We start from the raw sequence: 115,343 nt of genomic DNA, 5'->3' as shown, positions 1-115,343 counted from the left end.
GATTGGGCTGCCATTGGCCCCTATATTGACCAGTTGCGCATCATGACCTACGATTACCATTGGCGCGGCAGTGGCCCCGGGCCGGTTGCGCCGGCTTACTGGATCAATCCTGTGGCTGAGTATGCGCAGAGTGTCGTTGATCCGGCCAAGGTCTTGATCGGGATCCATTTCTATGGCTATGATTGGCCCCCATCTGGGCGGGCGACCGCACGTACCTGGCGGGTGATCGAAGAGATTATCAATTCCCAGGGCTCAACCGTCAATTTTATGGAACGCAATAGCTCCGGGCCAGTTGAAGAGAGCTATTTTTCGTATCGCAGCCCCGAAGGTACGCGCCAGGTCTGGTTTATGACCGAGACCGGGCTTGGTTCCAAGATCCAAACGATCCAGGCGATGGATCTGGGTGGCATCGCGATCTGGCAACTCGGTTATGAAAAACCTGAATACTGGCGCATTGTGCGCGAGAGTATGGTCAAAGATACGGCGCACGTTCAGCGGGCGTTGACCCCGCTGATCCCCGATCATTAAGCTATGGCACCCAGTGTGGAACCTGAAGTCAAGGTTGATGTTACTGAAGCGCACCTCCTCTATGAGCGCGGTGTGGCGGCGGCTCGTGCCGATAATCGGCGCGTTGCCGCTGGCTTCTTGACCCGCGCACTGCGCCTCGATCCTCGCAACGAGTCGGCCTGGCTCTGGTTGAGTGGTGTGCTTGATGATCCCCACGAGCGCGCTTTTTGTCTGCGCTCGGTGCTTACGCTGAATCCGCACAATACTCACGCTCAGCGCGGTCTGCGCTTGCTCGAAACACGGGGCCTCCTCAATGGGCAGGCCGCGAAAGCGCCTGCCATGACGCTCCCTTCACTTCCCGTGGAGACCAAAGAGCGCCCGGTTGACCGTGATGCCTGGTGGATCAATTGGCGCCGCTCGAACCGTGAGTGGAGCCGGAGCCGCCTCCTCTTCTGGATCTTCCCGATTCTTCTGCTCGTTGTTGCCATTGGTCTCTACCAAAGTTTTGTGGTAGCTATCGAGCGGAGTGCGGCAGTGATTGTTGCGCCTACTGAAGATTTGGCAAGCGTGGCACTGCTTGTGCCGCCACCCGTGCCAACCATTGAACCAGTGCTCGAGGCCGAGCCACTGGCCGTTGTTGAAGGCCTGACTGTCGGCTATCTGGGGGCACTCGAGAGCCTGCGTGCCGATCTGCGGGTCGCCACCGCGAGCTACCGCGAGGCGACGACCATGCTTGCGGGCGGTTCGGTTGGGGCTGTTGCGGCGACCCAACGTCTGCGTGCTACTGTAGCTTCTTCACGTGAGGCTATGAGCCAATTGCGCCCCCCGGGCACCTTGCAGCCTGCGCACGATGATTATTTGACCGGGCTTAATCTGCAACTCGAAGGCCTCGATGCCGTGCTCGAATTTTATAGTGGCTACGATGTCGCCAATGCGAACCGCGCCGCGCAGCGCTTCCAAGAAGCCCGCGCTTACCTTGAACGGGCGCAGGCCACCCTTGCCGCCGAAGCACGCCAACTCGCCGATCTCAGCAGCACAACCGCCCAAACCCCACGGTAGGGGCACGGCGGTGCCGTGCCCCACCGTGCCCCTACCCCCTAGGGCAATTGCATCATACGAAACCGGACACAACAAGACGCGCTATCAGGGCACCCGCAAGGGGTGCCCCTCCAGGCCGGGGGCCGGGCTCGGTGTACGGGCACCCCTTGCGGGTGCCCTCGCGGGGTGCATACACGGAAGATGCAATCGCCCTGCCCTACCCCCCGACGGGAAACCGCACCGCCGCGAGACGCTCGCCGGCGGCACGCAGCGTTTCCAGCTTTTTGGCAAAGCAGAAACGAGCGAGCAGAGGCAACGGTTGACTGCGCGCATCCGCTCCCCTCGGCGCATAAAAAGCCGAAGGCGGGATCGCCGCAACCCCGATCTCGCGGGTCAACCAGCGACAAAAGGCACCATCATCGGCAAAGCCAGTGCCACTCAGATCTGCCATTACAAAATAACTGCCTTCGGTCGGCAACGTCGGCAGACCAGCCTCGTGCAAGAGCGTTCGCAAGAGTGTGTAACGCTCAAGGTACTCGGCCCGCAGTTCCTCGTAATAGTCATTCGTGAGGGCCGCTTCAAGCGCCGCCGCCGCTGCATCTTGCAAAGGCGTGGCGGTCGCAAACGTAATCCACTGATGCGCGGCCCGCAACGCATCGTTGAGCGCCGCTGGCCCAACCGCATACCCGATCTTCCACCCGGTCACACTGAAGGTCTTGCCAATGCTATTGATCGTCAGGGTTCGCTCCCACATCCCCGGTAGGCTCGCAATCCCTTGATGCTCAGCATCGCCAAAAACCAACTGATCATAGACCTCATCGGCAATCACGGTTACATCATACTCAATGCAGAGCGACGCAATGAGCTCGAGTTCAGCCATACGAAAGACTTTGCCGGTTGGATTATGGGGCGTATTGAGCATCAAGATCCGTGTGTGTGGGGAAAAAGCCGCCCGCAACTCGTCAGGATCAAACCACCACGCATGTGCAGGCACCCCGGTAAGTGGCGAAGCTTGCCCTTCCGCCGGGGGATGCAGCCGCACATAACGGGGCACGCCGCCCGCCATTGTCACCGCCGGCACATACGCATCATAGAACGGCTCAAAGATAATGACCTCGTCACCAGGATTGACAAGCGCTTGTATTGCGCCAAAGAGCGCCTCTGTCGCGCCACTGGTCACGGTGATTTCGCGCGCGGGATCAAACGCCTGGCGCCCCTGGGCCTGCCAGGTTGCCGCCACCGCCCCGCGCAGCCGGGGCAAGCCCTGATAGGGGGCATACTGGTTCAAATCGGCCTCGACTGCCGCCATCGCCGCCGCTTTTACCCAGGCTGGCCCCGCAAAATCCGGGAACCCCTGCCCCAGATTGACCGCGCCACACTGAACGGCCAGCGCACTGATTTCGGCAAAAATCGTGGTTCCAAAGCCACGCACACGCTCGGCGGGGTGACGACTGCTCATAAGCTCGCTCCTGCTCTTGAAGGTGATGAATCGTGCTGTATGGTACCATAGGGTAGCGGTTGGTCAAACCGCTACCCTGTGGTATCATCATACCTATGAATACACAAACTTATCCACACGGAATTCTTACTCTCGACACGCTCCATCTTGGACGGCCAGGCGTTGTTGCGACGTATCTGTTGCTTGGTGATGAGCTTGCCCTCGTTGATCCCGGGCCTGCCGGTACGCTGCCAACGGTAGAGGCAGCCCTTGCGCAGCATGATCTGAGCTTGCAAGATCTGCGCCATGTCATTCTGACTCACGTTCATCTTGACCACGCCGGGGCTACGGGCGCAATCCTGGCACAGAACCCTCACGTTCAGGTGCATGTTCACGAGCGTGGGGCACCGCACTTGATCGATCCGTCGCGCCTGGTCAAGAGTGCTGGTCAACTCTGGGGCGATCAACTCGAGATGCTCTGGGGGCAAACGATCCCTGTGCCGCCAAAGGCAATCACGACCCTGGTCGGCGGTGAACGTCTCCAGCTTGGCAAGCGTGTGTTGCATGCCTACGATGCTCCTGGGCATGCCAAGCATCACCTCGTCTGGTACGACGAGCAGAGCGAGGCAGCGTTTGTCGGCGATAATACTGGTGTCCGCCGCCAGTTGCAGCCCTTTACGCGCCCGGCAACCCCGCCGCCCGATGTTGATCTGGTCGCCTGGCAGAGCACGCTTGATCTGATCAAGGGCCTTCGCCCGCAGTGGCTGATGTTGACCCATTTTGGGGCCTATTATGATGTCGAGTTCCACCTGGCTGATGTGCGCGAACGGTTGCTGCGCTGGGGTGAACTGGTGCGCACTGGTTTGACCAGTGGCAAGAGTGAGGCCGAGCAGCTTGCTGCCCTTGAAGCGCAGGCGCTTGCCGAAGCTGCGAGCCTGGATGACACCGAACTCGCCGCTCTGACGCAGCAGTCGGGCGCAGTCGAGTTAAGCTGGCTTGGTCTGGTGCGCTATTGGCAGAAACAGGCTGCTTCTTGAGGGGGAACTGTGGCAATCGTGATTGTTGGCGGTGGGGCCATTGGCCTCCAGGTGGCTGGCCGGTTGGCTTTGTCTGGTAGCGAGTGTGCTGTGCTGGCACGCCCTCAGACGGTTGACGCCTTGCTCGATCGTCCGTTGAATATTACCCTCGAAGGTGAAACCCGTCGTGTGAGCCTTGATGCGGCTACGTCACCCGAAGATCTGCTGGGTCCGTATCATATGCCCGAGTTGGCAATTGTGTGTGTCAAGGGCTACGATACGCCCGGGGTGATTCCAATGCTGCGTGCGCTCAAACCCGGTCGTATTCTGACCCTCCAGAATGGCATTGGCAACGAAGAATTGCTGGCCGAGGCGTTTGGTCAGCAGCAGATTATTGCGGGTAGCATTACCACCTCGGTGGAACTCCCCGGGCCAACCGAGGTGGTTGTGACCAAAGCCGGTGGGATTAGCCTGGCTGGGATGACCCCGGCAATGCGCGTCAACCAGTGGGCCGAGATCTTTACTCAAGCCGACTTTCCCGTCGAATTGCACACTGACTACCGCTCGATGAAATGGTCGAAAGCCCTGCTCAACATGCTTGGCAATGCGCAGGCCGCCATTCTCGATATGCCGGTGCCCGAGATCTACGCGAATTCGCGTCTGGTTCATGTTGATCTGACCGTTGCGTATGAGACGCTGGCTGTGATGGGGAAACTGGGCATCCATCCCGTGAACCTGCCAGGGTATCCGGCTGCAACCATTGCACGGTTTGCGCCGTTTACCCCTGGCCCGATCCTGCGCATCCTGATGCGCCGCATGGTTGGCGGTGGGCGCGGAGGCAAAGATCCTTCCCTCTTGCGCGATTTGCGGGCTGGGCGAACCCGTTCCGAAGGGGAACAACTTTATGGTGCGGTGGCGGCGGCGGCAACGACAATCGGGATGCCGGTGCCTGTGACGGCGGGTCTCTGGCGGATTCTCGGGGCCATTGTTCGGGGTGAACGATCGTGGCAAGAGTTCCGTCGCCAACCCGACCGCCTGCTCGCCGAGCTTGGGCTTCGGTAAGCGAAGATAGCATCCGCCAGCGCGGTTGACGACATCCCGGCTACCTGGTATAATCTCACCGTTAGCCGAAGTGGCGGAATGGCAGACGCGGAAGTCTCAAAAACTTCTGAGGGCAACCTCGTGTGGGTTCGAGTCCCACCTTCGGCACCATTCCTCATCAGGCCATCGGTATGGCGGGGCGTGGCTCAGCCCGGTAGAGCGCCGCGTTCGGGTCGCGGAGGTCGGTGGTTCAAATCCACTCGCCCCGACCAATTCAAGAGGTGCCTGTGTTCTACACAGGCACTTTTGGTGTTTGTAGCATTTTGAATGGCTGGTGAGGCTGCTGGTATGCGCCTTCTTTTTGCTTTACGGCCTGGCCGTCTTCTGGGGACGTTCTTGCTGACAGGGTTGCTGCTCTTCGCTAGTTCGTGTGGCGATCTGGCTGCGGCTCTGCCTGAACGCCCTACGCCCGTGCCCACGCTTGCACGGTTGCCCAGTGTGACCCCGGTTACCCCGAGTCCCACACCGTCAGTGACGCCGTTGCCGACACTGACGCCGACACCGGTGCCGCTCAGAGGCACCGTTGCCGTGACCGCCAATGTGCGCTCTGGCCCTGGAACTGGTTTTACTCCCGTTGGGGTTTTCGATGCTGGTGCTCCGCTGATCCTGGTGAGCCGGAACGGTGATTGGTTTGAGGTGATTGGCCCTGGTCAACTGCGCGGCTGGATGTTCTTGCAAGTGCTTGAAATCGATCCAACCACGGCTGCCGCCGTGCCCGAGAGCGATCCTTAGAATCCAGTGGTATCATAAGTGGCGAGGCGCGGTTTGGGGGTGTTGTGTCACCCCACGCTCTCATCTAGGGACAATACCTTGCATTGCAACCAGGAGCCTGTATGTACCTCTTTAATTCACTTTCGCGGATCAAAGAACCTTTTCATGTGCCCCCCGATCGCCCGATCACGCTTTATGTGTGTGGGGTGACGCCCTACGATACAACGCATATCGGCCATGCCCGTACTTTCCTCGTCTTTGATCTGCTCGTGCGTTATCTGCGCTGGCAGGGTGCCGAAGTGCGCTATTGCCAGAATGTCACTGATATTGATGACCCGCTCTTTGAACGGGCGCGTCGTGATGGCGTCAGTTGGCAACAATTGTCCGAGCAACAGACTGATCAGTTGCTCACCGATTATACCGGGATGAATATCCTGATGCCGACCTATTTCCCACGGGCCAGTGAGGAAATCGAGGCAATGCTGCCGATGATCCAGCGTTTGATCGAGCTTGGCCATGCCTATGAGGTTGAGGGGGAAGTCTACTTTAGTATCAAGACTGACCCTGAGTTCGGCAAGATGGCCCGTATGGGCTACGAAGAGTTGCTTGCCCTGGCGAATCAGCGGGGCAATAAGCCCCACGATCCCAAGAAGCGCGACCCGCTCGATTTTGTGCTCTGGCAACGTGGTCAGCCCGATGATCCCACCTGGCCAAGCCCGTGGGGGATGGGCCGCCCCGGGTGGCATATCGAGTGCAGCGCAATGTCAACGCGCTACCTTGGTGACCAGATTGATATTCACGGGGGCGGGGCCGACCTGCTTTTCCCGCACCATCCCTGCGAAATCGCCCAGACCGAGCCCGTCACCGGGAAACGGCCTTTTGTCCATATCTGGATGCATGCCGGCCTGGTCTGGCTCGATGGCGAAAAGATGAGCAAGTCGCGGGGCAATCTTGTTTTTGCGCGTGATGCGCTGCGTGCGCATGGCCCGAATGCGCTCCGCTGGTATTTGCTCTCCCAGCACTACCGTGAGGATTTTGACTATAGTCCCACTGCGATGCCGCACTATGTGCAGGTGGCCGCAGATTTTATCGAGGCTGCGACGTCAGATGGCGGAAGTGGCCCCGAGCTTGATCTGACCCCGGTTCTCCAAGAATTCGATGCGGCGATGGCGGACGATTTGAATACCCCGGCGGCGCTTGCGCTGTTGCACGCGATGGCCGGTGAGATTCGGGTTGCTGCTGCCGACGGGCGCAAGGTTGAGGCGGCGGTTGAGGAAGTTCGGGATCGGGCGATCATGATGGGCTTTTTGCTTGCCTGATGTGGTATACTGCATCCACACTTTCGCGCTAGCATACTGTGACATTGTTTTAGGGGCAGGGGGCGCTCCTGGCACCCGTCTTTGCTTCGATATTCCCTGCGTGCAGGTAGTGCATCTGTTCGATGGTGCATGAAGATTTGGCATCAGGGCCGCATGTCGCTTGCCCTCGTGGGGTTTGTCTGCTGGGTGTTTGGCCTGGTGGTGCTTGCCAGTGCAGCGAGCCAGCACAGCATTGATGATCGCCACCTTTTTCTCCCTCTGGTGATGCATAGTGCGTCCCCGTCGCCGAATGCTGCACGTTGGGGCGCACCAATTGCCCGCGATCCGCAGAGTGGCCTGATCTGGGTGGTCAATCCCGATGCGGGCAGTGTTTCGGCAGTCGATCCACATCAGTTGCAACTCGTGCAGACCCTTCCCGTTGGTGAGGAGCCATGGTCGCTTGCTGTTACCCCTGATGGCACGAGCCTCCTCGTGCTTGATCGCGCCAGGGGTGAGTTGGTTATCTTTGATCCTCGCAAGGCCACGGTACGTGCGCGACTTGCCCTGGGACCTGAGCCAGAACAGGTGGTGGTTAGCCCAGGTGGGCAATACGCATATGTTACCGTTCGGGCTAGGCATATGCTGATCATTGTCGATCTGCACAACTTTGCCTTGCTGCGCGAGGTGCCCGTGCTAGCGCATCCCTATGGAGTTGCCGTAAGTGCGGATGGCAGCCGTGTCTATGTGACGCATTTCTATGCCCAGCCGGTTATGCCTGCGGGTATGGGACGTGATGCTGGCGCGCAAGGCCTGGTCAGTGTGCTTGATGCACACGGTGCTCATGTTGGCACTATCTATCTGCCGCCCGACCAGCACGGCTTTGCCAACCAACTTGCGAGCATTGCCATTGGTGGCTCACGGGCCTGGGTGCCGGTGATTCGGGCGGCCCCTGAGTTGCCCAATACGCTCAGTACAACTGTCTTTGCGGCGGTTGCAACACTCGATCTTGCGACGCAGCAAGAAGATCCGACGGCACAGCTCAATTTGAATGACGAGGCGGTGTTTGGTTCGCCAGTCAATAATCCGGTGGCAGTGGTGCCTTCGCCTGATGGGCGCATGCTCTATATTGTGCTTGCCGGTAGCGATCTGGTTGAACTGGTCGATGTGACCGAGCCAACCCAGCCGCGCTTGCTTGGCTTTTTGCCGGCTGGCCGCAATCCACGCGGCATGGTGTTGAGTCCTGATGGTCGGTATGGCTATGTCATGAGCTACCTCTCGCGTGCCGTCACGGTGCTCGATCTGCAGCTGCGGCGTGTCGTTGCCACCATCCCTGTTGCCCCCGAAACACTTGATACGACGCTCTTGCGGGGCAAGATCCTGTTCAATACGGTGACTGATCCGCGGATGGCTAAATCGTCTTGGGTGTCGTGTGCAAGCTGCCATGCTGATGGTGGGACTGATAATGTGACCTGGATGATGGCCGACGGCCCGCGCCAGACACCGGGGATCTGGGAGGCCGGGGCGACGCTGCCCTGGCATTGGTCGGCGGCCCTTGATGAACCACACGATGTTGAAGACTCGATTCATACGTTGCAGTTTGGGCTGGGGCTGGCTCCTGGGGCTGACCCACCGCTGCTTGGGCGTGCCAATGCTGGGCGCTCGGCTGACCTTGATGCGCTCGCGGCTTTCCTGGTACGAGGCATACGCACGCCGCGTACAGTTGCGCCGTCTGCGGCAAGCGAAATGGGGCGTGCGCTCTTTGATGAGCTTGGTTGTGTCAGTTGCCATGGTGGCTCCACCTGGACGATCAGTACCCTTCCTGGTTTGCCAGACTCGCTTGACCTTGACGGCAATGGCATGGTTGATGGTGTCTTGCGCGATGTTGGTACGGCTACGGCCGCTGATGTCCGTGGCCAAACCGGGTTTGATGTTCCTTCCCTGATCGCCGTGGGGCTTACCGCTCCCTATCTGCACGATGGTTCGCTGCCAACGCTGGCCGCAGTGCTCGACTCAGGGCATCCCACTCCAGGGGTTGCTCGTTCGCGCCCGCTTTCTCTCGCCGAGCGTGATGCCCTGGTTGCGTTTCTACTCACGATCGATGCTGGGCTTCCACCTATAAAATGAAGGCGCAAGCCCAGCACTCTGCGCTGTCCCTTAGAGGCAATACTTTTCAAATACGACGGTTGTTTTGCCGCAAAGGCGCAAAGGCGCAAAGTTTTTTGCGTAGGTGCGCTCACCCTTCGCGCCTTCACGTGAGCTTCTTTGAAAAGTATTGCCCTTAGAGGCTTTCTGAAGAGGGCGTCAGCATTGTGATGTACCCTTGGAGTGTCGGCTTTAGCCGGCTAAAGTCGGCACTCCGAAGCAAACCGGCGGCTTTTCAGACAGCCTCTTCGTCCATTCCTGCCAGTATCTTTAGAGTCTTTTTGATGCTAGTGAAAGGCAAGTCTTGTGAATCAAATCGCCCGTTCAACCATGACCACGCTTGTGCTCATTCTTGCGGTGCTTTTGAGTGCGTTGCCACCGGCACCTATCCCCATCTATGCACAGACATCGTCTTCAGGCGATGTTGCAGTGCAACCAGCGCAAAGTGGATCCAGTCGGGTCTATCTGCCGGTCATGGTGCGCTCGCCGGGGCCACCGAGCTTTCTGCTGAGCAACCCGGTTGCTGGTGCGACGATTGGCGGCAATGTGGTGGTTGCGGTGCAGGTCTTGTCACCTGGCTCGGTCACTCAGGTCACGTTTCAGGCTGGTGGCGTTGATCTCGGTACTGACATAACCCCCGCGGATGGCTTTACCGCTTTCCTTGATGTCAGCCAGTTACCTGCCGGGCCGGTCACCATCACGGCGACAGCACAAGGGCCGCAGGGCGCAGCAAGCCAGAGCGTTGCAGTGACGGCCCAGCCGAATCCGCCTTCAACGGGCACGGTTGATGCGCAGGGAGGTGTTTTTGGCGGCGCTTCGGGCGCAACCATTACGGTTCCACCGGGTGCCGTGAGCAGCAGTGCCACGATCGCGATTCGTGAACGCTCGCAAGCCGAAGTGACCGCCGAGTCGGGCATTGCGTGGGACGATATCGGTGTCACGTTCCTAGGCGATATTGTGGTCACGTCAGATCAACCGCTCGAGCTTCCCGTGGAGATTAGCACGGTCGGCTTTGCCAACCGCATTCAACCTGGACAGGCAGTAGTGACCTACAATCTGCTGCCCGACCAGGATGGTGACGGGATTGGTGAACTTGTTGTCGCTAGTACCGCCGAAGTTGCGCCAAATGGGGCGATCATCAGCACGCCTTCCAGTGCCGTGACGGTACAACAGGTGACACCAGATGCTGGCTCGGCCGCACTTGCGCAAGGCGGAACGCTCAGTGGAGCCCCGGGCACGTTGCTTACGATTCGTGGTGCCGGCTTCAATCCTGTTTCGATCAATGGCAATGTGGCGACCTTCCGTTCGACAGGTAGCGATGCCGTCGCTGCGGTTCCGGCCATCGTGTCCGAGGCGCGTGCGACGGGTGAGCAGACGTTGCGTGTCGTTATCCCTGCCTTGCCCGCTGGCCCTGCTACGCTGGTGCTTGCAAATGTGAGTAACGGCCAGCGCAGTGACCCGCTTGACGTGGTCATTGAAGCGGCGACACCACTTGTACGTCCTGCCGCCGAGATTATTGATCAGTGGCTTGCGGCAACCATCACCTATCTGGGCAATGTGCCGACCGCCACTGCCGAAGAGCGTGCGAATCTTGATCAAGCGATCGTGCAATTTGGTCAGACGCGCAATGATCTTGCGGCCCTGGTTGCGGCCGGGCCGAATGCGGTTGAACTCCAGGCGCTGAATGATGTTGCCTTGCTGATCCAGAATTCAAATATCTTTACGGTCAGTGCTGCCCTCGCGCAATACGACGCCGACGCCCAGTTTAGCGATTTCCTCGGGTTAATGGGTGGCATTGTGGGTACCCTGGGCGCGGCAGCGGGTCTTGCTGCCGCAACAACGGCGCTTGCAGCCTTTGCTGCTGGTGCAGCGATTGGCCTTGGCATTATCACAACGGCATATTTTGCCTGTAAGCTCGCGCGCGGTGGTTCGTGTTTTGGCGATCCGCCTGCACCTCCATCTCAGGGATGCACTGCAGCCTCGGCTGCTGGTGGATCTGGTGGTGGTGGCAGTCGGGGCATTGGTGGTGCGCCGCCTCCTGGGGGCAACGGCTGTGGCAATGCCGGTGGCGGCACAAATGGCCCCTCGGTTTCGCTCGCCCAAGCAGGCGGCTCTGATCTCGCCGGGCGTTATCTGATCAAAGTCTTTCCCCAGGCCGGTGGGCGGGCGCTCACGCCGTTTACTGGGGCGACTGATCCCGCTGGCTATTTCTTCCTGCCTTTCATCCCCGAAGGCGAGCCATTTCGTGCCGTTGCGGTTGATACCGTGACCGGGGCTACCGCCTCGTTTGATGGCCTTGGCCCGGCGACGGGCGCATCGGTCTTGATGTTCTTCAACTTTGCCGGGGCCGAGGATAATCGTTTTCCCATCAGCCTTGGTGATACGGTCAGCGATGGGGTGCCTGCAGAAGGTGCCGGCAACCTGGAGAACCCTGGGGCGTTTGATATTTACACCTTTGAGGCGGAAGCTGATCGCCAGGTCATCTTCAACCTGCTCAGTGCTGCGCCTGAGTTGAGCAATACGCGCTGGAAGCTGACCGACCCGCAAGGCGCAACGATCTTTGATCGTGTGCTTGGCTCAACCAACAATATCATGCTGCGCAAGCCAGGAACGTACCGACTGATCGTTGGCGATGACACAAGCGGTGGGAGTGGCACCTATTCCTTCCAGTTGGTTGGGGTGCCGCTGCCTGATCGGTTTGCGCTGAACATTGGCGATGTGGTTGATGATGGCGTGCCTGGTTCAGGGGCAGGCAACATTGAAGAACCCTATGTTCAGGACATTTACACCGTCACCGTCACGAGTCCACAAGTTGTGTTCGTCGATGTGCAGGCGCGTAATGGGCTGACCCAGCTCAACTGGGTCATGGAGGCCCCGGATGGCACGGTCATCTTCGACGCCCCGCTCTTTACCGAAGATCGTGGCCCGTTGACCATCACGCAAACTGGCACCTACCGCATTGCCGTTGGTGGCGAACCAAATACGACGGAAGTCGGCACCTATCGCTTCAAATTGTGGGAGGTGCCTGACCCGCAAGAGTTCGCTATTGCTATCGGTGATGCGGTTGACGATGGGCAACCCGGGCCGGGCGCGGGCAACATCGAGACGCCGGGGGCGCAAGACATCTACACCTTCACGGCAACGACGGGGGAGGCGATCTTCCTTGATGTGCAGGCGCGCAGCGGCTTGACCCAACTCAACTGGCGCTTCCTGGCCCCGGATGGCACGGTCATTTTCGACGCTCCGCTCTTTAGCGAAGATCGTGGGCCGTTGATTTTGCCGCAGACGGGGATCTATCGGATTGAAGTGGGCGGCGAAGCCAACCAGGACGAAGTTGGCACCTATGGGTTCCAATTGTGGGCGGTTCCTCCGGCCCAAGAGTTTGCCATCGTGATCGGCGACACGATTGCCGACGGCGATCCTGCGGTTGGCGCGGGCAACATCGAGAGCCCGGGGGCGCAAGACATCTATACCTTCACTGGTACCAGCGGGCAAAGCATCTTGCTTGATCTGCTCTCGCGCAATGGACTGTCCCAACTCAACTGGAGGCTAGAAGATCCGAATGGTGCGATCCTCTTTGACGTGTCGCTCGCTAGCGGCGACCAAGGACCATTGAGCCTTGAGGCTACAGGAACCTATCGCCTGGTGGTTGGTGGCGAAGCCAATGAAGACGAGGTCGGCACGTATAGCTTTACCTTGCAGGCAGAATAAAAGGCAACGTAGGTTGCCGACAGAATCACGAGGGCCAGCAATGCTGGCCCTCGTGATTCTGTCGGCAACGTGGAGGTGCTAGATGACCTCGATCTGATCCTTACCGCCATAGACGGTCCACCAGGGCTTGGCACCCTGGGCGAGGATCGCGTTGAGCGCCTCAATATTGGCGACGCCACGGTCTTCGAGCCACTCTTCGAGAGCCTCGACGCCCTTTTCGCCATAGACTGGAATGCCATCCTGCCAGGTCGCCCGGCCACAGAGCACACCCGAGAAGGGGGTGCCGGCCTCGGCGGCGAGTTCAAGCGTCTCGCGGAAGACCTCGTCGGTGACACCGGCGCTGAGGTAGATAAAGGGCTTGGTTGAAACACTGGCGGCCTCACGGAAGAGTTCGCCGGCCTCGGCGCGGGTGTAGGCCTTCTCGCCGGCAAAGACGCGCATGCCCTCAACGAACTTCACATTGACTGGCACCTCAACCTTGAGCACATCAACGCCATATTCTGGCTTCGAGAACTCGGCCATATAGGCGGTGACATACTTCGGCTTGACCTTGGCGTACTCCAGCGATTTCTCGTCCATGGCATCATCGTAGGCAATGGGCTCAAGGAAGAACGGGATATCGTTGGCGACACATTCCGCGCCGATGCGCTCAATGAAGGCATGCTTGATCTCGTTGATCGCTTTGGCATCAAAGGGATTGTAGTAGAGCAGGATCTTGACGGCATCGCCACCAGCAGCCTTGATGCGCCGGACACTCCACTCACCAAGCAGGTCAGGCAGACGACCGCGCACGGTTGCGTCGTAGCCGGTCTTTTCGTAGGCCAGCAGAACCCCGGTTCCGGGGGCTTTGTGCTCGAGGGCCGGCAGACCATACTCGGGATCCATCAGGATCGCGGTCGAATGTTTGGTCAACACCCGTGTAATCGACGTCTTGAAAGCCGTGAGGTCACTGTTGGAAGCCTCAGAACCCCGTGCTTTTGCGATCGCCTTCTTGAGGGAGCCGCGCTGATCCATTGCGGCAGCGGCAATGATCCCCTTGTCGTCAGCACACGCCTGAATGCCTGCGTATTTGCCCTTTGTGATCTGTACTTTCCCCATCGTACTCGCTCCTTTGCAGAGAACTTTACCTGCGTCTTGGCTCGAACCATAAACCGCGTCTATTATACCCGAAGATAGGGGCAAAACAAAGGTCACATTGTGTTAACCAGGGATTGAAGTCATGGTACAATAGCATCACATTGTACCCTGTGATAGCACACGAAATACCTGGAGGAAGAATGAAACAGGTAATGAGTGCGTTTGCCTTTGTGCTCGGGCTGGTGCTCGGGCTCATTGGTGGCGCTGCACTTCTGGCCTATGCCTATCAGGCGGCTGGCCTTTATCCACCTGATGACGCGACGATCAAATTCATTGCCCGTGAGCGCGGTTGGTTGCGTGACGACGTATAAGTAGTTTCAAACCTTTTGTCCGTAGTTGGTTGTCGGCAATGCATTCGCACAGGTTGTGAAAGGCTGATGACCAGCTACGGTCTTTGTATCTACCGCACAAGGAGGTGCCTGCATGGAGCGACCCTGGTTTGCAAGCTATGAGCCGGATGTAGTCCGAAACATCACGTACCCCGATCAATCGTTGAGCGATCTCCTCAATGAGACTGCCCGTGCCTTTCCTGATAAGATCGCGACCAATTTTGTGCTCAGTTATCTGCTCGGTGAGCGTTTTACCGTTGGTGGGCGCATGACCTATCGTCAACTCAACGAGCAGGTTGACCGGATGGCGACGGCTCTCTACCAACTTGGCGTCCGCAAAGGTGAGCGGGTCGCCATTATGCTGCCCAACTCGCCCCATTACATTATTAGTTTCTTTGCGGCGATGCGCCTCGGGGCGATGGTTGTGAATGTGAATCCAACCTATACAAGCCGTGAGTTGCAGCATCAACTGGTTGACGCGGGTGCCGAGACGGTCATTATGCTCAATCTCTTCTGGCCGCGTTTGCGTGAAATCCGTTCTGAAACACCCGTCAAACGTACGATTATTGCCTATGTCTTTGATACGCTCTCTTTTCCTTCCAACTTCCTGGTGAAAAGCAAGCAAAAACGAGCCCCCGAGTGGGTTGATGTGCAACCCGAATCTGATATCTTCTTCTTTGCGCGCTTGCTCGAGAAATATGCCCCCACACCCCCACGCGCTGAAGTCGCCGCGCTTGATACGGCGCTCTTGCAGTATACCGGTGGCACCACAGGCTTGCCCAAGGCGGCGATGCTGTCGCACCGTAACCTCATTGGCAACGCCCTGATGATTCAGGCCTGGCTCCCCAAGGGCAAACGTGGCGCCGAGAAGATGATGGCCGCCATTCCTTTCTTCCACGTGTATGGCATGACCGTGGCGATGATCTATTCGATCTCGATGGGGGCCGAAATTGTCATTGTGCCCAATCCTCGCCCGATTGATAATGTGATGAAGGTGATCCAGAAAGAGCGCTGTACGCTCTATCCGGGTGTGCCGGCGATGTATATTGGCATTATTAATCATCCCGATGTCGCCAAGTATGACCTGAAAAGTGTGACGGCCTGTATCTCTGGTTCGGCTCCATTGCCTATCGAAGTGCAAGAGAAGTTCGGGCAGATTACCGGCGGGCGCCTGGTCGAGGGCTTTGGCATGACCGAATGCAGTCCGGTGACGCACTGCAATCCGGTCTTTGGCACGCGCAAGGGCGGCAGTGTTGGCATTCCGGTGCCTGATACCGATGCCAAGATTGTTGATCTGGAGACCGGTGAAACGCTGCCGTTTGATAACGAGGCCCAGGGCGAACTCTGTGTCCGTGGCCCCCAGATTATGCAGGGCTATTGGAATCGCCCCGAAGAGACGGCCCAGACCATTGATGCCGATGGCTGGCTGCGCACCGGCGATATCTGCAAGGTTGACCCCGAAGGGTACTTCTATATCGTTGACCGCAAGAAGGACATGATTATCGCCAGTGGCTTCAAGGTGCTGCCCCGCGATGTTGAAGAGGTGCTCTATATGCATCCCAAGGTCATGGAGGCGGTGGTGGTTGGCATTCCGAACCCCAAGCGTGGCGATGATACTGTCAAGGCCTTCATTGTGCCGAAGACCGGTGAAAACCCAACGCCCGATGAGATCAAGGAGTTCTGCAAGATCCATCTTGCGAGCTACAAGATCCCCCGTGAGGTTGAGTTCCGCACCGAATTGCCCAAGACCATGGTCGGCAAGATCCTCCGCCGCGTCCTGATCGAAGAAGAGAAGGCCCGCCAGAAGGGCGAAACGGTAGCCCAGACACCCGCGTAAGGATCAGGTTGAGACGTCAAAACGGCCAGCGAAGCTGGCCGTTTTGACGTCTCATATGATGTAACGTTAAGCAGGGTAATGCGCAGACGCTACGTACTGGCTGCGTGGTTCTCTTCTATTTTTTCATATATTGCGAGATAGGTTGTAGAAGGTGCCCCAATACCTAGGCAACCTGGTTGAGACACTTGGAATACAGAATGAAGCCGGTATCCCTCGTGTGATCGCTGATCAAATTTCTTCGCGAGAGTAGGCAAGTCGGCATTTGCGAATAGTGCGCCAATGGGTTCGACAAAGTATTGCATCGGTTCCTCCTCTGATATAGATGCTTGATTATGGTAGATCGGTACCACCATATCCCGGTCGACAACGGACGATACGCTGAAGGGTAAGTCGAACTCCGTACCACAGCCCATATTTCCTAACCGCGAGCTCTGCATAACGTGAGCAACTTGGCTCATACACACAACGATGTCCAAGCCTTCGCGAAATCCGCTTTCTATACCAGCGCAACCCCCAAACAACAAAATACAACCATCCCGGTGAGCGGGGAATAGCGAGGCTGTCGACCTCTCTATCCATGGGCGTTGTCCCAGTAAGCATACGGGTCAGACTGGGCATTAACATTGGATCAACAAGGCATTCATATGTGCCATGATCCGTGCAGATGATCTGTATCTCTTGTTCTTTTGCAACCATATACCTATATAGCTCCCATCGTTCGCTCTGGTGTACGCCTGGAGTTGGCTGATCATGCGCTATCGCTGTTGATCTATATGCCAACGTTCTGGTTGATTGCGCGTTTGTCCGAGTTACTTGGATCAATAAGTGGACGGCACGTTACACGTTGTCGCGTGAAATTTGTATCACCTCCTCTACAGCCCGCGCACGCGGGCTTCGCTTCCCATAGCCGAGGGCTTTAGCCCCACGGCATCGGGTGCATAGCGGATCATTTCCTGAAAAACCATTAGCCGACTAAAAGCCGACCCTCCTGTGTACAACCCAGATAGGGCTGCTATACTTGATTAGTAGCGAGATCTCGCTTTATCCACTTGTGTCTAATCGAGCTTTTTCTGGTACTTTAGTACTGATCTTGATCCAGGACTTTGGGCTCTCCAGGATTTCCTGGCGTAAAACGCCTGTTCGTCGATTGATATGGCTCGCTGATAATGCAAGATGCAATCACCCTCATGGCATTGGTTGCTGCAATGACACACCCATAACTTCGCGTGGTATACTTGGATCTAGTCACGCACCCATCTGTAAGTCAATGTATACCTATGAGCGATGCACCTCTGAATCCTGATGATATTTTCACCAGTCCGCAACTCCCTGAACCCGCTCGCGTGCTGTATGTGATGCCCCAGGGTGAGCGGTGGCGTGTGCAGGCCGTCGGGACGGTGAGCAATCAGTTCTATGATCGGACGTTTGCCCACCATGAGCTTGTGGTGCGCCGGGTGAGTTTCGGCGCTGATGCCGAGCGCTTTCGTCTGGCCGCAATGGCTGAACGCATTCATGCGGCGGCCCAGTTTGATCCGCAGTTTGCGATTGGGCTCTCGCAGATCGACCCGCTTCCTCATCAACTCGATGCGGTCTATAACTATTTGCTCCGTTCGCCTCGCATTCGGTTTCTGCTCGCCGATGATCCTGGGGCCGGCAAGACGATTATGGCCGGGCTGTTGCTTAAAGAACTTGAGCATCGCGGTGCCGTCGAGCGAGTGCTGGTGATTGCGCCAGCGAATTTGACGATGCAGTGGCAAGATGAGATGCGTGAGCGCTTTCGTTCTCCTTTTACGGTGCTGCGCCGTGAGCAGTTGCAGGCGCATCCCGGTGCCGAGATCTGGCGGCAGCATCCGCGCGCAATTATGTCGATCGATTTCGCCAGACGCGAAGAGGTGCGGGCGACTTTTGAGGGGGTCAAGTGGGATCTCGTCATTGTGGATGAGGCCCATAAGATGGCCGCTTATCAGTATGGCGAGAAGGTGCAGAAGACCCAGGCGTATCAACTTGGCGAGGAACTCAGTGAGCGTACCGACCATCTGCTGTTGATGACCGCGACCCCCCACCGCGGCAATCCTGATAATTTTCGCTTGCTGCTGGCTTTGCTCGATAAGGATCTGTTTCAGCATAACCTTGATCTCGCCACGATTCTCCGCCAGCCGCAGATGCCGATCTTTCTGCGTCGCCTGAAAGAACGCATGGTTCGGTTTGATCAGACCCCGATCTTCCCGCCTCGCAGTGTTGATACGCTGACCTATGCGTTGAGTGGAATCGAAAAAGACCTCTATGATGCGGTGACGGATTATGTGCGGAAGCGGTTTCAACGGGCTGATCAACTCGGCGATGATCGGGCGCGGCGCAATGTGGGCCTGGCGCTGATGGTGCTGCAACGGCGCCTCGCTTCGAGCCTGCGTGCCATTCGGACATCCCTCGCTCGCCGCGAGGAGCGCCTGAAAGACCGGTTGCACGCGATCCAGCGCGGTGCTGCCGCTGCTCCGGTGACGCCATTGCTCGCTGAAGATGACATTGGTGATGATGAAGAGCGTTGGGCGCAGGAAGACCTTGCCCTCGGGGTTTCGCTGGCTCAAACTTCCTATGAGTATGAGCAAGAGATCGCCGAGGTACGCTATCTCCACGATCTCGCCCAGATGGCCGAAGAGGAGGCTGAGCGTACCGATTGCGAACGGAAACTCGCCGAGTTGCGGCATGCGCTCGATGAGCGCAAAGTTGATGGGCAGACCATCTGGGATGCGGGCGAGAAGTTGCTGATCTTTACTGAGAATCGCGATACGCTCGATTATCTTGTCGAGAAGTTTCGACGCTGGGGCTTCAGGGTGACTCAGATCTATGGCGGGATGAAGCAGGAGGAGCGCCGCGCTGCTCAGGCGGACTTTAAGCGTGAAGATGGTGCCCAGATCCTGGTTGCGACCGAGGCGGCGGGCGAGGGGATTAACCTGCAATTCTGTCGTTTGATGGTCAACTATGATATTCCCTGGAATCCCAATCGCCTTGAGCAGCGTATGGGTCGGATCCATCGTTATGGTCAGGAGCAGAGTGTTCAGATTTTCAATCTGGTCGCTAGGAATACCCGTGAAGGTGATGTGCTGGCGGCGGTGCTCGATAAGCTTGACCAGATGCGTGTGGATCTGGGCAAGGAAAATGTCTACGATATCATTGGGGATCTCTTCTCGGCAGCCGAACTCGCCGATCTGATGCAGCGCGCGGTGAAAGAGCGCCAGTCGCTCGAGGAGATCCAGGCACTTGTGGCGAGTACGGTCGATGCAAATGAGCAGCGCCGGAAGATGCAAGTGGCCTTGGTTGATGCGCTTGCTGCCGATATGATGATGCCGGATACGCTCGACGAGATCCGTGAGCAGGTTCGCATTTCGCAAGAGCAGCGCCTGGTGCCGGAATATGTCGAGCGTTTTGTCGTGACGGCTTTTCGGACACTCGTCGCCGATCATAACCAGCGGGCCACGATCAGGCCGCGAGCGAATGAGCCGGGCGTCTGGATGATCGAGGCGGTGCCGCATTTTATGCGCCTGGTCGCTCCGGCAGGCTATACCATCAAGCCGTCTTATCCGCAGCTTGTCTTTACCAGACCGCTGGCCGAGCAAGAGACAAAGGCGGAGTTTGTTGCTCCCGGCCATCCCTTGTTCGAGGCGCTGCTCCGTCTGGTTCGTGATAGGTATAGCCCGTTGCTCACGGCAGGCGCACAGTTTGCCGCCGGATTACATGATCAGGGGTTGTTCTGGTTGCTGAAAGCGACTGCTAGTGACGGCACCGGTAGTGTTGCTGGGCAGAAGTTGGTCGGTGTCCACCAGCGGGCTGATGGTACGCTGGAATCACGCGATCCCCTCACGTTGCTCGACTATGAACCGATCCCTGGCCCTACCGACGAACATAAAGCGCCTCCCTTGCCCGATGCGCTGCGTCCCTTGAGCGCGGATCAGTCAACGGTACTTGCGTGGGCCGAGCAGTATGTTGTGACGCCCTACCTGGAACGCTTGCGTCAGCAGCGCGAGCACGAGGCTAATGTGCGTGAGCACTATCTGCAGAGTTCACTCGAGACGTTGATCGCTGAGCAGACGGCCAAAATTATTGCCTATGCTGCTGACGAGAAAGCGCGCAAACGTGATGCCGGTCAGTACGATATTGGCTTGCGCACGCTTGAGCAAAACCGTGAAGAGTATGAAGTGCGCTTGAAGCGGCGCCTCGAAGAGAATGGCCGCATGCGCTCGGTCGGGGCCGATGCACCGCAGATCATCGGGGTCTGTGCGTTTGTTCCGGCCCCCGATGTGCTGGCCGATGATGACGAGGGCGATGACCCTGATGTCGAGGCGCTTGCGGTGGCCGTAGCTAGGCAGTATGAACACGCCAACAATCGCCACGCGCAGAGTGTTGAAGCCGATGGGCTGGGCTTTGATCTGCGCTCACGTGGTGCCAATGAGATTCGCTATATCGAAGTCAAGGGCCGTCGTGGTCGTGGCGGTGTTACCCTGACTGCCAACGAGTGGATCAAAGCGGCGCGCTTCGGTAGTGAGTACTGGCTCTATGTGGTGTATGGCTGCGGTAGCCCCAAGCCTCAGTTGACGCTTATCCGTGATCCGGCCGCATGCCTCACCGTGAGCGAACATGTGGTATCAGCCTCACGCTTCCGTGTCAACGCCGGTGAACTTAGCCGAAACGGTATCATGGTAGACTAATGGCAAGCTGAAAAGCGCTACAAGACGAGGAGGAAATGCCGATGTCTACGATTGAAATAGCCTTACCTGATGAGATGATCCAGGGTTTGTCGTTTGACCGCGCCATCCTTTCGGGATTAGCCCGTGAGGCGCTCTTGGTGCGCCTCTACGATATTGGTGAGGTCTCCTCGGGCAAAGCGGCGGCTCTGCTGGGGATCTCGCGCCAGGCATTTCTGGAGCTCCTGAATCAGTACGGGGTTTCGGTCGTGAATGCACCAACTGATCTCGAAGCTGATCTGAGGAACGCCCATGTCGCTGCGACCGATTATCTGCAATACAAGTCCACTGATTAAACTGGCGGCAATCGGCCTCCTGGATCTGTTGCCGACCCTGTATGGCAGCGTGATCATTCCAGAGCAGGTTCGTGATGAGTATCGCGCCGGTGCTACGAAGCATGATCCGCCAGGGCCGTCGGATTAGCCCTGCACTACGGGAAGAGTTGCTTCGCCTGGCTGATGAGCAGAAATGATATTTCGATGACCTCCAACCCCAAAGACCGCCGCATTATTGAAGTGGAGATGCCGCTTACCAGTATTTCGCAGCATAGTGCGCGTGAGAAGTCGATCCGCCATGGGCACCTCTCGACGTTGCATATCTGGTGGGCGCGGCGGCCCCTGGCTGCTTGCCGCGCGGCGATCTTTGCGGCGCTGGTGCCTCAATCAGAAGATCCGAAGACGGCTCAGAAGATGCAGTTGTTTCTTGCTTCGCTGGCGGATTGGGATAACAGTCTTGATCAGGCGAGCGCGAGCGGGTCTAAGCCGGCCCATCATTATATTCGCGATGCCCGCGCCTATATCAAGCAAGCTTTTCCCGACCGCGCCCCCCGTGTGCTCGATCCCTTCGCCGGGGGCGGCGCGATTCCGCTCGAGGCGCTGCGCCTCGGCTGTGAGACCTATGCCTTGGATCTGAATCCGGTGGCGCATATCATTCAGCTTGCGACCCTGGTCTACCCGCAGTTGTATGCCCACCGTCCTGGTAGCGATGGCACTAGGCCCGGGGCAACGCTGATTGGCGATGTGCAGAAGTGGGCTGCATGGGTGCTAGCAAAGGCCCATGAGGAGATCGGTGACCTCTATCCGCGCAACGAGGATGGCGCCGGGACCGTGGCTTATCTCTGGGCGCGTACGATTACCTGCCCACGCGTCGCTTGCGCCGCACCGGTGCCGTTGATTCGTCAGACCTGGTTGGCCAAAAAGCCCGGTCGTATGTATGCCTACAAGATCGAGTGCGACGGGCCCGGCAGCGCGATGCGTTATACGGTGATCGGCCCGGTCAAGAGCGCTCACGATTTTGCGTTTGATCCGGCCCAGGGCACCACCCGTGGCGGAACGGCTGTTTGTCCTTGCTGCGGTACGCCATTAGCTGAAAAGCATATCAAAGCCGAGGCCCAGGCCGGGCGGATGGGCGACCAGATGGTGGCTGTTGTCTGGCAGAGCAAGCACGGCAAGCTCTATCGCTCGGTGCGCCCGGAAGATCGTGCGGCGTTTGAGCAGGCCAGGATGCGCCTGCAAGCGCTTGAAGAGAACTATGATCCGCTGAGCGGCGAGCTGCCACCGGTGCCGGATGAGGTTTTTACCCTTAATTCTCGCTACGCTGTTCCGCCAATGTACGGATTGGATACCTTCGGCAAACTCTTCAATTCACGTCAGGCTCTTGCCCTTGCCACCTTGGTCAAGTGGGTTCGTGCTGCCTATGCGGAAATTGCCCGACAGGTTGATGATATGGCATATGCACAGGCGATCACAACCTATCTGTCGATCGCAGTGGACAGATTGGCTGATTACAATTCAAGTCTTTGTCGATGGGCTCCTCACGGGGAATATATCGGAAACACATTCAGTAGACAAGCTCTGCCAATGATGTGGGACTATACAGAAGTCAATCCGTTCAGCGGATCAACTGGTGATTGGCGCGGGGCTGTTGATTGGATAACACGTTATATTGAACATGGGTCAGCTACCTCTAACCATCCTGCTGATGTTCGACGAGGCTCTGCGACAACTCTGCCATATGCAGACAACTATTTCGATGCGGTCATTACCGACCCTCCCTACTATGATAACGTTCCCTATTCAGATCTCTCCGACTTTTTTTATGTCTGGTTACGACGAACAGTTGGCGATCTCTTCCCTACAGTGTTAGGAACTCCCCTAACGCCCAAAGACCAGGAAGTCACGCAAGACATCTCGAAAAAGAAGGGGAAAGCTGACTTTGAGCGCATGCTTGCGAGTGCTTTCGCCGAAATTACCCGTGTCTTGCGCGAAGATGGGATCTGTGTTGTTGTTTATGCGCATAAAGCCATATCGGCCTGGGAGACCTTAGTCGCAGCGCTGCTCAACGCCGGGCTTACTGTTGATGGCTCCTGGCCGTTTAGCACTGAAATGGCAAACCGGCTGCGTGGGCAAAATAGTGCCGCCCTGGCCTCTTCGATCTTTCTCGTCTGCCGCAAGCGCAAGATTGAGGCAGGAATCGGCATTGCTGGCGAGGTACGCACGGCGATTGCGGCGAATGTGCGCGAGCGGCTTGACCAGTTCTGGGCCGCTGGTCTGCGCGGGGCCGACTTTTTTATCTCGGCGATCGGGCCAGCGACAGCCGCCTTTTCGCGCTACGACAGCGTACGTGATCTGCGCGGCAATGCGATCACCGTCAGCACGTTGCTTGAATGGGTGCAGCAAACGGTCGCTGACTATGCGCTGAGCCGTGTTTTTGCCAGCACAGCGCCGGCTTCAGGCGATAGCGCCCAGGGGCTCGGCGTTGTTGACGATGAAACGCGCTTTTATGTGCTCTGGCGCTGGACCTACGATGGCGTCGCTGGCGTTGTCGGCGTTACCGGCGAGCATGGCAACGGCGGCACCAAGAAGACCGGGTTGCTGACTGGCTCAACTGAGATCGAGCCGGGCGACAGCGACGAGGCCGACCGTGAGGATGGCAGCGGGGGCAAAGGCGACAAAAAGAAGAAGATTCCCTTTGGCGACGCGCATCTGATGGCGACCGCCCTGGGTGCCGATGTCAACGCGCTGATCCATCGCTTCCAGATCCTCGACGGGCGCAGCGACGTGCTGCTGCTCAACGCCGCCGAGCGCGACGAGCGCATCCCCGACCTCGGCGAGCGCCGTGCCGACGGCTCGCGCCCGCCGCTGATCGATATGCTCCACCGCTGCGAGCTGCTCTGGGCGGCCAACATGAGCGACGACATGGCTGACTACCTGAGCGAGTTTGCCCCTGATGAACGTGAAGCCCTGCGCCGTGTCGCCCAGGCCCTGATTGATATCTTGCCCCGCGGCGACCTCGAAAAGCAACGGCTCGAAGGTTTTCTCTATAGTGGTGCCGCCCAGCAGAGCGGCGAAGGTGCGCGGCCTGCCGGTCGTGCCCCGATTCAACAGGGCATGGAAGGCTTCGAGGTTGGAGACAAAGTCTTACGCGACAAGCGCAAGAGGTATGGGCGCCCATGAAAAGGAACACCCTTGTGAGCACGACATCTCCCCTTCCTGGATGGTGGCAAATCATGCCCCCCCACCGTGATATTCGGCAGAACAGGCGTCTGGATGAGTCGATCTTTGCTGCTGATCTGGGACAGGTGGTGGCCGGAACTGCGCCCGATGATTACCAGGATCCGTTGCGCTTTTTTGCCAGCACCTATCTCACCGATGGCCTGACGGCGTTGATCGGCGATGTGATCAAAGAACTGGCTGGCACAGGGGTTGGCAATCGGATTATGCAGATTGAAACGCCCTTTGGGGGTGGCAAGACGCATACCCTGCTGGCGCTCTATCATTGCATCAAGCATCGTGCCGAGGTGGTAAAAAACGCCGAGGTGCAATGGCTGCTGTCGCAAATTGGCTTGCCTGCGATGCCTGACGCTGGCGTGGCAACGATTGTTGGCACCGATCTCTCGGCGGTTGAGCCGGTACGCACACCTGATGGCACCCACATCCAGACGCTCTGGGGCCTAGTCGCCTACCAACTGGGCCAGCACCAGGGGCGCGAGCGTGAATTTTATCAGATCGTGCAGGCTGCTGATGAACAGCGCAGTGCGCCCGGTGCTGATGCGCTGCGGCGCTTGCTCGCCCAGGCCCCGGCGCTCATCTTGATGGATGAACTGGTCAATTACGTGGTCTCGGCTTCAGCGGTGGCCGTGGGCGAGACCACGCTGAAAGACCAGACGATTGCCTTTCTGCAACAACTTACCCAGGCCGTCGCCCAGACGCCCAGAACGGTCTTGCTGCTGACGATTCCCGGGAGCCAGACCGAGTTGTACGGCCAGGCAGCGAAAGACTTGCAGCAACAACTCTTTAGCATGGCTGGTCAGGTCAGCGAGATCGTCGGGCGCATTCAGACGGTACGGACGCCGGTGCAGGGTGACGACATCTACGAGGTCTTGCGGCGGCGCTTGTTCGATCCACTCACCGGCGAGGTTGCGCGCCAGGAACGTGACCGGCGGGCGCACCAGGTTGCGCAGGCCTATGTAGCGATCTATCGCGCGCTGCCCAATGACGTGCCACAGGAGGTGCAAGAGCACGCCTACATCGAGCGCATCGTGCGGGCGTACCCCTTTCATCCCGAGGTGGTGCGGATTCTATACGAACGCTGGGGCACGCTCCCCGACTTTCAGCGCACCCGCGGAGCCTTGCGCATTCTCGGCCTCGTTCTGGCCGATCTCTATGCAAGTGGGCGCATGGAGCCACTGATCTTGCCTGCACACCTGAATCTGGCTCCGGGTGATCTGCGCAACGAACTGGTACGGGTGCTTGACAACCCGACCTTCAACAACGTCATCGACTCGGATATTGCCGGTGCGAGTGCAAAAGCCGTCCAGATTGACGGCGGTATGGGCCGCGAGCATGCCCGTTTCAAGCCCGCGGAGCGCACTGCCACGACGATCTTTCTCTGGTCATTCAGCGGTGCCGCCGGCGAGACGAGAGGTGCCACCGAAGCGCAGATCCGGGTTGGCGTGCTTAGCCACGCGATGCAACCAGCGATTATCGGCAATGCGTTGATCGAGCTACGCCGGAAACTCTGGTATCTGCACGAAGAAGGCAACACCTACCGCTTTGATACCCGCGCCAATCTCAACCGCGTGATCGTCCAGAAGGAAGAGAGCGTCACCGCCCAGGTTGCGCGCAAGACTGTGGAAGAGAAACTGCTCGAACTGATCAACGCTCAGGGGATGCGCGGGCGTGGCATCGGCCCAATGTTTGGGGGCGGATCGGCCTTGCAACCACGGGTCTACGTCTTTCCAAAGACGAGCCAGGATATCGCCGACATCCCAAGTCTCGGCGTCGTGCTGTTACGCCCGACGATGCACGCACCGGCGGGCGAAGCACTCACCGAATTGCCGTCGCTGGTGGGCGAGATCCTGCAACGCTATGGCGAGCGTCCACGTGAGCACCGCAATGTCCTGGCGATTCTGGTGCCCGATACCAGTCTCGTGGCCGAGACAGAGAAATCGGCGCGACGCTTGATCGCCCTGCGTGCCGCCCGCAACGATAGCCAGGTGGCCTTGCCCGTAGCCCAGCGGAATGAACTGGACGCGATGCTCAAAACCGCCGAGCAGATCTTCCCGCAGGAAGTCGCCCGCCTCTACCGCTCGGTTGTCGTATCGGCTGACGCCAGCAAAGGCGGAATGGAGCGACTCGATCTCGGCCAGCGCACCTACAGTTCGGGTGAGGCGCTTTGGGACGACGCATTCCAAGCCCTGAGCGCCCGAGACCGCTTGCTGGATCAGCTCGATCCGTCACTGCTCGCCAGCGATCACTTCGGCATCTGGCCCCGCAGCCAGGAAGCGCTCAACACCCAAAAACTCTGGAACGCCTTTGTGCAATTTCCGCATCTCCCGATGGTAACAGGCAAACACGTTCTCATTGACGCAATCACCCGCGGCTGTGACAGCGGCATCCTCGGTTATGCGCTGGGCGACACGCCGCCTTTTGAAGGTGATAACGCACGCTTTGGCAAACACGGCCAGAATCTCGCGATCGAGATCGCCCCGACCACCTGGGTCATCAGTGCAACCTATGCGCGTGAGCAGATCATGCCACGCAACGACCCAGTGCGCGACATCCCGCCCACCTTATTGACCGACCCGCAGATCTGGCCGAGTGGCGGTATCCGTCGGCGGCTCGATGACATCTGGGAGGCCGTCGTCCGCTACTACTCGCCGCAACCGCTTGACGGCAAGCATGTGCTAGGGGCGGCCTTGCACAGCGGCGTCAACCAGGGCCTCTTTCGCATTGCTCTGGATGGCGGAGCGCCCGGTGACGATTCGAGTCTGCTCGATCAAGCCCGCATTGACCAACTCAGCGGCATCGAACTGGTGCGGCCCGCCGGGGGCGAACCGACCAAACCCCGCCTGCTCACCATTGACGTGAGCAACGTCGAGCTCCAGCAACTCTCGAAGATCACCACCGGCGTCATCGTCCCGCTGCAGCGCCAGGGGGCCAGGATCACGCTGCGCCTTGTCATTGATGCCGACGCGCCGAACGGTATCGACCCAGAGGTGATCGAGCTAACGGTGAAGGAGACGCTGAAACAGTTGGGCCTCACGTACGTCCTTACGTGATGAGGAGGCGCTCCAAACGCAATACCTTGCTCTTTTGACGCAAAGGCGCAAAGATTTTTGCGTAGGTGAGCGTAACCCTTCGCGTCTTCGCGTCTTCGCGTGAGCTTCTTTGCTATGGTCTTCGTTCTCGTTCGCAGCCTCCGCAGCGCAACCCAAGGCAATCCATGCTACAGTGTATATGATGATCACACTGAGCTTTATCTATCCAATTGCGCTGCTCCTTCTGGGTTTGCTTCCGTTGTTCTGGCTCTTTGCCTGGGCGACGCGTGCCCCTAATCTTGTGCGCCTCGGGCGTTGGCGCTTTGGGGCACTGCTGGTGTTGCGCAGTCTGATGTTGCTGGCGCTTGTGCTGGCGCTCGCTGGCACGCAGCTTGTCCGCCCGAGTGAGCAGACGGCGGTGGTCTTTTTGTTTGATGGCAGCGATTCGTTTGCGCCGGCGTTGCGCGAAGAGGCGCTGGCCTATGTCAATCAAGCGATCGAAGCCGGTGAGCCGACGGATCGGGCGGCGGTGGTGGTCTTTGGGGCCGATCCCGCTGTCGAACGGGCGACCGTCCCTCTTGTTCCCGTCAATCGGTTGACGTCGGTGGTGGTGCCGAGTCGTACCAATATCGCCGAGGCGATCCAGCTTGGGCTCGCCCTGTTGCCTGCTGATGCGCAGAAACGCATTGTGTTGCTTTCGGACGGGGTCGAGAATACGGGGCGTGCGGTCGAGGCTGCTCGCATCGCTGCGCTGCGTGGGGTGCCGATTGAGGTGGTGCCCTTTGTCGCTACGCGTGGCCCCGATCTGCTGGTGACCGCCCTTGATGTGCCTGCGACGGCGCGTGAGGGTCAGTCACTGCCGCTGACGGTGCGTTTTCAGAGCAATGTTGCGACGACGGCGCGGGTTGAGCTCTTGGCTGATGGTGAATTGATTGCCGTTGAAGAGGCGTTCCCGGTTGCTGTCGGTGCGGGTTCGTTGCAATTCAATCTGCCGGTTGGCGAGGCGGGCTTTCGGCGCTTTGAGGTGCGCATGACTTCGCCGGTTGATACGCAGGCGCTCAATAATCGGGCGACCGCCTTTAGCCAGGTCGAGGGGCCGCCACGGGTGTTGCTGGTTGCCTCGGCGGAGGATCGGGCGGCGCCCCTGCGCGCGGCCCTTGAGGCTGGCGAAGTGCGGGTTGAGGTGCGTGCGCCTGCCCAGGTGCCCGCCCAGGTGACGCAGTTGCGCCAGTTTGCCGCCGTTTTCCTCGTTGATGTGCCCGCCCCCGCGCTTGCCGCCGAGGTGCAGCGTGCGCTCACCATCTATGTCCGTGAGCAGGGCGGTGGTCTGGCGATGATTGGCGGCACCGAAGCGTTTGGGGCCGGCGGGTGGCGCCGCACGCCCCTGGCCGAGATTCTGCCCGTTGACCTCAATCCACGTAGCCAGGAAGAACGCCCCGATCTCGCTCTTGTCCTGGTGCTTGATCGCAGTGGCAGCATGGAAGATACGGCTGGCCCTGGGCGCAATCGCCTCGATCTGGCGAAGGAGGCTGTTATCCTCGCGACGCAAGGCCTAGCCGAACAGGATCAGCTTGGCATCCTCGTCTTTGATGATGTGGCGCAGACGGTGCTGCCGCTTCAGCCTTTCACTGATCTCTTGCTGGTTGAAGAGGCGCTTGGGCGCATCAGCACTGGTGGCGGTACCAATATCCGCGCCGGTGTCGCTCTCGGGGCCGATGTGCTCGTCGACGTTGATGCGCGGGTCAAGCACGTGATCTTGTTGACCGATGGTCTCGATAGTAGCAACTATGCTGACCTGATCGACCGGATGCGCGCCGATGGTGCGACCATCACGATTGTCTCGATTGGTGGCGATGCTAATCCAAGCCTCGAAGGACTCGCCGAACGGGGCGGTGGCGCGTTTTATCGGGTGTTGCAGGCCCAGGATGTGCCGGCGATCTTTTTGAATGAAACCATCCGTGTTGCCGGGCGCGATCTGGTGGAGGAGCGCTTTTTGCCCGCAATTGTGCTCAATGCGCCCCCCATCCGTGGCCTTGGCCCGCTGCCGCCGCTGAATGGCTATAACGCCACCGCTGCGCGCCCCGCTGCCCGCACCTTGCTCGTGGCCCCCGACGGTGAGCCGTTGCTCGCGGTGTGGCAGGTCGGCTTGGGGCGGGTGCTCGCCTGGACAAGCGATCTCAAGGCCCAGTGGGCAACCGATTGGCTTGCCTGGGCGGGCTTTGTGCCTTTTGCAACCGGGCTGGTTGATGCGGTCTTACCGCCGGCCTCCTCGGGCCGGATGAGTCTTGAAGCTCGTACCGAAGGCAGTGAAATTCTGCTCGATCTCTTTGTCTTTGGTGAGGATGGGCGCATGGCGTTGACGGGTGAGGTAACGGGTCGCCTGCTTGATCCTGCGGAGCGTGGTGCGCCGGTAGATTTTCGCCAGGTCGGGCCCGGGCGCTTTCGGGCGGCTATTCCTGCGGCTGATCCCGGGGTCTATCTGGCCCAGGTGACGGCGTTTGATCTGCAAGGAGAAGTTTTTGCCACAACCAGTGCGGGGGTGGCAGTCAGTTACTCGCCTGAGTATGCGCCAGGGATTGATGGCCAGATCCTGCTCGACGATCTGGCCGCCTTGACGGGAGGACGCATTGCCCCGTCTCCGGCGAGTCTCTTTGAACCAGCAGGGCAGCGGGTCGGACAAGTCAATGAGATCGGCTTGCCCTTGCTCTGGTTCGCCCTGGCGCTCTTGCCGTTTGATATTGCCCTGCGGCGCCTCTTTTTGCGTCAGATGGAACTACCCGCGTTGTTCAAGCGACGGCGTCGCTCGACAGCATCCGGCGCAGAGGCGGGCCTTGACCCGGCCCTGATTCGCCTGCGTAGTGCGCGGACACAGCCCTCGACACCTCCCGCCGCTCGTGATAACGCGGCGGCTTCTACGCCGAGCGCCGCTGCGCGCCCTGACCCGCGTGAACAACCCGCACCCCCGCCCTCTAAGCCAACGCGCACAGCGCCAAACGCTGATGACGACACCCTGGCCGCCCTGCTTGCGGCCCGTCAGCGGCGTAAATAATGGGCAGGCTGATTCATTTTAAACCGCATTGCTATGCCATGTAGCACGTATAGCAACTTAAATGCCTCGCAACCCTGCTCGTGCGGAAGTTTAGGAATAATTTATAAACAATTGCTATCATAAGCAGACATTGTGGTGTCATGTCTGGTGGTGTTGGTTGCGTGCAACTTTGTGGCTGCAAGGTTGGCCTGGGTGTCGCCCTGGCGAGCCGCCGTCAAGGTTCAATACTGGTGATTGCCACCGACCACAATGATTTTCTTGTTATCTGGTTGGCGATGCGGAGCATAGGAGCGAGAGTATGCGTCGAATAGTCTCTTCACCCTTTTTCTTTGGTGGTTTGTTCCTTGGTCTCTTGCTGGTGTTGAGCAGTTTTGCTGCAACCCTGGTCAGTGCGACCGTGCCGAATCGCCAGCCGTGGGTTCATGTTGCGGGTACCTGTGACCCTGCGGTTCAGGGTGCGGTCTTCACCAGCGCCAATGAAAACTGTGGTGGCCCGGGCCAAGGCTTTGATGCGAATGAAATCTATGCTTCGGTGATTTTGCAGGATAGAGCGACGAGCATTGCGCCCTGCCCTGGGATCGCTGAAGGCGAGACCTGCTATCGTATGTGGTATACCGGGGTTGCGACGAGCGGCCTCCGACGCATCGGATATGCTATCTCGCCTGATGGCCGGACGTGGACGCGGGTGCCTGGTCTCGCCGGTCTGGGGAGTGTACTTGCGGCCGGGCCAACCGGTCGTTTTGATAGCGCCGAGGTGTCGTTCCCGACGGTGGTTCGCACCGCGACTGGCTTTACCATGTGGTACGTTGGTGGCAACGGCAGTCTCTTTAGCCTGGGGATGGCGACCTCAACCGATGGCCTGAACTGGACCCGCGTGGAGGGGCCGCTGGCCGGCGGAAGTGTGCTGCGTCCCACGGGCCTTGATGGCACGTTTGATCAGGATATTGTTGCGGCCCCCCGCGTCATTGTTGATCAGGCAAGTACGCTGGCCCCGTGTGAGAATGGGCGTACCAGTGGTGTTTGTTATCGCATGTGGTACCAGGGGGTTGATGCAAGCCCGATCTATACCTATTTGATCGGCCACGCTGTGTCGCCCGACGGCTTGAACTGGACGCGACTTGCTGGCACGGGGTATGGTGGTGCCGTGATTGATCGCGGACCGGCAGGCACGTTTGATGCAGCCAATGCAGCGGTGCCGGCGGTGATCAAAGATGGTGCACTCTATCGGATGTGGTACGATGCCCGCTCAACGGGTGGTCAGGCGACCATTGGTCACGTTGTCTCGACCGATGGGGTGAACTGGGTGCGTCCTGTGCCAAACGATCCGGTCTGGCGTGGCAGTGATGATCCTGGTACGCTGAGCCCGGATGATCTCTGGGCACCAGTCGTGGTCAAAGATGGTGCGACCTACCGCATCTGGTACAACCACACCATCCGCCCCAATGCACGTCGGCTCAGTTATGCTACGATGACTCCCGGTACGTCGTTTGCCGATCTGCAACTGACGAATACCGTTACAACCTATACGCTCACCTTTACCAGTCAGGCGCTTCCCGCGGGCGGAAGTGTGCTGGTCACCCTTCCTGCCGATGTGCCGTTTGCCCAGGTGACGCCTGGCAATGTGACCGGCTTTGGGGCAACGGCCACGCTGGTTGCTGAAGCCGATGCGGTTACTGATGCGGCCTCGGGCAACCTGGCCCGTGGGGCGTTGTTGGTGCGCTTGCCCGATGGTGCGCCGGCTGGGGCGAAAACCATTGCCTTTACGCTTGCTGTGCAGCCGTCGGACGATAGTGCAGTGCTGGTGCAGACCTTTGATGCTCGCGAGGTGCTGCAATATGGCAATGCTACCGTCATTGGCTCGGGCTTGCCAACGCCAACACCGATACCTACCAGTACTCCCGTACCGACGCTGACGAGTACGCCACTCCCCACCAATACGCCTGGCCCCACCAGTACCCCGGGGCCGACTAGTACGCCGACCACTCCACCGACAAATACGCCGCTCCCCACCAGCACGCCGCTCCCAACGCCTGGGCCGGCCGCTAACAATCAGCCCTGGCAGAGTGTTCCCGGAACGTGTGGAGCCAGCCTGAATGGGGCGATCTTTGGGTTGGCCGGTGATAATTGTGGCGGCAATGGGACTAGTTTTGATGTGACCGAGATCTTCCCGCCTCAGGTGCTGCGTGATGATGCCCGTGTCGGTGCTCCCTGCGAAAATGGTCGTACCAGTGGTCTCTGTTATCGTATGTGGTATGTCGGCACTGGCCCTGCCCCGCTGCAAGAGCGACGGATTGGCTATGCCATCTCACCTGATGGCATTACCTGGACACGGGTGCCAGGCAATGGAACGGGGGGCAGTGTTTTTGAGGCCTCAGGCCAGAACGGTACGTTCGATGCGGCTGGTGTTTCGACGATGAATATCGTTCGTTTCGGAGCAACCTATCGAATGTACTACACCGGTTTTCGTGATGCCTCGAGCATTGATGGCATCGGTCTCGCCGAGTCGCAGGATGGAATCACCTGGACACGTGTGCCGGGCAATCTGGCGGGTGGCGCTGTCTTGCGCGCCTCGGGGGTGCCTGGACAATTTGATGGAACCTATATCGTCGCGCCTACGGTGTTGATCGATCAGGCAAGCACTGCTGCCCCCTGTGAAAATGGGCGGACGGCTGGTACATGCCATCGTATATGGTTTGAAGGGGTGACCACGAGTCCGGCCTATACCTTCCGGATTGGCTATGCCGTGTCACCTGATGGCGTGATCTGGACTCGCATTGCCACCAATCTCGACGGCTCGATTATTGCTCCGGGTACCTTCGGCACGTTTGATGATAACAACATTGGTGTTCCATCGGTCATCAAAGATGGTGTGCTCTATCGGATGTGGTACGAGGCTTCGGGCTATACGACCGGGTATACCACGGGCTACATCGTTTCAACTGATGGTATCAACTGGGTGCGCCCATCACCGAATCAGCCAGTCTGGACGGGGGCCAATGATGCGATTGTCGCCGGTTCGCCCGACGAGGTCTGGGCGGTGCGGATGTTGAAAGAGGGTTCGCGCTACCGTCTCTACTACACCACGGGCACCCGCCCCAATTCACGCCGCTTTGCGCTTGCCGAGATGCAGCCCGGGGCACCCTTGGCCGATGTGAGTCTTACCTCGACAGGCAATGACCATACGATCTTCTTTACCACCCCGAGCCTCCCGGTTGGCGGCAGCGTCCTGGTCACGTTGCCGCCCACGGTCGATATCGCAACCGTGACGGTGACCGGGCTTGGTGGCTTTGGCGACGGCGCGACCTTTGTTGCGGAACCCGGGGCGGTGACTGATGCCTATGCTGCTGGTACGGCCCGTGGGGCGTTGCTGGTGCGCTTGCCGAATGGTGCACCGGCGGGTCAAAAGGGGCTGAGCTTTAGCCTGACTGGTCCGGTGCCCGGCGAGGGTACGACGCTCATCCAGGCGTTCAATACCCGCGAGGTTGTTGGGTATGCCGAAGTCGCGTTGCCTTCGATCGCCCTGCCCTCGCCAACCATTGGACCTTCACCGACGCCAACGAATACGCCTATCCCAACGAATACGCCCATCCCAACGAATACGCCAGTACCGGGAAGCAATTTTGCGCTGGTGTTTGATGGGATCAACGATGACCTGCGGGGTGACGCGATTGTCGGCTTGAATGGCACGCAGACCGTCGAGTTCTGGCTGCGCCCGAATGTGGCCGGGCAGAATGGCGTGATCCTGGCGACGACCAATGATGCAAGCGGTTGGTCGCTGGAGATGGAGAGCGGGCGGATCACCTGGTGGATCTATACCGCCGCCGGGCAATGGCAGGGGGTGACGCATCCGGTGGCGCTGCCGGCCGGTACCTGGAGCCACGTGGCGGCAACGTACAATGCGGGGGTCGCACAGATCTTTGTCAATGGCACAGGTGGCACGGCGACGACGGTCGGGACGATCACCGCCGGGCCTCGCTTGCGTGTCGGTGGGTTGGTTCCGTATGGTTTTGTGAATGCACAACTCGACGAGATGCGCTTCTCGAATAGTGTGCGCTATGCGACCAACTTCACCGTGCCAGCTACCGCGTTTATGCCCGATGCCAACACCCTCGCGCTCTTCAGTTTTGATGAGGCCAACGGTCAGACGACCACGGATCGCAGTGGCAATGGGTATGTCCTGACGTTGGGGGCTTCAGCGAATGCGGCGAATGACGACCCGACATGGACTGCCTCGTCGGCCCCGAGCGAAGGGAGTGGTGCGGTGCCAACGCCGACCAATACCGCTACGCCTGCGCCGACCTCGACGCCAGGCCCGTCACCTACACCAACGAATACGCCGATCCCAACGAATACGCCGCTCCCAACGAGTACACCGGTACCGGGAAGCAATTTTGCGCTGGTCTTTGATGGAACCAACGATGACCTGCGGGGTGACGCGATTGCCGGCTTGAATGGTACGCAGACGGTCGAGTTCTGGCTCCGCCCGAATGCAGCCGGGCAGAATGGCATCATTGTGGCGACGACCAACGATGCAAGCGGCTGGTCGCTGGAACTGGACGGGGGGCGGATCACCTGGTGGATCTACACCGCCGCCGGGCAATGGCAGAGCGTGACACACCCGTTGGCGCTACCGGCCAGTACCTGGAGCCACGTGGCGGCGACGTACAATGGCGGGGTCGCACAGATCTTTGTCAATGGCACGGGCGGCACGGCGACGACGGTCGGGACAATCACCGCCGGGCCACGGGTGCGTGTCGGTGGGTTGTCTCCCTATGGCTTTGCGAATGCACAACTCGACGAGATGCGCTTCTCGAACAATGTGCGCTATGCGACCAACTTCACCGTGCCAGCTACCGCGTTTATGCCTGATGCCAATACGCTCGCGCTCTTCAGTTTTGATGAAGCGAGCGGCCAGACGACCACGGATCGCAGTGGCAATGGGTATGTCCTGACGCTGGGAGCTTCGGCGAACGCGGCGAATGACGATCCGACCTGGATTGCTTCGTCGGCCCCGACCGAGGGAAGTGGTGCGGTACCAACGCCGACCAATACCGCTACCCCTGCGGCGTCTGCAACCCCTGGCCCATCGCCGACGCCCACCAATACACCACTTCCGACGAACACGCCAGAACCAACCAGCACGCCGGTGCCTGGTACCAATTTTGCGCTGGTCTTTGATGGGGCCAACGATGACCTGCGCGGCATTGCCATTGCCGGCTTGAATGGCACGCAGACGGTCGAGTTCTGGCTGCGCCCGAATGTGGCTGGGCAGAATGGCATCATTGTGGCGACGACCGATGATGCGAGTGGCTGGTCGCTGGAACTGGACGGGGGGCGGATTACCTGGTGGATCTATACCGCCGCCGGGCAATGGCAGAGTGTGACGCAACCGGTGGCGCTGCCGGCTGGTACCTGGAGCCACGTGGCGGCAACGTACAATGCGGGGGTCGCACAGATCTTTGTCAATGGCACAGGTGGCACGGCGACGACGGTCGGGACGATCACCGCCGGGCCTCGCTTGCGTATCGGTGGGTTGGCCCCATACGGCTTTGCGAATGCGCAACTCGACGAGATGCGCTTCTCGAATAACGTGCGCTACGCGGCCAACTTTGGCGTCCCGACGGCACCTTTTGCCCCCGACGCCAATACGCTCGCGCTCTTTACTTTCAATGAAGGCGCTGGTCAGACGGTGGCTGATGCGCAGAGTCCCTATACCCTGACCCTTGGGGCCACAGGGAACGCCGAGAATGATGACCCGACCTGGGGAGCTTCGAGCGTTCCGTTCAACTAGGAGGGTGAACATACCATTGTTACGCGATCTGACAAGACGAACAAGACTCATGGCCTATCTGCCCCTGGTCTTGCTGCTGCTCAATACCTGTGGTGCCGCCGCACCGACGGCGGCCACCACACCTGCACTTGACCCGGCGCCTACCACTGCACCTGCACCTTCCCCTGCCTCTGAAAGCGGCTTTGCCCTGCGTTTTTTTGGCACGAATACTGATGATCGTGATCGCGTCAAAATCCCGCTGGGCGCACTTGATGCCCAGGGTCGTCTCGCTCATTCAAATCCTGTGAATATCGGCGGCGATTTTACGCTTGAATTCTGGATAAAAGCTGAGGCCGCTGAAAATAGCGCGGGTGATTGCGCAGGGCAGGGATGGTACTATGGCAACATCATCATTGACCGTGATGTCTTTGGTGACGATGTTGCTGACTATGGCATCGCCCTGTGTGCTGGGCGCATTGTTTTTGGCGTCAATACCGGCAACAATGATCACTTGCTTGTTGGTGAAACCGTTGTTACGACAAATCAGTGGCATCATATTGCCGTCACACGGAGCATAACCGGTCAGATGCGCATCTTTGTTGATGGGCAACTCGATGGCTCGACCAACGGGCCTGCCGGCGATCTTGCTTATCCCCTCGGACGTACAACCGACTGGCCGCTCAGTGATCCCTATCTCGTCTTCGCCGCCGAAAAACACGACTATCCTGGGAGCCTCGGGTTCACGGGCTACCTTGACGACATTCACCTCGCGAGCGTTGTGCGTTACACCAGTTCATTCCAGCGCCCAAACGCACCCCATCGTGCTGATCAGCACAGTGTTGCGCTCTATCGCTTTGATGAAGGGCAAGGACTCACCATCGCCGATGAGTTAGGCAACGCCAGTCCCGGCATACTCAACCCGAACCAGAGCGACCCGATCCGTCACTGGGTGAGCGAGACGCCTTTTGCCCCACTAACGCGGGCATGGCAACTCTTTTTGCCCTTGCTTTAGGGCTGTTGCTCAAACAGTTGACGCTTGTGCGCACGCAAACGGCCAGTCTCACTGGCCGTTTGCGTGCGCACAAGCGTCATGCTTTCATGGTTTACTGTGCTTGCGGCAACGCAGCCTGTTGCAATACGACCAGCGTTTCGATATGCGGCGTTTGCGGAAAGAGGTCAATCGGTTGCAGCAACTGGATCTGATACCCGGCGCGGAGCAGCGGTATCAGATCGCGCCCAAGAATCCCTGGGTGGCACGAGATATAGACAATGCGTGGGGGAGCCAGGCGGATCAGTTCGGTCAGCACACTCGGGTGGCACCCACGGCGCGGCGGATCCAGCACAACGCCATCGAACCGTTCCTCCATCTGCACGAGAGCTCGTTCCACCGAGGCCCGCAGAAAATTCACGCCACCAATGCCATTGAGTGCCGCTGACTCTTCACCATCAGTTACGGCATCCCAGTGATCTTCAATCGCTGTCACCTTTGCTCCTGCCGCTGCCAGGGGCAAAGCAAAGGTGCCAACCCCACTGTAGAGATCAAGCAGATGCTGCCCCGGCGCTGGCTCGAGGGCTTGTTTGACTAGGGCCAACATTTGCTCGGCCTGGGGCAGATTGACCTGAAAAAAACTGGTTGGGCTCAATGAAAAGACAATCTCGTCCAGGGTATCGTGCAACGACGCGGCCCCCACGATGGCCTTGTGGGTCCGGTGAAAATCAGCGTCATCGAGGCACACGCCGGCGAGCGACGCTACCTCATCGAACCAGGCGTGGGCCAGGCGTTGCAGGGTTGCTGGGTCGGCCCCTGGCGCGGGATGCAGGGTGCCCAGGCTATACCCAAAAGCTGCACTCGCCCGCAGACTGACCTCGCGCACCAGACGTAGCCGTGAACCTATGACCGCGTCTGATTCAGCGACAACCTTGCGCAGCCCAGCAAGGGCCTCATTGAGGACAGGCAGCAACAGCGGGTCATGCGGCAAATCGATGACCGTACGACTCCCACTGGCATAATAGCCACAATCGCTTCCATCGCAGTGGAGGGTTGCCGCATTGCGGTAGCCCCAGGGATGGGGGGCAACAAGCATCGGGCGAAGCGGGGCACGATCCACACCGGCCAATTTCGCCAGTTGCTCGCGCAGGATCGTCTCTTTGAAGCGCACCTGCGCCTCATAGGCAATATGCTGCCAGGGCGCATGATTGCTGGTGGCAAGCACGGGCTGGACGCGGTCGGGTGAAGCGGTGATCACCTCAACAACCTCGCCACGCGCATAGCTGCTTTTGCGTTCAGTCAGACGGACACGTACCTCTTCACCGGGCAAGCCGCCACGCGCAAAGACCACCATCCCGTCACTCCGCCCCACCCCATCCCCGCCTTGAGCAATGCCCTCGATCGTTATATGAAGTTCGTGTATTTGCATCCGAGGTTGTCGCTCCACCTCATGTTGCTAGCGCAACTCAAAAATTTCTTTATTGACCAGTTCAATATCAACGGGATATTTGCCGGTGAAACAGCCACGACAGAAGGTGTCAGCCCCGTGACGACTGGCATTGATCAGCCCTTCGAGGCTCAGATAGGCGAGGCTATCGGCCCCAAGGTGCTGGCAAATCTCGGGAATGGTCAGGCGATGGGCAATCAACTCGGGATAGGTTGCCATATCGACCCCAAGAAAACAGGGATGGCGGATGGGAGGTGACGAAACCCGCACATGAACCTCGCTGGCTCCTGCCTCACGCAAGAGCCGGACGATCGGCCCACTGGTATTGCCCCGCACAATGCTATCGTCAATCATGACCACGCGTTTGCCAACCAGATTATCGGTCAGGGCATTGAATTTCAGGGCAATGCCCACCTGGCGCAACTGGTCATCAGGTTGAATGAACGTCCGCCCGATATAGCGATTCTTGATGAGCCCTTCGGAATAGGGCAAGCCCGACGCCTGCGCATAGCCAATCGCCGCTGGTGTGGCGCTATCGGGTACTGGGATCACGACATCAGCCTCGGCGGGCGCCTCACGCGCCAGTTCGCGCCCTTGCGCGACGCGAACGGCGTGCAGCGCTTTGCCGTGCAACAGGCTGTCAGGGCGGGCAAAATAGATATACTCAAAGAGGCACTCGGCGGGTTTATGCGCCGGCATATGCGCGATGGTGCGCGGTCCTTCCGTGGTGATCATCAGGATCTCGCCTGGCTCAACCTCACGTTCGAACGATGCACCAATGGTGCCCAGCGCACAACTCTCTGAGGCCACGACCCACCCTCGCTCACCGAGACGCCCAAGGCAAATCGGGTGCAGCCCAAGCGGATCACGGACAGCAAAGAGCGCATCGCGGGTCAAGACGGTCAGACAGTAGGCCCCCTGGGCGCGTACCATAAAAACCTTAAATTTCTCTTCCCAGGTACGTCCTTCGCCACCGGCGAGCATCTGCGTAATCACCTCAGAATCACTCGACCCGGTGAGCCCAACCCCGCGCGTCAGCAACTCCTGCCGCAAGGTCGCCGCATTGGTCAGATTGCCATTATGCCCAACTGCCAGTGGCCCGAGCACACTCTCGACCACAAATGGTTGGGCATTTTCGAGGCGTGACGACCCGGTTGTTGAATAGCGCGTATGTCCAATTGCCAGATGACCGGTCAGTGGGCGCAAATTCTCTTCATTGAAAACCTGGGAAACCAGACCCATCGCTTTGTGCGAACGGATCGTACGCCCATTTGCCACCGCGATTCCGGCACTCTCTTGCCCGCGATGTTGCAGCGCATAGAGCCCAAAAAAGGTCAGGCGTGCGACATCAGCGTCGGTGGCAACAATGCCAAAAATCCCGCACTCATGAGCGGGCTTATCATCGTGATCCTGAAGCGTGTACAAGATAGCACCCATCGGTGCGGAACGACTGACCATTCCGCGTCATCGGCGGGTCATCTGTCCAACCCGCTCGCACGAAGAGATTCGCAAGCTGCCGAAGCGGTTCGCTTGTGAACCAGGTACAACTGATCCTACAGGCAGTATAGCATAGCTTGCCAACCATCGGAGAACCCCGAGGTTTGAAAATCGCTGTCTTGTCAAAGCATGGGCCTCATTGTACAATGACTCTAGAGTGTGCCTATGCTACGCAACACAAAGCCAGCAAAGCTGGCTTTGTGTTTCAGCGATGAAAAGAAAACCATGAAAATCTACACACGGACTGGCGATAGCGGCGAAACAGGCCTCTTTGGTGGTCAGCGCGTGCCAAAAGACGACCTGCGTGTCCATGCCTATGGTACGACCGATGAGTGCAATGCGGCTGTTGGTGTTGCCCGTGCCTCGGGGCTGGATGCCGGGTTAGATGCGTTGCTGGCTGAGGTTCAAAATCAACTCTTTGTTGTGGGTTCCGATCTTGCCACTCCTGGTGAACATGCCCTTGTTCCGCGTGTCTCTGCGGCCGAGATTGCCTTCCTTGAGGCATCAATTGATGAGTTGGAAGCCGAACTTGCACCGCTGCGCCAGTTTATCCTGCCCGGTGGTACCTCTGCGGCCGCCCATGTTCATCTCGCGCGGACGATCTGCCGCCGTGCAGAACGCTGGGTCGTGAGTCTTATTCAGCACGAAGACGAAGATGTCAATCCGCAGATCCTGATCTATCTCAATCGGCTCTCGGATTTCCTCTTTGTCGCTGCTCGCGCTGCGAATGCCCGCGCTGCCAAGCCTGATGTGCCCTGGGCAAGTCCTCGCACCGCCTCGTCATAACTGGCGGGCGCGGGAGGGCGTTGCTGGTGACGGACAATCTGTTCGCGCATCTCTTTGTCGCGAGCTTCGTTCGTCGCCAGATCGATAATACAGCGTTCCACAAGCCCCCAGTGCGTTGCTGGGAGCGCGGGCGGCCCGCCCGCATCGGGGCAGGGCCGCCCGCCCGCGCTCCCGGGCCGCATAACGCCATTACCGTCAAGCTTACCTCATCAACCGCGATATAGCCCTTCTCAACGATATAGGGCATTAATTGGCTTGGTGGTGGAATGGTGATCCTCGAAAACACTACATTTCAATGATCCAGCCGCCGATGGCCGCGCCAAGGGCTTCTGCGCCTGCGCCATAGAGCATGGTCTGGTGATTGCCGGGAACATGGATGTAGGTACACTTGCCGAGCAGGTTGCGCGTTTCGTCGGCCTGTTCCTGGGTGAAGATCGGTGGGGCACCCACAGGGCCATACGATCCCGTGGCATGGAGCATCAGCACCGGACACGTGACGCCCGCCAGGTGCTCGCGCCAGGGTTCGGCAATGACGCCGTCGGCGGCAGCAGCAATATGCGCCGGACGCGCCCGAGGATGCACGCTGCCATCAGCTTCGGTCGCCACATCTGCCCGATAGTAACTCTCGACCGCTGGATCCCATGTCCACCCGTCATAATAGGGTGCTGCCCGGATCAGTTCCAGGAAGGCCTCAAAGGACGGATACGAGCGTTCGAGGCGGGCGAGCGCGGGCCGGATTAGTTCGCGGGTGCGTTCGCTGGCCGCGCTGATCGCGGCATCAATCAGGATGACAGCGGCAACCCGTTCGGGATGCTTGGCGGCAAGGTAGAGCGAAAGCAAGCCACCAAATGAATGCCCGCCGATGATGGTACGCTCGATGCCCAGTTGGTCGAGCAAGGCCAGGATATCAGCGGCATGATCTGCCATACGATAGCCCTCATCTGGCTTGGGACTCGCCCCTCGTCCACGCAGATCAGGCGCAATGACGCGGAAGGTCGGTGCCAGGTGTTCGGCTACGACATCGAAGCAGCGACAATTAGCAGTGAGGCCATGCATCAAGAGCAGGGTTGGCTCGCCACCAGCATGCGCATGGTAATGAAGTTCAACGGTACCCATCGCAACCTCCTTCAGGTATGGGTTTTGCGACTATTGTAGCGCAAAGCTGTGCATCTGGAGATCGGGTATACTCTTGGTATGGTAGATTCTAAGCTGGAAGAGGAGCATTTCATGCCTGAGGCAATGATTGGCGTCATTGGTGGCAGTGGTCTGTATGGGATGGAGGGGTTGGGTGACGTCGAGGAGGTCGCGCTGACGACGCCCTATGGTGCGCCAAGTGACCAGTTTGTGCTTGGCACGCTTGCTGGCAAACGGGTTGCCTTTTTGCCGCGTCACGGTCGTGGTCACCGCCTGAATCCATCCGAGGTGCCCGCACGGGCCAATATTCACGCCTTCAAACAACTCGGTGTGCAATACCTCATCTCGGTGAGTGCCGTTGGCTCGCTGCGCGAGGAGTATGCCCCCGGGCAGGTTGTGATCCCTGATCAGATTTTTGATCGAACCAAAGGTGTTCGTCCGGCAACCTTCTTTGAAGGGGGCGTGGTAGCGCATGTTGGCTTTGAGCGGCCCTTCTGCCCATTGCTGTGCGAGCGCCTCTACGAGGCGTCACAGGCTGCTGGGGCGACAGTGCATCGCGGTGGCACGCTGGTGGTCATGGAAGGCCCGGCTTTCTCGACGATCGCCGAGAGCGAAGAGAACCGCCGCCGTGGGCATGCATTGATTGGCATGACGGCCTTGCCCGAGGCCAAGCTCGCCCGCGAAGCCGAAATTGCCTACGCAACGATGGCGATGGTCACCGACTACGATGTCTGGCATCCCAACCACGATGCGGTGACGGTTGATGCGGTTGTTGCTGTGCTGCTTGCCAACGCGACCCTGGCGCAACAGATTGTGGCCCATGCGGTCACACTGATCGGCGACGGTTTTGTCAGCGCCGCCCACAGTGCGCTCGCAACGGCTATTCTGACTGACCGTACCCGGATTCCCGCCGAAGCCCGCGAGCGTCTGCAGGTGATTGCTGGCCGTTATTTGTAAGGATCGCTATGCAGTCTGAGATCCGCATTCTTCCTGTTCACGGCATCGGTGAGGTTGCCCCCGGCGATGATCTGGCGACGCTTGTGCTCACGGCGCTGGAAACAACCGGCCAGACCTTGCTTGATGGCGATGTGCTTGTCGTGACCCACAAGATTGTCTCGAAGGCCGAGGGGCGTCTGGTTGATCCGGCGACCATCGAGCCTTCCGCGTTTGCCCATCAGATTGCGGCCCAGGGGCGCAAAGAGGCGGCCTTTCAAGAGGTGGTGCTGCGCGAGAGTCGGCGCATTGTCAGGATGGCGAATGGTGTCTTGATTACCGAGACGCACCACGGTCTCATCTGCGCGAATAGTGGCGTGGATGAGTCGAATGTTGCCGGTGGGCAGATCGTCTGTCTGTTGCCGGTTGATCCTGATGCCAGTGCCCGTGCCTTGCGGGCCGCGCTGCGCGAGGCGACGGGCACCGAGGTCGCCGTCGTCATCTCAGACACCTTCGGGCGACCGTGGCGCGAAGGCCAGGTCAATGTTGCCATTGGCTGCGCTGGCCTCAAGCCCCTCAGCGACTACGGTGGCATCGATGATCCCTATGGCTATACCATGCATGCCTCGGTGATCGCGGTTGCCGACGAACTCACCAGTGCCGCCGAATTGGTGATGGGCAAGATTGACCGCGTTCCGGTCGCCCTGGTGCGGGGGTATAGCTATACCCGCGATGATGAGGCAAGTGCGCAACAATTGATCCGCGAGCCACGCTTTGATCTCTTTCGCTAGGCAAGGTTTCAGGTTGCTTTCCAATTCGAAGGCGTCCATCGTGTCCTGATGCGCTCGGCTCTTTCCTAGTTCCTAGTTCCTAGTCTTAGGGTTGCTGCCATGGAATGGTTAACCTTGATCCGTGGGCGGCGCAGTGTGCGCGCCTTTCGCCCTGATCCGCTGACACGTGCGCAGATTGAACTTCTGCTCGAAGCGGCACGCTGGGCACCCTCGCCGCATGGCCGCCAGCCCTGGCGTTTTGTGGTGCTGACCACGCCTGAGGCCAAGCTGCGTCTTGCCGATGCGATGGGGGTCGAGTGGCGACGCCAACTGGCCCTTGATGGGCAGGATGCGGCGACGATTGACCTGCGTTTTCGTAAATCGCACGAGCGCATTACGGGTGCGCCCGTGGTGATTGTGCCCTGCCTCTATCTCGCCGAGCTTGATGTCTATCCCGATGCTGAACGCCAGGACGCTGAGCATATTATGGCGATCCAGAGCCTTGGGTGCGCGGTGCAGAATCTGCTCCTGGCTGCCTATGCTCAGGGCTTTGATGGAGGCTGGATGTGTGCGCCCCTCTTCTGCCAGGCGACCGTACGGGCGGCCCTCGACCTTGCCGATGACCTTGCGCCCCATGCGCTGATCCCGCTTGGCTATCCCGCCCGCGATCCTGTCCGCCGTCCACGACGTTCGCTTGATGAGCTTGTGGTGCATTGGGAATAGCTTGGAGGGAGGGCCTGGCGATGACGAGAGATGGTGATCTTACGGCAAGCATGGGTACGCAAATTGCCGCCTGGGAAAGCGTTGGCGATCAGCGTGCGGTTTTCCTGGCTTGCTATCTACGGATGACCGACAATATGATCCTGGGGGTCGAGAACGGGCGCTTTCACGATCCAGCCTGGGTCGCGGATCTGATCCATAATTTTGCGGGCTATTATTTCACGGCCCTTGAAGCGTATGATCACGCTGCCGTCGATCTGCCGGTGGTCTGGCAGTATGCCTTTGATCTGGCGAAAGAACCGACAACCCCTTTGATGAACCATCTGTTGCTTGGCATCAATGCCCATATTAACTATGATCTGGTACAGGTACTCGCCGATATGCTTGAACCAGAGTGGTCGGATCTGTCACCCCTCGGGCGCAAGCTGCGTTTTGACGATCATGGCATGGTCAATGTGGTGATTGGTGAGACGATTGATCGTGTGCAAGATGAGGTTGTTGCCCCCTATGCCCGCCTGATGCAGTTTGTTGATCTTGCGGCTGGCCCGCTTGACGAGTGGTGTACGGCCCGCTTGATCCGCAATTGGCGCGCCGATGTCTGGAGTCAAGCGATCACCATTGTCAATACCCCCGATCTCCCTACCCGCCTCACGCTGCGTCGCCAGACCGATGCCATTGCGTTGAGCCGGGTGCGTCTGATGCTTGATGGTGGTGCGTTGGGGGCGCGTGCGTTTGGCTACCCTTTGCGCTGGCTCCGTCGTTTGCGCATGTTTTGAGCCAGAAGTGTGGTTGCGCCTGATGCATATCTCTTGTACCATGCAAAGAGAAGGTAAGTGTTCACACTTCTCCTGGGAGCGCGGGCGGCTCGCCCGCATCCAGACCAGCGCGGGCGAGCCGTCCGTGCTCCCAGGGTGGTGCTTTACCCCAAGTCTGAACAGGTACAAGAGAATACATTCTTGCCAGATTTCAGTGGCTCGCTTTAGAGATGAAGGATGCAGTATGCTCACAGTGCTCGCTGGCGGGGTGGGCGCAGCGCGTTTTCTTGAGGGGGTGGTGCAGGTGGTGCCACCCGCGACGGTGACGGCAGTTGTCAATACAGGTGATGATTTTGTGTTGCACGGGTTGGTGATTTCGCCCGATCTTGATATTGTGACGTGTACGCTTGCCGATCTAATTGATCGTGAGCAGGGTTGGGGGATTGCTGGTGATACCGATGAGTGTATGCAGTGGCTCGGACGCCTTGGTGGGCCGACCTGGTTCAAGCTCGGCGACCGCGATCTGGCCCTCCATATCCGGCGTACGGCGCTGCTGAGTGAAGGTCATTCGCTGACCGCGATCGCCGATCAGTTTCGCCAGGCGCTCGGAGTGGCGGTCAAGCTTGTGCCGATGAGCGATGATCCCGCGCCAACCAATATTCTGACGCCCGCAGGCGAGATGCATTTTGAAGAGTATTTTGTCCGCCGTCGTGCCCAGGATCGCGTGACCGGGGTGCGCCTCCACGCCGCCGGGTTGGCTCTGCCTAGCCCTGATGCGCTTGCGGCATGTGCCGAGGCCAAGGCGATCTTGCTTGCGCCAAGCAATCCGGTCGTTAGTGTCGGCCCGATTGTCAGCCTCCCCGGGATGCGTGAGGCCATCCGCTCGGCCCGGGTGCCGGTGGTGGCGGTGAGCCCGATTGTCGGTGGCGCGGCCATCAAGGGGCCAGCGGCACCACTGATGCAGGCGATGGGGATGGAGGTCTCGGCGCTTGGGGTGGCCCGCGCCTACGCCGATCTGATTGATGGCATCGTGATTGATCAGGTTGATGCCGACCTTGTGCCCGCAATTGCGGCCCTCGGCCTTCAGGTTGCGGTCACGGATACGATTATGCGTGGCCCCGCCGAAAAAGCCCATCTTGCTACGGTAACGCTTGCGCTGGCGGATCAGGTGCGCCAGGCGCGGTATGAGCCTGCATTTGACGCGAACCCTGGTGCCGGATGAAGTTCCACGCGATCGTGCCCGTCAAGACGCTCTATCAGGCGAAGAGTCGCCTCGCCGAGGTGCTGACCCCGGCGGCGCGCCATGCCTTGGTGCTCGAGATGCTCGAGCGTGTCTTGCGCACCCTGCGTGATCCTGCGATTGGGCTCGAGGTGATCTGGTTGGTCAGTGCCGACCCGGTGGTGCTTGAGGCTGGCGCAGGCTGGGGGGCTTTGGCGCTCCACGAGGTTGGGGGCGAACTCAATCTGGCGCTTGAGCAGGCACGTACTGCGGCGTTTGCCGCCGGGGCCGAGGCGGTGCTGGTCGTTCCGGGCGATGTGCCGCTGATGACGCCCGAGGATGCCACGGCAATGACGACGATGCTGGTCGCTGGAGCCGATGTCGTCATTGCCCCCGATGCCGCCAACGAAGGTACCAATGCGCTCGGCTTGCGCCTTCAGGCGTCTATTCCGTTCTCTTTTGGCCTCGCAAGTGCAATGCGCCATCAGGCCGAGGCTGCCGCACGTGGGCTGCACGTTACGATCTATCACTCACCAACCCTCGCCCTCGATATTGATCGGCCTGCGCATCTGGTACGGTATCGTGCGCTGACGCTTGAGCGTGCCGCAAGTTAAACTGTACACGTCCGTCGGTTGTCGCGCCTGGCCGATATGACCTTGTTACCTCTGGTTGGAGCGCAATGTGCTGAAGAAGGAAGAAGCATGACAGATCTGGTTGGGCAGATTTTTGGTGATTATCAGGTAGAAGAACTGCTTTTTGCTGGGGCAACGGGTCCGGTCTATCGTGCCAGCCATCTTCGCCTCGGGCGATCCACCCGGCTCAAGATCTTTGACCCGGCGTCACTCGCCCGCCCCGGCTTGCAGCCTCGCCTCTTGGCCGTGCTCCGTGAAGTGGCGGCGCTAGGCCATGCCAATCTGGCCGCGATCTATGATATTGATGAAGCGCTTGACCGCGTCTACCTCGCTGGTGAGATGCTGAACGGCGGGAGTCTGCGGGACTTGCTTGGCTCTCCCGTGCGCGATCAGTTGTCGCTTGAGGTCTGGTTGCATCTGATGGCTCAGGTCGCTGATGGCCTTGCCCATCTTCATGCCAATGGCCTGCTGCACGGTGCGCTTAGGCCCGAGAGTCTGCTGGTTGAGGTAGGGGAGTCCGGGCCGCCCACGTTGCTCAAAGTGGCTGAGGCTGGCCTGGCGGCGGTGTTGCCCGAAGAGGCGTTTGTTGTGCCAGCCTATCTTTCGCCTGAACAGTGTCGCGGTCAGGTGCTTGATGGGCGCTCGGATATCTATACGTTTGGGGTGATCCTCTACGAAATCCTGGTGGGCGTGCCGCCTTTCCGGGTTGATACCGTCGAGGCGGCCATTCCCAAACATCTGCGTACGCAACCTGTGCCACCACGAATGGTGCGTCCGCAACTTCCCGCTGAAGTCGAGGCCATTGTGCTCCGGTGTCTTGCCAAGCGCCCCGAGGATCGTTTCCCCGACGCGATTGCCCTTGCGGCGACGCTCCGTGCCGTTGGCTCGGCACCGGCGGCAGCGCCTCGATCCTCCGAGGCTCAGACCGAGCCGGGGCGCTATGCGCTGCCTGGCCGGGCTGATGCGCCAACCGTACGGATTACCGCCCCCCTTGAAGATGCCCCCCTCCCGCGTTTGCAGATTATTGGCTCGCAGGGTGGCGTGCTGCGCGAAATCGAGGTGCCAATTGGCGCAATGGTTGCCGGTCGCGCGCCCGAGCACCGCCTCTTTCTCGATCATCCGCAGGTCTCACGCGATCATCTTCGCATCGAGCGTACGGCGATCGGGTATACCCTTACGGATCTTGGCTCAAGCAATGGAACCAGCCTCAACGATGCGCGCCTGCCGCCGCAGACCCCGGTTCCCTGGGATGGCAAGGCCCCGTTGCGCGTGGGGCCATTTACGCTGCGGATTGCGTCGCAACCCGAACCGACGCTGTTGAGTTCGGTGCCAGTTGTGTCGCCCGCGCCAGTTGCTTCAGGTACGGCCCCAACGATGGCAACAGGTGGGGGGCGCATTGAGGTGCGCGTTGAGCAAGAGCGGATTACCCTGACCCCGGGGAGCTCGGTTGTGCTGCCGGTGCGTTTGACCAATACCGGACGGGTCAGCGAAGAGGTGCGGCTGACCGTTGAGGGTGTTCCCGGAGCCTGGCTGCGCGACGGTGAGGCGGTGGTTCTCCGGCTTGATCCTGGATCGCAGGCAACGACCTCTTTGCTGATCAGTGTGCCACGCTCCTCTGAGGCGCCAGCGGGGGACTATACCGTTATCTTGCGTGCTCGTGCGCTCAGTGGCACGGGTGAATCGAGTACCACCCGGATGTGGTGGACCGTCTTGCCTTATACGGGGGGCGATCTGCGCATTACGCCACCTCGTGACGAGAGCCGTAAAGCGGCCCGGTATCAGATTCTGGTGCGCAATACTGGCAATGCCTCCGCTCTCTATCTGCTCAATTTTGCCGATGAAGACGAAACCCTCGGTTTTGTGCTTGAACGCGACGAAATTCGGCTTGATCCGGGTGAGACCGCACGCGTCAATCTGACGGTTGAAGCTGCCGGGCGGCTCTTTGGGGCCCCGCAGGCGCGGCGTTTCACGATCCGTGCTGAACGCGAAGAAGACCCACCGCTCGTAAGCGAGGCTGAATTTGTCCACCTTGCGAGCCTGCCGGGTTGGTTGCCGCTCGCCTTGCTTGCGGCCATTGTGCTCGTTGGCCTGCTCGCCACCGGGTTGCTCTTTGCCAGTCGAGGCGACGACGAGGCTACCTTGCCACCGGCCACGGCGACCCTCCCCGCTCTTCCGCCGACCGTGCTCCCCACACCTGAACCTGGTGCGCCGACGATTCAACAATTTACCGTAACCCCCGATCTGATTGCGCCAGGGGGAGTGGTCGTTGTGACGTGGAGCGTCATTGGGGCCGAGCGCATTGTGATTGATCGTTTTGGTGATGTCCCACCGCAAGGCCAGCGCGAATTCCGTCCCGAACAGAGCACCGATTTTACCCTGCGGGCGTTTGCTGGGGCGCAAGAGACGGTCGCGATCATCTATGTCACAGTTGCGCCACCGACGGCAACCCCGCTGCCCGAGCCGACCGCGACCCCGGTGCCGGAGCCAACGGTGGTGCCGACAGCACTGCCGGAGCCAACGGCGGTGCCGACAGCGCTGCCTGAACCAACGCCGGTGCCGCTCTCAACCGCCACCCCCGTGCCGTTGCCGACGCCGACGACCGAAGTCCCGCCTTCGTTTGGCACGATTGATCTGGCAGGCCTGGCCCGCGATGCCGCCTGGAGCACGGAGCAAGGCACGGTTCGTTTTGGGCGCCCCTTGTTCAACGCGGGTCAAGGGGGGTGGGCTGATCTGCTCGATGCGACCCTGGAAGACGAGGTTGAGTATCGCGGCTTGCTCTACACCGTGCCCCCGCTGAGCGAGAGCCTGGTGCGCCCGCAGCCTGGTGAGAACGCCTTTATCCAGGGCGAATACGCGATCCCTGCGCTCATCCGCGGCCAGATTCTGGTGGGTAGCCTTGGCTTTGCGGAAGAAGTGACGAGCTCACCGATCACGGTGACGATTCGCTTCAACGACGAACTTATCTTTGAAGTCAGCAAAGAACCAGATGGTGAACTTTTGCCCATCTTTGCCGATCTTTCGGCGTTTGCAGGCCAACCGGGGCGGTTGACGATGCGCATCATCCCCAGTGATCCCGCAACGGCGCAAGGCATCTACTGGGTCCGTCCACGGATCGATGTCTTGCGGTAATGCACCACGTCACCGCAGACGTGTCCCGTCGAGCGAAAAATCTGCTATACTAGGGGGGGGTATCGGCCATCCTGACCAACAGGCCAACGAGTTTGGCCTGTTGGTCAGGATGTGGGCGAGATATCAGAGCGATAGCTCGAGCATAAAAGGAAGATAAGCAAGATTTGCGGAGGAAGTTTTATGTTGAGCGGTATGACGAAGCAGCCCGGCGAAGCAGGCAAGGCGGGCACTGTTGAGGTGAATGAGCGCAATTTTCAACAGGAAGTGATCGAGCGCTCACGCGAAGTCCCCATCGTGATTGACTTCTGGGCACCCTGGTGTGGCCCGTGTCGCACGCTTGGCCCGACCCTCGAACGGCTCGCTGCGGAAGCAAAGGGGGCCTGGATTCTCGCCAAAGTCAATGTTGATGAGAACCAGCGGCTTGCGCAGGCGTTTCGTGTGCAGAGCATTCCGGCGGTGATGGCGGTCAGTAATGGTCAGGTCGTCGAGCAGTTTGTTGGCGCGTTGCCCGAGTCACAGGTGCGCACCTGGCTCAAGGGCTTTGTTGGTGAACCGAGCGCTCCAGGTGGTTCGCTGCTTGAGGCGGCCCGCGATCTCGAAACGACTGATCCCCAGGGGGCGATTGCGCGCTATCGCCTCATTCTTGGCGATGACCCCGATGATGCCGAGGCCTTGTTTGCGCTCGGGCGGTTGTTGATGTTCCAGGGTGAATCCGAGGGCCTCGAAACCTTACGCCAGGTGCCAGCGGGCTCGCCGTTTTTTGCACGAGCGCAGGCGGCTCTCCCCTTGAAGGATTTTTTCGCTGACATGCCTGCCGATACCCCGCCTTCGGAATTGGTCTTGCGTTACCATCAGGCGTCCCAGGCGGTACGGCGTGGTGACTACAGCAGTGCCATGGATGATCTGCTGGCGATTGTGATGCGTGACCGTACGTTCTACGATGATGGTGCGCGCAAAGCGTTGCTTGGTCTCTTTGCGTTGCTCGGTGATGAGCATCCGCTGGTGCCTGCCTATCGGCGTAAACTGGCGAATGCTTTGTTTTAGGGCTGTCGTCCTCAAACCCTAGGTTCTTCTGGGGAACGATGCCAGCAAAGCTGGCATCGTTCCCCAGAAGAACTTTTTTTCTTTGGGGCCGCAGGCCCCACCCCCCCCCGCGCCGCACAGATGAGATGCTTTTGGTATAATGCCACGAGAGTCTGCGCCAGACGGGCGCATGGAGGTTCTTATGGCAAAACCAATCGTCGCGATCATCGGGCGGCCAAATGTCGGTAAATCAACCTTTTTTAACCGGTTGATTGGTGAGCGACGTGCAATTATTGAAGATGAACCCGGCACAACCCGGGATCGCCTCTATGGCGAGAGTTTCTGGAATGGATGCGATTTTACCGTTGTTGATACCGCAGGTTTGCTCTTTGGCCGCGATGATCCTGAGCTTCCCAGTGAAGAGTTGGCCCGCCGGACGCGTGAACAGGCCACGCTGGCGATTGATCAGGCCGATGCGATGATTTTTATGGTGGACGGCCGCGATGGGTTGACGACGGCTGATCGTGAGGTTGCCGAGATTTTGCGTCCGATGGCTGGGCGTGTTGTGCTTGCGGTCAATAAGTGCGATAGCGTTGAACGCTCGCTCGACGCGGTTGAGTTTTATGAACTCAACCTCGGTGATCCGATTCCGATGAGCGCCTTTCATAGCCTCGGAACGGGCGATGTGCTTGATCGCCTCGTTGAGCTGTTGCCCGAGCGCCCCATCGAAGAAGAGGCCGAGCGCCATCTGCGCATTGCGATTGTTGGGCGCCCGAATGTGGGCAAGTCGAGCCTGATCAATCGCCTGGTTGGCACCGAGCGCAGTGTTGTCTCGCAGGTTCCCGGCACAACTCGTGATGCCATTGATACGACGATTATGGTTGATGGCGAGCCGGTGACGCTCATTGATACCGCAGGGATCCGGCGTTCGGGCCGGATCGAACGGGGGATCGAGAAGTACGCGGTCTTGCGCGCCCTCCGGGCGATCGAGCGCTGCGATGTCGCCCTGCTCCTGATTGATGCGGTGGAAGGCGTGACCGCCCAGGATACCCATATCGCCGGGATGATCCTTGATGCGAAAAAGGGCGTCGCTATTCTGGTCAATAAGTGGGACGCGCTTGAGAAGGATAATCAGACGTTTTATGAGTTTGAGGATCGCGTGCGCGAGGCGTTCAAGTTTATTTCGTATGCGCCGTTGCTCTTCATCTCGGCACTCGATGGGCAACGCACCGGACGCATTGTTCAACTTGCCCGTGAGATCCAGGATCAACGGATCAAACGCGTGCCCACCGGTGAACTCAATGCCTTTCTGCGCCAGGCTGTGCTTGATATGCCTCCGATGGCGGTGCAGAAGGGTGCCCATCTCCGGCTCTATTATGCGGTGCAACCCCAGGTGGAACCGCCGGTCTTCCTCTTTTTTGCCAATGATGGCAATCTTGTCCACTGGTCGTATGGCCGCTATCTCGAAAATCGCCTCCGTGAGCGCTATGGTTTTGGCGGGACGCCAATTGTGATTGTGTTTCGCTCGCGTGAGAAGAAGGATAAGGATTCATAGCTTATGTCCTCGATCTGGCCTGGAAAACCCTATCCACTTGGGGCTCATTGGGACGGCGAGGGGGTTAATTTTGCCCTCTTTTCGGCCCATGCTTCTCGGGTGGAACTCTGTCTCTTTGCCGATGCTGCGTCCCCTCGTGAGTTGACGCGCATCGTTTTGCCCGAACGCACCGAGGATATTTGGCATGGGTACCTCCCCGGTCTTGCCCCCGGTCAACTCTATGGCTATCGCGTCTATGGCCCTTATCAGCCTGCCCACGGCCATCGCTTTAATCCGCATAAACTCTTGATCGACCCGTATGCTTATGCGCTTTCTGGTGTTATCGCCTGGGATAATTCGCTCTATGGGTATCGGGTGGGCAGCCCGTACACCGATCTGACGATCGGCAAACGCGATAGTGCGCCCTATGTGCCCCGTTCGGTGGTCGTTGATCCACGCTTTGATTGGGGTGATGATCGCCATCCTAATATCCCGCTCCACGAATCGGTCATTTATGAACTGCACGTCAAGGGCTTTACGATGCAGCATCCTGATGTGCCGAAAGAATTGCGCGGTACTTACGCTGGTCTGGCGAGCAAACCGGCCATTGCGTATCTCAAAGATCTTGGGGTAACGGCGGTCGAGTTGCTGCCGATTCATCATTTCCTTAATGATCAGTTTCTCGTTGAGCGTGAACTGACCAATTACTGGGGCTATCAGAGCCTCGGTTTTTTTGCGCCTGACCCTCGGTATGCCCGCAAGAGTGGCCGTGGGGAACAGGTCGCCGAGTTCAAGCAGATGGTCAAGCAATTGCACGCTGCCGGGATCGAGGTGATCCTCGATGTGGTCTATAACCATACCGGTGAGGGCAATCAGCTTGGCCCAACGATTGCCTTCCGTGGGCTTGATAATGCCTCGTACTATCGCTTGGTACCCGACGGCCCTCGGTACTATATGGATTATACCGGTACCGGCAATAGTCTCAATACAACCAATCCCCGGGTCTTGCAACTTGTGATTGATAGTCTCCGCTATTGGGTCACGGAGATGCATGTTGATGGCTTCCGCTTTGATTTGGCGCGTACCCTCGTGCGTGGCGAGGGCGACCGACCGAGTCCCTTCTTTGATGTGATCAAGCTCGATCCGGTGCTTTCACGGGTCAAATTGATTGCCGAGCCGTGGGACGTTGGCCCTGATGGGTACTGGGTTGGGCGCTTCCCCTCACCCTGGGCCGAGTGGAATGGCAAGTATCGCGATAATGTGCGCAAGTTTTGGAAGGGTGATGGCGCTCAGGCGGCCGAGTTTGCGTCGCGCATTATGGGTTCGATGGATCTCTACCGCCATAATGGGCGTCGTCCTTACCATAGCATCAATTTTGTGACTGCCCACGATGGCTTCACCCTCCGCGATCTCGTCAGCTATAACGAGAAACATAATAGCGCCAATGGCGAAGAGAACCGTGATGGCGATAACCACAACAATTCCTGGAATTGTGGGGTCGAGGGGCCAACCGAAGAACCCGTCATCAGTGAGATGCGTTTGCGCCAGATGCGCAATTTCCTCGCGACGCTGTTCCTGTCGCAGGGCACCCCGATGCTTGTCGCGGGTGATGAGCGCGGTCGTACCCAGGGGGGCAATAATAATGCCTATTGCCAGGATAATCCGATCTCGTGGCTCGATTGGACCCCCGATCCTGAAGCCGATCTTCTGCTGGCTTTTACGCGCCGTCTGATTGCGCTGCGCCGTAAGCATCCGTTGCTTCACCGCCGGAACTTCTTCCAGGGGCCGTTGCACCCCGGTAGTGCCGAGTATGATGTTGAATGGCTTAGCCCCGATGGTCAAGAGATTGGCCCCGGGCTTTGGAATAATAGCGAGTTGCGCTGTATCGGTCTGTTGCTCAACGGGCGCGTGATGAAAGAGGTGGATGAGCAGGGCCAGCCGGTGCATGACGATGTGCTCTTGATCCTCTTCAATGCGGGACATGATCCGATTCCATTCATTTTGCCCGATTGGCCTGATGATCCGTCGTGGGAAGTGCTGGTTGATACGGCACCGGTCGATGCTGATGGCACGGTTCAACCTACCAGCGAAGTCTATGTCGTTCAGCCTCGTTCCCTGGTGGTGCTGGCTGAACGGACACGCTTTCCTGAATTGTCCGCTCCGTTGAAGGACGATGCCTGATGCGTGTGATCTTTATGGGCAGCCCGACGTTTGCCGTGCATCCCCTCGAAGCCCTGGTTGCCGCCGGGTACGAGGTGGTCGCGGTTGTCACCCAGCCCGACCGTCCCGCAGGTCGTGGCGGCAAGTTGACGCCCCCTCCGGTCAAGACGGCGGCGCTTGCCCTTGGTCTGCCGGTGCTGCAACCTGCAACTCTGCGTGATCCCGAGGTGGTGGCAACCATCGCGGCCTGTGCGCCTGATCTTGGCGTGGTGGCTGCCTATGGCGAGATCCTGCGCCGCAATGTGCTTGCCATCCCGCCGCTCGGCTTTCTCAACATCCATCCCTCGCTGCTGCCGCTTTACCGTGGGCCGACACCAGTGACTGGGGCAATCCTGGCTGGTGACGAGTTCACCGGGGTGACGATTATTCGGCTTGACCCGGGGATGGATAGTGGCCCAATGCTGGTGCAGGCGGTGGTGTCGCTTCCTTCTGCGGCTCGGGCGGCTGCGCTTACCGATGAACTCTTTCGGCTTGGCGCAGGCCTGCTGGTTGAAGCCATCCCGCCCTATGCCGCCGGCAGCCTGGTGCCGCGCCCGCAGGATCATGCGCTCGCAACGGTGACCCCGATGCTGACGAAAGCCGATGGACAGGTTGACTGGAGCAAGCCGGCGCTGGTGATCGAGCGGATGATCCGTGCCTATGATCCCTGGCCTGGTACCGTGACAACCTGGCGCGGCCAGGATCTGCGCTTACGCAATGCGGTGGTCCATCCCGATGTGTGCGCTGAGCAGGCCCCTGGTACCTTGCTTGGCCGTGCTGACTCGGGGGCACCCCTGATCCTGACTGGCTCAGGAGCCCTTGAAGTGACTGAACTTCATCCCGCCGGACGCCGTCCGCTGACGGGGACAGCATGGCTCAATGGGTTGCGTGAACTGGTCGGCCGCATGGGTGGGTAAAACCAATACCTTGCAAATTAAGGTTGACCCGTGTTCATGCAAAGACGCAAAGGCGCAAAGCTGCGCATACAGATCCATCAAACCTCTGCGCCTCTGCGCCTTTGCGTCAAATAACCCGACGTATTTGCAAGGTATTGGGGCTAAAACCGCTTGCAGTTCGGGCAAAGTATGCTACAATTCTTCCGTAAGCCAACATCATACACTGTGTCATCACTGCATTTTCACTCTGATTCCACGGTGAGCCTTCGTCGCTCGAAGCATGTTGTTGTGTTCGCCGGAGCGAGCGTGCCAGGTACTCTCCAGGCCACCGGCTGTTCGAGTTCGATCGGTTCACCGTAGCGGGGGCAGCGCTGCTGTCGCCATCCCTGAATCCTGCGTACCTGCGCAGAGGAGTGTTGGAATGCAAGTCAAGTTGTTTGTTGGTAATTTGCCGTGGAGTGTTGGCGACGCCGAGCTGAACCAAATTTTTGGTGCCCACGGTGAGGTTCAGAGTGCGCGTGTGATCACAGACCGTGATACTGGCCGGTCGCGTGGCTTTGGTTTTGTCGAGATGGAAGCCGCCGATATTGGTGAGTTGATCCGGGCCACTGATGGTCACGAGGTTGATGGTCGCAATCTGCGCGTCAATCAGGCTGAAGATAAGCCCGCGCGTGGCCGTAGCTCAGGTGGCGGCGGCGGCAGCCGGGGTGGGTATGGTGGCGGTAGTGGTGGTGGTGGTCGGCGCGATCGCTACTAGCTGATCATTCGTCAGGCGCAAGTAGCCCGGAAGTGCAATGCACCTCCGGGCTTTTGTCTATTTTAGATTGCGGATTGCGAGGAGTATTTGGATGAGTGAGCAGCAAGATCAAGCCTCCTGGCACCTCGAGACGAGCCTGGTGCATGCCGGCGAGCGCGCCGCTACCCCGGTGGCGACGCCAACAGTGACGCCGATCTATACCACGACGACCTATCTCTATCCGACGCTGGACGAGCTCGATGCCGCCTTTGTCTCCGGTGAGGGGTACTTTTATACGCGCTATGGCAATCCGACAGTGGCTGCCTTCGAGCAGGCCTTGGCGCAGGCCGAGGCGGGGCGTGGTGCGGTGGCCTATGGCTCGGGTATGGCGGCACTGCATGCGGCGCTGCTGGCAGCCTCGACCCCCCGGGGTGAGACGGCACCTCGCCCGACGTCAATCCTGGCCGCCCGCGATCTCTATGGCTCGACAACCGTCTTGCTCGAAGAGTTGTTTGCGGCGCGTGGAACCCAGGTCCACTATGTGGATCTCTGCGATGCCCAGGCTACCGCTGTAGCTATGCAAGCGCATCCTCCTGCCGTTGTCTTGGCCGAATCGCTCTCGAATCCGCTTTTGCATGTGCTTGACCTGGCGAAATTGGTGGAGCAGTGCCGGGCGTGTGGTGCCCGTCTGGTGATTGATGCGACGCTGACGACCCCGGTGTTGCAACGCCCACTGACCCTCGGGGTTGATCTGGTGGTGCATAGCGCAACCAAGTATCTTGGGGGGCACGGCGATGCTGCCGGCGGCATTGTTGCTGCCCGTACCGGCTTGCTCCACGTAACCCTGGTGCAGCAGTCACGGTTGCTGGGGGCGAGCCTTGGCCCGTACGAGGCCCAGCAACTGCAGCGCGGGATGAAGACGCTGGCCCTGCGGATGGAACGCCAGTGTGCCAATGCGGCCCAGGTGGCCGCCTATCTCACCACGCATCCAGCCGTGGCGCACGTCTATTACCCGGGGCTTGCCGAGCATCCCGGCCACGCGTTGGCGGCGGCGGCTTTTGGCGGACGCTTCGGTGGCCTCGTGAGTTTTGAATTGGCCGATAGTACGGCGCTTGCTCGTTTTGTCGACGCGCTCCGGCTCTTTTTGCCCGCGACAACCCTTGGTGATCTCTATAGCCTGGTGAGTGTGCCGGCGCTTGCTTCCCATCGCGAACTGACCCCGGAACAACGCGCTGAGCGTGGGATCGGTGCTGGCCTGGTGCGGCTCTCGCTGGGCATTGAGTCGATTGATGATCTGCTCGCCGATCTTCAGCAAGCCCTCGCTTGCTTAAAGGCCGTCTGAAAAGCGTGTCAGCATCGTTGAAGTGTCGGCTTTAGCCGGCTAGTGAGTTTTAAGCACAATACCTTGCAAAGAAGGCGGCTCTTTTGACGCAAAGGCGCAAAGGTGCAAAGGTTTTTGCGTAGGTGAGCGTAACCCTTGGCGTCGTCGCGTCTTCGCGTGAGCTTATTTGAAAAGCATTGCGTTTTAAGCATTAAAGCGGATATACGTAGTGCCGACTTCAGTCGGCGTCCGGCTCAGCCGACTGAAGTCGGCACTACCAGATTATGTACTGAAAAAACCATCAACCGGCACTCCGCAGTAACCCGTCGCCGTTTTAGGCAGCCTCCTACAACAGGCCGAGTGACTCGATCCAGAAGCGGAAGGACGCCATCGTGCCGAGGATCAGCAGGGTTGGCACCAGGGCGATCGTCGCCGGACGAGCGAGTTGGGTGAGGTGCGTAACACGTCCTTCGTAGCCAAGTACCAGGCTGGTCAGCAAAAGACTGACCAGATAGAGCACGCCCGTTAACCCAAAGAAGGCAATGAAGGCGAGCGGCCAGAACATCAGGCTCAGGTTGCTATAGATGCCAACCAGCGCCACAAAATTGACCCCGATAATGCCCACAAGCTCGAACCAGTTGGTGAGAATCGGCTGATGGCTGTCTACATTTTTACGTAACGAATTGTTGAGAATCAGGTGCATCATCACCGCAATCGAGATGCCCATGCCCATGCCGGTGATCGTGCGTAGACGATTGTCAGGTGTATAGAGGTTGCTGCGCCCGAGATCGAGCCAGAACGAGTTGAAGCCGTCGGCTGCCATAATCAGCACAAAGGCAACGAGCGTCAGGCTGAGCAATAGCGGCGGCACGCCACCAGCACGCCCGCGCCCGATCGCATAGAGATAGGCCAGGGTGAGCAGAAAGCTGCTATAGATCCCGGCATTCCGCGCACAGATCGGAAACTGCAGATGGCCAAAAAAAATGTTGTGCTGCTGGGCACAGACCCCGTGTACCACGGCATACATCTTCCACTCAAGCGGTGCCGTGGGCCAGAAGAAGAGCGCGATCATCAGCGCCCCAAAAAAAGCCCCGAACAGCCAGACCCACGGACGTTCGGTGCGCAATTCACCTGGCAGAGCGACGGCCTCGAGGGGGTCGTTCAGGTGGTCAGGATACGTTTTTTTCATTGCAAGGCCTGGATGCGCTCGGCAAGCATTGTTTCAGAGAGCGCACCAATATGACGGGCGCGAATCGTCCCATCACGATTGATAAAATAGGTCACGGGCAGGCTCGTAATGCTGTAGCGCTCACCAATCGTCCCGGTGACATCGGCAATCAGCGGGAAGCTCACCTCGACGGTGTTGGCAAAGCGCGCAATCGCGGCGGGCAACTCGTTGCGGTTGACCGCGAGCACGACCAGATCGCCCTCGGCGGCCTGGTAGACCTGCTCAATGGCTGGCATCTCCTCAATGCACGGCAGGCACCACGAGGCCCAGAAATTGAGCACGACGGGACGCCCCTGCAGATCGCTAAGGCGTTGCGTTGTTCCATCAGGCAGCGTAAAACTAAAATCAGGCGCACGATCGCCCTCAACGAGTTTGCCACTGCCCCGATCAAGCAAGCGGCTCTCGACGGCAATAATCGCCGTACTCCCCTCAAGCAGATCAGGAGGCACCGCAGCGGTCTCGGCTCGCCCGCACCCCACCAGAAGAAGCGTAAAGATGAGCAAAAGCACGTAGTGTTTCATGTTTTCATTATACGCCATGCAAACGATGTTATACTACTTTTGTTGGCTTTTTTGCCAGCAAGGTGAAGATAATACGGGGCGACACCCCGAGTGGATTGAAGGAAAAAAGATCTATGGCACGTGCAATCTGGAATGGGGTTGTCATTGCAGAGAGTGAGGCAACCCGTATGGTTGAAGGCAATCACTACTTTCCGCCCGAGGCGGTGAAGCAAGAGTATCTGAGCGAGAGTTCACATCATACGGTGTGTGGCTGGAAGGGTACTGCGAGTTATTATAATGTCGTGGTTGAGGGGGCGACCAACAAGGATGCGGCATGGTATTACCCGCAGCCCAAAGACGCCGCCAAAGAGATCGCTGGTTACGTCGCCTTCTGGCGTGGGGTGCGTGTCGAAGCGTAAGCCTCTACCGTCCTTGCCATCGCAACAAAGCATACGGCCAGCCAACGCTGGCCGTATGCTTTGCAACCATCATTCGGGTTGGCCCGTCGGTGTTCCGGTGGTCGCTTTGGCGGGCGAGGCTTTGCGCGGGCGTGAACGAAGCCGTCCCCATCCCCAGCGCACGATCAGCAGCAGCGGCAACCAGAGCGGGCTCCAGACGAGTAGCACAATGCCAAAGTTGAGCAGGCCCTGGCCAAAGCTGACCAGATCGCGGAGGGCCGTCTGGGCGACGCGCAAGGGTTGCCACTGGCCCGCTTCGACGATCGTCGGGGGCGGTGGAACAGGACGCAGATCAACAAAGAGCGTTGACATCGCCGCACTCTGCTGCAGATACTTCATGCGGCCCATAATCTGTTCGATCTCGCTCTGAATATCGCGCAGGGCGTAGTTGACTTGCAGGGCTGCCTCGACATCTTCGGCGCGGGTGAGCAACTCGAGCAGACGCTCTTGGGTCGCTTCAAGCGTGCGCAGACGCGACTCGAGGTCAACAAACTCTTCGGTGACATCATCGCCACTGACGCTACGCGAAAAGATTTTTAGGGCCAAACCCTCGATGGCCGTTAGGGTCTCATCAAAGCGATTCTCAGGCACGCGCAGCGTAATCGAAGACGAGAGATTCTCCTCGCTCCCGCTCGTTGAAATACTCACGATATAGCCGCCCTGCTGTTCGGCAAGGGTGCGAATCTGCGCCTCGGTCGCCGAGACCTGCTCTACCTGGAGTGATAGCGACCCGTTTTTGATCACGAGACGTTCGCCAGAGGGCAGCGGCGCACCGGCTTCCTGGCTCGTGACTTCATCAGCCGCGCTACGTTCAGAGGCCATAGGCGGAAGGCCCATCGGGGCACCGCTATCGGCACTACCTACGATAAGCGATTCATTGATGGTCTCAAACTCAGACGAAACAGTCTGCCCACCACAGCCAGCGAGGGCAAACATGATGATCAACATGGTGATGAAAATGGGCGGTCGCATAGTGATACTCCCCTGTTGAACTGAAATCTGCCGGGAGGCGTGAAGCCTCTTTGTAGATCAGACGTGGGGAGAAGGGATCTAGTTCCATGCCTGGTATGGTATGGTTCATTTCGTTGTGGCGGCGTAGCCGCCACAACGAAATGAACCATACTCTTTTCTAAATGTGAGTCAACAGCATGATCAACAATGCCATACGCTCAAGTGCCCCCGAGATACTGATCTGTTCGTGCTCGGCGTGGGCACCTTCGCCGGGGGAACCCAGGCCATCGAGCGTCGCAATGCCCAGGGCGGCGGTGAAGTTGCCATCGCTACCGCCGCCCGTTGCCCCTTCGCCGAGGTTCAAGCCCAAGGCGGCCCCAAGACGGCGTGCTTCGGCAAAGAGGTGGCGTGAGGCAGGGGTGCGTTCCATCGGCGGTCGGCTGAAACTCCCTGTGGCTTCGACTTGCACCCCAGGGGTCACAGGCCGCAAATTCTGGAAGGCCTCTTCCAGACGACGTGCCTCGGCACTTGTCCAGACGCGGGCGTCCACTTCCATACGAGCCTCGGCGGGCACCACATTGCGCCGTGTCCCGCCCTTTACAATGCCGACATTGGTCGTCGTTCCCGCAGCGTGATCGGCGAGCGCGTGGATCGCGAGAATCTCGTAGGCAAGCTCGCTGATCGCACTCGCCCCCTTTTCTGGCTCAACGCCCGCATGCGCCGCCTTTCCGGTGATTGTCACATTGAACATCCCGATGCCTTTGCGGGCGGTCTTGAGTTCGCCGTGCGGTTCAACTGGAGGCTCGAGCACCAGGACGTGATTGCACTCACGGGCTGTCGTTTCAATCAAGGCCCGCGACGTTGGGCTGCCAATCTCTTCATCGGAGGTCAGCAGCAGGATAACCGGACGTGCCAGGTGCCACGCATGCTCCTTGATGCTCTGCAGACCAAGCTCAGCCATCGCGAGGCTGATCTTCATATCATAGAGACCCGGCCCAAAGGCGCGGTCATCTTCAACATACATCGGGCGGTGGGCAACGGTTCCGGCTGACCAGACGGTATCGTAGTGGCAGAGGATCAAGGCCGGTTTCACCTCGCTGGTTGCGCCAGGAGCGGCGACGCGGATGCGCAGGTGGTCGCCGCCCTGGGGGTTGTTCATACGCTCAACGGTTCCCAGAGGGGCATACCTGGCGGCGAGTTCATCGGCCAGCGCATCACAGCGCACTTTGTCGCCACTTGGGGTATCATAGGTAACGAGCGTCTCGGCCACAGTCAAGAGTTCATCACGACGCTTGAGCGCCGTATCAAGTACGCCAGAGGGCAGGATCGACATCACAACTCCGTCCTATTCACGATAGAATAGGGTGAGTATAGCACATGACATCAGCGAGGTAGATCAATGCAGCGTTCTTCACTCCGTGACGGGATCCGCAGTGCTTTCAGTACGTGGTCAATCCTCAGTGCCTTTAGCGCGTGGTCGATTCTCAGTGCCTTTAGCGCGTGGTCGATCTTGAGTGCTTTCAGCACGGGCTCGATCTTGAGCATCGGCAGTGCTGGTTCGATCCTCAGCATCGGCAGTGCCGGGTCGATCTTGAGCATCGGCAGTGCTGGTTCGATCCTCAGCGTTGGTGGTTCAGGCAAGCTTCTCGGGCGTCCTCGGCGGAGCAGTGAAGCATAATGCGCGCCACCTGGCACCTGATTGAGCCTGACGCCACCAACTGGTCAACCCTGATCGATACACTCTATGCCGAGGCCGATCCGGCGGCTGGTCAGGTGCTCCCCGACTACTTTGTCAAAACGACGTTTGCCAGGATGGGTGGCCGCTTGCTCATAAACCAGGCAAGTGGCGCATATGCCCTGCTCTTTCCACGCGGCCTACACGAGGGGCAGCGTCTCTATACGGCACGGATGTCCGATCCGGGCGCACTTGTTCGGGGCGCGATCGAGGCGCTGCTTGCCCCTGATCGGCTCATCTGGCATGATCCCACCCTCCCCCCGCGTGGCGTTCCTTCGCACCATCGTGCTGGCCCCTTTGACCTCGGTGCCCCCGAACCCCACGAACTTGCCGCGATCCGTCAGTTGCACGAAGCGATCTGGGGCGGCTCAGCGGCAGCGCGTTACCCGGATGATCTGCACAGTTCATCGTTTCAACCCGCCACCTCACTGGTGGCACGTTATCAGGATCAGGTGGTAGGCTTTCTGCTGGGCTTTTACCGCTTTGGCCTTGCTGCCCTGAACGAGGCCGATCTTCCCTACCGTCACGATCTCGCCGTCGAATCGCAAGTGATGGGCATTGCGCCCGAGGTACGGCGGATGGGCCTTGCCGCCATGCTCAAGCGGCACCAGGCCCGGCAGGTGCTCGCCCAGGGGCTTGACCTGATCCACTGGACCGTCGATCCCCTGCAATTCGGCAATGCCAGGCTCAACTTCGGGCGGCTGCGAGCGGTAGCCGGGGCCTATTATCCAGACTACTACCCCTTTCGGAACAGCTTGAATCGCGTGCCCGCCTCACGGCTCGGCCTCGTCTGGTTGCCCCGCTCGGCCCATGGGCAAGGCGGTCTCGTTGAACGCCCGGGACGGTCAACGGTTGCCGCGCTGACCGACTTCCCCGACCTCGCCATCCTCAACGACGGGTTCACCCCCATCGCCACCCCTGGCAACGCCGCAGCCATTGCCATCGAAATCCCTGCCGACTGGACGAAAATGCAACACACTGATCTTGGCCTCGCCTTGCACTGGCGCACCGTTACCGACACTATCTTGACAGAGCAACTCGGCTTTACCGAAGGGCGCTACCTGCTCACCGACGTTGCCAGGGAAGGCGAGCGGTGTTATCTGATTGGGCGGCGCTTTGGCAAGGATTAAGGTTATCGCAATCATGTCCATGTCGCTCGACGGCTACGTCGCCGACCGCAATTCTGCGCATGTTGGCGGGCTTCGCGGTGACGGTGGCCCAACGGCGGATGCTCGCGGCCTTTGTCAGCTTCTATCTCCCGCTCAATGTTGAGGAGACGTGTCGGTTTGAGGCGGAAGTTGCCACGTGGCAACACCAACTGACCGACTGACTTGTCCAGCAGGAGGCTGGCGCGTAACGTCTCCTGGAGGTGTGTGAGGCGGGGAGGGGATGGGTTCAACAACGCTTACGCCAACCGCGACGCCTCAGGCCGCTCTTCCTCCATCAGAAAAAGATGCTCGGGTGGGAGGTGGAGGAAGACACGCTTGCCGTTGCTCCAGCAGGCTGCGTTGGTACGGACGCGTAGCACGGTTTCGCCCAGGCTGACCTGCACTTCTACATGGTCGCCGCGATAGATCTGGCTCTGCACGGTGACGGGGAGGCTGTGCGCGCAGGGTTCATGCTCGAGGCGCAGGTGTTCGGGCCGAATGGCGTAGAGCGCCTCGCCTTCGTGACACGGCACTTCTTTGACCGTCAGCGGCCCAAACTGACTCTGTAGGGTGGTGCCTGTGACGCGACCGGTGAGAAAGGTGTCAATGCCCATTTGGCGCGCTGCCTGGCGCTGCGGTGGGCGTTCGTAGAGCCGCTGCGGCGGCGCGTGGGCGACCAGTCTGCCTCGTTCGATCAGGGCCACCTGATCGGCCATCGCCAGCGCTTCGCTGCGGTCGTGGGTCACCAGGATTGTCGTGATGCCTAGTTCGCGCTGGATGCGCCGCACCGCTTCTTGTAGATTCTGGCGCACCGCCGGATCGAGGCTGCTGAACGGCTCGTCGAGCATCAGTACCTGCGGCTGCACCACCAATGCGCGGGCGAGCGCAATGCGCTGCTGCTCGCCCCCCGAGAGTTGCGCCGGGCGACGGTGCGCCATCTCAGACAGCCCGACCAAGTCGAGCATGCGCTGCACTTCGGTCTGAATGGTTGCCTTGCGTACCCCTTTTGCGCGTAGGCCAAAGGCGATATTGTCGGCGACCGAGAGAAAAGGGAAGAGGTACGCTTTCTGGAACATCAAGACGGCCCCGCGCCGATGGGCCGGGATGCGCAGGATGCTGCACCCGTCAAAGCAGATGTCGCCCTGATCGGGATCTTCGATGCCGGCGATTAGTTTGAGAATCGTTGATTTGCCGCTTCCTGATGGCCCAAGCAGGGCCAGGAGGGTGTGGGCTTCGACTTCAAGCGAAAGGCGCTCAAGTGCTGGTGCGTCCTGCCGTGGATAGGTTTTGTGCAGGTGTTCGAGTGCAATACGTGTCATGGTTAATACTGTTGTCCTACCGTGCTGGTGCGTTCGGTTAAGGCCCGCGCTGCCAACGCGATGGCAAGCAACGGCGGCCCGGCGAAGATCAGGGCAAGTGCTGCAATGGTGGCCGGATTGCCACCGGCGACGGCGGCAAAAAGCAGCATCGGCAGGGTGATCACCTGCCCACCGCCGATCAACAACGTCAAGACATACTGGCTCCAACTGACGAGAAAGGCAAAGAGCGCCGCCACGGCAATGCCGGGGCCGGCCAGCGGCAACGTCACTTGCCACAGGATGCGCCACGGGCCAGCGCCAAGCGTCCGCGCCTGTTGCTCGTAGCCCTCATCGTAGCGCACGAAGACGCCAATCAGCGCAAAGATGGTGTAGGGCAGCACCGGAATCAGATGAACCAGCACAACGCCCGCCAGGCTACCGGCTAGCCCGAGGCGCAAAAAGATGATATTCAGCCCCATCCCGGTCGCAAGTGGGGGCACGATGGTGGGCAAAAAGAGCAGCAAGAGCACTAGCGACCGCCCGGGAAAACGCTCAAGGCCGAGGGTACGGGCGGCAGGGAGCGCAATCGCCAGGGCGAGCAGCGTGACGACACCGCCGATCAGCAGGCTTGCCCCGATCGCTTGCTGCGTGCGTGCGTTGCTCAACTGTCGCCAGAAGGTCTCGAAGGTCCAGGTGGCTGGCAGAAGATCGGGGAAAAACCAGCGTGTTGATCCGGCATAGAGCACCAGGCCAACGACTGGCCCGAGCAAGAGCAGATAGAGCAGGGCATACCCGAAATAGGCAGGCCATCGGGCAAAGCCGCCCCCGTCCGCCAGCTTGTCTTCAGCGTTCCGAGGCATCAATCCTCCGCACCAGAAGGCCAAGCCCAAGGACAACAACCGTCATAATGAGACTGATCGCCATGCCCTCGGCGCGCCGGTTGAGATCTGCATTGAGAAAATAGTCGAGCGCCAGCACTGCCAGTACCCGTGGATACGAGACCCCAAGCAGCGCCGGTACTTCGTAGGCCCCAAAGATAAAGGCAAAGACGAGCAAGGCTCCCGCCGACAGACCAGGCCAGACCAGCGGTAGCGTCACGCGCCACACGCGCATCCAGGGGCCAGCACCGAGCGTCGTGGCAACCTCGGCATAGGCGTGCCCTTGTGTGCGCAACACGGCGAGTACGATCAACACAAGAAAAGGGATCTCCTTGCTCACATAGTGCAGGATGATCCCGATTCCCGCCTGATCGCGCACCAGCACGGGAAACTCGGCTGGCGTCGCGATCAAGCCGAGGGCTGCGGCAACCCGGGCCATCAGCCCACTCTGGGCCAGCAACAGCAAGAGGGCAATGGCCCAGACCATGTGGGGCAGCGCAAGATTGGCATTCAGCGCAAGCAACGTAGCCTGGCTCGCCGGGCGGCGACGGTTGCTCAGTGCCACCGCGAGCAGCAGCGCCGCCACCGACGAAAGCAGCGTCGAGATCCCGGTGACCCAGAGTGAGAAGCCGAGCGCCGCCCAGAACTCGCGTCCCGCCGGTGTCGCGCCGCTAAGCACGCTCGCATACGCATCGAGGCTCACCCTGGTTGCCCCGATAAACGGCAGGTACCCGAGACTCTGGCTGATGCCGTAGAACATGCTCACCCCAAAGAGCACACCTGTCACCAGGAGGGCCGGGGTGAGCATGAGCCAGCGGTGTAGCGTTGGGCGATCCACGCGCATGTTACGGCCCAATCAACACAAACTGACGCCAACCTTCCTCAACGAGGGACTGATACTCGCCCGACGAGTCGGCCACCAGCGAACCGGCAAGATCCTCAGCGGGGGTTGCCGCCTCGCCGAGTTGGGCTTGAGCCTCTTCCAGGGCGGCGAGTTGGGCCGGGTCGGTCACGCGGGTCACATCGATCGCGTAGCCCAACCCAAAGCCATTTTCCGGCAAAATCTGGGCCGCTTGAAATTCCGGCTCGAGGATCAGATTGGCAAGCACCAGCGCGGCGGCTTTATGCGGCGCATTGCTGGGGATCGTCAGATAGTTGAAATCGCCGATCATATAGTCATCAAACACAAAGGCCCGTGACGTCTCGGGGATCAACCCCTGGGCAATCAGCGGCCCGGCCCCGGCAATCGCCTGCGTGATGCTGAAATCGATCTCGCGGTTCGCAAAGAGGCTGTGCAGCTCATTCTCGTCGCGGGGATAGGTCTCGCCCTGACGCCAGAGATGAGGCTTCATCGCGTTGAAATAGGCCCAGAGCTGCGGCGACCACTCGTTCCAGACCGCCTCATCATAACCAAGCCAGAGCCCGGGATCGCCACTCAGTTCAAAGAGCGCCCCTTTGACAAAGCGTGTCCCCTGGAACGCCCCCGGCCCAGGCGCGATATAGGTGAAGCGTCCGGGGTTCGCCTCTACCCAGGTCATCAATTCCGCATACGAACGGGGCAATTCATCGGCGCTCATCCGTGCCGAATCATAGATCAACTGAAACTGCGCCGACGACCAGGGACTCTCATAGCCTTCGACGGGTTCGCCGAAGTCAAGGTAGATCGCCGGATTATCCCAGTCAACCAGGGACGCATTGGGCAGGCGCCGCGACCAGTCAGGCAAGAGCATCGCGGCCTGTTTGAGCGAGAGGAAGTTTTCGCCATTGATCCAGATCACATCGACCGCGCCGGGATCAACGCCAGCCTCTTTTTCACTGAGAATCTGATTGACGACATCAGCGGCATCAGCCACAGGTACCCGATTCAGCGTAATATCATACCGCTCCTTGAGCGCCGTACCATAAAATTCGTCCACAAAACGATTAATGCTCTCCGATCCGCCCCACATATACCAATTGAGCGTCTGGCCGCGTGCGGCAGCCTCGACACTCGCCCAATCATCAAGGTCAAACGCCTCTGCCGCAGGTGCCTCTGGCTGCGCTGGTGCCGCAGGCTGACCGCCACATGCGACGAGTACTACCGCAAAGATCATCATCAAACTAACCACTGAAAAACGCTGGAAATGCATGTATTTTCACATCCTTTCATATCCTGGCTGTTTTCGCCAGCTCTAAGAGACTGCCTGAAACGGCGACGGGTTGCTCCGGAGTGTCGGCTTTAGCCGGCTAATGGACTTTAAGCATTACATCCGGCACACACCACTTAGACACGCCACCGGCGGCGCACAAGTACCACAGCGGCGATGCTGAGCAGCACGCCAGCCACCACACCAAACACAATGCCCGGGTTGATCTGGCCGAGTTCGCTCAGTGTGCTCCCCGCCAGGACAATGATGATCACCCCTGGCAGGCTCCCCAGGGTATTCGCGAGTAGAAATGAACGTAGCGGAATATGCAACAGACCGATCAGATAATTAATCGGATCATAGGGCAAAAAACTTAAGCGCAAGACCAGAACGCCAAGAAAGGGCTTGCGTTGCAGGCGGTCGCCATAACGGGCACAGAGGCGGGCAATGCGATTATCACCATGCCCCGTGATCCTCCCCATACTGTAGGTCAGCAAGGCCGACAGATTGCACCCGATCAAGGTATAGAGAATGCCCAACCCCGGCCCGAAACAGACCCCCGCAACGCCTCCTAGCAGCGCTGCTGGCAGCAGCAAGATCGGACTCAACATCGCCGCACCAATGAAGAGCAACGGACTGGCCGGGTGAACTTGGCAGACCGTGACCATGTTTTCAACAAGATCGAGCGGATGCACCATCTGGGCACGGGCATACACTTGGATCGCCGCCACCAGCAGCAGCCAACCCCCGAGCACCAGTCCAAAGCGCTGAAGATCGCGGAAGTTGCGTTGTTGGCCCGTTGGTTGTGGTGTGACCAATTCCTGTTCCCGCTCGATCAAGCTGATCCTCCCAACTCTTCAATAGATGGTAGCGCGGGCTTCCAGCCTGCGTCCGTTCGCAACGCCCATGGTTCGCCGTTGGCTGAGCTTGTCGAAGCCAATCCCTAGAGCAGAAAACTTACGTGACAGACCACTCAGTAGTCTGTAACTTAAGTTTTCTGCCAGCACCGCCGACCACGAATACTGATCACGAATAAACGAATAGGGGCTGCTCCATGCGGTATTCGTTTATTTGTGGCCCTTATTCGTGGTCGGCCAACGACCCCAGAAATCTTACTTTACACCCTCCTCAGTTACGTGTCCGCCGAAAACCCACCTGTTTGCGTATGCTGAGCATCGGGCCGGCATATTTGATGCCTTCACTGAGAAAAAACTTGGTGACTTGACGTAAGGTTGCATCACCAAAGAAGTGCTGGCGAAACGGGCCATCGCCAAGAAAACCCTTCTGATCCTGGCGGAGCAAGCTCAGGCGCAGCTTATTGGCTGGCAGATGGTTCGCGCCCGCGAGCACTTGCTGAAAGGCCCACGGCATCCATGGAAAGTCGGCCAAGAGCGCACGAATCTGCCGCACCGTCTGGTCAACCGCAGCCTCATCGCAGGGGTCAACGGCCTCGATCAGCGTATCAATCTGGTCGGCCAGCGTCTTGAATGGCGCAAAGCCCCCCCCAACGAGCCGCAAATCGGCAAGCTCGGCAAAATAGGCCGCACGACTCGTCGCCCGACCACGGGTACTCAACAACTTCAGATATTCCAAATACGCGCCGAGCAACCAGAGGAGCGCATAGACCGACCAGAGCTTCGGATTGGTCCAGGCTTTATACGAGTTGGCCACAATCCGGTCGTGCGCTTCCACAAACCGTAGCGTCAACGCCTCAAGTGGCTGAAATTGCTCGGCACGATAGTCCTGACGCCGATGAGCTTCGAGCAAAAGATGTCCAAGCAGCGCGGTGCTCATCAGCGTGGTATAGAGCCCCTTCGAGTAGAGTGGATCGATGAAGCCAGCGGCATGCCCAAGCAGGCAAAAGCGTTCGCCGACGACATGCGTTGAGGTGTATTGCAAGCGCTCGGTACGTGTCCAGACTCGTGCTGCTCGCACACCGTCAAAATGGGCCTTGATGCTCGGAAAGCGCGCAATGAAGTCGAAAAATTCTTCTTCCGGCGAAAGATCGGTGCGCAGCGGGTGAATGCGCGGGTCAAGCTGCAAGCCCACGCTCACCAGCGGATTGGTTGAACGGGCGTGGTTGTTGAACGGAATCACCCAGAGCCACCCTCCGTGAAAGATGTGATGCAGCGTGCCTTCAGAGACCGGGAAAGGAATGCCATACGCTTGATGGCTTGCACCAACCTGGTTATAGCAGGGCAGATCGACCATATGGGTAAAGATCGTACGGGTATGGCTTTGCAAATCCCGGCTTCGCCAGCCGAACTTCTCGGCCAAAAGCGAGCGCATCCCGCCTGCATCAACCACGAAATCAGCTTCGTACGTCTGACCCAGGGCCGTCAGGATCGTCACCCCATCAGCCGTAACCTCAATATCCTTGACCGGCGTTCCCTGCAGAACCGTAGCGCCATAGCGCACCGCCACCGATGTAAGCAGATAATCACTATCCTGGCGATGGATATGCAACTCATATCCGTGCGGACGTTGCGGAATCACCGCTTGCAGCGCGTGGCGCATATTCTGCGGCTGATCGGCGACATGGTGGAGATAGCTAAAATGACGCTTGATCCCATGAGACGTTCCGATGTGCGCCATATAATTCTCGGAACTGAAATAGGCCAGTTCGGGCACCTCAAAAAACTCGGCCATGGCTCGCATTGTTTCCGACGTCTCGAGGATCATCGACTCGCCCACGGCAAATTTAGGGTGCATGCCTGCTTCAAAGAGAATGACACGCACCCCGTGGCGGGCCAGCATTGCCCCCAGGCTCGATCCGCTGATCCCCGATCCGATAATGGCAATGTCATAGCGCGTCGGTTTGGCGTTCAAGAAGGCGCCTTTCTAAGTTATGGCTGGTTTATTCCCCTCGGGGCACGGGCCGCTGGACACTGCTCCTGGGTGAATAAGTTATCTCAGCCACCCGCGCTGGCCGTGCCCAGCGATAACGCAGATACGTAACCAGTTCACCCCGTAGCTTGGGCAGCGTCTCGCGCATAAAGGCGTCGGCGACCTTCTGGATGCCACTGGAAAAAGTTGGGTAAGGATAGACAACCCGATAGAGCCGGTAGAGCGAGATACCCTCTTGCATCGCCAGGGTAAAGAGTGAAATCATTTCCGAAGCGCGGGGCCCCACAATGGTCACACTCAAGATTTTGCCTGTCAGACGCATAGCATCCACGATGATGAAACCATGTTGGAGATCATCAGTATACCCACGATCAGTCTGGGTTACAAGATCAACCCGGATGCGTTTGATCAGCGCTGGGTGATAGCGAGCGGCTAGGTCGCGTTGACTCATGCCAGCCGTGGCAACTTCGGGATCCGCAAACGTCGCACTCGGATAGAAAGGCTCAGGGATGGTCGCGGGCAGCCAGGGAAAGGCAATGCGCTGCACGACCCGTCTTCCTTGGGCATTGGCGGAATGGGTAAACGCCGAGGTTGTGGTGACATCGCCAATCGCATAGATGCCAGGCACATTGGTTCGTCCGTAGCTATCGGTAGCAATGCCGTTGCGCAAATCAAAGGTCACGCCAACCTCTTCGAGCCCGAGCCCATCCAGGTTGCGCTGGCGGCCAACTGCCACGAGCACATAGTCAACGTCGTGCAGCGTCGCGGCGGTGCCATTGCGTTCGATCTGCAATGCTTGCGTCGCCTCGTCGTAGCCCTGTACACTCGTCTTGAAATGAAGCGCGGCGCCTTTTGCGACCAGCGACGCTTCAATTGCCTCGGCGGCCTCGGACAAGTGGCGAGTGAGCAGGCGCGGCGAAGAGTCAAGCATCGTGACGCGGCTGCCAAGCTTGCGAAACGCAAAGGCCAACTCGACCCCGATCACTCCACCACCAATGATTGCCAGGTGGTGCGGCACAACCGGTAGCTCAAAGACCGTCTCGTTAGTTAGCATGCGCTGTTCGGGGAGCCCAGGGATAACCAGCGTGCGGGGACGCGCCCCGGTGGCGAGCACAATATTCTCTGCCGTCAACACACGCTCGCCCCCCTCGGGTAACGTCACAGCCACCTGCGTACGACTGACCAGACGCGCCCGCCCAAAGATCAGGCTGAGATTGGGTAGCGCCCCAAACTCGTGGGTCTCCTTCTCGCGCAAGGCATCGCGCTTGCGCCGCACCTCAGCCAGCACGCCCTCAGGGTCGAGCATGCCTCGCACGTCGGCCTGATGGATCAGCGTCTTGGACGGCACACACCCAACATTGGTGCAGTCACCCCCAACATGCAAGGCCTCAAGCACCGCCACCGACTTGCCGAGACTACTCAGGCCAACGGCAACCGTTAACCCCCCTGAACCGGCGCCGATGACAATGGTATGAAACTGATCATGCATAACGTCACTCTTTCTACAAAGCTATCTTATGGTAAACTAGAACGCCAGTAGTGCCGGTCGGGAGGATCAGACGTTCAGCCCCTGACCGTAGACTATCCGTTCATAGCGAGCAAACAAGGCAAGGATCGGATCATATGCAGCCAGGTGATATTACAATTTATGGTGCGTTCTGGTGTGGCGATTGCCGTCGGGCCAAGAAGTTTATGGACGAACGAGGCGTCCTCTACACCTGGGTTGATATCGACCACCATCCCGATGCGGTTGTCGAGGTTGAACGACTCAATCGCGGGATGCGCAGCATTCCTACGATCGTTTTTGCTGATGGCAGCATCCTCGTTGAACCAAGCAATGCCGAACTGGCACGGAAACTTGGCATCGCCTAATGGCAGCCTTATTCAGCCTTCATCCCTGAACAGGTTTAACAAAGCCTCTAGCGTTGGATTGCCCAGCGAAAGAATCCGGCCCTTAAACACGTAGGTTGGCGTACCAAAGACCATAGCTGGTTTTGTTGTGCCTGGTTGCGCCAGATCAATCACTTCAATGGGATACTCAGGCTGGTGCGCACGCAGATCGGCCACCAGTTGCAGCGCGCGCGTACAGACAGGGCAATCCGCCGAGACATAGACATACAATGGCACCATAGCAATATCCTGGCTTCTACACAGGCTGATCGAGGTGAGACTTGTGCCTCAAAAGGCTGCTCACGCAAAGCTCGATCACATATGACTTCAGTGTATGCCAGATGTGTTATGCCGACTGTAAGCTACTGCACACTACTGGGGCACAAGCAGAAAACCTTCGATGACCGCCCGATAGATCGGGCCGCGGTCTTCGCGGCCCGCCTCCTCTGGCCCTTCGGCGTAGATCAAGGGCTGGGTGACGTCAAGCTGGGCGGTGGGGCCGTATGCTTGGCGAGCCTGTTCCAGAAAGGCGGTCGCAAACGCGGTTTGCAGCCCGTTCTGGTCTGTTCCGTCGGGGACGACGATGCTCACTTCAGCGCTGAACGGGATCTGCACGAGGGTTTGTGGCGTGGCAATCGGGGCGGTCGGGCTTTCAAAGCCTAGGGTACGGGGTAGAAAGCCGATGAAGAAAAAATCAACTGCGACCAACCCGGCAATCAAGAGGAGCGCAATGACCAGTGGGCCGATGCATCCAGCGCATCCGCGCCGCTTTGGTTGCACAGGCGGTGAGGTCGGTGCTGGCGGTGGTGGCGGGGTGGGCATGGCCGGGGTTGCTGGTGGTGATGAGGGCGTAACGGATGCCTGGGGCGTAGGTTGCGTCGCTCCGGCCGTTTGAATGACTGAAGCAGGCGCGGGCTGCGCCGGGGCCGGGGTGGGCTGTGTTGGCACTGGGGCCGGGGTGGGCTGTGTTGGCACCGGTGGTGGTGGCGTTGGCGTAGGTGCTGGTGTAGCAGGCTGCGCCGGTGGCGTAGGTGCGGGCTGCGCCGGTGGCGTAGGTGCGGGCTGAGTCGCAACGGGAACGCCAAGTGGCCGTGAAGCAGGCAGCACGCCGAGGGCAGCCCCAAAGGCCGCAATCGAGGCAAAGCGAGCCGTCGGGCGCATCTGCAAGGCCTGTTCGAGGGCACCCGAGACCTGTGGTGAAATTGTTGGCTCGACGGTGCGTGCTGGCGGGAAAGAAAAAGGAGGATGGGCCTGCGGATCACGCCCGGTCAGCACATGGTGCAGCGTGGCCCCCAGCGCATAAACATCCGATTCAATCGTCGCCAACCCCTGGTATTGTTCAGGTGGGGCATAGCCTGGTGTCCCGATCTGCGTACCACGCTGACCGACTTGCAGCACGCGGGCAATGCCAAAGTCAATCAGCTTGATGCCCCCATTTTGATGGTCTAGCATCACATTTGAGGGCTTCATATCGCGATAGATCAGCCCTTGACTGTGAAGATAACTGAGCACATCACAGATCTGCGTGGCCCAATCAAGGACGCGAGGCTCAGCGATTTTGCCTTCTCGTTCAACAATATCTTCGAGGTCTTCGCCCCGAATATAATCCATCACGAGGTAATGGCGGCCTTCATCCTTAAAGTGACTATAGACCCGAGGAATCCGCGGATGGGTGAGTTGTTCGAGCAGTTCCGCCTCGGCATTGAAACGCTTGATCGCTTCATCCCGCTCTTTTTGCTCGGTAAAGCTATCGAGCATCTCTTTGATGGCATAGATCTTGCCATCGCCATCAACGCCCTCGTAGACTGCGCCCTGACCACCCGCCTTAATCACTTTGGTAAGATAGTAGTGCGGACCAGCATTATTGAGGATCATATCATGGCCGCAATACTGGCAAAAACGCGCCTGACGGCGGCCAGGTTTACGGCAACTTGGGCACAGGATCTCCTGCGGCTGGGTCATGCTGACTCGTTTGCTTCAGGTGCTCGCGCTGGAGCAGGTTCGACAATCGCGCTACCATGGGCAACAAATGGTGGATAGGCCGCAAACAACAGTATACCATCTGTTCGCAGGACTTGTGGCACAACTGGACACGACTAGGTATAATAAAGAGACGGACGCGAGCGACAAGGCTAGGATCAACGATGTCATTTCGGGTAGAGGCTCCTTATCAGCCAACCGGCGATCAACCCCAGGCGATCGCAAAACTGGTTGAGGGCATTGAGAAGAATTATCGTCAGCAGACCTTGCTGGGGGTGACTGGTTCGGGTAAGACGTTTGTGATGTCACATGTCTTTGCCCAGATGCAGCGCCCTGCCCTGGTGCTTGCCCATAATAAGACGCTGGTCTCGCAACTCTGGGCCGAGTTTCGCGATTTCTTGCCCGATGCCGCTGTCGAGATGTTTATTTCGTACTACGATGAGTATACGCCTGAAGCCTATGTGCCTTCGAAAGATCTCTACATTGAGAAAGAGGCGAGCATTAATGAAGAGATCGATCGTCTGCGGCACGCGGCAACGCAGGCGCTCTTTACGCGGCGCGATGTGCTGATTGTCGCTTCGGTCTCGGCGATCTATGGCCTTGGTTCGCCCCACGATTATGGTCAGGTTATGGTGAGTCTGCGCCAGGGCGAGATTCGTAATCGTGACAAGTTGCTGCGACAGTTGATCGATCTGCAGTTCGAGCGCAACGATCTCGATTTTCATCGCGGTACTTTTCGCGTGCGGGGCGATACGCTCGATGTTTTGCCCGCCAATGCCGAAACCGCCCTGCGGGTGGAGTTTTGGGGCGATGAGATCGAGCGCATGACCGAGTTTGATCCGTTGACGGGTGAAGTGATCTTGCTGCGTACGTCCGCCGAGATCTACCCGGCGAAACACTTTGTCGCGACGAAGGAGAAGCTCGCGGTTGCGGTGAGCAATATTCAGGATGAACTCGGTGAGCGCCTGCGCGAACTTGAGGCCGAAGGCAAAAATCTTGAAGCTGCGCGCCTCAAGCAGCGTACGATGTATGACCTCGAGATGCTCTCGGAGGTTGGCTATTGTTCGGGGATCGAGAACTATTCGCGGCACCTCGATGGGCGCGCCGCCGGGCAGACGCCGTGGACGTTGCTCGACTATTTTCCTGACGATTTCTTGCTCTTTGTCGACGAGAGCCATATTACGCTGCCGCAGGTACGCGGGATGTTCCTCGGCGACCGCCATCGCAAGCAGACGCTGGTTGATTATGGTTTTCGTTTGCCCTCGGCACTCGATAATCGCCCGCTGCAGTTTGATGAGTTTAGCCAGCATATCTACCAGGTCGTCTATGTCTCGGCGACGCCTGGCCCGGTTGAGCGGACGCAGAGCGAGCAGATTGTCGAGCAGATTATTCGTCCCACTGGCCTGATTGATCCGGTTGTGCAGGTGCGCCCGACCAAGGGCCAGGTGGACGATCTGATCGCCGAAGTTCGTCAACGGGTGAAGGCAGGGCAACGTGCGTTGGTCACGACGCTGACCAAGCGGATGGCTGAGGATCTCGCCGATTATCTCAAAGAGATGAGTGTGCGTACGATGTACCTGCACGCCGATATTGATACGATCGAGCGGGTCGAGATCCTCCGCGATCTGCGCCTCGGGGTCTATGATGTCGTTGTTGGCATTAACCTGCTGCGTGAAGGGCTTGATCTGCCCGAGGTGAGTCTCGTCTGCATTCTTGATGCCGACAAAGAGGGCTTTTTGCGCTCGGAGACATCATTGATCCAGACGATCGGGCGCGCCGCACGCCATATCGAGGGAACCGTGATTATGTATGGCGATACGATCACGTCCTCGATGGATGTTGCCATCAAAGAGACGCAGCGGCGGCGTGACATCCAGATGGCCCATAATCTCCGTCATAACATTACCCCGGTTGGCATTAGCAAAGGGGTGCGCGACCTCACGGATCGCATCAAACGGATGGCCGAAGAACGTGATGCGTATAGCGTCACTGGTCAGACCCCCGCAGCCGCTCCTCCTGGCCCCGGGGTGTCGCGTGAAGAGTTGCATAAACTGATCAAAGATCTCGAAAAACAGATGAAACAGGCGGCCCGCGATCTGCAATTCGAGCAGGCAGCCGCCCTCCGCGATCAGATTGTTGAATTGCGCAAAACTCTGGCGTTGCAAGAGGAAGAAAGGTAGTCTCAGGCACCCAATGGCAGTCCAGGTCTGGATCGGCGAAAAGCCCGAACATCCCAATGAACGTCGCGTCATCATGGCGCTCGCCAATGCGCTCCATCAGATGGAGGGCCTCTATCTGATTCTGTCCAATTTCAGTGTGGGCGGGCGCACAATTGACCTGGTGATTATCAAGCACGATGCGATCTTTATTCTTGAATTGAAGCAGTGCGATGGCCGCGTCATTGGGAGTGTGAATGGCCCCTGGTTTGTCGAGGGGCGCAATGGCGAACGCAAACGACTCAATGCAGGGCGCAAAAATCCCTATAATCAGGTGATCTCCTATTTTCATGCCCTGACCAATTTCCTCAATGAACATCGGCGCGAATTTCTCTCGGGCCAGAAGGCCAATGGGATCGATTTTCGTACCTGTAAGCGGGCGGTCGTGATTGCCCCTGCCATCCAGGAAGGCTCGGAGATCGAGCTTGACTGGAAGGTTGAGCTCAAGGGCATGGATGAATTGCCGGCCTACCTGATCACCGAACGCTCTTCTGAGATTGAGTTGACGGAAGAAGAGATGCTGGCGATTCCCTCGTTGCTCCACTGTACGCCCTGGCACGAGATCAATACGGTGCTGCGCGGGCTCGTGCCGAGTACCGAGGCGATGCTTGACCCTGATGAACTTCCGGCAGAGGGGCTTGTTTTGGCCGAGCCGAGCACGGAGGCTGCAGCAGCCCCTGCGCTCATTGATGCGCCTGCCCCTGCGGGGCCGCCCGTGCCGTCAACGAGTCTGGTTGTCCAGGTCAGGCAGGCCCTTGGCACAACGACCGGGCGCATTGCGGCCGCAATGGCGGTGCTCGCCGTTCTCCTTGCGCTCGCGCTCGTCTTGCGACCGGTGCGTCCGGTGCCGCTCGCTGATGATCCGCCCGTCTTGATTGTGGCCGTGACTGGTGTGCCAACGGGTGATGCCCTCTTGATGCAAGCCACTGACCTTGATGGCTGCCTCTGGTCGAATGCTCAACTGGTGGGCAAGAGTTATGACCCGGCAACGCGGAGTTGGATCAGTGTGGCCGAGGGGGGCAGTGCAGCTTCTAATCCACCGGAAGTTATCATTGCGCTTGAACAGGTCTCGACGTGTGATGGGCAGATCACGCTCACCTGGAATGTGCAGAACAATTCGGATCGGCTGATCGAATTCCCGCTCGACAGTGATAACATCCATATCAGTGACAGTCTGGGCAACGAATATCTGCTCGACGAGACAGCCTCACGCCCACGCATGATCCAGGTTGCCCCGGGAGCCCAGGAACGCGGCATTGCCGTCGCCAAGCGCCCGCTCAGTAGCAGTGCGATGTCGTTGCGCATTCGGTTACAAGACAAACCCTTCGGTGAAGCGAGTTTTGTCGTCGCCGTGCAGTAACTACCGGCTCAAGCCGGCACTCCAGCATACCAGCAAACGGCATAAGACGCATACAGGCGAGTTTTGCTGGCCTGTATGCGTCTTATGCCGTTTGCTGGCGTTCCGCCACGCGACGGCGAAAGGTCTCAGAGACGGGAACTGTCGCACCGGTTTTGTAGTCGTAGGCAACCTGCACGGTTGTGCTGGTGGCAATAATGGTTTCGTCGCCTTCACGGGCAATCACATATTCGAGCACAAAGCTCTTGGTTCCAATCGAACTCACCCGCACACCAACGGCGAGGCGTTCACCAAAATAAGCCGGGGCCAGATACTTGATGGTCATTTCGGCCAGAATCAAGCCCATCTCTTCCAACTTGATCCCCATCAGATCGAGATAATACTGGATCCGAGCCGACTCGAGCCACGCGGCATAGACAACATTATTGACATGGCCCAGGGCATCAAGATCCCGAAAGTGGACTTCTTCCCAGTGAATATACGGAAACGAATGCAACGAACCTGGTACGACTGGCATGAGGCGCTCCTCCATAGGGTTCTTTTTTGGTATGGTACCATACTCTTCACGTGAGGGCTGTCGCCCTTGCCCCCACCTCATACCAGAGGATGCAACGCACGTTGCATCCTCTGGTATAATAACCACCAATTTAGCCGACAGCGTACCTACCTTCTCAGCCGTTCAGTGCGGTTTTCTCCTTGCACGAGGCGATGCATATGATCCAATCTCGAGGACTTATTTTTATCATTGATGATGATCTGACTCTCCAGACTATCCTTGAATATGCGTTGCGTAACGCTGGCTACGAGGTGATCCTGGCCCCCGATGGGCAGGAAGGGCTGCGTATGTTGGAGAATCTGACGCCGAGTCTGGTGATTAGTGACATTATGATGCCGAATATGGATGGCGTTGAGGTGTTTTATCACCTGAAAGAGCGCCTGCAAGATCAGGGCATTCCGATTATGATCATGACGGCGCTCAACCGTAAGCCCTGGTTTGCCGCGCTTGAGGCCGAGGGCGCCGTGATTATGCAGAAGCCTTTTGAGGTTGATCGCCTTGTTGATATGATCAACGTGACGCTAGATCAGGACTAGCAACGCTTTGCTTGCATTGCCCTCCGAAGGTAATGGCTCTGCTCGCAATACTCCGCGTGACGCCCCAAGCCGTCACGCGGAGTATCCGTGATCAGAAGTTCGCGGAAAATCTTTTGTCCGTGAAATGCGGGCGGAGTCGGGCGTAGGTTGCGTTCAGTTCTTCGGGGATGAGTTTGGTTGTGCCGACGATGGGCATAAAGTTGGTGTCACCATTCCAGCGCGGTACGATGTGCATATGCAGATGCTCGGCAATGCCCGCCCCCGCAATGCGCCCCAGGTTCATCCCTAGATTGAAGCCGTGTGGTTGATATTCGGCCTGAAGGATGGTGACGCACCAGCGCGTCAGATCAAAGAGCTCCTGGGCCGTGGCCGCATCAAGCCCAGCGAGATCGGCGGTATGCAGGTACGGAATGACCATCATATGCGCCGTATTGTAGGGATAGAGATTGAGCACAATAAAACATTGCCTGCCCCGATAGAGGATCAGATGCTCAGGATCGTGATCGGGCGGCGCATCGGCGATGGCGCAAAAGACACAGCCATCCTCGCTGATGGCCGGGTCGCGTTTGATGTAGTTCATGCGCCATGGGGTGAATTTCGTCTCCATATGGGTGCTCCTCGTTGAGCGTCACGATGTTCGTTTATCAACACCTGCAAGACGCAGGACAATAACGACGACAACGCCGCCAATGGTTAAGCCGATAATGATGAGGAAGGTCAGACCAATCAGCAAAGCCCACGGTGCCTGTTGCTGGATCTGTTCAAACCACGATAGCCCGTCTGTTTGGCTGGCTTGGGGCACCGACGCAGCCTGGTCAAACCGACTTGGTGGGGCCGTCTGCGGGCCGGGAACCATCGGCACCTCGCGTACCTGGGTGGGCAGGGTTGTCCGCCATGCGGCGTCGACTTCATCAACCGTCATGCCGATCACCTGGGTCAACGCGTCCTCAATCGGCGTTGCGGTGGCAAAGGCGGCAACCAGGGTGCGCATTGCCTCGGGGCCATGGACATCGAGCATGTACTCGACCATGTCACGGCTCTGGGCATACGACAGCGTTGCCTGCGCCGGGTCAGCTGGAAAACTCGCAGCCAGCGAGCTCAACGGGATCAGGCGACCCTCGATGGCCGCCTCCTCAACGAGTTCCTCCCAGCCGAGGTCGCGCTGGATCTGATTGTGGACGGCGAGTCCTTCATCGAACCAGACGGGAACCCCGCCATACGGATTACGGGTCGCCTGCGCCAGCACTTGATGCGACAGTTCGTGGGGAAGAATGCGCTCGACTTCGGCGGTATCGCCCGGCATAATGCCCCCGACAATCACCCCCAGGTCTGTCCAGGCGGCCCCGCCAACCCACTCGACCGAGTTGCGCTGGAGCGCTGAACGCATATCGCTATTTGAGGCATAGACATAGATGCGAACGGGCTGGTCGAGTTGCGCCCCGATCTCTTGCTCAAGCTGATCAAGCGTCTGGGTCGCGACCGTGATCAATTCCTCACCAAAGGCTGCGCCGCCTTCGTACCAGTAGACAATCACATTGCGCTCGCTGCGTTCAGACCATGGAAAGCGTTCGTCGTGATAGAGAAACGTCTCGACCGGGCTCGTCATCTCATTGCCGTCGGCATCACGCAGCACCCAGCGGTAGCTCATTTCGGTACCGGGCGGGAAGTAGGCGACCTCGGTATCGAGGCGATGTTGCAGGGTCACGCGCTGGCCGGGTGTGACGGGCAATTCGACCAGGGTGAGCCCATTGCTTCGCGCGGGGCCATACAAGAGTTGGGCCGCTACCAGCGGTGCCGCTGATGACTCGGCCGTGACCTCAAAGCTGATTGACGTGGGAAAAGCGGGTGTTGCCGTACTGGCTTCGACCCGGATGGTCTCGGTTGCACGCGCATACGCTGGTGCGGCACTCACCAGCAGGATGCTCAACAAAAGCATACGAAGAAGAAAATGCATTATGCCTCTGCAACATTCCAACGCAGATACGCCTCGATGAACGGATCGATTTGTCCATCGAGAACGGCCTGCACATTGCTTGTTTCGTGGTCGGTGCGATGGTCTTTGACGAGCGTCGAAGGATGCAAGTAATAGGTGCGCATCTGGCTCCCAAACGCTGCATCGCGATAGGCCCCGCGCAGACGGGCGCGTTCTTCGGCCTGGCGCTGCAGATCGCGTTCGAGCAGGCGCCCACGCAGCACGCGCAGGGCTGTTTCACGATTCTGGAGCTGCGAGCGCTCATTTTGACAAATGACGACGAGTCCGGTGGGTAGGTGGGTGAGGCGCACCGCCGAGTCGGTCGTATTGACACCCTGGCCGCCGTGTCCGCCGCTGCGAAAGACATCAACGCGCAGATCGTCAGGCTTGATGACGATCTCGGGCGCGTCATCAACCTCGGGCATCACCTCGATACGGGCAAACGACGTCTGGCGGGTATGGGCCGAATTAAAGGGCGAGAGGCGGATCAAGCGATGGACGCCGGCCTCGGCGCGGGCATAGCCATACGCATACGGCCCACGCACCTCAATGGTGGCGCTCTTGATCCCGGCCTCGTCACCGGGGCTCTCTTCCAGCAGATTCACCGTGAACCCACGTGCCTCGGCCCACCGCATATACATACGCAGCAACATCTCGGCCCAATCCTGGGCATCGGTGCCACCCATGCCGGCCTGGATCGAAAGAAAGGTATCGCCGTCATCATAAGGCCCGCTGAGCAGCAGCCCGAGTTCGAGACGGTCGAGTTCGGCCCGACTCGCCGCAACCTCGGTCGTCAGTTCCTCGTGGAGCGAGTCATCATCTTCAGCCGAGGCAAGCTCAATCAATTCATCAAGACTGGTTAGCCGCACCCCTATTGTCGTCCAGACGTCGACCTCATTTTTGAGGCGCGTCAGACGTTGCATCAAACCCTGAGCTTCCCGCGGATCATTCCAGAGCTCGGGATGCGCGGCGCGTACTTCAAGTTCTTCAATCTGGGCCTGTTTGCTAGCCAGGTCAAAGATGCCCCCGGATCAGCGCAAAGCGCTCACGGAGATCGGCCACTTCGGTTGCGAGATCGTACATTGTTACCCTCCCTGATGCATGTCACACTTCTTCCATGGTAGCACAGGAACAGGTGCAATGCTAGTGACGCCGCTAGCCCGTATTTTTCAAGCCCGCCGCAATGCCGTTGATTGACATAAGAATGGCCGTTTCAAGATCATCCTGCTCATCGTCGGGGGGATTGGCGCGGAGGCGACGCAGCACTTCGATCTGAATGTAGCTGAGCGGGTCAATATAGGGGTTGCGTTGCTGGATGGCGCGTTGCAAGACTGGTTGCGCATCGAGGGGGGCGTTGATCTGGGCAACGAGGCAGATCTGGCGGTTCGTGGTTGCATACTCGCGCTGAATGATGCTGTGAATGGCCTGGGCGAGTTTGTGGTCACTGACGAGGGCGGCGTAGCGACGGGCGATGTCCATATCGGCTTTGGTGATGATCAACTGGGCATTGTCGAGCAGGGTGGTAAAGAAGGGCCAGTGCTGATACATGTCGCGCAGCAATGTCAGGCGATCCTCGCCACCAGACGCAAAGGCGGCCAGCGCACTGCCCAGCCCATACCAACCCGGCAGCGTGTGCCGACTCTGCATCCAGCTAAAGACCCATGGAATAGCGCGGAGATCTTCGATCCGGTTGCTGTTGCGCCGCGAAGCTGGCCGTGAGCCAATCCGTAGGCGGCTGATCTCGGTAATGGGCGTAGCCGAGCGAAAATAGTCGTAAAAACGAGGATCATCGTAGATCAGACCCCGATAACCCTCGCGTCCTGCGGTCGCAATCGCCTCCATGACCGCGATCCAGATGGGTTCGGGTGGGCGCAGGACTTCGGCAAAACCAGCCCGCATCACCGCATTGACGACCTGTTCAAGGTGACGAGTCGCCGTTCGCGGATCGAGATAACGATCCGAAATCATTTCGCCCTGATCAGTCATTTTGATCTGGCCGCGCAAGGTTCCCGGCGGCTGAGCCATAATTGCTTGTCCGGCCGGACCGCCGCCGCGCCCGACGGCACCGCCGCGCCCGTGGAAGAGGCGCAGGCGCACGCCATAGCGGTCGGCGACCGCAGTCAGTTCGACCTGGGCGCGATAGAGCGCCCAGTTGGCGGCGACAAAGCCACCCTCTTTGTTGCTATCGGAATAGCCAAGCATCACCTCTTGGCACTGCCCGCGCAAACGCAGATGATCGCTGTAGACGGGCAGGGCCATCAAATCAGCGAAGAGCCGGGGGGCATATTCAAGATCGGCCCCTGTTTCAAAGAGGGGTACCACATTGAGGCGACTATAGACCCCGGGCCGGTACAGTCCGGCCTCGCGACAGAGCAGCAAGACGCCGAGCAGGTCGCTGACGCTGGCGGTGGTGCTGAGCACATAGGTATCGACGACCTCGCCGTCGAGTTGCTCGAGGATCGCGGCCAGCGTCCGCATCGTCTGGATCACCTCAGCCGTCTCGGGGGTATACCCCGTGAGCCGGGCCGGTGCCAGGGGGCGTGTACTCGCAATTTCGCTGGTCAAGAGCGCAATCTTGGCTTCTTCCTCCAGACTGGCATACTCAGCACAGATCCCGGCCCTGGCAAAGATTTCGGTGAGGGCACTGAGGTGACGTTCGCTGTGCTGTCTGATATCGAGCGTTGCCGTATGCAGGCGAAAGATTGCCACCGTAGCCATGACATCACGCAACATGCCATCGGCGACCAACTCGCCCCCATTGGCCCAGAGACTCGCATAGATAATGCGCAGATCATCAAGCAATTCAGCACTGCGATGATAGACCGTCGGTGGGGGCAAGGCAGGCGGATCGCTCGCCCACTGTAACTCGTGGTGCAACGTATGGGCAAGCGTATGTTCGAGGCGTGTGCGGATCAACTGGCAGAGGCGTCGGTAGGGTTCACGACTATGGTGCGGGCTAATCGTACCAGCTTCGGCGGGAAAGAGCCGGGTATAGTGAGCGATCCGCTCATCAACGCCCTGGCTCACACTCGTCTGGGTCAGTGATTGGCTCAATTCAGTAAAGAGCGCATCCATCTGACGGATGAGGTGCCTGAGCATCGAGGCCCGCATCCGGCGCACCGTATCAACCGTGACGCTAGAGGTCACAAACGGATTGCCATCGCGATCACCGCCCATCCAACTGCCAAAGCGGAGCAACGGCGGCAATGACCAGGGATGCTCAGGATAATGCTCGGCCAGCGCACGCGCCATGGCGCGATGGATCTGCGGCAACAGATCATAGAGCGTCGTCTGAAAATAGAAGAGCCCATTTTCGACCTCGTCCACGACCGACGGTTTATGCAAGCGGACATCGTCACTCTGCCAGAGGCCAATAATCTCGCGTTCGATGCGGGTAAGGATCGCCCCGCGCTCTTCAGGCGGCAACAGGCGTTCACCGAGACTCAGATCGAGCAACCCATCAAAAATCCGGCGGAGCTTGATCAGCGTCGTACGGCGCCGTGACTCGGTGGGGTGCGCCGTAAGCACAGGCATAATCAGCGCCCCATCGAGCCAGCGTTGCAGCGCCTCGGCGGTCACACCGTGCCCATGGAGCTCGGCGACGGCAGCGGCGATGCTCTCGGTGCGTGGTGCGGGTGCGGCGCGCAAGTCGCGTTCGCGGAGGACGCGGAGGCGTTCGACGGCCTCGGCGAGATTGACCAGCCCGAAGTAGAGGGTAAAGGCCTTCGTGAGCCCGTGCAATTCACTCACTGACAGGCTGGCGATGAGATCCTGCAATTCCTGGACGAGGCGTTCATCGCCCGAGGCGCGCAACTCTTTGGTCATCCGGCGCACCCGCTCTTCGAGGGCAAAGGCTGCGGCCCCGCTTTGATCGGTCAAAACACGCCCGAGCGCATTGCCGAGGGCGCGAATATTGCTGGAGAGCGGATCGCGTTGATCTGATGCGTGCGAGGGTTGAGCACTGGTCATAGAGGCAGACCCCTGAGCTATTCACCACCTTCAGCAACCATATCTTCGACGTGGGCATTATCATTAAAGCGCAGCAAGCGCCAGCCATTGCGCCCCATGCGCAACTCGGTGAGCGAGCCATTATCGAGCCACATACGGCCAAAATTGGCCAGATCGAGCCCAATCACATGGCAGAGCAACGCACGGATCGTGCCCCCGTGCGAAACCGCAACAACCACGTCATCGGGCTTATGCTGCTCCTGGATCTGCATAAGCGCCTGGAGCGCGCGTGCCTGGAGTTGCGCATAACTCTCGCCGCCGAGGCGCACGGTACGGGCGGGATCGCGCCTATACTCGGCCATATGATCAGGAAAGCGCCGATAGAGCTCCTCGGGCGTCAATCCTTCCCACTGACCAACATCAATCTCGCGCAACTGAGGCATTGCCACCGGTGTCTGCCCGATGACTGCGCCAATCAGTTCAGCACTCTCCCAGGCACGCGCGAGATCGCTACTATAGAGCGCCGTCGCCCCATAGCGAGCAACGCGATCCGCGGCACGCCGCGCCTGTTCGCGGCCACGTTCATTCAGGGGCACCTGACCCTGGCCCTGATATTGAAGGGTGACATTCCACGGCGTTTCGCCGTGGCGCACAAGAATCAGCCGCATGATATCGTCTCTCTTCTTGATCGTTTTGAGGCAACTTGAAAGCTTGGCTGGCAACGTGTGCCAGGATACCATCTTCGTTCGCATTGTGCAACCATACCTAGCGCTCCCAGCGAAGCTAGGCCTGACAGCCAGCGAAGCTGGCTGTCAGGCCTAGCATAAGAATCAGCCTCTAGGCTGATCTTGGATTAGTCAAAAATATGTTATAGTCATCCACGGGGCGGCGTGGCCCTTGTTTTGTTGTCGGTAGTAGCAAAAAGGGAAAGCGCATTTATGGCTCCGATCGTCACGTCGGCTCATGTGGCCCGCATTAGCCCCCCTGTGTGGCGGATTCTCTTGCACAGTGTGCTCTTTGGTCTCGCCCTGAACATTGCCGACCTGCTCTTCAATTTTTATCTGGTCAGCCTTGGCTATGGGCCTGATACGGCCGGGTTGCTCTCGACGGTCAGTCGTGGTGCAGGCATGCTCTTTGGCGTTCCGTTGGGGTTGCTGATTGATCGTGTTGGCGCCCAACGCGCAATTATTGCTGCGCTGGCGACCTATTGTTTCGGCTGGATCTTTATGTTGCAGGCAACGGCGCTCTGGGCGTTGATTGGGGCGCAGTTTGTCATCGGGGCTTCGTTCTTGATGGCGACGATGGCGGTAACGCCCCTGCTGGCGAGTGTGACCTTTGATCGCGAACGGACGAATGCGTTTGGCCTGAATGCCTCGGCTACGTTGATGATCGGATTAGTAGGCAGTATCCTCGGTGGAATGTTGCCCACTCTGGCGGCGGGCTTCCTTGGGGTGGGGCCACAGGAGACGGCTGCGTACCGGCTCGCCCTGAGTGTGGTCATCGGCTTGAGTCTGCTTGCGATGTTGCCCCTGTTGCGCCCACTGCCGCTTGCCCGGGAACGTCACGAAAGTGGCCTTGATGCGCCGATTGCGCCGCCTTTGCCCTTGCGCAGGTTGCTGCGGTTTGCGCTGGCGGGCCTGTTCCTTGGCATTGGGGGCGGGATGATTCTGCCGTTTCAGAACCTCTTCTTTCGTACGCAGTTTGGGTTGAACGATGCAGCGGTCGGGGTGGTGCTTGCGGTGGTCGCGCTCGGGATGGGCATTGGGGCCTTGCTTGGCCCGCCGGTGACCAAGCGCATCGGCTTGCGACGTGGGGCAGCACTGTTGCGGATGTGGGCGATTGCCGGCATGCTGATGATGCTTGCCCCGGCGCTGCTCTTTGCGGTCGTCGGTTTCTTTTTGCGCGGGCTCTTTATTTCGGCCAGTTTCCCGATGAATGACGCCCTAGTGATGCGCTACACGCCAATCAACCAGCGCGGCATGGCGGCGAGTTTGCTCAATGTGTTGTGGGCGGGAGGATGGGCGCTTGCGGCGGTGATCAGCGGGTTCATCCAGGTGCAATGGGGCTTTACCCCGATCATCATCCTGACGGTGTTGGCCTATCTGCTCTCGGGGGTGACGATCCTGACGTTGCGGATTCCCGACGAGGATGGATAAAGGTTTTCGCACCTGTCTGGGGGCGCGGACTCCTCCAGGTAGGCGCGAAAACCCGAGCAACTATACGCGTGGCTTGGCGAACGAGACGCGCACCGGCTTGCCGCGAAGGCTGACGCCTCCGAGACCGCGGACGACGCGGGCCGCATGTTCGCTTGGCACTTCGACGAAGGCGAACCGGTCGTAGATGTCAATTGAGCCGATCTGCCGTCCAGGAATGCCAACCTCATTGGCGATGGCACCAACGATATCGGCCGGTCGAACACGATCAAGCCTACCGACATCAAGAAAGAGCCTGGTCATGCCTGGTTCGGTACCGGCCCCATCACCCTCGACCGACACCAGCGTATCTTCCTGTTCGGCCTCGTTGAGGAGCAACTTGAATGCAGCGGCGGCAAGGTCGGTCACTTCGTGGCTCTCGGCCATCTCTTCGACCATCAGCACATAGGGGTCGAGGCTGCCAGCGGCGAGCACCTCGCGCAGCGCCTCGCGGAAAGCCTCGCGACGGCGTGCGGCAACATCGGCCAGCGAGGGCAACTTCATCCGCTGAATGCGGGAACGGGTTGTCCGTTCAATGGTCTGGATCTGGCGGCGTTCACGCGGGGTGATCAGCGAAATTGCGAGCCCGGTGCGTCCGGCGCGCCCGGTACGCCCGATGCGATGGACATAACTCTCGGGGTCACCGGGGACATCGTAATTAATCACGTGGGTGACATCGGCAATATCGAGCCCACGGGCGGCCACATCGGTGGCGACGAGCAACTCAGCCTGGCCCTCACGAAACCGCTTCATCACCCGCTCACGCATCGCTTGGCTCAAATCACCGTGGATGACCTCAGCCAGATACCCACGGCCCTGAAGACTCTCGCCCAGGTGGTCGGCCTCGGCGCGGGTGCGACAGAAGATCATCGCCGAACCGGGCGTTTCCACATCAAGCACCCGACAGAGTGCATCAAGCTTTTCGCGGGGCAAGACCTCGTAGTAGACCTGCTTGGTACGCGGGGCGGTCAGGCTTTCGCTGACGACACTGATACGTTGCGGGTCACGGGTATAGCGCATGGCGAGATCGAGCACACTGGAGGGCATCGTTGCAGAAAAGAGGGCCGTCTGGCGTTCGGCAGGGGTCTGCTGTAAAATATATTCAATATCTTCGGCAAAACCCATATCGAGCATCTCATCAGCCTCATCAAGCACAACGACACTGATGTGATCAAACGCCAGGGTGCCACGGCGCATATGATCCATAATGCGTCCGGGGGTACCAACGATCACCTGGACGCCGCGACTGAGGGCCCGCAACTGGCGTTCGATGGGTTGACCGCCATAGACTGGTGCTACGCGAACCTCGGCATGCTTCCCGTAGCGGAAGAAAGCCTCGGCGACCTGCATCGCCAGTTCACGGGTCGGGGTCAGAACAAGCGCCTGGGGTACTTTTTCGGGCTTGAGCCGGGCAATAATTGGCAGGGCAAAGGCGGCTGTTTTGCCTGTTCCCGTTTGTGCGTGGGCAATCACATCACGCCCCGTCAACACGACGGGGATGGCCTGTTCTTGAATGGGGGTCGGCTCATCATAGCCGAGCTCGTGGATGGCGGTGAGTTGTTCTTCACTCAGCCCAAGGTCACTGAAGATAGCCATAACTTGTATATGTCCTGTAGAAGTGCAGTTTCATGACAAGAAACCAGGCTTTGCTGCACTGGCATAGACTGCTATTATACCATTAGGTGATGATTCGTGGGGCGTAGCCGCACGAATCATCACCTAATGGTAAACAGTACAGGTGTGCATGTTTGAGGGGCAATGCAAAACGCCTGACTGATGGACTATAGAATTTGGTGACGACAATGTGGTATGCTGTAAAGGAGCGCTCGTTAATTCGTATGTAGAGTTACGTATGACACGTCCAACCCAGATTTTAATCGCAGACGACGATCCTTCCATTTTGCTCTTACTTCGTGAGACGTTGCAGGATGCGGGATATGAAGTTCGTACTGCCAGTGATGGGGATGAACTGGTACGCATGGCTCAAGACGAGCCTCCTGATCTCATGCTCATTGATTTAATGATGCCGTTAATGGATGGCTTTGAAGCGATTCGACAGTTGCGCAATGATACGCGCACGTCGCATCTGCCAATGCTTATTTTGACCGCGCGGAGTACCTCTTCCGAAGTGGTTGTTGGCTTTGACTCGGGCGCTGATGATTATATTGTCAAGCCGTATGATCTTGAAATTCTGTTAGCCCGGATTCGCAGACATTTGCAGCGGGCGGCCACGTTGCCGGTGCATAACCCCCTGACTGGTCTGCCAGGCAATATTTTGTTAATCGCCGAGTTGGAACGGCAAATGCAACAGGGTATTGCGTTTGCTTTGGTCTATGTTGATCTTGATAACTTCAAGGCCTTCAATGATGCCTATGGCTTTGCCCGTGGTGATCGTGCGATCCATCTGCTCGCCAGCGTCTTAACCGAAGTTGCGCCTCACGAAGACTTTCTTGGCCATATTGGTGGTGACGATTTTGCGTTGATCCACTATGGTGGGCGCGAAGAAGATTTGTGCCAGCGCATTATTGATGCCTTTGATGCGCGTGTCCGTGAATTGTATGATGCGGTCGACTTGCAACGGGGCTATTTACGTAGTGTTGACCGTCACGGGGTTCCTCGTCAATTTGGGATGCTCAGCCTTTCGATCGCGGTGGTCAATAATAGTGGTCATCGCTTTGCGAGCGTTGATGCGATGAGCAGAGTTGCGGCCGAGTTGAAACATGCGGCCAAGCATATGTCGGGTAATAGTTATGTGATTGATCAGCGGGTTGCGCATCAGGCGGCCTCTCCCGAGCGCCGTGGTGGGCGTCGGCCTGCCGCACTTTTGATCTGTGGGCGCGAGTTGCTCCGTGGTTCGGTAAGCACCAGCCTGCGTCATCAAGGCTATCGCCCGTTGATCGCCGCCGATGCGATTGCGGCTCAGGGTTTGCTGGCGCGCACGCCTGACCCTGTCTTGATGGTTGCCGATATGGCTGACGAGCAAGCCTGGGCAGTCTGGAAGCAGTGCCCGGAAGGGACGCCCTTGATTGCGCTTGTCTTTCATCAGGCTGAGGCACAGGAGGCTTTGGCCCGTGGGGCCATCGTAACGCTTGAGATGAATGATAATCTGGTCGAGTTTACCGATCAGCTTATGCTCTATCTCCCTCCAGCAACGGTACGCGACCCTAGTTCCGGCACGAGCATGATGTTTCAAGCGTTGACCGAGCGCAACCGTGATCTTGAGCGCGAGGCCAACGAGGATGGCCTCACGTTACTGGCGAATCATTGGTATGCCAATCGCCGTGGCCTCGAGTTCCTTGCGCAGATGCATCGGCAAGGCCGGTTGCTGACGGTGATTATGGCCGATCTTGACCATTTTAAACAGGTCAACGATCAGTGGGGGCATCTGGTGGGCAATGCGGTCTTGCGCGCCGTGGCCGATATTATGCGCGATGCTTCGCAGCCGTCTGATCTTGTGGCGCGCTATGGCGGTGAAGAATTCTTGCTTTTGCTGCCCGATACGTCACTTGAAGATGGTTGTGCCTGCGCGGAAGAGATTCGGGTTGCCGTCGAAGCGTACAACTGGCAGGCGCTGCATCCGCAGATGAACATCACAGTGAGCCTGGGGGTCGTTGAGGCGTCGGCGTGGTTGAATATCACGTTGCCCTCGCCCGAGCGGCAAGATGACGATCATACCCTTGATGCGGCCATGCTTGAGGACGAACTCGAGCAGGTCATTGCCGAGGCCGATCGTCGTTTGCATCTGGCGAAGGCTGGCGGACGCAATTGCGTGGTCTGTACGGAAGCTTAGGCTTCGTACTCACCCAGACGTCGCGTGGCATAGGTCAAGGCCCGTGCATTTGCCCCCGTATCCTGTCCTGTTGTTGCAAGCATTGTCGCTTCGTGGCGGCATGCCTCGGCCAGGTCGGTTTCACCGAGATCCGCAAAGCGTCGGGCGGCGGCATGCAAGAGTTGGGCGGCCCCATGGTAATCTGCGGTCATGATCGCTGCGGCAGCGCGACGTTGCAAGCGCACGGCACTGGCACGTCCAGCCGCATCAAGGATGGCCGGGGGCTGCAACCGACCGGCATAATGCCCAATCAGATTGGTTGCCACACGAGCGTTGCCACTCTGGGCGGTAAGCGTTGCGAGCCGTACTCGCGCACCTTCAGTGGGTGGGTGGGGCGGCGCTGGTGGCGCAACGAGTTCGAGCAGCAAGCGCACAGGTCGCCCACGTTCAAGATCGCCAAGACGGATCAGAAGGTGCCGTTTGACCGGATCTTCTTCCCACTCCAGGGGTGCCAGGCTCGGACTGAGACGCGTCACATAGCGCAAAGCGCACCCACGAGGCAGATGGGTCAAGGTGAGTTGCAGTGAGCGAGCGACGACCTGGCGGGCGGCTTCCAATTCAGCCGCCACGGCAGCGGGAATAGCGTTGGCCTGGCGCACATAGACTGCCCGACCGCCGCTGAGATCGGCGATACGGGTCAGCAGTTCATCCTGAAACTCGCCACCGAGCCCAAGGGTACTGACACTGATACCACGGGCGGCCGCCTCGCGAGCAAGGGTTACGCACGCCTCGCCATCACGGGTGAAGCCATCGGTCAAGAGCATCATCCGGCTTACGCCATCGTGATGTTGCCCAATCTGGGCAAGGGCGAGGCGCATACCGGCGGCCAGATCGGTTGTTTCGCCGGGATCAAGGCTAGCAAGCCGCGAGGCCCCTGCAAGAAGGGAAGCGCGTTCGGCCCCATTGGTTGCCACGAGCAGCAGCGCTTGCTCGTGGCAAGCAACCAGGGCGATCTGGTCGGCCTGATCCAGCCGTTCAACAATGCTATGCAGGGCGCGCACCGTATGATCGAGGGCACTCGGGGCTGAGGCACGGATCGTTTCAGGTACGGGCGTCGTCAATTGCCAGACAGGCACCCCATCAACGAGAACTTCTTCGGCCCCGCCGGCCCGCACCAGATCGCGGAACTGGGCCTCACTCACAATCGGGATGCGCATCGAACGACTGGCATCGGCCACGACGGCCCAGTTGACCGGCATAGCGGCACCACCTGTATCAGCCGCAATCGTCACGATCGCATAGCCAACCTGCACCCCGGTGGAAGGGTGCAGGGGCATTTCAGGTGGGAGGATGTGGATGTTTACGCTCACGCGTTCATTATAGCGTAGCTTGTTCTGCACGACAAAACGCCAACTGTGTTGGCGTTTTGTCGTGCGACCTCATAGTTTGCGGGGTTAATATTTAGGCCCCGAGGCTGGTGAAAAGGCGATCAAGTGAATAACCAATCGCTGTGACAGTGCCAAGGGTGAACAGCACAGCCAATGTTCTGGCGGCACGTTCCGAAAGATTTCCGAAAATGCCACGGGTCTCCAGGGTTTCGTTGCGCCGACTTGCCTGCTGCATGCTGCGTGAATTTGTTGCTTCCATCGTCATTATGTCCTTCGCTCTACACGTGGCTAAAACTGGAATAAAGCTTTGCATCTACACATGAGTATAGCGAAGTGTGGTTGTCTCAGCGAGAGGAGTTTGCCATGAACAGGGGGGGAAAACTTCCTGATATTGTGTTCGTAGTGGGACTTAGCTAAGTTCGATCCCCGGAGCGGCGACGACCTCGCCAATGGCGTAGCATGGTTCGCCGTGCGCCGCACAAGCGGCTTGGAGTTGGGCGGCGGCAGCGGGAGGCAGGGCGATCAGCAGGCCGCCCGAAGTCTGTGGGTCAAAGAGGATCAGGCGGATCGCTTCTTCGATCGAGGGGCTGTAGTGTAGATAGTCTTCACTTTCGAGGTACTCGCGGTTACGCCGTAAGCCACCGGGGACATACCCCTGGCGTGCGGCTTCGAGGGCACCGGGGAGCAGGGGGAGATGCGCCGTTTCGATGCGCAGGCCAACCGCGCTACGCCGAGCGATTTCGGCGGCGTGCCCAAGCAAGCCGTAGCCAGTAATATCGGTCGCGGCGTGGACTTCAACCGGGGCACTCAATTCAGCGGCACGGCGATTGAGCCGAAGCATACTAGCAACGGCGGCTGCGAGGTGCTCGGCTGGAGCGGCCCCGCGTTTCAGCGCAGTCGTAATCAGACCGGTGCCGAGCGGTTTGGTCAACAAGAGGCGGTCGCCCGGGCGTGCGCCGACTTTCGCGGTAATGCGCGCTGGATCAACGAGACCAGTGACACAGAGACCATATTTTGGCTCGCGGTCAACCACGGTATGCCCACCCGCAACCACGGCGCCTGCCTCGGCAGCCTTATCGGCCCCGCCTTGCAAGATCGCTGCGGCGATCGCCGGGTCGAGATCGTCGGGGAAGGCCGCAATGGCGAGGGCAAGGATCGGACGACCGCCCATCGCATAGATATCACTGAGTGCATTGGCCGCCGCGATGGCCCCGAAGGTGTAGGGGTCGTCAACAATTGGCGGAAAAAAGTCAACCGTCTGGACAAGCGCCGTCTGCGCATCGAGTTGATAGACGGCCGCGTCGTCACTCACGGCCAGCCCGATCAGCAGATTGGAGCTTGTTGGCAGTTGCAGGGTTGCTAATAGTTTGGCAAGGGCACCCGGCCCCAACTTTGACGCTCAGCCAGCGCTGCTTGCCAGACTGGTGAGGCGTATCTGCTCACGCTGATCCACGGGCTATCTCCGATAGGGTCAAGACAAATAAGGCTGATCCGTGTTGACGCAAAGGCGCAAAGGCGCAAAGCTACGCATAGAGACAGATCATATCTTAGCGTCTTTGCGCCTTTGCGTCAAAAAACGAACGCCGGTGCATGGGCATGCCGTCAGGCGAGATGATTATCGAGTTGCTGCACGAGGCTTTCAAAGAGATCGCTCTCGGTGATGATGCCAATGACGCGACCTTGATCATCAACGACTGGCAAGCCCCCGATCTTATTTTCAATCATCAGCATCGCGGCTTCGCGTATGCCTGTTTCGGGGGTGATGGCGATCGGATTTTCGGTCATAATCTCATACACTTTGACATGGCGCAAGGCGTGCGCAATATCGAGGGGATCAAGCCCGGCGACGCGCATGACATCGGCACCGCGAATATCGCCCTGGGTGATCATACCACGAAGTTCGCCGGTATCAACCACCACGGGTAGGCGCCGTACATCGTGCTCGCGCATCAAGGCAAGGGCATCGCTGAGTGGTGCGGCAATGTTGAGGGTGATGGCCGGTGTTCGCATATAATAGCGTACTTCGTATTCGGCTGGAACGTGGTGAGATGCGTTTTTGGTTGTTGTATAACCCATAGCGTGCCTCCTTTGGCTCGCGGCAGTCTGCCAAGGTCTCCACCATAATGGTTGACATGAACTGTGCATCTCATGGTAGCCTGGATCGCTTTGGTTGCAGGGCAAGATGTGCATACGTGGGGTAATAATTTGTCAACCCGAGGTGTCATGGGGGTGGTGAGATATGGTATGATGCGGCAGATGTCGGACTGCGCTCGCTTCAAAGATTGGTCAGGATACGTTTTGGTGAAATTTCGGTCTCTTCTGCGACAATGGCTTGCGCTGCTTGCGGTGCTGCTCCTTGCGGCTGGTTGTACGACGCCCGCTGAGGAGACGGTGCTTGCGCAGCCGCCTACCGTGCTTGCTGCTCCTTCTGTTGTCGTATCGCCAAGGCCAAGCCCCGAGTCTGCTCTGTTGACCCTGCCCGATGCCGGGCCGATCAATCGGACGGCCCAGGTGCTGCCTGATGCGATCCGCCGCAGCGGTGCACCAGTGGTCGAGGTGGTGGTCGTGACGACGTATGCCCATGATCCCGAGGCGTTTACGCAGGGGTTGGTCTACCACGGTGACGACCGTTTCTATGAGAGTACGGGGCTGTATGGGGCTTCGACCTTGCGTGAAGTTGCCCTTGATGGGACGCAGGTGCGCGAGCCGCATATGCTTGAGTCAAACTATTTTGCCGAGGGGCTTGCGCTTGTGGGCGACCTGATCTTCCAGTTGACCTGGCAAGAGCGCACCGGTTTTGTCTATGACCGCGCTGATTTTCGTGAACTCGATCGCTTTCGCTATCCTCCTCAGGGCCGACCTCTTCCGATAGAGGGGTGGGGCCTGACCTTTGATGGGACGCATCTGATCATGAGCGATGGTACGGCCAATCTCTATGTTATTGACCCCGAGGCAACCTTGCAGACGGGTGAACTCACGGTGGTTGATCAAGTTGAGGTCTATGATCGCCTTGGTCTGGTGCCACGCCTCAATGAACTCGAATATATTGAAGGCGATGTGTATGCCAATATCTGGTTTTCTGATCTGATCGCACGGATCGATCCGAAGACCGGTCAGGTCAAAGCGTACCTTGACCTCAGCGAGCTGCGCGACCTGTTGCCCGCGAATCCTCCGGGCCTGCGCCCGCCCGAAGTGTTGAATGGCATCGCCTATGATGCCGAAGGCAAGCGCCTCTTTGTGACGGGGAAACTCTGGCCGCAACTGTTCCAGATCGAGCCGTTGTGGCGTGTCCATATGCCGTATGTGCAGAGTCGTTTAGATGGGAGTTTGTAGGTTGCCGTATGAAGATTGAGCAGATTGAGCTTCGGCGGATTGCGTTACCGTATGTGGCCCCTTTTGAGACGAGTGGCTGGCGTGAATTGGCGAGCCATGCGTTGCTGGTGCGGGTGGAGGCAGATGGCATCGTCGGGTGGGGCGAGTCGCCAGTCGGAACTGGCCCCTGGTATAACGAGGAGACCAGCAGTACCGCGTGGGTGATGGCCCAAGAGCATCTGGCCCCGATGTTGCTGGCGGCCGAGTTGACGCGGCCCGAGGATGTGGCAGCGGTCTATGCACGGGTGCGGGGCAATCGGATGGCCTGTGCTGGATTTGAGTTTGCGGTGTGGGATCTCTTTGGGCGGGCCACCGGGCAGAGCCTGCGGGCGATGCTGGGGGGGCAACGTGAGCGCGTCGAGGTGGGGGTCAGTGTGGGGGTGCAACCCGATCTTGATACGCTGCTGCGCGTGGTCGGCGACTATGTTGCGGCGGGCTATCAGCGGGTCAAGCTGAAGATCAAGCCGGGTTGGGATCTTGAGCCGACGCGGCTTGTGCGTGAGACCTGGCCTGATCTACGGTTGCAAGTTGATGCGAATAGCATCTATACGCTTGATCACGCGGCGCATCTGGCGAAACTCGATGCGTACGATCTGCTCTTGATCGAGCAACCCCTGGCCCACGATGACATCCTTGATCATGCCAAGTTGCAACGCATCGTGCAGACGCCAATCTGTCTTGATGAGAGCATTGTTTCGCCTGATCACGCCCGCTGGGCGCTTGAGTTGCGGGCGTGTGGGGTCATCAATATCAAGCCGAGTCGGGTGGGTGGCTTGCACGCAGCGCGTCAGATTCACGACATGGCGGCAGCGGCCGGCGTGCCGGTCTGGTGTGGCGGCATGCTCGAAACGGGCATTGGCCGGGCGGCGAATGTGGCCCTGGCGAGCCTGCCGAACTTCACCTTGCCGGGTGACATCAGTGCCAGTGCGCGCTACTTTGCCCGTGATATTGTCACCAATCCCTTTGTGCTCAATGCAGATAGCACCCTGACGGTACCTGATCGTCCAGGAACTGGGGCTGACATTGATGTGGATTTTCTTGACCAAGTCACGGTAGAAAAGGTGGTGCTTCGTGGCACGGTGGCGGGCTGACGCCTGCCACCGTGCCACGGGGGTGAGGGTTGGGGGCCTGCGGCCCAGGAAGCTTTGGTTGCACGAAAAAAGCCAGCTTTGCTGGCTTTTTTCGTGCAACCAAAGGGGGCAGACTATGGGATGATGGGGGTGGGTGGGGCGGGGATGTCGCAGGCGAGGCGGCGGACGAGGTCGCGCCCGTCGCGTTCGCGGATTTCGACGATGTGGGTACCTGGCCGCTCGTCACCGATCTTCAGGTTGAGCTTGTACTGTCCGTCGGCCCGTGTGAAGCCCCCGCCAACTGGGCGGCTGTTGAAGTAGAGCAGCAGCGCCGTATTGGGCTCGGCGTCGCCGGTCAACTCGACGGTGGATTGGGCAAAGCAGGTCAGGATCTCGATCCCGTCAGGGAGACTGGTGGGCGTGATCGTGGCACCCTCGCCATTGGGGGTTCTGGTCGCCATTGGTGTTGATGTCAACGTGGAGGTGGACGCTGCTGTTGGATTCCCGTTGTTGACCGGAGTTGCCGTTGGCGTATTGGTGCGGGTTGGGGTTGGGGTTGGGGTGGCCGTGGGTTCATTCATTGTGTCCCCGCCTGCTCCGCTCTGGGTGGCAGTTCTGGTAGGCGTTCGGGTGGTCAGACTCTGGGCCGTTTCGGTACTGTAGGCATTTTCTTTTGCCACTTGTGTCTGGGTTGCGCGGGCACCTGTGGTCGCCGTCATCGCTACCTGAGTGGAAAGACATTCAGGCAATGTCTGATTAGGATACGCCGGATCAGGACAAATTTTAACTTGCGTTTGAGCTATGGTTGTATCGGAGAGCGTGCCACTCACTAAGATGAGCAGCAAGGCAACCCCGGTGAAAATGAGGCTCAGTGGCAAGAAGAGATTGTTGCGTTGCATCGAGGTCTTCTCCTAAGACAAGGATTTAGCAGATAGAAAATAGGAAATAGCCGAGCGTATCAGGACGCGATGCACGCATCCGAACGGTAACAGAGTCTGAAACCTTGTCTAACGTCCTGAAGCCTGGGCAATCAGATCTTGAAAGACCGTGAAGGGCTGAGCGCCAATCAGGGTACGTTCCCCGAGGCGAAAGACCGGGCGTGAACGAATGCCCTCGGCGGTGGCGGCGTCGTGATCGGCCTGGACGGCGGCGCGATGCGTTGCGGCGTCGAGGCAGGCGTTGAGTTGCGCGAGGTCAACGTCGGCGTCAGCGGCGGCGGCGGCAAGTTCCTGCTCGGTGTCAAAGAGCATCTGGTTGTAGCGCGCATAGATGGCCTGGCGCATCGGCCAGAACTTGCCCTGGTCGGCGGCGCATTCGCTGGCTTCGGCGAGCTGGAGTGAGCGATCGCCAAGCTGGACGAGATGGCGATAGACTAATTTCACGGTGCCCGTCTTGATATACTGCTCGATCAGCTGTGGCTCGGTCTCCAACACGTGGAGCGCACAGGCCGTTCAGAGAAAATCAGAAAACATCACCAGGGTCACTGGTGCATTAGGATCACCAAGCACATGATAGCCCTCGGCGGTACGGCTTTCGGCGATGGCGTCCGGTGGGGCGACGGTGGCGGTTGGTGGCACAGGCAAGTCAGTTGGTGCAGGCGGGAGCGTTGGGGTGAAGGCAGCCTCGGGAGTTGGCAAGGCTGGCGTTGCGGTTGGCGCAGTGGTAGCAACGGCGAGCGTTGGCGGCACTGCGGTTGGCGACGGCGTCACAACGACAGACCCGCCACACCCAACGAGGAACATCACCCACAGTACGAGCATAATTGGAATACGATAGGCCGTCATTCACCCTGCCTCTCTTTAATTATGGCACGTATACTGTACCACAGGCGGGGAGGAGCAACAAGGTGAGTTGGGTGGTTTTTTTTGACGCAAAGGCGCAAGGGTGCAAAGGTTTTTTTGACGCAAAGGCGCAAGGGTTCTGTGAGCGAGGGCGGGTGTTTTTGCCCCTACGACGGGCCATTTGGTGGCAGGTAGCGGACTTGCACAATCTGATAGCCCCACATCGCAAGGCGGTTCAAGACACCGAGCATCGCGGCTTGATCGGGCAAATAACCAGTGAGGGTGGTGATCGTACCGCTTTCGGTCTCGGCGTAGGTCAGCTGCATCTGTAATTCGGCTTGCCAGTGCGGTTCAACCTTGCCTCGGATCTGGATAACATATGTTGCATCACGATCAGCAACAAGACGCATATAATTTTGTCCTCTTGATCAACGTTTAGTAGTCTGTGAAGTAAGTTTTCTGGCGTCCTCAGCCGTCCACGAATTGGGGCCACGAAGAAACGAAGAGCGCATGGAGCAGCCCATATTCGTTTCTTCGTAATCAGTATTCGTGGTCGGCGGCGCTACCGGGAAATTTAGTCCACAGACCATTTATTAGTCTGTCAACTAAATTTTCTGATGTTGTGTCACCCTGAGAACCAAATGGGCCACGGGCCAGTGATGCCGTGAGCAACAGCTGCCCATAGTAGCGCGGGCTTCCAGCCCGCAAACCCCATGCGGGCTGGAAGCCCGCGCTACTTTCGTTCACAGACTATTTAAAGGTAGTATAGTGGGATCAACGGCTTCATGCATCATCTAAAATGAAGTAGAAGGTGCAGCGCGAAGCTTATTCGGGGGGCAACATGCCGAGGGCACGGGCGGCGGCAACCGCTTCACGGCGGCTGTTCACGCCGAGCTTGCTGTAGATGGTGCTGGTATGTTTGCGTACCGTATTCGGTGTAATGACCAGATGGTCGGCAATCTCTTTGCTGGACCAGCGGGCGGCAAGCAGGGCGAGGATCTCGGTTTCGCGGCGCGTAAGGACTTCGGGGAGATCAAGGGGGGGCGTCGCAATTGGCGCAGATTCAGCAATACGGTCTGATCCTTCGGCGGTCATCAGGATGCGCTTGAGATAGCCTGGGGCAACCCCGCGCTGGGCAAGTATGGTGAGCAACGGAACAAGAGTTGGCCCGAAATCGACAAAGGTGCGTACTAGTCCACGCGACTCGGCACGTTGAATGGCTTGCTGGAGCGAGGTCAGGGCCGCCTTGGTCTGGCCGTGGACCTGATGCAACAGTGCTTGCATGGTCAGGACAAGGATCGCGACGCGGGTGCTGTGGTTGGTCATCGCATGGTGCTGGACTTGCTCAAGCAGTGCAGCGGCCTGGCGGTGTTCGTCAGCGTTACCAGCCACAATGAACGCATAGATCTGCATAAGCTGGGGCTCTTCGAACGAGATGCTCAGGCCAACGTTCGGCTCAGGCTTGATCTGGCGTGCCAGGGCCAGAGCGGTTGAATCATCGTGGCGCAAGATGGCGAGGCGTATGGCGCACCCCAGGGCTTGATTGCGAAACATTACGCTGCCCTCTTCAATCGCAAATGCATTTGCCTCTTGTTCATAGCAAGCCGCCTCGGCATGCAAGCCCTGCACGGCGGCAATCACGGCCAGGCCAATTACGGCATTGAGATACATAATTGGATTGGCCTGATATTTTAAGCGCACAAGCTGGGAAAAATAATCGGCAGCCTGGGCCAGATTCGAGCGTTCATAGGCTTCAAAGCCCAGGGAAATCAGGCCATAGGAGATCCAGGTGGATGCCACCAGGCTATGCTCTTCAACAACCTCAAGCAAGCACTGGGCGTCGCGCTTGAGCGCTGAAAACTCACCAGCCAGCAAATGCATACCACAGAGGGCCGCGAGGCGGCCGACGGTCAACCATGGTGAGCGGGGATCAACGTGCTTTGGCTGGAGTGATGCGATGATCTGCTGGCCTTCGCCATAGCGATTGGTCGCAACATACGCGAGGCCAAGGTAGATCAGCGTCTGGCGAATCACTGTAAAGGCCGAGCCATGGTGCGCAGCGTATTCCAGCAATTGGCATGCCTCGGTTGTCCTCCCTTGCCAGTAGCGCAAAATTCCCTTGAGGTTATCGCGGTCGGCGAGGAAGGTCGGCCAGGGCAGGATGGTCTCGTCTGGTGATGTTGCAGCGAGTTGGGCATCAATCTGCTCTAACCCTGTGGCGAGTTGAGCCAGATTCAGATTGCTGGAACCTTTACGGGCGGTGAGAAAGGTGAGCCCGGGGCGTTGTGCGATCAACGTCGGTGGCAAGAGATGCAGCAGGCGCGGCGGCATCCAGACTTGGAATTGTTGGATGATCGCCGCGTTGAAATGTTGCTCGATCACGTCGGCGAGCCCAGGCTCGTCACCAGCAGCGAGAAAATGGGTGATCGCCTCTTCGAGCGCATCATTGCGGGCAAACCAGTGGGCGGCTTGGCGGTGCAAAGCGCGTACGCCATCTTCGCCGCTTGCCAGATGCAAGCGACGCAGCAAGAGATCGCGAAAGAGGGGATGAAAGCGATACCAGCGCTGCTCGTGGTCGAGGGGGGCCAGGAACAGGTTGGCCTGGACCAACTGCTCAATCTGCTCGGCCATCCAGAGGTGGCCGGGATCGGCGGTGCTCGCCTGTTTGCCTGCAAGCAATGTTTGCCCTTGTGCGGTGTGTTCTGCTGGTTGATCGGCGGGCCTTGAGTCATCTGCCAATGTGCATCTAGCCAGGGTTGTCGCCAGACCCGCACAGAAACGGCTTGGCAGGGCAAGACGCAACAAGATCTGTTGCACTTCGTCGGTTTGTTGCGCCAACACTTCATCGGCCAGATATTCGGCAATCTGGCGGTTCGCTTTGACGGGCAGGCGATCATAGCCGGTGCGCTCAAATTGACTAAGGGCCGCCATTTGCAGGGCGATGGCCCACCCTTCAGTCTGCTGGAGCACCATGCTCACGGCCTGATGGCTGGGTATGAGTCCGGTCATCTTGACCAGAAGCGCCTTCGCCTCGGCCTCAGTAAAACGCAGATCATCGGCACGGATGGCGGTCACCTGGTGCTCGGCATAGAGTCGTCCCAGTGGAAGGGGTGGATCAGTACGGCTGATCAAGACCACAGAACAGTGAGGTGGGAGGTTGCGCAAGAGATAGGCGATGGTCTGATGCACGGCTTCGGAGGTAATCACATGATAATCATCAAGCACCAGCGTCAGCGGTCCGGGGATCTCGCTAAGGTCAACGAGCAGTGAGCGGAGCAGCACATAGAGTGGTGAGGCCGAGGTTTTGAGCAAGGCATAGGTCGTTGGGCATGCCTCGGGGAAAACCTTGGTCACCGCGCCAACGAGGTACGCCAGCACATGCAAGCCATCCTGATCGTGTTCATCGAGGGTGACCCATGCCACCGCAGGTTGTTGGGGCGAGCGAAGGGTGAGCCACTGGGCAACGAAGGTTGATTTGCCAAAGCCGGCCGGCGCAACGACGAGCGTGAGACGAGTGGAAGGGTACGGCCCCAGGCGTACGAGCAGATCAGTGCGTCGGACAACCGTATCACGCAACTGCGGCATGGTCAATTTTGTTGGCACCAGCAACGGCAGTGCGTATGTCACCCTATCCTCCAGCAACACCTACTGACCCAATGATCAGTATACGCTACCTAGCCGGTGGCAAGCAAGAGGGAGGTTGTTTGTGATCTGGAACTGCTATGCCAGCAAAGCTGGCATAGCAGTTCCAGATCACAAAGAAAAGTTTTACATTGATTCGGTGGTGAGAAAAAAGCGCTTTTCGAGGTAATTGATGATAGTGCGGGCGTTTTCTTCGGGGGTTGTGTCAACGGTGGTGAGTCGGAGTTCTGGGTCGATCGGCGGCTCGTAGGGGTCGTCGATGCCGGTGAAGCCTTTGAGTTCACCGCGCCGCGCTTTGAGATAGAGGCCTTTGGTATCACGGGCTTCACAGACATCGAGGGGGGTATCAACAAAGATTTCGATGAACTGACCTTCATTGACCATGTGGCGACACTCGTTACGCGTCGTACGATACGGGCTGATCGCAGCACAGATCACGACGCCGCCTGCTTTGACGACTTCGCCGGCGACGAAGCCAATGCGCAGGATGTTGGTGTCACGATCTTCGCGTGAAAAGCCTAAGCCTTTGGAGAGATGGGTGCGCACGACATCGCCATCAAGCACGGTCGGGATGCGGCCCTGTTCTTGGAGCAGAATGGTCAGGATCGAGGCAATCGTTGATTTGCCTGCGCCACTCAGCCCGGTAAACCAGAGGCAGAAGCCCTGTTGGAAGCGTGGAGGGTGGCGTTGCCGCAGGATTGTAGCGGTCTCGGGGCGGGTAAACCAGGCTGGCAGCAAACGCCCCTGGGCCAGATACTCGTCGCGCACCTCGGTTCCCGAGAGATTGGCGATTTCGGCGTCGGCCGGGATCTCGTCGCGGGTGACATACCGCTGGTGGTTTTTGAGGTAGACCAACTCGGTGAAGGGTACCATCGTGACGCCGAGCTCTTGCTGGTGGCGAGCGAGCAAATCCTGGGCAGCGTAGGGCCCATAGAAGGGTTGGCCTTGGCTATCGTTGCCAGGGCCGGCGTGGTCGCGCCCGACGATGAAATGGGTTGCGCCATAATTGCGTCGGATCACCGCATGCCAGACTGCCTCGCGGGGGCCAGCCATGCGCATCGCGAGGGGCAGCAGGCTGAGCAGCGTCGTGTGCGGGTCGAAATAGTGCTCGACGACCGCCTTATAGATGCGCACCCGCGTAAAGTGATCGACATCGCCAGGCCGGGTCAAGCCGACAACGGGATGGATCAAGAGCGCCCCTTCAACCTGCTGGGCTGCCCGACGGATCATCTCTTCGTGGGCGCGATGGAGGGGATTGCGGGTCTGGAAGGCGACGACCCGGGCGTGGCCGAGGTCGGCGAGCAGACGGCGCACCTGGGCAGGGGTACGGCGCAACTCAACAAAGTCGAAATAGGTTGGCAACGCCAGCACGCTCAACGCCCCACTGGCATAGAATTTGCCCCAGCGGGTCATTTCGGCCACCAGCGGATGGCGCGCATCGGTTGTGCCGAGCACCTGGCGCATCTCGGCCTCGGGGTCATAGGCAAAGACCTCTTCGAGATCCATGATCGCGAGGGGGGTATGGTAGGCATCGCGCAGCACCACGCGGTCGGTGCCGGTGGGCGGGGCTTCGAGGGGAAGCGTGATTGGCATCGGCCAGAGAGTACCATCAGCGAGGCGCATCTCGGCACAGACGCGCTCATAATCAGCCTGGCCCAGAAAGCGCGTCAACGGTGAAAAACCACCGGATGCGAGCAACTCGAGATCGCAGACACTTCTTGGTGACAGTTGGATACTCGGCAGGTGGGCGGCTTCTTCCAGCAAGATCTGGCGTTCTTCGGTGGATGCGATCAGATTGACGAGCAGGCCGCCATAGGGGGGTATCTGAGGATCGGGCAGGTTCATCTGGGTCTTCCATCTCTAACAGGTTTTTATGCTGACGGCTTATTATAGCAGGCTGCAAGGCTATGCTTTTTACATAAGACGGTTTTTTTGACGCAAAGGCGCGAAGGCGCAACGGCGCAACGGGGGGAGGGGGGTTTTTGACGCAAAGGCGCGAAGGCGCGAAGGGGGGCGAGGGGGGGCGAGGGGGGGTTTTTGACGCAAAGGCGCGAAGGCGCAACGGGGGGACGGTGGGTTTTTTGACGCAAAGGCGCGAAGGCGCAACGGGGGGACGGTGGGTTTTTTGACGCAAAGGCGCAAAGGCGCAACGGGGGGACGGTGGGGCACGGCGGCGTAGGGGCACGGCTATTAGTAGAGGCACGGCGCCGCCGTGCCTCTACTAATAGCCGTGCGGTAGGGGGAGGCGGGTGGTGAGGCGCTGGAGGCTGCGTTTGAGGGTAGCGGGCAACGAATCGGTTGCCAGTCGGGTGCGCAGGTAGGCGTAGAGATGGCCTGGATGTGGGGCAAGGTGCTGCATGGCGGCGGTTTGTTGAAAGATGGCGTAGTTGAGTTGGATGCGTTGCCATGCGGTGCGTTCCCATGGGGGAATCAGATCGAGGTGCCATAGTGTTCGGGCATAGGCTGGCACGTCGCTCTGCGCGAGTTGTGCCAGAATGGGCGCGGGCACGTCAGCCACGCCGAGCGCCCGCAGCGCTGCGAGCCGTTCGTAGAGGATGAAGGCCAGGTTGCTCTGGGAGGCCATGGCAACAAGCCGGGGCCAGTCGATGGGGGCGTTGGTACAGAGCCGGGCGCTATCCACGAGCGAGATCAATTCGAGGGCTGGCCCGTCGGCGAGGGCCTGCAGCAACTGATCGGTTGGATCGAGCGTACGCGCCGTGATCGAGAGGCTCGTCAGATTGACGGCCCGTGCAAACCACTGCTTGCTCCACGCAGACAGTGGGGCACGGGGCAGGGCGTGCCAGCAGAGGCGTACCTGATCGGCGTGCTGATTGGCGGTTGGCCGACTGAAGAGATAGCCTGCCTGCCAGCGCACGAAGCGCTCGCTGGTGAGGGTCGCGGTGGGAGGCGAAGGCTGCCAACCTGCCGCGCTCAACGTCTGGATCGCCCTACCCCGATCCTCGGTGGGCACCAGTACCTGCGGCACCCCCAGCGGGCGCAGCGCCTGCGTATCATAGACCGTGAGCACGAGGGCCGCCGGGCCAAGCAGCAACGCCGGTTGACCGGCGCCATCGAACACCTGCAACACATCACTGACCGCCTTGAGCGCCCGCTGATTGGCATACCAGACCCGCCGATAGATGCCCTTGATGCGCGGGAGCCACGGATGCTCGGGGGCGCTGCGCTGGAGCTGCGGATAGAGCAACGGCAGCAAGTGAAACTGACCGGGCTCCAGCCGATTGAGCTCGGTGGCTGCCAGCCAGGAGCGCAGCGCCTGGGAATTTGGCGCATCTGGCGGCAACACCGCTTGGAGCAAAGCGTAGGTTGAAGGAGAGAGGTTCATGGTGTTCACATGCCTATTGATTGTGGAGATTGGCGGCGTTTGCGCAGCAGCGATTGTCGCATGACGACAAACCACTCACGACGGAACCGCTCGCGCTGGATGGCGTTATTAGCCTCATGAATGCGCTTGAGCAACAGGACCCTCTCAACTACATCAGATGGCACCTGCATATCCTGAGCGCGAGCAAACCAGTCTACCTCGAAAGCCACCGCAAAAGCAGGATCAAACCAACCAACGCGATCGAAGATCTCACGCCGGGCCAGCATCGTGCCTGGGAAACGCCCCTCGATCCCCTGGGCAAAGCCTTCTTCGCGAAAACCGGGACGTGGCGGGCACCCAGGATCATAAAACAAACGCAACAGAGTCGTCGTATACATCAGATGCGGTTGGGCCTGCATCGCGGCGAATTGCACCTGCAGCTTATTTGGTGTCCACAGATCATCGGCATCAAGAAAGGCGACAAACTCGCCAGAGGCTTGGCGAAGGGCCAGATTGCGCGCATTGGCAATGTATCAGTCAGATTGCCTGGCCGCAGAGATAGAACATGAAATGACCCGCCCGGAGCTTACGGGTAGCGGCCCTCAATCTGCGCCATTGTACCCGCATAAGTTGAACCTGGGTGGTCTGTGCGGACAGGTACCCGCCCGACTCCAACTTCTGGCGGTGCAAGTCATCGCAGGGCAGGGGCAAGTTGAACTCTACGGTGAGATGCTGCGCCAACGCCCGAAACAGACGAATGTATACCCCGTAGACCTTGTAGCGCAGGATTGTATCGCCGAAGAAAAATTTCTGATGCTTGTATAAATCATAGAGCCACGGCCGGATTTGATTCAATCCGCTGAAATGGAAGACAATCAACGGCTGTTCATCCACGAAAACGCCGCCATCCTGGCTGATGGAAAAGCGGTAATTGCTTATATTCCACGGCGCTGTGTTTACGCCTTTGTGTTCGAGCACGACGACGCCAGCAAAACGGCTGGGCCAATTGTCGAGATACTTCTGGTCGCCGTGTTTCCCATCCTCAATCCGGTCGTAGCACCATTCAAGACAGCGCTCGCGCCACCATTGGAGGCAGGCCAGGCCATTTGCATCGCGGCGGAAGGACAACCAGCCGACATTGTAGAACCCGCGCTCGGCTTCGCCGTCACGCTGATGGACTGGTCGGCGATGGCCCACGATGGCAATCGAGTGATTGCCCATTTCTGCGAACGCCGGTTCGGGATTTGCATAGAGAAACAGATCGGCGTCCAAGTAGGTAATAAGCTCTGGCTCGGACCAGTGTCGGAATATATAGAGAGGCAGCGAGGGCGTGCAGGTGAAGCAGTATTCAAGCGCCGAACGATCTTGCTTCGTCGCGATCAGGGCGTCATCGCCCAACTCAAAGTCCGCGAGCCGAATTGCCACCACGTTGGGTAGCGCCAACTTCGTCAGCGTCGCATAGGTGATGTCATCAATGCAAAGCACCCAAAGCTTGAAGTCGGTGCAATGCAGAGCCAAAGAGTGAATCAGTGCCAGTCCGCGCGGCAAAAAATGTGCATCGAAATAGGTGCAAAAGTAGTGTTTCATCAAGACTCCTTGGGCGCACCGGCTGGTGTTTGATGCCGAAACAGATAACCGCGATAGACACACTGTTCAGGGGCATGGCGAATATTTGGTGCGAGTTGGTAGACAAACTCGCGCAGCAACTGCGCCCCAGCCGCCTCCGCCGCATCCAGCAACTCAGTCTGGTTGAGGCACCACGCCAGATACTCCGTGGCATAGCCGTGGGCATAGGGGCGCTGAACAAACACGAAGGCGCCTGTATGCTGCACCATAGGCAGATTGGCGATGAAGAGATAGCCATTCGTTGCCGCGACCAACTGCCGCAGCACGTTTCGCCAGTCTTTGGCATACTGCAAAGAACTGCTGGCCAGAACAAAGTCGTAGGCTTTGTGCAAGCAGCTATCGTCGGGATGAAAAAACTGGTTCGGGAAAAGCTGCGCGCCATAGGCGCATAACAACGGTAAGTCTTTGCTGTGGTACTCGATCTCTACGTCCGGCAGCAGCGCCTGTGCCAGCAAATAGTAGTGCCCGATACCGCCGCCCCAGTCCAACATGGTAAGGCGGTCATGGTGGCGCGCCGCTAGCGCCAGAGCGTAGCCGTATGTCATGATCATATTATGGCTGGCTACACTCTCGCGCGTGGTCAAATGGGTTACATCATGGCTGACACCCAGTGGCCCTGTCCCATCCACCAATTGCACAAACCGAGGCCATTTGCGTTTGTACGTATCCAGCACCCCCTGCACATCCCAGCCTTTCACCTCGGGGTGGGTTTGGGCGTAAGCCCACCCTTCTGGAATGTACTCCCATTCGACAGGCCCCCGGTGCCCAGCACGCAACGTCCGCAGGGCGCTTACCAGTATGGGAGGCATTATTTGTCGGAGTAGTTTTGTGAATCGCATGATCGCACATTCCCGTCTGTTCAAACAAGTTGCGCCATGCCACAAGCGTTTCCATGAGATAAACTACCGGTTCTGGATGGCCTTAGCCAGGTAGCGCTCGCCGTTGTGGACAGGGATGATGATGGTGACGATATGAGGTTCAGAGAGCCTCATGTCCTTGCTTTCGGTAAACCTATGAACCATGCTTCCGTTGAACAGAACGCCGCAGAGAGAGCAGCAATTGGTCATTGGTGGTTACATCTGTCAGGGATGTATTGCAGCCATGTACACGTTTATGTACGAGTACTTGATCGCAGACATGCCCGACGATCTTGGCGTCAAAGACCCGGGCGTACCAATCGACATCCTCGCCGATTGGCATGTGGGGATCATACAGACCCACTTGCTCGAACAGGCTGCGACGCACCAGTAACGTCTCCATGATGTAGGCCACAGGTTCTTTTTGAAGGAGTTCGTACCGAAACCCGGTAGGCGGTGTTTCTCCAGGTTCCAAAAAAGAACGAATCCGGCAAACCGTATATTGGCAATCCAGATGTGCCAGCAAATGATTCACCTGAATCGCCAGCTTGTCCGGAGTCCACAGGTCATCATGGGACAGAAAGGCGATCAACTCGCCCTGGGCCTGGGCAATGCCAAAATTGTAGGCGTTGGAGATACCGCTGTCGGGTTGGCGCAGATAACGCACATCGGCGAAAGATTGAGCGATCTCCGCCGTTCGGTCGGTAGAGTTCCCGTCTACCACCAGGATCTCGGCAGGTGGCAGGGTCTGATCCAGGATACTTTGCAGCGCCTGGGCAAGAAAACGCTCACCGTTCTTCACGATCACAATCACACTGACTGAATCATGTCGATCCATTCTTTTCCTCATCTTGGCGAAAACTTGACGCATTGGCAAAGGTGACCGTTGCTGTCCTCGCATTTGCTTGCGGCGATTGACGTCGCCTGACCACGGAACGCTGCAACGCCAGCAGAAACTGGTGACGACTGCCCGCCAGGCTGCCCGTCAGGTTTTCCGTGTGACGACGATAGGTCAAGACGACATCCGGGTGGATGATAAGCTCCACGGGTTGTTCCAGCAAGTGAAGAAACCATTCCACATCTTCGTCCCCCCGTAGACGGGGATCAAATTGCCCTACCAGGTCAAAGATTGAGCGCCGGAAAAGGCCCTCTTGCAGCAAGAGGATCGGGCCAGGCTGACCATAGGGCGTTGTAATGCCGACCGCATCGGGATCGGTAAGGACAATTTGCGAGTAGCCAATCACCGCGTATGCATTGGGATAGCGCTGCAACAAAGCAACCTGGGTCGCCAGTTTTTCCGCTGACCAGAGATCATCCGCATCTTGAAAAGCGATGAAGCTACCGACAGCATGTTGCAGGCCCGCATTTCGCGCCGCGGCAGGCCCCTGATTGCTCTGCTGTATGAGTTGAATGGGTACAGGTGATGCAGCCTTGATCTGGGCAGCGATCTCGGCCGATCCATCCGTTGACCCATCATCCACCACGATGATCTCATCGGGCGGCAGGGTCTGATCCAGGATACTCTGGATCGCCTCGGCGAGGAAGCGTTCACCGTTGTAGACGGGGAGGATGACGGAAATGCAGGGCTCATTCATTAATTACTGCCTCTGTTCAAGCCGTCGCCTCACGAAAGTGATAAGATCGTGAGCAAACGTATCCTGTTTACCCAGCCACATATTGTTTGGATGGTGTCGATACCAGAGTACTGACTCGCGATGGGTAAGTGCGGGTATCCGTAACTCGCGTGAGCGAAGAAACCAGTCCAGGTCTTCCCCGTGCCACATACTTTCATCGTAGCTTCCTACCTGTTCAAAGACCGTGCGCTGCATCAATACTGATCCGACATGTGGCCCAGGATGCGGGGGGCCGAGCATCATCTTCTGCTGGTTTTCCATCTTAAATTCCTGAATATACCCCCAAACCAGTCGTGCTGTTTTGTGCTCTGTCAGGAGGCGAAGTTGGACAGACAACTTATCGCGATCCCAAACATCATCGGCATCAAGAAAACCAATATATGCCCCCTGCGCCAGTTGCACCCCATGATTGCGCGCTGCTGCCGGCCCCTGGTTGTGCTGGTAAACATAGCGCATCGGCATCGGTATCGCCGTCGTGGCCGCCAGGTTGGCGACGACCTTCGCTGTGCCATCCGTCGAGCCATCGTCGACCACGATGATCTCGTCGGGTGGCAGGGTCTGGTCGAGCACGCTCTGGATGGCCTCGGCGAGGAAGCGTTCGCCATTGTAGACGGGGATGATCACGCTGATGGTTGGTGATGACATGCTTACACCTCTAGCCAGTGGGTCAGGTCGCGCCCGATCAGTTCTTGTGTACGAAGTATATCATCTCGATAGCGGGCGGTGAGTTCGCGGCGGAGATCTGCATCAATCGGGGGTGGTTGGGTTCGAATAAGCTTGCGATACCCTCGCGCTAGGTGTTGACGCATTGGCTTTGGGAACTGCCGAATCAGCCGAGAAACCACATGTTCTGCCTTGCGAGTCACCAATGGTGCAAAGTGTAAGCGTGGCCACGAAGCGGTATTGTGATGGATTGACATATCCGGAGTGAAGGTGTCATCCACACCGATAAATTGGAAGATGGCGCGCATTAACATTCGTGCATTTGCCTGCAGATCATCATACAACCAGACCTGAATTTGCTCACGTGGAAAGCATTGAAAATAGCATTTTAGGTTGTCAAAATAGAGACCTCTTGCAAAGCTACGTCGTGGTTTTCCATCAACGCGGCGCATTCGGTTCGCCACCTCAAATTGCAGCACCCGCCGAAAGTTCCTCTCTTCTTCTTGTCCTATACTTACGTGATACACATGGCTGGAATAGGCGCGATCGGCTGGCTGGCGTAGAATTGCGATCAGCTTCGCATCCGGGATATACGCCTGAATACCCAGAATGGACTGCTCGGCGAAGCCAAGGTAACATGGCGAGACATCCCCGCGAGCCTGCGTGCTCTCTGCTTCGGCAAAGAGCGCTTCATACGCCTGAAGTGACTTTACAGGCCAGGCGAGCGAGGCAAGATCGGCTGATGAAAGAGGCAATAGCTGGTGACCTGCATAGGTCAAAAATCGAAGTTCTTTGATCCGGCTCATGAATACTTGGGGATGCTGCTTCAAGTAATGGTGAAGTGAGGTCGTGCCGGCTTTGTAGGCACCAATCACCAGAAATGTGGGCCGTAATCCATGTTTATTGGAAGACATTGCTTACTCTTCTGAATCATATAGAGATCGCATGGTGAGGCATAGTCATGCGTTTTTCTCTTCTGACTGACGCTGCCTGACGACTTGCCGCAACGCTCGCACATAGCTCTGGCGCAGGGCATCTGGTGACCGTCCGCCGCCAGAGTTATGGGCGTGGATGCGGCGTTCAAAGACGACGTTGGGCAAGATGAACAACCGCAAGCCGACGGTCTGCGACTTGGCATACCAGGCAACAATTTCATTGACACCTGGATCTTCGGTAAAGGTGCCGACGCGCTCAAACGCCTGGCGGCGGATCAAGAGCGCCACCCTGGAGATTCCGGGGCGATGCTCTTCGGTGCAATCCTGACCATCCTGGAATTGACGCACGTGCCCAAAGACCATGTCCAGGGTTGGATCGGCGTTCAACGCTGCGACCTGTCGCGCTAATTTGTCGGGCAACCAGCGATCATCCGCATCAAGAAAAGCGAATAGGTCGCCGCGAGCATGGCTGAGGCCCAAGTTGAGGGCCGCGCCGACGCCCCGGTTGGTTTGGCGTAACAGATGCACCCCCGCAAACTGAGCCGCAACCGCCGCGCTGCCATCGGTCGAGCCATCATCCACCACGATGATCTCGTCGGGCGGCAGGGTCTGGTCGAGCACACTCTGGAGCGCCTCGGCGAGGAAGCGTTCGCCGTTGTAGACGGGGATGATGACGGACACACGCTCATGCATTGGCAATCTCCCAGGCCAGCCCGTGGGCGCAGCAGCGCGTGCGGGGGCGTTTTTGGCAACGGATGCGCTAGGGGCTGCTGCGCCCCTCCTTCGGCGGGGAACCTGTCAGATATGACGTCAACAAACGGCGAATGGCGTCCACATTGACCTGGGGATCGCTCGCCAGTTCAATGCGGTAGCATGGCAAGCGCCGGGCCATTGTTGCGGTGAAGCGGTAGTTCTCGGCTTCGGCGCCGGGCAGCCAGATGACGGTGCTTGGCCCCAGTTGGCGGAAGACGTCGCCGGGGGCCGCAGGATGGATGGCGGCTTCGGATCGATGGGCGACCTGCGGGAGCAGCAACGCTTTGACGGGGAAACTGGTGATCATGTGGTCGGCGAAGGTGGGGTGGAGGAAGACGAGCCCCTTCTCGGCTTTGTAGTTGTTGTCCCACCCCGCGAGCAGGGGGCGGAAGTGGGGCAAGCGGGGCAGCATGTCGCCCTTGATCTTGGCCGAGCTAAAGAGGGCAAAGGCTTGCGGTGCTGGCTCTAGCTGCACCAGGCACTTGTCGTCGCTGAGCAACTGAAGGCCATCCTGAGCGAGGCAACTCAGCGCGGTGGTGGATTTGCCCGCGCCGGTGTTGCCAATGAGCAGTACGCCCCCGGTCGCGTTCCCCACGGCGGCGGCGTGGACGATCTGCCAGCCAAACTCGGCCAGCGCCCAGTGAAAGAGGGTCTGCACCGGCGCGGCGCGTTCGTAAATGGAGAGCAGGCTGGCGTCCTCCACCCAAAAATAGCCTTGGCGGTTTGCACGGTCATAGGCGAAGAGTTGGCCAGAGGTAGGCGCGTGCATCAGCGAACGCACACCATCGTGGGCGATCGCCCGTTGGCCGTAGCGGCGGTAAGCATCGGGCGTGAAGGGCGGTCGCGGCGGCCAGACACCGGTCGCAGCCCCGTCGCAGAGGGAGAACGTGATCGCAGGTTCCGCGACTGGTGCCTCAGTCACCAGATGGGCCAAGGCTGGCAGGGTGGCTTCGGCGAGTGCTGGGCCAACGATGCGGAGGCGGAAGGTCAGCTTGGCGACCTGGAGGTACCGTTCTTGGATGGGTTGCCGCGACGCGGCCTGTTCCACCGCATCTGGATAGTGGGCGAGGTAATCAAGTAATACGTGGGACATCTATCCAAGCCTCCTCATCATCGAGCGGACATACTTGATCAATGGCCTGAGGTTGCGACGCAAGCGATAGCGCCGTGTTGGCGGACGCTCAATCAACCAGTTTGTCACCAACTCGCCCCCCAATTGGCTCTTGAAGCGGGTGACCTTGTGCGGATAGGGAGCGCCAGTCAGATCAGTTCCAGTATACCCCATCGCCGCCAGGTCTTTGCAAACCATCCACCGTAAAAAGTAGGGCGATTGCATCATACGAAACCGGATACAACGGGGCACCCGCAAGGGGTGCCCCTACACCGGGCCCGCCCCCCGGCCCTTGCGGGTGCCTTGGCGGGTGCCCTTGCGGGTGCCCTTGCGGGTGCCTTGGCGGGGTGCATACACGGAAGATGCAATCGCCCTGGCGTAAAAAGGGGCGTTGCGAACGGACGGAGGCTGAGCCTGTCGAAGCCAGTCTCTATATCAACAAACTTGATGCACAGACCAGTTAGTGGTCTGTGAACTAAGTTTTCTGGGGTCGTTCGCCGACCACGAATTACGACCACGAATAAACGAATACCGCATGGGGCAGCCCCTATTCGTTTATTCGTGATCAGTATTCGTGGTTGGCGGTGCTACCGGGAAACTTAGGTTATAGACCAGTTAGCATATTGATGAGGTGAATGCGATGACACTGGATGATATCGTGCAGGATATTAAGGACAGCACGGTGTGAATCCATGCCAATCACTGGCTGAGTAATGGCGCACCGACGTGCCTGAACCACCGATGAGCATGCTGCCACTACCGCGCAAGCTTCCCGGAAGTGTAGGCGGAAAAAGCTTGCGAAATCATCATCGTTGGTGACCGTCAACCCCTGGGCTATAGAGGGGCATCCCGCCCACCAGTTCCTCGCCGTGGAAGACCCCGATGATCGTGAAGCGTCCCCCCGTTGCGCGGCACAAGATCGCCAGATAGTCCGGCATGGCGAAGATGCTCCCCGAGGGTGCCGTGCTAACGAGGGCGTTCCAGCGATCATAGTCGGACGCGGTGAGCGGGCGGGTGGTGGTGGTATTCATAGCTTTCTCGGTAGGAAATAGGAAATAGGAAATAGGAAATAGGAAATAGGAAATAGGAAATAGGAAATAGGAAATAGGAAATAGGAAATAGCAGCCCCTGTGCCCCCTGTTCAGTTGTACCGTCCCCCGTTTGCTGCTGCGCCCTGCCGTGGGCATGGTTTGATCCCGGTATTCGGATGTGTCCTCGCGTCGGCCCCGGCGCGTCATCGGGGGTGGGGTGCGCCGCCGATACGCCCGTGGGCGCAGCAGCGATGAGGGGGGCGTGTTCGGCAAGGGGGACGCTGGGGGCTGCTGCGCCCCTACACGGTGCCCTGGCGTGGGCATGGTTTGATTTCGGTATTCGGATGTGTCCTCCTCTGGTATCATGATCTGTACGCCACGCGTGTGACCGAACGCCGTGAGCGGTGGGACGTGGGAGACCGATACACATTAGGGACTACGCAGTGGCATCAGGACGCGCCCCGTCACCAGGGCGCTTCGTTATTTCGGC

Annotated in this window: 91 protein-coding genes, 2 tRNA genes and 1 pseudogene (1 of these 94 running past the window's edge); 46 read left to right on the top strand and 48 right to left on the bottom strand. The window is 58.8% G+C overall.

Annotated features, from left to right (window positions below):
* A protein-coding gene (locus EKD05_RS07225) for a glycosyl hydrolase family 18 protein (RefSeq protein WP_240695675.1) crosses the window boundary here: on the top strand, positions 1-528 show its 3' portion. It extends 738 nt beyond the left edge of the window; the window shows 528 of its 1,266 coding nt (coding positions 739-1,266); its start codon lies beyond the left edge, outside the window; its stop codon occupies positions 526-528.
* Between the two features lie 3 nt (positions 529-531).
* Complete coding sequence (locus EKD05_RS07220) at positions 532-1,566, top strand: hypothetical protein (RefSeq protein ID WP_129671767.1); 1,035 nt, start codon at positions 532-534, stop codon at positions 1,564-1,566.
* A 196-nt stretch (positions 1,567-1,762) separates the two neighbouring features.
* Here EKD05_RS07220 and EKD05_RS07215 read toward each other — a convergent pair whose 3' ends face one another.
* Positions 1,763-3,004: an aminotransferase class I/II-fold pyridoxal phosphate-dependent enzyme gene (locus tag EKD05_RS07215; protein WP_129671766.1), complete on the bottom strand. Its 1,242-nt coding sequence runs from the start codon at positions 3,002-3,004 to the stop codon at positions 1,763-1,765.
* A 95-nt stretch (positions 3,005-3,099) separates the two neighbouring features.
* On the opposite strand from EKD05_RS07215, the gene EKD05_RS07210 reads away from it, so the two are divergent.
* From EKD05_RS07210 to EKD05_RS07175, 8 genes are all read left to right on the top strand, one after another.
* Entirely contained in the window at positions 3,100-4,020 is a 921-nt protein-coding gene (locus EKD05_RS07210; RefSeq protein WP_129671765.1) for an MBL fold metallo-hydrolase, read from the top strand.
* Positions 4,021-4,029: 9 nt separating this feature from the next.
* A complete protein-coding gene (locus EKD05_RS07205; protein ID WP_129671764.1) occupies positions 4,030-5,061 on the top strand; it encodes a ketopantoate reductase family protein in 1,032 nt (343 codons plus the stop codon).
* 64 nt (positions 5,062-5,125) lie between these two features.
* Positions 5,126-5,211, top strand: a tRNA-Leu gene (locus tag EKD05_RS07200).
* Between the two features lie 24 nt (positions 5,212-5,235).
* Positions 5,236-5,312: transfer RNA gene (locus EKD05_RS07195), tRNA-Pro, on the top strand.
* 76 nt (positions 5,313-5,388) lie between these two features.
* Positions 5,389-5,832: an SH3 domain-containing protein gene (locus EKD05_RS07190; RefSeq protein ID WP_129671763.1), complete on the top strand. Its 444-nt coding sequence runs from the start codon at positions 5,389-5,391 to the stop codon at positions 5,830-5,832.
* A gap of 101 nt (positions 5,833-5,933) precedes the next feature.
* Positions 5,934-7,130, top strand: a complete 1,197-nt coding sequence (gene cysS / locus EKD05_RS07185; RefSeq protein WP_129671762.1) for a cysteine--tRNA ligase — start codon at positions 5,934-5,936, stop codon at positions 7,128-7,130.
* A gap of 129 nt (positions 7,131-7,259) precedes the next feature.
* Positions 7,260-9,233 (top strand): beta-propeller fold lactonase family protein, encoded by a 1,974-nt coding sequence (locus EKD05_RS07180; RefSeq protein ID WP_129671761.1) that lies wholly within the window; start codon positions 7,260-7,262, stop codon positions 9,231-9,233.
* A gap of 324 nt (positions 9,234-9,557) precedes the next feature.
* Positions 9,558-12,962, top strand: a complete 3,405-nt coding sequence (locus tag EKD05_RS07175) for an Ig-like domain-containing protein (protein WP_129671760.1) — start codon at positions 9,558-9,560, stop codon at positions 12,960-12,962.
* 78 nt (positions 12,963-13,040) lie between these two features.
* On the opposite strand, the gene EKD05_RS07170 is transcribed toward EKD05_RS07175, so the two are convergent.
* Positions 13,041-14,060: a tagatose 1,6-diphosphate aldolase gene (locus tag EKD05_RS07170; RefSeq protein ID WP_129671759.1), complete on the bottom strand. Its 1,020-nt coding sequence runs from the start codon at positions 14,058-14,060 to the stop codon at positions 13,041-13,043.
* 179 nt (positions 14,061-14,239) lie between these two features.
* Here EKD05_RS07170 and EKD05_RS07165 point away from each other — a divergent pair, with 179 nt between their 5' ends.
* Complete coding sequence (locus EKD05_RS07165) at positions 14,240-14,410, top strand: hypothetical protein (RefSeq protein WP_097651311.1); 171 nt, start codon at positions 14,240-14,242, stop codon at positions 14,408-14,410.
* 112 nt (positions 14,411-14,522) lie between these two features.
* The gene (locus tag EKD05_RS07160; protein WP_129671758.1) at positions 14,523-16,265 is read left to right on the top strand and encodes a long-chain fatty acid--CoA ligase; all 1,743 of its coding nucleotides are present in this window, start codon (positions 14,523-14,525) and stop codon (positions 16,263-16,265) included.
* A gap of 330 nt (positions 16,266-16,595) precedes the next feature.
* Here the strand turns inward: EKD05_RS07160 and yidD are convergent, their stop codons facing one another.
* Complete coding sequence (gene yidD, locus EKD05_RS27130) at positions 16,596-16,844, bottom strand: membrane protein insertion efficiency factor YidD (RefSeq protein ID WP_129671803.1); 249 nt, start codon at positions 16,842-16,844, stop codon at positions 16,596-16,598.
* Between the two features lie 698 nt (positions 16,845-17,542).
* Here yidD and EKD05_RS07145 point away from each other — a divergent pair.
* The 8 genes from EKD05_RS07145 (at position 17,543) to EKD05_RS07110 (ending at position 37,376) form a co-directional block, all read left to right on the top strand.
* On the top strand, positions 17,543-20,968 hold the full coding sequence (locus tag EKD05_RS07145) for a helicase-related protein (protein WP_129671756.1): 3,426 nt from the start codon (positions 17,543-17,545) through the stop codon (positions 20,966-20,968).
* A 41-nt stretch (positions 20,969-21,009) separates the two neighbouring features.
* Entirely contained in the window at positions 21,010-21,300 is a 291-nt protein-coding gene (locus EKD05_RS07140) for a UPF0175 family protein (RefSeq protein WP_205703872.1), read from the top strand.
* Positions 21,301-21,374: 74 nt separating this feature from the next.
* Positions 21,375-21,476: a DUF3368 domain-containing protein gene (locus tag EKD05_RS07135; protein WP_129671755.1), complete on the top strand. Its 102-nt coding sequence runs from the start codon at positions 21,375-21,377 to the stop codon at positions 21,474-21,476.
* A gap of 7 nt (positions 21,477-21,483) precedes the next feature.
* Positions 21,484-24,459, top strand: a complete 2,976-nt coding sequence (locus EKD05_RS07130; protein WP_165360625.1) for a DUF1156 domain-containing protein — start codon at positions 21,484-21,486, stop codon at positions 24,457-24,459.
* A 14-nt stretch (positions 24,460-24,473) separates the two neighbouring features.
* Positions 24,474-27,566 carry an ATP-binding protein gene (locus EKD05_RS07125; RefSeq protein WP_165360624.1) on the top strand — a complete coding sequence of 1,031 codons (3,093 nt, stop codon included), beginning with the start codon at positions 24,474-24,476 and terminating at the stop codon, positions 27,564-27,566.
* A 178-nt stretch (positions 27,567-27,744) separates the two neighbouring features.
* Positions 27,745-30,594 carry a VWA domain-containing protein gene (locus tag EKD05_RS07120; RefSeq protein WP_240695674.1) on the top strand — a complete coding sequence of 950 codons (2,850 nt, stop codon included), beginning with the start codon at positions 27,745-27,747 and terminating at the stop codon, positions 30,592-30,594.
* Between the two features lie 298 nt (positions 30,595-30,892).
* Positions 30,893-36,385, top strand: coding sequence for a LamG-like jellyroll fold domain-containing protein (locus tag EKD05_RS07115; protein ID WP_129671752.1), 5,493 nt, complete (start codon positions 30,893-30,895; stop codon positions 36,383-36,385).
* 49 nt (positions 36,386-36,434) lie between these two features.
* On the top strand, positions 36,435-37,376 hold the full coding sequence (locus EKD05_RS07110) for a LamG domain-containing protein (protein WP_129671751.1): 942 nt from the start codon (positions 36,435-36,437) through the stop codon (positions 37,374-37,376).
* A 91-nt stretch (positions 37,377-37,467) separates the two neighbouring features.
* On the opposite strand, the gene rlmD is transcribed toward EKD05_RS07110, so the two are convergent.
* Positions 37,468-38,781: a 23S rRNA (uracil(1939)-C(5))-methyltransferase RlmD gene (gene rlmD / locus EKD05_RS07105; RefSeq protein ID WP_240695673.1), complete on the bottom strand. Its 1,314-nt coding sequence runs from the start codon at positions 38,779-38,781 to the stop codon at positions 37,468-37,470.
* A gap of 27 nt (positions 38,782-38,808) precedes the next feature.
* Positions 38,809-40,257 (bottom strand): amidophosphoribosyltransferase, encoded by a 1,449-nt coding sequence (gene purF / locus EKD05_RS07100; protein WP_129671750.1) that lies wholly within the window; start codon positions 40,255-40,257, stop codon positions 38,809-38,811.
* Between the two features lie 264 nt (positions 40,258-40,521).
* On the opposite strand from purF, the gene EKD05_RS07095 reads away from it, so the two are divergent.
* On the top strand, positions 40,522-41,082 hold the full coding sequence (locus tag EKD05_RS07095; RefSeq protein WP_129671749.1) for a cob(I)yrinic acid a,c-diamide adenosyltransferase: 561 nt from the start codon (positions 40,522-40,524) through the stop codon (positions 41,080-41,082).
* A gap of 285 nt (positions 41,083-41,367) precedes the next feature.
* On the opposite strand, the gene EKD05_RS07085 is transcribed toward EKD05_RS07095, so the two are convergent.
* Entirely contained in the window at positions 41,368-42,198 is an 831-nt protein-coding gene (locus tag EKD05_RS07085; RefSeq protein ID WP_129671747.1) for an alpha/beta fold hydrolase, read from the bottom strand.
* A gap of 111 nt (positions 42,199-42,309) precedes the next feature.
* On the opposite strand from EKD05_RS07085, the gene mtnP reads away from it, so the two are divergent.
* From mtnP to EKD05_RS07020, 13 genes are all read left to right on the top strand, one after another.
* The gene (gene mtnP / locus EKD05_RS07080) at positions 42,310-43,173 is read left to right on the top strand and encodes an S-methyl-5'-thioadenosine phosphorylase (protein WP_129671746.1); all 864 of its coding nucleotides are present in this window, start codon (positions 42,310-42,312) and stop codon (positions 43,171-43,173) included.
* 8 nt (positions 43,174-43,181) lie between these two features.
* Positions 43,182-43,940 carry a coenzyme F420-0:L-glutamate ligase gene (gene cofE, locus EKD05_RS07075; RefSeq protein ID WP_129671745.1) on the top strand — a complete coding sequence of 253 codons (759 nt, stop codon included), beginning with the start codon at positions 43,182-43,184 and terminating at the stop codon, positions 43,938-43,940.
* A gap of 99 nt (positions 43,941-44,039) precedes the next feature.
* The gene (locus EKD05_RS07070; RefSeq protein ID WP_129671744.1) at positions 44,040-44,642 is read left to right on the top strand and encodes a nitroreductase family protein; all 603 of its coding nucleotides are present in this window, start codon (positions 44,040-44,042) and stop codon (positions 44,640-44,642) included.
* A 20-nt stretch (positions 44,643-44,662) separates the two neighbouring features.
* Positions 44,663-45,415, top strand: coding sequence for a DUF5995 family protein (locus tag EKD05_RS07065; RefSeq protein ID WP_240695671.1), 753 nt, complete (start codon positions 44,663-44,665; stop codon positions 45,413-45,415).
* A 223-nt stretch (positions 45,416-45,638) separates the two neighbouring features.
* Entirely contained in the window at positions 45,639-46,616 is a 978-nt protein-coding gene (gene cofD, locus EKD05_RS07060; RefSeq protein WP_129671743.1) for a 2-phospho-L-lactate transferase, read from the top strand.
* On the top strand, positions 46,613-47,227 hold the full coding sequence (cofC, locus tag EKD05_RS07055) for a 2-phospho-L-lactate guanylyltransferase (RefSeq protein ID WP_129671742.1): 615 nt from the start codon (positions 46,613-46,615) through the stop codon (positions 47,225-47,227). Before cofD ends, cofC begins: the two co-directional genes overlap by 4 nt.
* Before the next feature lie 87 nt (positions 47,228-47,314).
* Positions 47,315-50,374 (top strand): FHA domain-containing serine/threonine-protein kinase, encoded by a 3,060-nt coding sequence (locus EKD05_RS07050; protein WP_165360623.1) that lies wholly within the window; start codon positions 47,315-47,317, stop codon positions 50,372-50,374.
* Between the two features lie 192 nt (positions 50,375-50,566).
* Positions 50,567-51,418: a thioredoxin gene (gene trxA / locus EKD05_RS07045; RefSeq protein ID WP_240695670.1), complete on the top strand. Its 852-nt coding sequence runs from the start codon at positions 50,567-50,569 to the stop codon at positions 51,416-51,418.
* Positions 51,419-51,599: 181 nt separating this feature from the next.
* Entirely contained in the window at positions 51,600-52,952 is a 1,353-nt protein-coding gene (gene der / locus EKD05_RS07040; protein WP_129671739.1) for a ribosome biogenesis GTPase Der, read from the top strand.
* Positions 52,953-52,955: 3 nt separating this feature from the next.
* Positions 52,956-55,112, top strand: a complete 2,157-nt coding sequence (glgX, locus tag EKD05_RS07035; RefSeq protein ID WP_129671738.1) for a glycogen debranching protein GlgX — start codon at positions 52,956-52,958, stop codon at positions 55,110-55,112.
* A complete protein-coding gene (gene fmt / locus EKD05_RS07030) occupies positions 55,112-56,047 on the top strand; it encodes a methionyl-tRNA formyltransferase (protein ID WP_129671737.1) in 936 nt (311 codons plus the stop codon). The genes glgX and fmt overlap by 1 nt, the downstream gene beginning before the upstream one ends.
* 400 nt (positions 56,048-56,447) lie before the next feature.
* Positions 56,448-56,783, top strand: coding sequence for an RNA-binding protein (locus EKD05_RS07025; RefSeq protein ID WP_129671736.1), 336 nt, complete (start codon positions 56,448-56,450; stop codon positions 56,781-56,783).
* A gap of 91 nt (positions 56,784-56,874) precedes the next feature.
* Positions 56,875-58,104, top strand: a complete 1,230-nt coding sequence (locus tag EKD05_RS07020) for a PLP-dependent aspartate aminotransferase family protein (RefSeq protein ID WP_129671735.1) — start codon at positions 56,875-56,877, stop codon at positions 58,102-58,104.
* A gap of 325 nt (positions 58,105-58,429) precedes the next feature.
* On the opposite strand, the gene EKD05_RS07015 is transcribed toward EKD05_RS07020, so the two are convergent.
* Both EKD05_RS07015 and EKD05_RS07010 read right to left on the bottom strand, forming a co-directional pair.
* Entirely contained in the window at positions 58,430-59,272 is an 843-nt protein-coding gene (locus EKD05_RS07015) for a DUF2085 domain-containing protein (protein ID WP_129671734.1), read from the bottom strand.
* Entirely contained in the window at positions 59,269-59,832 is a 564-nt protein-coding gene (locus tag EKD05_RS07010) for a TlpA disulfide reductase family protein (RefSeq protein ID WP_129671733.1), read from the bottom strand. The genes EKD05_RS07015 and EKD05_RS07010 overlap by 4 nt, the downstream gene beginning before the upstream one ends.
* Before the next feature lie 113 nt (positions 59,833-59,945).
* Here EKD05_RS07010 and EKD05_RS07005 point away from each other — a divergent pair, with 113 nt between their 5' ends.
* Entirely contained in the window at positions 59,946-60,230 is a 285-nt protein-coding gene (locus tag EKD05_RS07005; RefSeq protein ID WP_129671732.1) for a DUF427 domain-containing protein, read from the top strand.
* Between the two features lie 69 nt (positions 60,231-60,299).
* On the opposite strand, the gene EKD05_RS07000 is transcribed toward EKD05_RS07005, so the two are convergent.
* Complete coding sequence (locus EKD05_RS07000; protein WP_129671731.1) at positions 60,300-61,241, bottom strand: DUF4349 domain-containing protein; 942 nt, start codon at positions 61,239-61,241, stop codon at positions 60,300-60,302.
* A 157-nt stretch (positions 61,242-61,398) separates the two neighbouring features.
* Positions 61,399-62,553 (bottom strand): M20 family metallopeptidase, encoded by a 1,155-nt coding sequence (locus EKD05_RS06995; protein WP_129671730.1) that lies wholly within the window; start codon positions 62,551-62,553, stop codon positions 61,399-61,401.
* Between the two features lie 66 nt (positions 62,554-62,619).
* Here EKD05_RS06995 and EKD05_RS06990 point away from each other — a divergent pair, with 66 nt between their 5' ends.
* Genes EKD05_RS06990 through EKD05_RS25670 form a run of 3 tightly spaced genes read left to right on the top strand, consistent with a single transcriptional unit; the run spans position 62,620 to position 64,285 of the window.
* Complete coding sequence (locus tag EKD05_RS06990) at positions 62,620-62,898, top strand: hypothetical protein (protein ID WP_129671729.1); 279 nt, start codon at positions 62,620-62,622, stop codon at positions 62,896-62,898.
* Positions 62,898-64,085 (top strand): GNAT family N-acetyltransferase, encoded by a 1,188-nt coding sequence (locus EKD05_RS06985; RefSeq protein WP_129671728.1) that lies wholly within the window; start codon positions 62,898-62,900, stop codon positions 64,083-64,085. The genes EKD05_RS06990 and EKD05_RS06985 overlap by 1 nt, the downstream gene beginning before the upstream one ends.
* 59 nt (positions 64,086-64,144) lie before the next feature.
* Positions 64,145-64,285 (top strand): hypothetical protein, encoded by a 141-nt coding sequence (locus tag EKD05_RS25670; RefSeq protein ID WP_165360622.1) that lies wholly within the window; start codon positions 64,145-64,147, stop codon positions 64,283-64,285.
* 75 nt (positions 64,286-64,360) lie between these two features.
* Here the strand turns inward: EKD05_RS25670 and EKD05_RS06980 are convergent, their stop codons facing one another.
* The 7 genes from EKD05_RS06980 to EKD05_RS06950 form a co-directional block, all read right to left on the bottom strand.
* A complete protein-coding gene (locus EKD05_RS06980) occupies positions 64,361-65,422 on the bottom strand; it encodes an ABC transporter ATP-binding protein (protein WP_129671727.1) in 1,062 nt (353 codons plus the stop codon).
* A 2-nt stretch (positions 65,423-65,424) separates the two neighbouring features.
* Positions 65,425-66,261, bottom strand: a complete 837-nt coding sequence (locus tag EKD05_RS06975) for an ABC transporter permease (protein WP_129671726.1) — start codon at positions 66,259-66,261, stop codon at positions 65,425-65,427.
* A complete protein-coding gene (locus EKD05_RS06970; RefSeq protein ID WP_129671725.1) occupies positions 66,245-67,123 on the bottom strand; it encodes an ABC transporter permease in 879 nt (292 codons plus the stop codon). The genes EKD05_RS06975 and EKD05_RS06970 overlap by 17 nt, the downstream gene beginning before the upstream one ends.
* A gap of 1 nt (position 67,124) precedes the next feature.
* Positions 67,125-68,408: an ABC transporter substrate-binding protein gene (locus EKD05_RS06965; RefSeq protein WP_129671724.1), complete on the bottom strand. Its 1,284-nt coding sequence runs from the start codon at positions 68,406-68,408 to the stop codon at positions 67,125-67,127.
* 134 nt (positions 68,409-68,542) lie between these two features.
* Positions 68,543-69,244 carry a TVP38/TMEM64 family protein gene (locus EKD05_RS06960; RefSeq protein ID WP_129671723.1) on the bottom strand — a complete coding sequence of 234 codons (702 nt, stop codon included), beginning with the start codon at positions 69,242-69,244 and terminating at the stop codon, positions 68,543-68,545.
* Positions 69,245-69,533: 289 nt separating this feature from the next.
* Positions 69,534-71,234 (bottom strand): NAD(P)/FAD-dependent oxidoreductase, encoded by a 1,701-nt coding sequence (locus EKD05_RS06955; RefSeq protein WP_129671722.1) that lies wholly within the window; start codon positions 71,232-71,234, stop codon positions 69,534-69,536.
* 28 nt (positions 71,235-71,262) lie between these two features.
* A complete protein-coding gene (locus EKD05_RS06950) occupies positions 71,263-72,741 on the bottom strand; it encodes an NAD(P)/FAD-dependent oxidoreductase (protein WP_129671721.1) in 1,479 nt (492 codons plus the stop codon).
* A 134-nt stretch (positions 72,742-72,875) separates the two neighbouring features.
* Here EKD05_RS06950 and EKD05_RS06945 point away from each other — a divergent pair, with 134 nt between their 5' ends.
* The gene (locus EKD05_RS06945; protein WP_129671720.1) at positions 72,876-73,124 is read left to right on the top strand and encodes a glutaredoxin domain-containing protein; all 249 of its coding nucleotides are present in this window, start codon (positions 72,876-72,878) and stop codon (positions 73,122-73,124) included.
* A gap of 12 nt (positions 73,125-73,136) precedes the next feature.
* Here the strand turns inward: EKD05_RS06945 and EKD05_RS06940 are convergent, their stop codons facing one another.
* The gene (locus EKD05_RS06940) at positions 73,137-73,382 is read right to left on the bottom strand and encodes a hypothetical protein (protein WP_129671719.1); all 246 of its coding nucleotides are present in this window, start codon (positions 73,380-73,382) and stop codon (positions 73,137-73,139) included.
* 132 nt (positions 73,383-73,514) lie between these two features.
* Positions 73,515-75,104: a serine/threonine-protein kinase gene (locus EKD05_RS06935; protein ID WP_129671718.1), complete on the bottom strand. Its 1,590-nt coding sequence runs from the start codon at positions 75,102-75,104 to the stop codon at positions 73,515-73,517.
* A gap of 182 nt (positions 75,105-75,286) precedes the next feature.
* Here EKD05_RS06935 and uvrB point away from each other — a divergent pair, with 182 nt between their 5' ends.
* The gene (uvrB, locus tag EKD05_RS06930; RefSeq protein WP_129671717.1) at positions 75,287-77,302 is read left to right on the top strand and encodes an excinuclease ABC subunit UvrB; all 2,016 of its coding nucleotides are present in this window, start codon (positions 75,287-75,289) and stop codon (positions 77,300-77,302) included.
* Between the two features lie 13 nt (positions 77,303-77,315).
* Entirely contained in the window at positions 77,316-78,698 is a 1,383-nt protein-coding gene (locus EKD05_RS06925) for a nuclease-related domain-containing protein (protein WP_129671716.1), read from the top strand.
* An 82-nt stretch (positions 78,699-78,780) separates the two neighbouring features.
* Here EKD05_RS06925 and EKD05_RS06920 read toward each other — a convergent pair whose 3' ends face one another.
* On the bottom strand, positions 78,781-79,212 hold the full coding sequence (locus EKD05_RS06920; protein WP_129671715.1) for a thioesterase family protein: 432 nt from the start codon (positions 79,210-79,212) through the stop codon (positions 78,781-78,783).
* A 197-nt stretch (positions 79,213-79,409) separates the two neighbouring features.
* Here EKD05_RS06920 and EKD05_RS06915 point away from each other — a divergent pair, with 197 nt between their 5' ends.
* On the top strand, positions 79,410-79,787 hold the full coding sequence (locus EKD05_RS06915; RefSeq protein WP_129671714.1) for a response regulator: 378 nt from the start codon (positions 79,410-79,412) through the stop codon (positions 79,785-79,787).
* A 91-nt stretch (positions 79,788-79,878) separates the two neighbouring features.
* Here EKD05_RS06915 and EKD05_RS06910 read toward each other — a convergent pair whose 3' ends face one another.
* From EKD05_RS06910 to EKD05_RS06890, 5 genes are all read right to left on the bottom strand, one after another.
* Entirely contained in the window at positions 79,879-80,394 is a 516-nt protein-coding gene (locus tag EKD05_RS06910; RefSeq protein WP_129671713.1) for an HIT domain-containing protein, read from the bottom strand.
* A 21-nt stretch (positions 80,395-80,415) separates the two neighbouring features.
* On the bottom strand, positions 80,416-81,741 hold the full coding sequence (locus EKD05_RS06905; RefSeq protein ID WP_129671712.1) for a peptidase MA family metallohydrolase: 1,326 nt from the start codon (positions 81,739-81,741) through the stop codon (positions 80,416-80,418).
* Positions 81,741-82,842, bottom strand: a protein-coding gene (prfB, locus tag EKD05_RS06900; protein ID WP_240695669.1) for a peptide chain release factor 2 whose coding sequence is annotated in 2 segments (ribosomal slippage) — positions 81,741-82,775 and positions 82,777-82,842 — 1,101 coding nt in all. Because the reading frame shifts where the segments join, the coding sequence is not laid out codon by codon here. Before prfB ends, EKD05_RS06905 begins: the two co-directional genes overlap by 1 nt.
* A 72-nt stretch (positions 82,843-82,914) precedes the next feature.
* The gene (ppc, locus tag EKD05_RS06895; protein ID WP_129671710.1) at positions 82,915-85,728 is read right to left on the bottom strand and encodes a phosphoenolpyruvate carboxylase; all 2,814 of its coding nucleotides are present in this window, start codon (positions 85,726-85,728) and stop codon (positions 82,915-82,917) included.
* 17 nt (positions 85,729-85,745) lie between these two features.
* Positions 85,746-86,375: a histidine phosphatase family protein gene (locus EKD05_RS06890; protein WP_129671709.1), complete on the bottom strand. Its 630-nt coding sequence runs from the start codon at positions 86,373-86,375 to the stop codon at positions 85,746-85,748.
* Between the two features lie 270 nt (positions 86,376-86,645).
* On the opposite strand from EKD05_RS06890, the gene EKD05_RS06885 reads away from it, so the two are divergent.
* Positions 86,646-87,863 carry an MFS transporter gene (locus EKD05_RS06885; RefSeq protein ID WP_129671708.1) on the top strand — a complete coding sequence of 406 codons (1,218 nt, stop codon included), beginning with the start codon at positions 86,646-86,648 and terminating at the stop codon, positions 87,861-87,863.
* 60 nt (positions 87,864-87,923) lie between these two features.
* Here the strand turns inward: EKD05_RS06885 and EKD05_RS06880 are convergent, their stop codons facing one another.
* Entirely contained in the window at positions 87,924-89,495 is a 1,572-nt protein-coding gene (locus EKD05_RS06880) for a DEAD/DEAH box helicase (RefSeq protein WP_129671707.1), read from the bottom strand.
* Between the two features lie 256 nt (positions 89,496-89,751).
* On the opposite strand from EKD05_RS06880, the gene EKD05_RS06875 reads away from it, so the two are divergent.
* Positions 89,752-91,689 carry a diguanylate cyclase gene (locus tag EKD05_RS06875; RefSeq protein WP_129671706.1) on the top strand — a complete coding sequence of 646 codons (1,938 nt, stop codon included), beginning with the start codon at positions 89,752-89,754 and terminating at the stop codon, positions 91,687-91,689.
* Here EKD05_RS06875 and EKD05_RS06870 read toward each other — a convergent pair.
* From EKD05_RS06870 to EKD05_RS06855, 4 genes are all read right to left on the bottom strand, one after another.
* Positions 91,686-93,038 (bottom strand): VWA domain-containing protein, encoded by a 1,353-nt coding sequence (locus tag EKD05_RS06870; protein WP_240695668.1) that lies wholly within the window; start codon positions 93,036-93,038, stop codon positions 91,686-91,688. The two genes, EKD05_RS06875 and EKD05_RS06870, sit on opposite strands and share 4 nt — an antisense overlap.
* 91 nt (positions 93,039-93,129) lie before the next feature.
* Complete coding sequence (locus EKD05_RS06865; protein ID WP_129671705.1) at positions 93,130-93,321, bottom strand: hypothetical protein; 192 nt, start codon at positions 93,319-93,321, stop codon at positions 93,130-93,132.
* Positions 93,322-93,465: 144 nt separating this feature from the next.
* Positions 93,466-94,509, bottom strand: a complete 1,044-nt coding sequence (selD, locus tag EKD05_RS06860; protein ID WP_129671704.1) for a selenide, water dikinase SelD — start codon at positions 94,507-94,509, stop codon at positions 93,466-93,468.
* A gap of 149 nt (positions 94,510-94,658) precedes the next feature.
* Positions 94,659-95,132, bottom strand: coding sequence for a CBS domain-containing protein (locus EKD05_RS06855; protein WP_129671703.1), 474 nt, complete (start codon positions 95,130-95,132; stop codon positions 94,659-94,661).
* A 225-nt stretch (positions 95,133-95,357) separates the two neighbouring features.
* On the opposite strand from EKD05_RS06855, the gene EKD05_RS06850 reads away from it, so the two are divergent.
* On the top strand, positions 95,358-96,389 hold the full coding sequence (locus EKD05_RS06850) for a glutaminyl-peptide cyclotransferase (protein WP_240695667.1): 1,032 nt from the start codon (positions 95,358-95,360) through the stop codon (positions 96,387-96,389).
* Positions 96,390-96,397: 8 nt separating this feature from the next.
* Positions 96,398-97,519 (top strand): o-succinylbenzoate synthase, encoded by a 1,122-nt coding sequence (menC, locus tag EKD05_RS06845; protein WP_129671702.1) that lies wholly within the window; start codon positions 96,398-96,400, stop codon positions 97,517-97,519.
* Positions 97,520-97,632: 113 nt separating this feature from the next.
* Here the strand turns inward: menC and EKD05_RS06840 are convergent, their stop codons facing one another.
* The 18 genes and pseudogenes from EKD05_RS06840 to EKD05_RS06750 all read right to left on the bottom strand — a co-directional run bounded on the left by EKD05_RS06840 (position 97,633) and on the right by EKD05_RS06750 (position 114,853).
* Complete coding sequence (locus EKD05_RS06840) at positions 97,633-98,397, bottom strand: hypothetical protein (RefSeq protein WP_129671701.1); 765 nt, start codon at positions 98,395-98,397, stop codon at positions 97,633-97,635.
* 108 nt (positions 98,398-98,505) lie between these two features.
* A pseudogene (locus EKD05_RS06835) lies at positions 98,506-98,934 on the bottom strand (DsbA family protein); the annotation flags it as partial.
* Positions 98,935-98,949: 15 nt separating this feature from the next.
* A complete protein-coding gene (locus EKD05_RS06830; protein WP_129671699.1) occupies positions 98,950-99,282 on the bottom strand; it encodes a hypothetical protein in 333 nt (110 codons plus the stop codon).
* Positions 99,283-99,446: 164 nt separating this feature from the next.
* On the bottom strand, positions 99,447-99,689 hold the full coding sequence (locus EKD05_RS06825; protein ID WP_129671698.1) for a hypothetical protein: 243 nt from the start codon (positions 99,687-99,689) through the stop codon (positions 99,447-99,449).
* A gap of 415 nt (positions 99,690-100,104) precedes the next feature.
* Positions 100,105-102,906, bottom strand: a complete 2,802-nt coding sequence (locus tag EKD05_RS06820; protein ID WP_129671697.1) for a LuxR C-terminal-related transcriptional regulator — start codon at positions 102,904-102,906, stop codon at positions 100,105-100,107.
* Between the two features lie 141 nt (positions 102,907-103,047).
* Entirely contained in the window at positions 103,048-104,766 is a 1,719-nt protein-coding gene (locus EKD05_RS06815; RefSeq protein ID WP_129671696.1) for a bifunctional sulfate adenylyltransferase/adenylylsulfate kinase, read from the bottom strand.
* Positions 104,767-105,142: 376 nt separating this feature from the next.
* On the bottom strand, positions 105,143-106,264 hold the full coding sequence (locus EKD05_RS06810; RefSeq protein WP_129671695.1) for a nucleotidyltransferase family protein: 1,122 nt from the start codon (positions 106,262-106,264) through the stop codon (positions 105,143-105,145).
* 5 nt (positions 106,265-106,269) lie between these two features.
* A complete protein-coding gene (locus EKD05_RS06805) occupies positions 106,270-106,773 on the bottom strand; it encodes a glycosyltransferase family A protein (RefSeq protein WP_129671694.1) in 504 nt (167 codons plus the stop codon).
* A gap of 7 nt (positions 106,774-106,780) precedes the next feature.
* The gene (locus EKD05_RS06800) at positions 106,781-107,830 is read right to left on the bottom strand and encodes a hypothetical protein (RefSeq protein ID WP_129671693.1); all 1,050 of its coding nucleotides are present in this window, start codon (positions 107,828-107,830) and stop codon (positions 106,781-106,783) included.
* On the bottom strand, positions 107,830-108,453 hold the full coding sequence (locus EKD05_RS06795; protein ID WP_129671692.1) for a methyltransferase domain-containing protein: 624 nt from the start codon (positions 108,451-108,453) through the stop codon (positions 107,830-107,832). The genes EKD05_RS06800 and EKD05_RS06795 overlap by 1 nt, the downstream gene beginning before the upstream one ends.
* Positions 108,454-108,880: 427 nt before the next feature.
* Complete coding sequence (locus tag EKD05_RS06790) at positions 108,881-109,564, bottom strand: glycosyltransferase (RefSeq protein WP_129671691.1); 684 nt, start codon at positions 109,562-109,564, stop codon at positions 108,881-108,883.
* Positions 109,551-110,321: a glycosyltransferase family A protein gene (locus EKD05_RS06785; RefSeq protein WP_129671690.1), complete on the bottom strand. Its 771-nt coding sequence runs from the start codon at positions 110,319-110,321 to the stop codon at positions 109,551-109,553. The genes EKD05_RS06790 and EKD05_RS06785 overlap by 14 nt, the downstream gene beginning before the upstream one ends.
* A 3-nt stretch (positions 110,322-110,324) precedes the next feature.
* Complete coding sequence (locus EKD05_RS06780) at positions 110,325-111,005, bottom strand: glycosyltransferase family A protein (RefSeq protein ID WP_129671689.1); 681 nt, start codon at positions 111,003-111,005, stop codon at positions 110,325-110,327.
* Between the two features lie 2 nt (positions 111,006-111,007).
* The gene (locus EKD05_RS06775; RefSeq protein WP_129671688.1) at positions 111,008-111,937 is read right to left on the bottom strand and encodes a sulfotransferase domain-containing protein; all 930 of its coding nucleotides are present in this window, start codon (positions 111,935-111,937) and stop codon (positions 111,008-111,010) included.
* Between the two features lie 45 nt (positions 111,938-111,982).
* A complete protein-coding gene (locus EKD05_RS06770; RefSeq protein WP_129671687.1) occupies positions 111,983-112,651 on the bottom strand; it encodes a glycosyltransferase family A protein in 669 nt (222 codons plus the stop codon).
* A 67-nt stretch (positions 112,652-112,718) separates the two neighbouring features.
* Complete coding sequence (locus EKD05_RS06765) at positions 112,719-113,804, bottom strand: hypothetical protein (RefSeq protein ID WP_129671686.1); 1,086 nt, start codon at positions 113,802-113,804, stop codon at positions 112,719-112,721.
* On the bottom strand, positions 113,805-114,050 hold the full coding sequence (locus EKD05_RS06760) for a hypothetical protein (RefSeq protein ID WP_129671685.1): 246 nt from the start codon (positions 114,048-114,050) through the stop codon (positions 113,805-113,807). It lies immediately after the preceding gene.
* Positions 114,051-114,628: 578 nt separating this feature from the next.
* Entirely contained in the window at positions 114,629-114,853 is a 225-nt protein-coding gene (locus EKD05_RS06750) for a hypothetical protein (protein WP_129671683.1), read from the bottom strand.
* Between the last annotated feature and the right edge of the window lie 490 nt (positions 114,854-115,343).

This window comes from Candidatus Chloroploca sp. Khr17, assembly GCF_004138165.1.
Classification (GTDB): domain Bacteria; phylum Chloroflexota; class Chloroflexia; order Chloroflexales; family Chloroflexaceae; genus Chloroploca.
The sequence above is the reverse complement of the archived record's forward strand: the minus strand, read 5'-3'. Positions and strand labels throughout refer to the sequence as shown.

Bases quoted from the DNA above. Each gene is read 5' to 3' on its own strand.
- EKD05_RS06985 (WP_129671728.1), top strand. From the start codon at position 62,898: ATGCGCGCCACCTGGCACCTGATTGAGCCTGACGCCACCAACTGGTCA.
- EKD05_RS07020 (WP_129671735.1), top strand. From the start codon at position 56,875: ATGAGTGAGCAGCAAGATCAAGCCTCCTGGCACCTCGAGACGAGCCTG.
- EKD05_RS06970 (WP_129671725.1), bottom strand. From the start codon at position 67,123: ATGCGCGTGGATCGCCCAACGCTACACCGCTGGCTCATGCTCACCCCG.
- glgX (WP_129671738.1), top strand. From the start codon at position 52,956: ATGTCCTCGATCTGGCCTGGAAAACCCTATCCACTTGGGGCTCATTGG.
- EKD05_RS07005 (WP_129671732.1), top strand. From the start codon at position 59,946: ATGGCACGTGCAATCTGGAATGGGGTTGTCATTGCAGAGAGTGAGGCA.
- trxA (WP_240695670.1), top strand. From the start codon at position 50,567: ATGACGAAGCAGCCCGGCGAAGCAGGCAAGGCGGGCACTGTTGAGGTG.
- EKD05_RS07135 (WP_129671755.1), top strand. From the start codon at position 21,375: ATGAGTATCGCGCCGGTGCTACGAAGCATGATCCGCCAGGGCCGTCGG.
- EKD05_RS07085 (WP_129671747.1), bottom strand. From the start codon at position 42,198: ATGGGTACCGTTGAACTTCATTACCATGCGCATGCTGGTGGCGAGCCA.
- EKD05_RS07065 (WP_240695671.1), top strand. From the start codon at position 44,663: ATGACGAGAGATGGTGATCTTACGGCAAGCATGGGTACGCAAATTGCC.
- EKD05_RS06940 (WP_129671719.1), bottom strand. From the start codon at position 73,382: ATGGTGCCATTGTATGTCTATGTCTCGGCGGATTGCCCTGTCTGTACG.
- EKD05_RS06910 (WP_129671713.1), bottom strand. From the start codon at position 80,394: ATGGAGACGAAATTCACCCCATGGCGCATGAACTACATCAAACGCGAC.
- EKD05_RS07140 (WP_205703872.1), top strand. From the start codon at position 21,010: ATGTCTACGATTGAAATAGCCTTACCTGATGAGATGATCCAGGGTTTG.
- EKD05_RS07190 (WP_129671763.1), top strand. From the start codon at position 5,389: ATGCGCCTTCTTTTTGCTTTACGGCCTGGCCGTCTTCTGGGGACGTTC.
- rlmD (WP_240695673.1), bottom strand. From the start codon at position 38,781: ATGCAAATACACGAACTTCATATAACGATCGAGGGCATTGCTCAAGGC.
- cofE (WP_129671745.1), top strand. From the start codon at position 43,182: ATGCAGTCTGAGATCCGCATTCTTCCTGTTCACGGCATCGGTGAGGTT.
- cofD (WP_129671743.1), top strand. From the start codon at position 45,639: ATGCTCACAGTGCTCGCTGGCGGGGTGGGCGCAGCGCGTTTTCTTGAG.
- EKD05_RS07160 (WP_129671758.1), top strand. From the start codon at position 14,523: ATGGAGCGACCCTGGTTTGCAAGCTATGAGCCGGATGTAGTCCGAAAC.
- EKD05_RS06760 (WP_129671685.1), bottom strand. From the start codon at position 114,050: ATGATGCAATCGCCCTACTTTTTACGGTGGATGGTTTGCAAAGACCTG.
- mtnP (WP_129671746.1), top strand. From the start codon at position 42,310: ATGCCTGAGGCAATGATTGGCGTCATTGGTGGCAGTGGTCTGTATGGG.
- EKD05_RS06790 (WP_129671691.1), bottom strand. From the start codon at position 109,564: ATGGATCGACATGATTCAGTCAGTGTGATTGTGATCGTGAAGAACGGT.
- EKD05_RS06865 (WP_129671705.1), bottom strand. From the start codon at position 93,321: ATGACGATGGAAGCAACAAATTCACGCAGCATGCAGCAGGCAAGTCGG.
- EKD05_RS07070 (WP_129671744.1), top strand. From the start codon at position 44,040: ATGGAATGGTTAACCTTGATCCGTGGGCGGCGCAGTGTGCGCGCCTTT.
- EKD05_RS07000 (WP_129671731.1), bottom strand. From the start codon at position 61,241: ATGCGACCGCCCATTTTCATCACCATGTTGATCATCATGTTTGCCCTC.
- EKD05_RS07120 (WP_240695674.1), top strand. From the start codon at position 27,745: ATGATGATCACACTGAGCTTTATCTATCCAATTGCGCTGCTCCTTCTG.
- EKD05_RS25670 (WP_165360622.1), top strand. From the start codon at position 64,145: ATGTTGGCGGGCTTCGCGGTGACGGTGGCCCAACGGCGGATGCTCGCG.
- EKD05_RS06810 (WP_129671695.1), bottom strand. From the start codon at position 106,264: ATGAACCTCTCTCCTTCAACCTACGCTTTGCTCCAAGCGGTGTTGCCG.
- EKD05_RS06905 (WP_129671712.1), bottom strand. From the start codon at position 81,741: ATGCATTTTCTTCTTCGTATGCTTTTGTTGAGCATCCTGCTGGTGAGT.
- EKD05_RS06855 (WP_129671703.1), bottom strand. From the start codon at position 95,132: ATGGGTTATACAACAACCAAAAACGCATCTCACCACGTTCCAGCCGAA.
- menC (WP_129671702.1), top strand. From the start codon at position 96,398: ATGAAGATTGAGCAGATTGAGCTTCGGCGGATTGCGTTACCGTATGTG.
- EKD05_RS06990 (WP_129671729.1), top strand. From the start codon at position 62,620: ATGCAGCGTTCTTCACTCCGTGACGGGATCCGCAGTGCTTTCAGTACG.
- EKD05_RS07220 (WP_129671767.1), top strand. From the start codon at position 532: ATGGCACCCAGTGTGGAACCTGAAGTCAAGGTTGATGTTACTGAAGCG.
- EKD05_RS06975 (WP_129671726.1), bottom strand. From the start codon at position 66,261: ATGCCTCGGAACGCTGAAGACAAGCTGGCGGACGGGGGCGGCTTTGCC.
- EKD05_RS06800 (WP_129671693.1), bottom strand. From the start codon at position 107,830: ATGAAACACTACTTTTGCACCTATTTCGATGCACATTTTTTGCCGCGC.
- EKD05_RS07170 (WP_129671759.1), bottom strand. From the start codon at position 14,060: ATGGGGAAAGTACAGATCACAAAGGGCAAATACGCAGGCATTCAGGCG.
- EKD05_RS07215 (WP_129671766.1), bottom strand. From the start codon at position 3,004: ATGAGCAGTCGTCACCCCGCCGAGCGTGTGCGTGGCTTTGGAACCACG.
- EKD05_RS06780 (WP_129671689.1), bottom strand. From the start codon at position 111,005: ATGTCATCACCAACCATCAGCGTGATCATCCCCGTCTACAATGGCGAA.
- EKD05_RS06765 (WP_129671686.1), bottom strand. From the start codon at position 113,804: ATGTCCCACGTATTACTTGATTACCTCGCCCACTATCCAGATGCGGTG.
- EKD05_RS06775 (WP_129671688.1), bottom strand. From the start codon at position 111,937: ATGTCTTCCAATAAACATGGATTACGGCCCACATTTCTGGTGATTGGT.
- purF (WP_129671750.1), bottom strand. From the start codon at position 40,257: ATGGTCAGTCGTTCCGCACCGATGGGTGCTATCTTGTACACGCTTCAG.
- EKD05_RS07145 (WP_129671756.1), top strand. From the start codon at position 17,543: ATGAGCGATGCACCTCTGAATCCTGATGATATTTTCACCAGTCCGCAA.
- EKD05_RS07130 (WP_165360625.1), top strand. From the start codon at position 21,484: ATGACCTCCAACCCCAAAGACCGCCGCATTATTGAAGTGGAGATGCCG.
- EKD05_RS06880 (WP_129671707.1), bottom strand. From the start codon at position 89,495: ATGGCTATCTTCAGTGACCTTGGGCTGAGTGAAGAACAACTCACCGCC.
- EKD05_RS06825 (WP_129671698.1), bottom strand. From the start codon at position 99,689: ATGCGTCTTGTTGCTGATCGTGATGCAACATATGTTATCCAGATCCGA.
- EKD05_RS06965 (WP_129671724.1), bottom strand. From the start codon at position 68,408: ATGCATTTCCAGCGTTTTTCAGTGGTTAGTTTGATGATGATCTTTGCG.
- EKD05_RS06945 (WP_129671720.1), top strand. From the start codon at position 72,876: ATGCAGCCAGGTGATATTACAATTTATGGTGCGTTCTGGTGTGGCGAT.
- EKD05_RS06830 (WP_129671699.1), bottom strand. From the start codon at position 99,282: ATGACGGCCTATCGTATTCCAATTATGCTCGTACTGTGGGTGATGTTC.
- EKD05_RS06915 (WP_129671714.1), top strand. From the start codon at position 79,410: ATGATCCAATCTCGAGGACTTATTTTTATCATTGATGATGATCTGACT.
- EKD05_RS06950 (WP_129671721.1), bottom strand. From the start codon at position 72,741: ATGCATGATCAGTTTCATACCATTGTCATCGGCGCCGGTTCAGGGGGG.
- ppc (WP_129671710.1), bottom strand. From the start codon at position 85,728: ATGACCAGTGCTCAACCCTCGCACGCATCAGATCAACGCGATCCGCTC.
- EKD05_RS06815 (WP_129671696.1), bottom strand. From the start codon at position 104,766: ATGAACCTGCCCGATCCTCAGATACCCCCCTATGGCGGCCTGCTCGTC.
- EKD05_RS07115 (WP_129671752.1), top strand. From the start codon at position 30,893: ATGCGTCGAATAGTCTCTTCACCCTTTTTCTTTGGTGGTTTGTTCCTT.
- EKD05_RS07095 (WP_129671749.1), top strand. From the start codon at position 40,522: ATGAAAATCTACACACGGACTGGCGATAGCGGCGAAACAGGCCTCTTT.
- EKD05_RS07110 (WP_129671751.1), top strand. From the start codon at position 36,435: ATGGCCTATCTGCCCCTGGTCTTGCTGCTGCTCAATACCTGTGGTGCC.
- EKD05_RS06925 (WP_129671716.1), top strand. From the start codon at position 77,316: ATGGCAGTCCAGGTCTGGATCGGCGAAAAGCCCGAACATCCCAATGAA.
- EKD05_RS07210 (WP_129671765.1), top strand. From the start codon at position 3,100: ATGAATACACAAACTTATCCACACGGAATTCTTACTCTCGACACGCTC.
- EKD05_RS06770 (WP_129671687.1), bottom strand. From the start codon at position 112,651: ATGCATGAGCGTGTGTCCGTCATCATCCCCGTCTACAACGGCGAACGC.
- EKD05_RS06875 (WP_129671706.1), top strand. From the start codon at position 89,752: ATGACACGTCCAACCCAGATTTTAATCGCAGACGACGATCCTTCCATT.
- EKD05_RS06995 (WP_129671730.1), bottom strand. From the start codon at position 62,553: ATGTCGATCCTGCCCTCTGGCGTACTTGATACGGCGCTCAAGCGTCGT.
- EKD05_RS06785 (WP_129671690.1), bottom strand. From the start codon at position 110,321: ATGAATGAGCCCTGCATTTCCGTCATCCTCCCCGTCTACAACGGTGAA.
- EKD05_RS06935 (WP_129671718.1), bottom strand. From the start codon at position 75,104: ATGACCCAGCCGCAGGAGATCCTGTGCCCAAGTTGCCGTAAACCTGGC.
- cysS (WP_129671762.1), top strand. From the start codon at position 5,934: ATGTACCTCTTTAATTCACTTTCGCGGATCAAAGAACCTTTTCATGTG.
- EKD05_RS07165 (WP_097651311.1), top strand. From the start codon at position 14,240: ATGAAACAGGTAATGAGTGCGTTTGCCTTTGTGCTCGGGCTGGTGCTC.
- EKD05_RS06885 (WP_129671708.1), top strand. From the start codon at position 86,646: ATGGCTCCGATCGTCACGTCGGCTCATGTGGCCCGCATTAGCCCCCCT.
- EKD05_RS06890 (WP_129671709.1), bottom strand. From the start codon at position 86,375: ATGCGGCTGATTCTTGTGCGCCACGGCGAAACGCCGTGGAATGTCACC.
- EKD05_RS06750 (WP_129671683.1), bottom strand. From the start codon at position 114,853: ATGAATACCACCACCACCCGCCCGCTCACCGCGTCCGACTATGATCGC.
- cofC (WP_129671742.1), top strand. From the start codon at position 46,613: ATGAAGTTCCACGCGATCGTGCCCGTCAAGACGCTCTATCAGGCGAAG.
- fmt (WP_129671737.1), top strand. From the start codon at position 55,112: ATGCGTGTGATCTTTATGGGCAGCCCGACGTTTGCCGTGCATCCCCTC.
- EKD05_RS06920 (WP_129671715.1), bottom strand. From the start codon at position 79,212: ATGCCAGTCGTACCAGGTTCGTTGCATTCGTTTCCGTATATTCACTGG.
- EKD05_RS07015 (WP_129671734.1), bottom strand. From the start codon at position 59,272: ATGAAAAAAACGTATCCTGACCACCTGAACGACCCCCTCGAGGCCGTC.
- EKD05_RS06840 (WP_129671701.1), bottom strand. From the start codon at position 98,397: ATGCAACGCAACAATCTCTTCTTGCCACTGAGCCTCATTTTCACCGGG.
- uvrB (WP_129671717.1), top strand. From the start codon at position 75,287: ATGTCATTTCGGGTAGAGGCTCCTTATCAGCCAACCGGCGATCAACCC.
- EKD05_RS07050 (WP_165360623.1), top strand. From the start codon at position 47,315: ATGACAGATCTGGTTGGGCAGATTTTTGGTGATTATCAGGTAGAAGAA.
- EKD05_RS06980 (WP_129671727.1), bottom strand. From the start codon at position 65,422: ATGACACGTATTGCACTCGAACACCTGCACAAAACCTATCCACGGCAG.
- yidD (WP_129671803.1), bottom strand. From the start codon at position 16,844: ATGGATAGAGAGGTCGACAGCCTCGCTATTCCCCGCTCACCGGGATGG.
- der (WP_129671739.1), top strand. From the start codon at position 51,600: ATGGCAAAACCAATCGTCGCGATCATCGGGCGGCCAAATGTCGGTAAA.
- EKD05_RS07180 (WP_129671761.1), top strand. From the start codon at position 7,260: ATGAAGATTTGGCATCAGGGCCGCATGTCGCTTGCCCTCGTGGGGTTT.
- EKD05_RS07025 (WP_129671736.1), top strand. From the start codon at position 56,448: ATGCAAGTCAAGTTGTTTGTTGGTAATTTGCCGTGGAGTGTTGGCGAC.
- EKD05_RS07010 (WP_129671733.1), bottom strand. From the start codon at position 59,832: ATGAAACACTACGTGCTTTTGCTCATCTTTACGCTTCTTCTGGTGGGG.